We start from the raw sequence: 115,343 nt of genomic DNA, 5'->3' as shown, positions 1-115,343 counted from the left end.
CATGACGAAGATCATGGCATATAGGATGTTGTTCTTTAAGGCACTGTAGGCTGCGGAACACTCATCGGAATTGTAGAGACCGATGGTGCAGAAGAACATGTTGAAGATATAGATCCATACGAGCGGCGGAACGATGTTGAAGATTTTCCACTTCATGTATTTTTCAAGTGCGAGAAGACCGCCTGCGAGCAGCATCAGGAAGGCTATGTAAGTAAAACCGTTTGTAATCGTTAACATAGGATCACGCTCCTTTTTCTATTTGTGTTGTCGTTGTATCAGAGCTGGCGAAGAATGTATTCTTTTACCGGCTCCAACGTGCTCTTTTTCCATGCACCTTCCTCCGCTTTCTCCGAAAACGGGACGATGATGTGGAAATCCATGTGGGCGCCCTCGAAGTAACCGTCAGGTTCGGTGCTGAAGAAATATCCGTTCCAGACATCTTCGGAGGCATCTGTAAAGCGCTCCGGCTCCAGATAGATCATTTTCCTGCGGTCCTCCGCGACAAAGGCCTTTGCGGAGAGCGGTGCCAGAAGTTCATACTCCGCAGCCGGGATGTCTGTGAAGATGGCAGGAAGTGGGGCGATATCGATCCGCTCATCTCCGCGGATGATCCGGATCCCGATCGCCTCAAAATCGATCGCTTCTTCGGTGAAGATCAGTTTTAACAGGACTCCGACATCCGTATACAGGTGGACTCGCTGATAGTCGGTATCAAAAATGAAGTTTCCGAGTGAATAGAAAATTGCTTTTCCGTTGTCAAAGAGCTCGTAGTTTTCCGGGACATGGGGGTGATGGGCGACGACCACATCGGCTCCGAGTTCCAGAAACTTGAGGTAGCGGTCTCTGGTGTAGGGACTTGGAAGACTTGTGAATTCTTCCCCGCCGTGGGAGACGATCACGCACCAGCGGCAGCGGGATTTGATCTCGGCGATCCGTTTTGCGATGAGATCGAGGTCATCCCAGCGGAAAATACCGGGTTCGGTGGCAGTTGCCGGGATGCATTCCGCCTGGTAGGCGACACAGAACATGCCGATCCCGCCTGCCTCGTCGAGATACACAGGTTCGGACGCTTCGGTGTCATTCATTCCGGCCCCCATCGTGAGACAACCCATTTCTTCGGCGATCTTTTTTGTGCTCATAACACCTTCCCGCCCGGCATCCATCGTGTGGTTGTTCCCGATACTCCAGATGTCCGCATGGATATCTTTCAGGACGCGCGTCGCCGCAGGATTCATGCTGTGAAAGAAGACTCCACGGGATCCGTCATCCTTCGCATCGATCAGTGCGCCCTCAACGTTTGCGACAGTGTGATCAGCGCTGTGGAAAAAATCGAGGACGGGGGCAGACAGCAGATGTTCATCCTCCCAGCGGTGATCCATGTAGCGGTCAAATCCGATATCTCCGGTAAAAACGATCGATGTTTTCTTTTTTTCCATGGAACCACCTCCTATCTGGCCAGCCGGTAAAGAGCTTCTGCAAAAATATGTACATTTTCCATCAATCGGTCGATCTCCATGAACTCGTCCGGCTTGTGCTCGCGGACTTCATCGCCTGGGAAGATCGGTCCGAAGGCGACAACGTTCGGGATCGCTTTCGCGTAGGTGCCGCCGCCGATGGATTTCGGGATCGCAGGAAGTCCGGTCTCGTCTGCGTATACATGCAGAAGAGTCTGGACCAGCTCGCAGTCTTCTGGAAGATAGAGACATGCTTTGTGGGTTTCATTTACCTTCAGGAATCCTGCGTTCAGGAATGCCGCGTCGCAGATCGGAGCACAGTCATCGTAGGTGAAGGTTACCGGGTAGCGATAGTTGATGCGGATCAGGAAACTTGTCTCATCGCCCTGGATCGTTCCGAGGTTGAATGTGAGTTTTCCGCTCGGTTCATCAGAAAGAGCGATCCCGAGGGAGGTCCCGTCGCTTTCCAGCCCGACATGATCGGAGAGAAAGTGAACAAAACCGAGTAACGGTTCATCGAGCGGAAGTGTTCCGAGCGCATCCATCAGGAGGCCAATCGCATTGATCCCGAGTTCCGGGGAAGCTCCGTGGGCACTGACGCCGTTTGCGAGGATCTCGAATCCGTCTGCAGTTTCAGTGCAGGTGATCCGGTCACATCCGGCGGCGAGGACCATGAGCTGCGGCTTCATATCGTCCGGGCAGGTGATCTCTGCTCTCGCGGAGGCTGGGACTACATTCGGCGCGGATCCGCCGGAAATCTTTGTGAGACGGACATCGCCGGTCTGGGTGTAGTCCGCTTCATAGTTGACATTGATGATCCCCTTTTCCCCATTGATGACCGGATATTCTCCGTCCGGGGTGAATCCCATGACAGGGAGTTCGCCGCCGTGGCTCTTGTAGTATTTCATGTCATTGCTTCCGGTCTCCTCGTTTGTTCCGAAGAGGATCCGGATCCGGCGTTTTAAGGGGAGACCGCTGTCACGCAGGGCGGCCATCGCGTAAAGGGCGGCCATTGTCGGACCTTTGTCATCCATGGAACCACGGCCGAAGATCTTTCCGTCCCGGATCTCACCGCCGAACGGATCGAAGGTCCATCCTTCCCCTTCCGGGACAACATCGAGATGCCCGAGGACGGCGATCATCTCATCGCCTTCACCGAATTCACACCATCCCATCTGGTGATCAAGATCAGTGGTGCGGAAACCGAGTCCCTTTGACACAGCCAGGGCGTGGTCAAGGCATTTGCGGACATTGGGGCCGTATGGGGCGCCATCTGCAGGCGGTTCCTGCACACTGCGGATCCGGATGCTTTCCGCCAGGGATTGAAGAAGTGGTTCTTTTTGAAGTTCGACAGCTTCTTTCAGAGTCATAGATACTCATCCTCCTCTCAAAAAAAATCCGCCAAAAGCAGACCAGGAAGACAAGAGCGGTTTGATCTCGCTTTTGTCGTTGGTTCTCGCTTTTGCCGGATTTCAGATTGCTTGCCAGACAGCGGTAACTGCCATTTGCAGAATGAAGCAGCAACATTGCGTATTCATTTGTGTTTATTATAATGAGGTGGAAATGGTTTGTCAATAAAAAATAAAAATTTGGTTAAAAATATTAAAATTACTAAAAATACAAAAATGAGAACAAAAAGTACAGATCTTTCGAAACGTAAGACAGGAGACGTGGAAAAATAATTGCGGAAATTCTGGAAAGCACGCCGCCGGTCCGGACGAGAGAGCAGATGTGATTACTTTTTATGGGCAGGAATTTTCTGAACTGAAAACTCCGTACAATATAGTAGTGGCCGCAGATGTACTGGAATTCGTACAGGGATTGACAGAATGGATTTCCTATATTATGATGCTGAAATATGGTGGGACAAGTATTGGAAATGAGAGCGTGACTGAACCCAGCCGCGTGCGAGCTGATGAAAAGAGGAGAGCGGAATGGCTGAAACCGGTGAGGAGACATATTATATTGTAGGAGAATCAAGAACGAATGTGGATAACGCGATCACAAAGGTGTATGGAAGCTTTTTTATCGCATTTGAGGTGATCCCATCAACAGGAGAGATCATACAGACAGACTGTTCGAGAACGCTGGAGCTGACAAATGATTTTATACGAAAGATTTTTCTGCATAAGCACCTGGAAACGGATGCGAAGGTGATCGAGGAGGCGATCCAGCGCCGATATCATGGTTCTTCCTGGAAAGCGCTGATCGTTGCCTATCGGGACGCGTTAAAGCATTATCAGCGCGCGATGGCCGCCGAAGCAGAGGAAAAGGGGAAAAAAGGTGACAACTGAAAAGAATGAAGAGATGACAAGCGAAGAAGTCCTGACCTGCGCGATCAATATCGGGGAGCAGCTCCTCGTGAGCGGGGCGGAGATCAGCCGTGTGGAGGATACGATCCGGAGGATCTGCAATGCCTACGGGATCCGGCAGAGCCATATTTTCTCGATCGCGTCGTGTATCATCGTGACGCTGGAGACGAAGGAGCGGAAGTGGATCACGCAGACGCGAAGAATTTTAAGTTACGGGACGGATATGTGGAAGCTGGACCGGCTGAATGACCTTTCGAGGCGGATCTGCGCGACGCAGCCGTCGTTTGCGGTGATCGATCAGGAATATGAAAAGATCTTAAAGGGACCGACATATTCCCCGGCGGTGCAGTGCGGGATCTATGCAATGACAGCCGGGGCGTTTGCCATTTTCTTTGGAGGAAATCTGTGGGATGGATTTGCGTCCCTGTTTGTCGGGGCGCTGATCCGCGTGACCTTATATGCGCTCTCCGCGATCAAGCTGAAGGCAATCTTCTCCAATATCCTCTGCTCTCTGATCTCAGGTATGGCATGTATTCTTGTCTGCTATCTCGGGATCGGACAGCATGTCGAGATGATCATGATCGGGAATATCATGCTCCTGATCCCGGGAGTCCTGATGACGAACTCATTCCGGGATTTCATCAGCGGGGACATGATCAGCGGACTTCTGCATTTTTCGGAGGCGATGATCACAGCCGTCTGTGTGGCAGCCGGGTTTATTCTTTCTAAAATACTTCTTGGAGGGATGTTATGAGTCAGGATGTTCTTTCAGTCATCGCATCGTTTTTCGGGTCGCTCGGATTTGCGATCATTTACAACATCCGCGGGCGCAGAGTCTGGATCCCGGCGATCGGCGGGGCAGTTTTCTGGGCAGTGTATCTTGTATTTTTACATTTTGTGAATAATGAATATCTGGGATTTTTCGTTGTGGCGATCCTGATCACGATCTACTCGGAGATCTGGGCGAGGATCTTAAAGACACCGGCAACGACGGTCCTGATGCCGACGGTCATCCCGCTGATCCCGGGAGGTTCCCTGTACTATGCGATGGACGCGGCTCTCCGGCGCGACATGCCGCAGTTTATCGTAAAGGGGCAGGCGGCGATCGGACTTGCGATCGCGCTTGCGGCGGGGATCATGGTCGTGACGTCGTTGAGGAGGCCGATCGAGGCGCTGGTGCACATAGTAGCTAAGAAAAAATATTGACGAACAAATGTTTGCAATATATAATGAATTTATGGGAAAGCAGAATACATAAAAGGCGGCCTGCCCTCCATAAAAGGAGGGGCTTCCCCCTCCGGACGAAAGAAAGGAGGGCGATGCCAATGTATGTTACATATTCGGACTTGATCCAGATAGGTATCTTCATTGTAGCTCTCGTAGGATTGTGTTACACGATCTTCGGAAAAAGAAAATAGCCGCCACTACCCCAATAGTGACGGCTGTTATACTATAACAGATTACTTGTAAAGGGTAGGCCGTGTGTATCTGACTTTCCCTTTTTTGTATCTATAGTCTATCATATTCCCAAATCGAATTCAAGCACTATTTCCCTTCGGTCGTCACCGACAACCCCGGTACGATCTTTCCATCTGCAGCTTTCTTAAACATTTCTTCCATCGTATGCCACCCAAGGACCGCGCATTTGACACGCGCCGGCATGTGGGAGACATCCTGGAGGATGGAGGCTTCTTCGAGCGGCTCGAGGTCATCGCCTTTGACATTTCCTTTGATCATCTCGAGGAAGAGGTTTGCGAGGCGGAGTGCCTCGTCTTTTTTCTTTCCGATGATCAGGTCCAGCATCATATCTGCGGAAGCCTGGGAGATGGCGCAGCCATCCCCGACGAACGCCCCGTCAACGATCTCATCGTTTTCAACTTTTAATTTCAGCCAGATATCATCGCCGCAGCTCGGGTTTACGCCCTCAAGGACGAGATTTGCATCCGGCAGATCATGCTTGTGGGTCGGATGAAGGTTGTGCTCGATTAAAATTTCATTATAAAATGTATTACTCATATCCCATTTTTCTCCTTAATCCGCCAAGACTTGTGAGGAACGCCCGGATCTCATCCTCAGTATTGTAGAATGCGAGACTCACACGGGTCGTAGAGGCGGTCCCAAGGTACTGTAAGAGCGGCTGCGCGCAGTGATGACCGGCGCGGACGCAGATATTATCGGCATTTAAGATCTCAGCGACATCATGCGGATGAACCCCGTCAACGGCGAAGGAGAGGATCCCGTGATGATTGTCTGGATCGGAACTTCCGAGAACACGGATCCCCGGGATCTTTGTCATGCCCTCATAAGCGATCCTTGTGAGCTTGTTTTCCTGTTCCTCGATCGAATCAAAACCGATCGTGTTCATGTAGTGGATCGCCTCGGCAAGTGCATAAGCGCCGCCGGCATTGACGGTTCCCGCCTCAAATTTATGCGGAACTTCTGCCCAGACAGCACCTTCTCTTGTGACGGATTCGATCATCTCGCCGCCGGTGAGAAATGGCGGGAGCTGCTCTAACAGCTCTTTCTTTCCGTAGAGAGCGCCGATCCCCATCGGAGCCAGCATCTTATGTCCGGAGAAGGAGAGAAAATCGACTCCGAGGTCCTGGACATCGACTTTGATGTGCGGAACGCTCTGTGCGCCGTCGCCGACCAGGATCACACCGTGGCGGTGGCAGATCTCAGCGAAGGTCTTTAAGTCATTCTTGCATCCGAGCACGTTGGAAATCTGGGTGATCGCCGCGATCTTTGTGTGCGGGGTGATCATGTTCTCGAGGCGCTCTGCCGGGATCGTGCCGTCCATGTCGCATTCCAGGTATTTCACGGTCGCACCGTAACGCTTTGCGGCCTGCTGCCATGGAAGAATGTTGCTGTGATGTTCCATGATGCTGACGATGATCTCGTCACCCGGTTTTAACAGGTACTCGGAGAGTGTGTAAGCGGCGAGATTCAAGCTCTCAGTCGCATTTCTCGTGAAAATGATCTCTTCCGGACAGGATGCGTGGAGAAAATCAGCGACCGTTTTTCTTGCTTCTTCATAACATTCCGTTGCTTCTTCGCTCAGCTCATAGAGACCGCGGAACGGGTTTGCATTGTATTTCTCATAAAACTGCTTTTCAGCATCCAGGACAGCTGCGGGCTTCTGGGAAGTTGCCGCATTGTCCAGGTAAATGATGTCACGGTTTTTGAGAAGCGGGAAATCTTCCCGGATCTTAGATACGTCCATTGGTGGCCTCACTTTCTAAATAAGAGGCAACATCTGCCTTTGTCTTTTCATCAGGTACCAGACGGAGAACGGCGTCGATCCGTGCCTTCGCCATCATCTTGTAGATCTTTGGAAGCTCCATGCCGCGGCTTTCCAGATAGAAGACCATGTCATCGTCAAGCTTTCCGATCGTTGCACCGTGGTTTCCTTCGACATCTTCCTCCGCGCAGAGGATCAGCGGAATCGTCTGGTTTACAACGTCATCGTCGAGAAGAAGAACGTCCTCTTTCTCGTTTCCGACAGCGCCTGCCGCGCCTTTCTTAAAATCGATCGTTCCGCGGAAGAGTTTCTTCGAATTTTCATGAAGCACGCCGTCGGTCTTGATCTCGCTGACGGATTTCTTTCCTTCGTGGAGAGCGACGTAGTTCATATCAAGAACTGCATCGTTTCCGACCGTGTAGGCGATGTCCGCGGTGAACGTACTCTTTTTGCCGACGAGATCTGCCTTACAGCCGTTGTATACATGACCACCGGAGAGGAAGAGGTGGATCACGGAGAATTTTGCTCCGTCAGCAACCTTCGCACCGATGTCGTTTAAGACGGTTTTTGCATTGTCATTGCGGATGATCTGGACGAGAGTCACTTCGGCGTCTTTTTCGAGGATCAGTTTTGTCTGGACGCCGGAGAGCGCAGTGTGGTCTGCACCCGAAGCACCGTCGGCCTCAGCCGCCATATCCATGATGACGGTCATCTTACTTCCTTCTTTTGCGAAGATTCCGAACGTATTTAAGCTATGCTCGGAAGCGCCGTATGTGAAGCCGATGCGCACCGGTGTCTCTGCGAGGTCTCCATCCGTCGAGAGCAGGACGGCACCGGCTGCGGACTCTCTGACGAGAACATCCATATCCGGTCCCATTCCGCCTGCGATCTCCCGGAACTGATCCGGAAGGCCGGCAGGGCAGTTTGTTTTTGAGATCCCCGCCGGGATCTCAGCTTTTATTTCATGCGCTCCGGAGACAGAAATCCCGGAGACCGCAGTTTCATTCATTTTCAGCCAGTTCCATGTCTTTGAAGGGAGCTGGTTGATCTTCATGTTCTCCATCATCCAATACTTCCTTTCATTTCCAGATGGATTAGATTGTTCATCTCCACCGCGTATTCAAGCGGAAGCTCCTTCGAGACATTATCGGCGAAGCCGCTGACGATCAGGGCTCTCGCGTCCTCCTCGGAGATACCGCGGGACATCAGATAGAAGACGGCGTCATCGCTGATACGGCCGATCTTTGCCTCGTGTCCGACGTCGGCATCCTTTGTGCGGATATCCATCGCCGGGATCGTGTCGGAGCGGGAGATATCATCAAGCATCAGGGACTGGCAGGAGACTGCGGATTTGCTTCCCTTTGCCTTTGCGGATACGACAACAGAGCTTCGGAAGGTACTGATTCCGCCGTCCTTGGAGATCGATCTCGTATTTACATAGGAAGAAGTCTTCGGAGCGTTGTGAACGACCTTACACCCGGTATCGAGGTTCTGTCCCTTACCGGCGAATGTGATTCCGGTGAACTCGGATCTTGCGCCCTCGCCGTTCAACACGCTCATCGGGTAGAGGTAAGAAACATGGGAACCGAAGGAACCGGATACCCACTCGATGACTCCGCCTTCCTCGACCTTCGCCCGCTTTGTGTTTAAATTGTACATATTTTTCGACCAGTTCTCGATCGTAGAGTAGCGGAGCTTTGCGTTTTTTCCGATGTAAAGCTCTACACAGCCGGCGTGGAGGTTTGCCACGTTGTACTTCGGTGCGGAACATCCCTCGATGAAGTGTAAGGACGCGCCCTCATCGACGATGATCAGGGTGTGCTCAAACTGTCCGGCACCCGCCGCGTTTAAACGGAAGTAGGACTGCAGCGGGATCTCAACGGAAACTCCCTTCGGAACATAGACGAAGGAGCCGCCGGACCATACCGCACCGTGCAGAGCGGCAAATTTGTGGTCATGAGGCGTCACTAGCTTCATGAAGTGTTCTTTTACCATATCGGCGTATTCGCCGGTCAGGGCGCTCTCCATATCTGTGTAGATGACGCCCTGCTCCGCAACTTCCTTGCGGACGTTGTGGTAGACGAGCTCGGAGTCGTACTGGGCACCTACGCCTGCGAGGGAGGTGCGCTCCGCCTGCGGGATCCCAAGCTTTTCGAAGGTGTCCTTGATCTCTTCCGGAACCTCGGACCAGTTACCCTTCATCTTTGTATTTGCGCGGACATAGGTGGCGATGTTGTCCATGTTTAACCCTTCGATGGACGGGCCCCAGTCCGGAACCTTCATTTCATGATATATTTTTAAGGAGTTCAACCGGAAATCATGCATCCACTCCGGATCATGCTTCTCTTCGGAGATCTTTTCCACAATGTCCTCGGTGAGACCGTTTTTAATACGGTAAGCGTCCTTCTCGTCATTGCGGAAGTCGTACATGTTGCGGTCAACGTCCTCAACATACGTCTTTTCCTTCATTAATCGTTCTCTCCCTTCTCATTTGCGGAAGCGATAAACTGCTCGAAGCCGTTCTCATTGATCTCATCGACGAGAGAACCATCGCCCTCGGCAACCAGGCGGCCGTCTACGAGGACATGGGTCTTGTCCACATGGAGAGATTCGAGAATTCTGGTGCTGTGGGTGATGATGAGAAGGGCGCCGTCCTTGCTCTTCTGGTATTCCTCGATTCCCTTGGAAACAGTGCGGACCGCATCGACATCAAGACCGGAGTCTGTCTCATCGAGGATCGCCAGGGACGGATTTAAGAGGAGAAGCTGTAAGATCTCGGCTTTCTTTTTCTCACCGCCGGAGAAGCCGACGTTCAGATCACGGAAACCGTAGGACGGATCCATATCGAGGACCTCCATGGCTTTCTGGAGTTCTTTATTGAAATCCCAGATGCGGACATTCTTTCCGGTTCTTGCGGAGAGAGCGCTGCGGATGAAGTTGGAGAGGGAGATTCCCGGAACTTCAAGCGGATTCTGGAAGGAGAGGAACATGCCGAGCTTTGCACGCTTGTCAGCGGCTTCTTTCGTGATGTTCTCGCCTCCGAAGAAGATCTCACCGTCTGTCACATGATAGTTCGGGTTCCCCATCAGGGTGCAGCCGAGTGTGGATTTTCCGGCACCGTTCGGTCCCATGAGTACGTGGGTCTCGCCTTTGTTGATCGTTAAGCTGATCCCGTGAAGAATGGATTTCTCTTCCACATCCACGGAGAGATTTTTTACATTTAATAATGGTTCTGACATATCGGATTCCTCCATGTATTTTATATAAGGTAAAAATGTAAGTTTCAGCAATTTCCGGACAGATATGAACCGGCACCGGAGCTGATCTCCGGGATACGTTCCGTCTGCCGGGACTAAACCTAGTCGCTTACTAGGTGATGCAATGATATTATACCTGTATTGAGAAAAATATGCAAGAAGCAATTCCTACAAACATGCTATGAATTGGTATTTATTCCTGTACAATCCGATATTTCCGGGAAAATATGCAGGATTCATGAAACTGCAACAATCGGAAAACAATTCTGAAACATGGGCATGGTAGGCTGAGCAAAACAGCGGAAATCACAGACGGGATCGGACCGGAGACAGGAGTTTCTATACAGAAATTTTGCAAACCTTACGAAAATATAAAATCATTATAAACTGGAAAAACAGATATTGACAGAATGACAGGGTGTCACTATAATGGTGACGGGTTGTCACTTTTTGAACCCGTTTTTATAGAAGAGGGGAGATGGAATTATGCCGACCGAACGGTTTATGCGGCTTCCGAAGGAAAAGATCGAAGCAATTCGGGCTGCGGCGGCAAAGGAATTTATGAGGGTAGCTCCGGAGGAAGTATCGATCAACCGGATCGTTCACGACGCGGATATATCGAGAGGAAGCTTTTACACATATTTTGAAGATAAACAGGATCTGTTAAAATGGCTGATCTGCAACCAGGCGGAACAGCATTTCACATCGTACATCACGATGCTGGACGAAAACGGCGGAGACCTCTGGGAGGTCCTGGAGCAGATCTTTGATCTCGGGATGGACCGGCTTGAGGATTCAGGGTTGTCAGCGATCTTTCACAACCTGGTCAACAGCGCAAGACTGGTAGAACTATTCAAAGGCGGATCGGATTCGAACCCGGAGGCGATGGAGGCAAACCGGAAATTTTTAAAACTGTTGTATGAACATGTCAACAAAGAGAAATGTGATCTGGATCATCAGGAGTTTTTCGAGCTGATCGAGATGCACATGATCGTATTCATCATGTCACTCAAACGTTTTTTCCGGGACGGCGAGTCGAGAACGGAAGCTTCCGAATATTACAAACGTCATATCCATATGCTCCATTATGGCATATGTGGATATAAAACAGAGGGCAGCAGGAAGAAAACAGACGAGGGACGTTCATAAAAACAGAACAACCGGAGTCGTACCACAGCAGCATGTTACAGAAAATGAGGAGGAACCATGAAGAAAGCAGGTAAGATCGTAATCGGACTTGTATGCGTCGGCGCATTTGGAGTCCTGATGTTCACAAGATTTACGAAAAAAGAAGAGCCGATCGAGGCCGTTCCGAACCCGACCGTCGTCGTCCAGACACCGGAGACAGGAAATATTGAACTTTCCACAGGACTGACAGGTACCGTGGAACCGGCAGATCAGGTATACATTATCCCGAAGGGAAGCGGAGAAGTACTGGAGGTTTATGTAAATCAGGGCGATACCGTACAGAAGGGACAGAAGTTGTTCCGCATCGACAACAAGCAGTTAGACGCGGCAAGGATCACGTTAAATACGACTCAGGTATCCTTAAATGATGCCCAGACATCTGTAAACAGGATGAAGGCGCTCTACGAGAGCGGGGATATTTCCGCTCAGGCCTACGAGCAGGCGGTAAGCGGTCTGTCCATGGCGAAGCTCCAGTATGATTCCGCAAAATTAAACTATGATACCCAGAGCGAGAACACGGTCGTTACCGCGCCGATCGCCGGTGTCTTAGAACAGTTTGGCGTGCAGGTACATGATATGTCTGCGGGCGGTTCTGTCGCAGGCGTTGTATCCGGTGCAGGCGGAAAAACACTGACCTTCAACGTGTCGGAGCGTGTCATGAAGGGATTAAATATCGGTGATCCTGTGACGGTGGAGAAGAACGGAACGGACTACAGCGGCGCGATCTCTGAGATCGGCAGCATGGTGGACGCGTCCACAGGACTTTTCAAGGTGAAAGCGACCCTGGGTGACGCGGACGGACTTGCCAGCGGAACGATGGTAAAGGTTTATGTGACAGCAGAGAAGGCGGACAACGTCATGGTCGTTCCGGCAGATTGTGTGAACTACAGCAATGGAGACGCTTACGTGTATACATATGATGCCGCGACAGCAACGGCGAAAAAGACTCCGGTGGAAGACGGACTCATCGATTCTGACAAGATTCAGATCGTTTCCGGACTTTCCTACGACGACGAGGTCATCACAAGCTGGTCCAAGGAGCTTTATGACGGCGCCGCGGTAAATATTCAGGGCAGTGATGACAGTGCGGAAACGACAGCCGACAGCAGTGAGACAACAGCAGAAGAGACTACAGAAGCCGCGGAAACGGCAGCAAAATAAGGAGGCACAAGGAACATGGGACTTACCAAAAAGGTCTTAAAACGGCCGGTCACAACCGTTCTTGTTGTGCTCTGCCTGATCGTATTCGGTCTCAGCTCGATCTTTTCATCCCAGCTTGAGCTGATCCCGGAAATGGAGATGCCGATGCTGATCGTCAGCGCGGTCTACCCGGGAGCAAGCCCGGATGACGTGGATCAGCTTGTGATCAGTAAGATAGAGGATGAGATCGGAACGCTTTCCGGTGTCGATTCCGTCACCAGCATGTCTTCGGAAAACTTCGGAATGGTCCTGGTCCAGTATGACTATGACCAGGATATCGATAAAGCTTACGATGACTTAAAGAAAAAGCTGGATGGGATCAAGTCGGATCTCCCGGATGATGTCGATACCCCGACGATCATCGAGATGGATATCAACAGTACGCCGTCCATCACCCTCGCGGTCAACAATGACAGCGTGGATAACCTCTATAACTACGTAAATGACGATATCGTTCCGGAAATCGAAAAGCTGACTTCCGTAGCCAGTGTCGATGTATCCGGTGGTCAGGAGGCTTATATCAAGGCGGAGCTGATCCCGGAAAAATTAAGCCAGTATCATGTGAACATGAATACCATCGTTGCGGCTTTAAAGTCTGCGGACTTTTCCATGCCGATCGGAAGTACCTCCGTTGGAAACAAGGATCTTTCCGTGACATCCGGAACATCCTTTGACACGATGGAGCTTTTAAAGAAGATCCCGATCACACTGGGCAACGGAAATATCATCTATATGGAAGATGTTGCCAATATCTACAATACCGTTGAGGCAAAGGACAGTATCGGACGTTACGACGGCAAAGACACGATGACGATCGGTGTCAAGAAAAATCAGGACAGCGACCACATTACCGTTTCCAAGGCAGTCCAGGAGACAATGCAAACGTTAAAAGCACAGGATCCGTCTCTGGAGTACGTCGTTGTCAATGATTACAGTGATCAGATCAGCAATTCCTTAAACAGCGTATTCCAGACCATGATCATGGCAGTCATTGTTGCGATGCTCATCATCTGGCTGTTCTTCGGGGATATCAAGGCATCCCTGATCGTCGGAACCTCCATCCCGGTATCAATTTTAGCTGCCCTCATCCTCATGAAAGCCATAGGCTTTACGCTAAACGTCATCACCCTGTCGAGTCTGGTCCTCGGCGTCGGAATGATGGTCGATAACTCGATCGTAGTTCTGGAAAGCTGCTTCCGCTTTACGGATAAGGGCGGTGGCTTTGTTGAAACGAGAAAAGCCGCAATCGATGGTACTGCAGCGGTGCTGGAATCCATCATCGGTGGTACCGTTACGACCTGTGTCGTATTTATCCCGTTAGCCCTGATCTCCGGAATGAGCGGACAGATGTTCAAGCCGCTGGGCTTCACGATCGTATTTTGTATGATCGCGTCCCTGATCTCCGCGATGACGCTTGTACCGCTCTGCTACGTGTACTACCGTCCGAAGGAGAAGGAAAATACCCCGGCCTCCGGCATCATGAGAGCTCTGCAGAACGGATACCGTTCCCTGATGGAGAAGCTTTTAAAGAAAAAAGCGATGGTCATGGGAACCGCCGTTGTGCTTGTGATCTTCTCCCTGTTCCTTGCGACAAAGTTAAAGACCGAGCTTATGCCGGCAGATGATCAGGGAACGATCGCAGTGACGATTGAGACCCAGCCGGGTCTTAAGATCGAGGAGGTCGATAAGATCCTCCAGAGAGCAGAGGACTATGTGACACAGGATCCGGATCTTGATTCCTATATGCTCTCCTACGGAAGCTCCGGACTTTCCATGAATATGGGCGGAAGCGGAGCGACCCTGACGGCATATTTAAAGGATGACAGAAGCAGAAAAACGGATCAGGTGCTCAAGGAATGGAAACGCGATATGCAGAAGTGGTCCGACTGCTCCGTGAGCCTCGAGAGCCAGAACTCCATGAGCACCATGTCCATGGGAGCAGCAGAGGATCTCGAATATCTTCTTGTCAGCACACAGTACGATGACTTAAAGAAGGTATCGGATGAGATTGTTTCCGAGCTCCAGAAGCGCCCGGATGCGACAAATATCCACTCTTCCCTTGAAAACAGCGCTCCCCTTGTAAAGATCAATGTGGATCCGGTCAAGGCGGCAGCGGAGGGACTTTCCCCGACCGCCGTTGCTTCCCAGGTGTACATGATGGTCAGCGGAACGACGGCAACGACCCTGAATGTTGACGGAAATGATATCGATGTAAAGGTTGAGTACGCGGATGATGAGTACGATACGATCGATAAGCTCCAGGGAATCGTTCTTCCGACAGCGACCGGCGGATCTGTAGCCCTTATGGATATCGCGGATATCGGCTTCAAGGACAGTCCACAGAGTATCACAAAGAGCGATAAGCAGTATCAGGTGACGATCACAGGTACGCTGACAGAGGGAGCGGACAGCACCACGAAGGATAAGATCCAGAAAGAGGTCATCGATAAGTACTTATCCGGCACGATCTCTATGCAGGAAAACACATCCACAAAGATGATGAACGAAGAGTTTGCGTCCCTGGGACAGGCGATCGCCACAGCCGTATTCCTTGTATTTATTGTAATGGCTGCACAGTTCGAGTCACCGAAGTTCTCCATCATGGTGATGACAACGATCCCGTTCGCCCTGATCGGTTCCTTCCTGTTCTTATGGTTAGTGGACTGCCCAATCAGCATGACCTCCCTGTTAGGCTTCTTAATGTTAGTCGGAACGGTAGTAAACAATGGTATTTTGTACGTCGATACGGCGAACCAGTACCGGGCAACGATGGACTTTAAGGAGGCGGTCATTGAAGCCGGCGCGACCCGTATGCGCCCGATGTTCATGACAACTCTCACGACGATCGTGGCAATGATCCCGATGGCGGCGGCTTATGGAAATGCCGGTAAGACGATGCAGGGACTCGCCCTTGTGGATGTCGGTGGACTGATCGTCTCTACAGCGATGGCACTTCTTGTTCTTCCGGTCTTCTATGTGATCATGAGCGGAAAGAATCAGGATAAGAAAGAGATCATTGACGTAGATTAAAGCTTTGAACATTGAAAGCGGATCCCTGCAGAGTCTGCAAGAGACGGCCGCTGCCCGGTCGGGAGGCGGTCAGCCGGAATGCGGAATGCTCTGCGGGGCTTCCTGCTTTTGGAGGCGGCAGTCAGGGGATAAAAATTGCCACCGGATTGCCGTATTTGGAAAGAAAATGTAAGAGAAACGTTATTGCGTTTCTGCGATGAAATCGTTATGCTCATAGACGGAGGGAAACCTATGAGACGAAATAAATGGAAAAAAGCAGGTCTGATCATGCTCTCAGCCGTTTTTGTGGGAAGTCTTTCCATAGCGGCAGCGGATACCGGAATACCTGCGTTAGCTGCGACGAAGGACGTCGCGGTCACAGAATATGACGAAGCAGCGCTTGAAAAGTTTAAGGACAACACGCTGGAATACTGGGAACTCCCCGGACTCATTGAGCGCTACAATACCGATTATCAGAACCAGCTGCAGAAGTATTATTACAATCCGGGCGGATCCACGGGTCTTACGAAGGATCAGATGTCAGCGATGGCGGCGGATCTGCGCGCGGAGGCGGATGAAATGGAACGGGATGCGAATGATGTTCAGTATGACGAGACAGTATCCCGCGACGTGTATAAAGGATATAAAGCAAATATGCATGCTCTGCGGGCATATGCGCAGCAGCTGGAGGATGCCGCAAAGGGAAAGGGAGCCGGTGGTTCCTCTGCACTCCGCGGACTCCGCATCACGAGAAATGAGAAGACAAAGACCGCGAGGGAAGCAATGCGGACCTATGAGACCTTAAAGGACCAGTATGAGATCGCCCTTTTAAATCAGGAGATCGCAAAGCAGAATTACGAGGCGGCGTTAAAGAAAAAGGATCTTGGAATGATGTCGAAGGAGGATGTTCTGACCGTGGAGGACGCACTGAATTCCGCGAACGGAAGTGCTCTTCAGGCAGCGTCCGGCCTCAATACCCAGAAACAGACGCTGATCACAATGTTGGGCTGGGATTACAACGCTGATCCGGAGATCGCGAAGGTTCCGGAGCCGGATCTTTCCGTGATCGCGTCCTTTGATCCGAAGAAGGATGAGGCGAAGGCCATCGAGATGAACTACACTCTGTATGATACAAGGATGACGAGTTCCAAATCGGCGGGCGGAGCAGTCACGAAGGCAAGAAATATCAAGGATCAGGAAGATTCCGTCCGTTCTTCTCTGGATCTTATGTATAAGGACCTGAAACAGAAACAGAAAGCCTATGAGGCATCGGAAACGCTCTATGAGGCGGCAAAGGCCGATAAAGCGGCTGCTGACCGGAAGAATGAGCTGGGGATGTTGAGCCGTCAGGAATACCTTCAGGCAGAGTCTGCATGGCTTTCCAGTGAAGCATCCCACACGGCGGCGAAGCTGGACCTCACAGGAGCGATCGAAAATTATCAGTGGGCGCTTGAGGGACTTCTCGATATCGTTTCCTCATCACAGAGCTAAAGGAGAAGCAGAATGAAAAGAAATTTGACAGGACGTGTGATCCCGGCGGCACTTGCGCTTGCGCTTGCGGCAGCGCCTGTGACTTCGTTTGCAAAGACAAAGGCGGTCGAGGCGACCGGAGTCGCGGATGAGAATGGATTTGTATCCCAGCCGGGAAATGAGTACGATGACGCGACGATGAAGAAGCTCGCGGATAATGTGCTGGAATATGACGAGATCGGGAAGCTTGTTGAGGTGTACAGCCCGACGTTTAAGACGTTGAAGGAGACCTATTCCGACAAAAAGGATGCATCCAAGGATGTCGCAAAATTGAAATCCCAGTTATCAGATAAATCGGCATCGATCCTGGATGCCGCGGATCAGATGAACGGGATGACAGACCAGATGAAGGACCTGATCGGCATGCTCCCGACGGCTCCGACGACATATGCCCAGTTAGTCTACAATTCCGAGCTTCTGGACTATCAGGCGGAGCAGGTACTTTTAATGGGTGACAGTCTGACCCAGATCTCCCCGGAGCAGATGCATATCAAGGTGATCGATGCGAACCGTGCAGCGCTGGAGGCCGGCGCCCAGAGTGCCATGATCGGTTATAAGCAGCTGCTGCTTAATGAGGAGAGTTTAGAGAGTGGTCTTACGCTTCTTAACGCAGTGTATCAGTCTACCCAGAATCAGGCGGCCAACGGCCTTGCGACCCAGAGTCAGGTTCTTTCCGCGAGACAGCAGTTGGAGTCTACTCAGGCGACAAAGCTGACATTGACAGCGAATGAGCAGAAGCTGCGCCAGACACTCTGCACGATGCTTGGCTGGAAGTACGACGCAGTGCCGGAGATCAGGGATGTTCCGGCGGCAGATCTTGCAAGGATCGACGGAATGAATCCGGAGAAAGATAAGCAGGCGGCACAGGACAATAACTTCACGATCCGCTACAATGTGCTGGATCTCGATAATAAGGACGCCGGGTCCGTCGAGTACCAGAATTTACAGCGCACGATCAAGCAGGAGAAGGAAGAAGTCTCCTCCTCCCTCGTAAATCTCTATAACGATGTTCTCCAGAAGAGGAACGAGATTCAGACCGCAAAGGCAGCTTACGAGCTGGAAAAGACGAAGATGGAGACTGCCGAGAGAAAATGGCAGTTAGGAACCATCGGACGCCTTGAGTATATGCAGCAGCAGAACTCCTTAAAGACAAAGGAGATCGCAGTGAAAACAGGTGATCTCGCGCTGTTTCAGGCGATGGAGACCTATGACTGGGCGGTAAAAGGAAATTTAAAGCTCAGCCAGTGATCCGGGAGCGGCCAAAGAAGGCCGTCCTTTATGAAAACAGTTCGGCGATCCGGAAACGGATCTTTACAGTGGGCAGGGAAACAGTTTCCTGCTCACTTTTTTTTACAGACGATTCCTCATCAGATGGCGAGCGTTGTGGTCCGGAGCGCAGCAACGCTTCATAATCGTTCTCCGGGATCAGGCTTTTCAACGTCTCCTTCGATCCTTCCGGCATTGATGCATGAATGCTGTCCGTGTAGCATAGGGATGGATACAGGACGCACCAGAAGTTGTGCCCGGCACCGTTTCCGATGGTCACCCGGACGGCTTCATACATTCCGGCGGGAAATGTCATGTCCCCATAGGTGCGCACCGGAAACCTGCAGGTCTCAATCCCCACACGTACACCGTAATCATACCCGAAGCTGTGGATAAAGTCTTCTGCGGCGGTTTTCAGTGTGGAAGATTCAGACAGGATATATGCTTTCAGATCCTCTTTTCCGGCAATCTGATCTGCGGCGGCATCGTCCCGGATCTTTTTCAGCAGAAGATCCTTTACGCAGAGCTTTAACGCCTGATCTTCAGCAGAGTCACTGTTCGCAAGAACATGGAACCGCAGGATCTTCGGGGCAATATCCGCCGCCAGTGCCTCATCCCTTGCCCGGATTCCGGACATGGCGAGGAGAAAACAGATGAAAAAACATAAAATGGAGAGGGAAAATTGGTTGGTTCGATTCATGACACGCCCTTCTTTTTACTTTTATAAACATATATTTTCTGAACAGAAAATTCCTACCCGTGAAAAGTAACGTGAATTTTTCCGCTTCAGAATTGCTTTTATTTCCTATTTGTAATTATTCCCAGTTGTGCTATAATCTAAACGATAACATGAGAAAACTGCCCGTCCAGTGCCTGTACATCTGAAAACACATTCGGGTGCACAGGCGCTGACCGGGACTTTTAGAAATTTATTAGAAAATCAGAGAGGAATCAAATCATCATGGAAAAGAAAAATATCGTTGTCCTGTTTGGCGGACAGTCATCAGAACATGTAGTATCCTGTATGTCTGTACAGAATGTGGCAGCAAACATCGATCAGGAGAAATATAACGTCATCCTTGTCGGAATCACAGAGGATGGTCACTGGTTAAAGGTAGATTCTTTAGCTCAGATCAAGGACGATACCTGGAGAGAGGCAAAGGCGGGCGCAGTCCTGTCCCCGGACGCAAAGGAGAAATGTCTCATTGTCACAGAAAACGGAAAATTCGAGAAAGTTCCGGTTGATGTTGTATTCCCGGTCCTTCACGGACTTTACGGGGAAGACGGAACGGTTCAGGGAATCCTGGAACTTGCGAAGATCCCGTATGTCGGCTGCGGCGTTCTCGCTTCCGCAGTCTCCATGGATAAGCTTTCCACAAAGCGCATGGTAAACGGACTCGGAATCTGCCAGGCGGCATATGTTCCGGTATTGAAGGAAGAGTTAAAGGATATAGATGCTGTTGTCGCAAAGATCGAGAAAGAGATCCCGTATCCGGTATTCGTAAAACCGTCAAATGCAGGTTCTTCCAGAGGCGTGACCCGCGCGGATAACAGGGAAGAGTTGATCGCAGGCTTAAAGGAAGCAGCAGCAAATGACCGCAGAATGCTTGTCGAGGAGATGATCGTCGGCCGTGAGATCGAGTGCGGCGTATTCGGTGACGGCGCTTCCACTAAGGCATCCGGAGTCGGTGAGATTCTGGCTGCGGCTGAGTTCTATGATTTTGATGCAAAGTATTACAATGCAGAGTCCAAGACGGTTGTTGATCCGGAACTTCCGAACGGAGCAACCGAGCGCGTCCGTGAGGCGGCGGTCAAGATCTTCAATGCGGTGGACGGCTACGGCTTATCCCGCGTGGATTTCTTTGTGAAGGCAGACGGAACGGTCGTATTCAATGAGATCAACACGCTTCCGGGCTTCACCGCCATCAGTATGTACCCGATGTTATGGGAGGCAAGAGGCGTAAATAAGAAGCAGCTGATCGATGATCTGATCAACCATGCTTTTAAGAGATACGAGAGATAAAACGACTGGATCATTCAGAAAGTCCAGATGTTATCAGTCACGCAGACGATTCCGGATCATGGTGAGATCTGCGAAAACAATATATCAGGGGAGTTTTATATGACAAAGGATATTCTTGTCCGTGTCCGGGGAACTCAGACGATCGGTGAGGAAGAGGACACGGTCGAGATGATCACTCCGGGGACGTATTATGAGAAGAACGGCAAGCAGTATTTCATCTACGATGAATCGCTTGACGAGACGGGGGAGCCGACCCACAATACGGTGAAGATCATGGAAAACCGGATCGAAGTGACAAAAAGGGGACTTGTGGACAGCCACATGATCTTTGAGCCGGGAAAACGGACGACGGCAAATTACCGGACTCCGATGGGACTGTTTCTGATGGGGATCACAACTTCGTTTCTCGAGATTGCGGAGGACGAGGAATCAATCCTTCTGAAGATCAAATATTCGATGGAGATGAACGGGCAGTACGCATTTGACTGCAGTACGGAGATCTTGGCATCTTCAAAAAAGGATGAGGTTCTGGGAATCGTGGTAAAAGACTAAGAACGTTATTTGTTACTTTTCACGGATAGGAATTTCCTGAAAAGAAGTTCTTTGCATATTGCGGTTTGCACAGCGGTCCGGTATTCTGGCATCGTGCCGGACCGGAAAGGAAATGGGGGTTGCAGCTATAGCGGATGGAACGGCGCGGAAGATGAGATCCGGGCTGTTCACACAAATAAATAAGAAAGGGCGCAGCTGACTAGCGATCTGTATGCTCGCAGATCCAACAGTACAGTCCGGCTGTGAGAGGATTCAAAAGAGGTATGGAGAGTTTTTTAGTCGCGGTCAACGCAGTCATCCCGTTTTTCTGTTATCTGGCTCTTGGATACACGATGAAGATCAAAGGTGTTGTATCGGAAGAATTTCTGCAGAAGCTGAACCAGATGGTTTTCCGGGTATTTTATCCGTTCATGACTTTCTACAATATCTATAAGGCGGATGCGGAATCTCTGCCGCGTCCGCTGCTGCTGATCTTTACAGGTGCCAGCATCCTGATCGTGGAGGCGATCCTGATCGTGATCGTTCCGAAGATCGTAAAGGAGAACCCGAGAAGAGGCGTTATCATTCAGGCAATCTTCCGAAGCAACTTCGTATTGTTCGGACTCCCGCTCACGATCGCAGTATTCGGAGACTCCGCGGCATCTATCGCCGCGATGATGGTAACCGTTGTCGTATCGATCTACAACACGACTTCCGTGTTTATTCTTGAGATGTTCAACGGAGAGGGAAAATCGGATATCAAAAAGACCCTGAAGGCGGTGGTGACAAACCCGTTGCTGCAGGGTGCGGTTGTCGGACTGATCTTCTTTTTCCTTGGGATCAAGCTTCCGGGAAGTCTTGTGACTCCGATCGCAGCATTTTCCAATATGACTTCCCCACTGGCGATCTATGTACTCGGCGGAACGCTGCAGTTCCGTGCGATCCGGAAGAACCTCAAGTACCTGGTTCCGACGCTTACCTGCAAGCTGTTTTTTCTTCCGGCGATCATTATTGCGATCGCATACGCATTTGGCCTTCGTGGTCTTGAGTTATTCCTTCTGATCGCAGTCTACGCGACACCGGTCGCTGCGGCTTCCTATCCGATGGCCCAGAACATGGGCGGAGACGGAGAACTCGCCGGACAGTTTGTCGTGATCAGTACGGCGGTGTCCATGTTTACATTATTCCTGTGGATCTTCTTTATGAAGTCGGTAGGACTGATCTAAGTAAATGATAAGATGTATGAAATACCCGATGAAACATGAGCTTTTTACGCTCGTGTCTCACCGGGTATTTTGCTGTCGGTATGTCTGAAAGGCAGGGGAAGGAAGAAGCCGGCAGATAGAAAAAGATCCGCCCATCGGATGGCTTGTCCAGCCATTCCGTGAGCGGATCTTTTGTTTCGTCTGTTCTTGTCGATTTAGTCTTTTTTGAAAATTCCTTTGATACGCTGACCGAGAGTTTTCTTTTTCGGAAGCGGGATCAGTCCTCCGCGCGGAACGGATTTGATCTCTGTGATATAGAGACCGCTGATCACAACTTTGACCTCAGTCTTTAACGGGAGCTGAAGGAAAACTTTCTCATCGGCGATCATGGTCATGATCTTTGTGCCGATCTTTGCTTTTACTACCGGAACCTTCATCCGCTTTGCATACCATGGAGTCTGCTCATAAACGATCGGCGGGAGTCCGGCTTCCTTTATTTTCAACTTTTTCTTGTCGATCGCCATCAGACTCACGGTCTGCTTAGCGGCATCGATCGCGCTCTGCTGTTCTACCTGGCGCTTTTCCATCTTACGTCCGAGGAAGTAAAGCACAGCGAGGACAACGACAAGGATCAGGAGAATGACAAGAATGACATTTGCTACGATACTCCAGTTCATGTGGATACCTCCAGTGTGTTCACGTTCGCCCTGTATCACAGGGCATTACCTGTAAATTATACCATCGCAGGTATAAAAGCGCAAGCAGTTTTCAAGAAGAGGATGTGCCAACAGTAAGAAGTCCCACCTGCAAAATTAAATTCCACCCCTCTTCGCGCAGTCAGAACAGAAAATATGTGCGGCAGGGAAAGCTGAGAAAACCAAAATAAATAGAGGGAAAATTTGCGAACATCTGAAATGATACATTTACTTTAGGCACAAAACATGAAAAAGGTTGCACATTGACGGATACGATAGTATAATTATTGATAACTGGTTGGGATTCATATAAAAATTCAGAACAACTCGAAAATTAAATTTTGAGAGCTGCCTGATCGGAAAATGAAAGGGCAGCGTGGACAACAGCCGGAAATCATGTACAAGAAAGGTGATATGGAGATGGGAAAACAGACAGCTTGGGAAGAAATTGATAAGAAATCCAGCGAGATCTTTACCGCCAGCGACGAGATCTGGGGCTGCGCGGAGACTGCCTTCACGGAAGAAAAGTCGATGAAGATCCTCTGCGATGTTCTGAAAGCAGAAGGTTTTACAGTTGAGACAGGTCTTGCGGACGTAAAGACAGCATTTAAGGGCACATTCGGTTCCGGAAAACCTGTGATCGGTATCTTAGGCGAGTTCGATGCCCTGTCCGGACTGGATCAGGAAGCGGGAGCTACCGAGAAGATCGTTGTGCATGATGGCGCCAGCGGACACGGCTGCGGACATAACATGCTCGGCACAGCGTCCCTCTCCGCGGCGATCGGAATCAAAAAGTATCTGGAAGAAAGCGGAAAACCGGGAACCGTGATCTATTTTGGCTGCCCGGGTGAGGAAGGCGGATCCGGAAAGGCATTTATGGCGAAAGGCGGAGTGTTCGCAAACCTTGACGCCGCGATCACATGGCATCCGGGAGATTTAACGCAGGCCGACACGGGAAGCTCCCTCGCAAACTATCAGGTAGCGTATAAATTCTATGGAAAGAGCGCCCACGCAGGCGGCGCACCGCATCTTGGACGAAGCGCCCTTGACGCGCTGGAGCTTATGAACATGGGTGTACAGTTCTTAAGAGAGCATGTGGTTCCGGAGGCGAGAATCCACTACGCGATCACAAATACCGGCGGATACTCCCCGAACGTTGTACAGCCGTATGCGGAGGTTCTGTATCTGATCCGTGCACCGAAGAACAGCCAGGTGGAGGAGATCTATCAGCGTGTCAACAAGATCGCTGAGGGTGCTGCCCATATGACAGAGACCCGTGTGGAAATCGATTTCGTAAAGGGCTGCTCGAACCTCATGAGCAACAAGGTGATCGCGAAGGAACTCTGGGACAATCTTGTGGAGCTTGGCGCTCCGGAGTACACGGAAGAGGAGATGAAGTTTGCCAAAGCCATCAGTGAGGGCGTTGGCGACAGCCGTTTTGAGTCCTTAGAGAAGATCGCAAAGAACTGCAAGGACAAAGCAGCTAAGGCGGAAGTCCTTTCTCATAAGGGCGAGAGCATGTACCGCTTTGTCGCTCCATTCAACCCGGACGGAATCATGTCCTTCGGTTCCACGGACGTTGGTGATGTGAGCTGGAACTGTCCGACTGCCCAAGCCTACGTTGCTACATGGGCGGCTGGAACACCGGGCCACTCCTGGCAGGTCGTTTCCCAGGGCAAGAGCGGACTGGCACACAAGGGACTGATCTACGCGGCAAAGGCAATGGCAGGCGCAGCGATCGATATGTATGAGGATCCGGAGATCATCGCGAAGGCGAAAGCGGAGATGGAGGAGGAGCTGGATGGCGACACCTATCACTGCCCGATCCCGGACGGCTGCAAGCCGAGAGCGATTGGAATGAAGATGTAAAAAATTGATTGATACGATTGAGCGTGAACGGAATGACGCGCTGCAATTGTACATAAAAAACGGGGAGAAGTTCCGTAAAATGGAACTTCTCCCCGCTTTTTATTTCAAGGAAGATTCTGATCAGATCCGTTTCAGCTCATACTGTCTTGTGCCGAGACCGATCTTTTCCGCCTGATCGAGAGTCGCCTGCCATTCGATATTCGGGTTGGAATCCTTGAAATGATCATGGTGGCAGTGCCATCCCGGCTGGGAGAGATGTTCTCCAAGCTGGCTATTGGCGATTGGAGCTGCCTTCAGACAGGCATCCGCGCAGGCCTGGTCCAGAGCCACCGGATCGAAGCTTGCGAACATTCCGATATCCGGAAGGATCGGGGCATCATTTTCACCGTGGCAGTCACAGTTCGGACTGATATCCTGCACAAGGGAAATATGGAAGCACGGGCGGTCATAACAGACAGCCTGCGCGTACTCTGCCATCTTGCGGTCTAAAAGCTCGTTGGCATTGTAGTTCGGGTTGTAGATAGCATCAAAGCTGCATGCACCGATACAGCGGCCGCAACCTTTGCACTTGTCATAATCGATGACGGCTTTCTTATTTACATATGTAATAGCATCGCTTCCGCACTCCTTCGCACAGCGTCTGCAGCCGCGGCAGAGCTTTTCACGGACGGACGGCTTTCCGCTTGCATGCTGCTGCATTTTTCCGGCACGGCTTCCGCAGCCCATACCGATGTTTTTGATGGCACCACCGAAACCGGTGGATTCATGACCTTTGAAATGGGTCAGGCTGATAAAGACGTCGGCGTCCATAACCGCGTGGCCGATGAAGGCCGTCTTGCAGTATTCTCCGTTCACGACCGGAACCTCCACCTCGTCGGTTCCTCGAAGACCGTCACCGATGATGATCTGGCAGCCGGTGGAGATCGGGTTGAAGCCATTGAGGTTTGCACAGTCTAAATGATCCAGAGCATTTTTTCTGCTGCCCGGATACAGGGTGTTGCAGTCGGTCAGAAACGGCATGCCGCCCTGTTCCTTACAGAGATCCGCAACGGCTTTCGCGTAGTTCGGACGAAGGAAGGCGAGATTTCCGAGCTCACCGAAATGCATTTTGATCGCGACAAATTTTCCGTCCATGTCAATGTTTTTGATTCCTGCAGCAACGCAGAGCTTTTTCAGCTTGTCCAACTGGCTGGTTCCAACCGAACACCGGAAATCGGTAAAATAAACCGTTGATTTTTCCATGCTTATAAAGTCCTCCTTTAATAAATACTTCGCAACGCTCCATTACCGTAAAGTCTGCGTTTTACTGCGGCGAGTACGGCCGGCGCGACCAGTGCGGTCAGCGCGCAGCCTGCTGAACCGTTACGATCTTTCTAATAAAAGTATCCCCGTAAGTCTTAAATTAGTCAAGGATAAATTTTGCGGAATTTTTTTAAGGATAAATTTTGCAGAAATTTTTACATTGTGGTATAGTAAACGGGAATCGGTGTGTGCCGATGCATACCAGAAACAAAAAAGGAAGCTGTGAAGAACAGTTATAAAAGGTGATCGTATGAACATAAGAAAACTGGCAAGACCAGCGGCAGCGCTTTTGGCCGCCGCAGCCCTGATGGCGGGGATCCCTGAACTTCGGATGGAAGCGCAGGCGGCGTTTCCGGAATACTTAAAATCCGTGACCTACTTCGGTGATGCCTGGCCTATCAACTACTGGGGGACAGAGGATGACAACATGGGGGTAAATTTTGCCCGCATCAAGGCGGACGGCTTCAACAGCATCATTCTCGTGATCCCGTGGAGAGAGTTTCAGCCGGGAGATATGGGAAATATGTACAATGAGGCTGCTTTCGCCAAACTCGATCAGGTCATGAAGTGTGCGGATGACCATGGACTTATGGTGACGCTGCGGATCGGTTACTGCTGGGATTACAGCGGTGACGCGTCCCTTCCGGAGCGATATGCCGGTGTGGTGCAGGACGGAAGCAGTGACAGGAAGCTATGGCTGGATTACTGTAAGACGATCTATGACCGGGTATCCGACTACGGGAACTTTCAGGGTGGATTTATTACCTGGGAGGACTTCTGGGACTATACGTCAAACATGGACCGGGATCTCACAAGAGCCCTCAGTATCCGTCTGGCATCCAGATGCGGATATCAGGATTACCTGAAGGCCCACTACTCCCTTGCGGAGGTCGGCGCGGTCTACGGAAAGACATTCCAGGATTATTCCGAGATCTGGATCCCGGAGAGAAAGCGCCCGGAGGCGAAGCTGTTTTTTGAGTTCTATGACAGCTTTTTAAATAAGCTCCTCTCCGAGAGTCAGGAAGTGTTCCCCGGACTATCCATGGAGGTCCGGTCCGACGGGGACCCGATCTACCAACTGGACGGAAGCTATACCTACTATTCCCATTCCGCCACGTATCCGTGTGCCGATGCCGAGTACTCCGCTCTTATGTACAGCGTGTCCCTCGGACAGCAGAACGTGGGAGACCATATTTCCGCGGAAACAGCGCTGGCATCCATGCAGAACAGCATGAACGGTCTGGTGGAAAAGAGCGGAAAGAAGTATTTTATGGAGCAGTTCCTCTATATGGATTCCACAGAGGCATTCTCCTACAATACCCAGATCGAGGAGTCCCAGGTGGCGGACTTTGTGAAGAATACCGCTCCGATCTTAAAAGATACTACCTGCGGCTACGGTCTCTGGGTATACCGGAATTATGTAAATGATTGTGTATACAATGGCCAGTTCGCTCTGGGACTGACAGGCTGGGATACCACCGGAAAGGTTGAGAAAACGGAACATGACGGATCAAAGGCAGTCACCCTGTCAAAAGACAGTGTACTCAGCCAGAATGTCTATGGACGTCTTGGAAAAAGGGATAAGATCTATGTAAAGTTCTGGGCGGCACCGAAGAACGGTGCAGCGAAGGTCACCTTCCAGATCGGTGACGCTAAAAAGCTGGTTCAGGTGACGAAAGCGGGAAATTATGAGTGTTCCATCCCGTGGCAGGAAAACTACAATCTCTCGATCACGACAGATCGCAGCGTGACACTGGACAATATTAAAATGTATTCCCACGAGCAGTATGGCAGGATCTATGACACGGACGGCAACGAGCAGGATCTCGCGGCGGCGTTCCGGGAGTTAAATGCGGCACTGGATCAGACACAGACTTCGGAGCCTGTTCCGGCAGCCGATTCCAGTAAATAAAATTTCTGTAAAAAAAACATAAAGAAATTTAAAATTCCTACTTGCGGAATTGCTCAGACTACGATATAATCTCCGGGATAGTTTGACAGGGATTGAGAAAAACCTGTCAGTGTCCCGGAGATTTTTATGCGGGTAATGAGTCAAAGCTTGTATCCGCATATCAGGAATGTTTTGGAGAGCCGCCCCAAAACTTATGTTTCCGGGTGTGTTGCGCGGTAAAAAAAGGAGGATTACATGGAGAAAAAGAAAAGTTCACTCGCTGTCAGAATGAGTATTTCCCTCGTCTGCGGTCTGGTAGCAGGTCTTCTGTTAATGTTCTTAAGAGAAAACCTCAACAGCACAGGCAAGGAAGCCGTATGGGCAACGATTAACAGCATCCTGTTCCAGGACATCACAGCGGCAGGCGCTGAAAAGGCACTCGGTATCTTCTATATTATCGGTCAGTTGTTTATCCGTTCTTTACAGCTTGTCATCGTACCGATGGTATTCACATCCATCACACTTGCGATCGGACAGATTTCCGATACAAGAACTCTCGGCAGAATTTCCGTAAAAACGATCGCAGGTTTCCTGATCTGCTCTTTCTTCGCATTACTTATGGCATGCGTAGTCGGAATCATGATCTACAATGCAGGTGTATTCAATATTCAGGTGGAGGGTCTTGAAGGTTCCGCCGGATCTACCGGTTCCAACCCGTTAAATGTGATCCTTAACATTGTTCCGTCCAATATCACAGCGGTATTCAGCACAAACACTTCCGTTCTCGCGATCGTGTTCTTAGCGGTTTCCCTCGGTCTCTGCATGAAGGCAGTCGGCGACGAGAAGAGCGCAACATTAAAGAAGCTCATCACAGAAGTAAACGATATCGTTGTTGTATTCTTAAACTACGTTGTTACAAAGTTCGGTCCGTTCGCAATTTTCGTTCTCCTTGCAAGAACATTCGCGACATACGGAATCAATCACTTAAAACCGGCTCTGGCATACGTTGTCGTAACCGTTATCCTGCTTCTCTTATTCCTCTTCGTAGGATACCCGATCTTTGTAGCAGTTACAACAAAGCAGAATCCGGTGAAGTTCGCAAAGAAGATCTTCCGTGTAGCAGTATTCGGATTCTCCACTTCCTCCAGTGCGGCTGCTCTTCCGCTTAACGTGAAGACGACCACAGAGGAGCTCGGTGTTGATGAGAAGATCGCTTCCTTCGTACTTCCGCTCGGTATGACCATCAACATGAACGGTACCGCGATCATGCAGGTCGTTGCGACTCTGTTCATCGCAGGCTGCGCAGGCTACAATGTAACCCTGTCCCAGCTCATTGTGATCGCTCTCTTAGCCCTGATCGCATCCGCCGGTACACCGGCAGCTCCGGGCGCAGGCGCGATCATCCTGTTCACGATCCTTTCCGGTCTTGGCTACATCAACGACGGTGCACTCTTAGCATACAGCCTGATCCTTGCGATCAACCGCCCGATCGAGATGTTAGTAACGGCGCTTAACGTTGTCGGCGACTCCGCAACTGCAATCTACGTTGCGAAATCCGAGGGAATGTTAAACGAGGATATCTACAATTCATAAGGAAAATATCGGCCTGGTTTACGGTCGGTGTGCAAAGCTCCGGAAGACCTGAGGGAAGAAGCCCAGGTCTTCCGGAGTTTTTTTATGTAACAGGAAATCCCGGGGAATTCCCTGTTACATAAAAAGGCACTGACGTGCCAAAGATGCGCACTCGCGCGAAGATGTAGACTGTCGCAAGCGACCACGCTTCACATTTTCTGAACAAATAAACAGAAAAATGTGATATGATAAAAACATGTGAAAGAGGCAGACAAGAACATTCAGTCTGCGGGGACAGGGGGAGCTTTATGACAGGAACCATGTTTTTCAACATGCTTTTAAATATCGGACTGCTGGTGCTTCTGGCAACGCTGCTCACCAATATGGCATCGGTGCGGAAGCTGTTCCGGGGAGAGAGCAGCACGATCATCCAGAAGATGGCGTTGGCAGTGATCTTCGGTGCCATCAGCATCGTGTCGACCTACACAGGGACAAAGACCGGCGGGGCCATCGTCAATACCCGCGTCATCGGCGTCCTGACAGCAGGGATCATGGGCGGACCGTTTGTTGGAATGATGACGGCACTCATCGCCGGAGCCCACCGGTTCCTGTTTGATATCGGCGGCTTTACAGCAGTCTCCTGCGCGGTCTCAACGCTGGTGGAAGGCGTGCTGGGAAGCCTGGTCTATAAAAAGTACAAGGCGGGGGAGATGGACAGCGTCGATCTGTTTTTCCTGACTGCCGAGGCGGAGATCCTGCAGATGGTGATCATTCTGATGATCTCGAAGCCTCTCGGTGCGGCCATGGAACTTGTGGGAAAGATTGCCGTTCCGATGATCGTCATGAATTCTGTGGGAATGGTGCTCTTTTTCAAGACCTTTGATATGGTGTATATGCGTGAGGACAGCCTGTTTGCGGAGCGGATGCGCCTTTCCATGGGAATCGCGGACAAGAGTCTCGTCTATCTGAGAAAAGGTTTCGGAAAGCGGGAAAATATGGAAGCCGTGACCGATATCATTTTCGGTGAGATTCCATGTCAGGCGGTGATCATCACGGATGAAAAGGAAGTTCTGGCGGTGAGTTCCCTGATCGATGACAGCCGTTTCCGCCGGGAAAAGTTTCTGGAACATCTGACAGGACCGGCAAAAGGAATGAAAGCAGAATGTATCTGGGAGGAAGATCTCGATGAGGAGATACGGCCGCTGTTTCACTCCCTCGTGACGGTGACAGTTCCGGTCATGACCGGAGATGAGAAGATCGGAAGTCTGTCCATTGTCGTGAAAAAGAGACGCCGTGTGGAACGAAGCATCGGGGATTTTCTGGAGGAACTTGCGAAGATGTTTTCCACACAGTTAGGGGTCTACAATGTAGAATATCAGAAGAAATTGCGGAAAAAAGCGGAGTTTAAGGCGCTGCAGTCTCAGGTAAACCCGCATTTTCTCTACAACGCGCTGAATACGATCTCCTGCATCTGTGATGAGGATGCGGGAAAGGCCAGTGACCTGATCTTAACGTTAGCGTCCTACTACCGTCAGACTCTGGAGAACGACCAGTACATGCTGGATATCGATACGGAGATCAACCATGTCCGGACGTATCTGGAGATCGAGAAGGCGAGATTTGAGGAGAAGCTCCGGGTGGAGATCAACGTGGAAGACGGTCTCTCCTGTCAGGTCCCGTCCTTTATCCTGCAGCCCATCGTGGAGAATGCTGTCCGGTATGGAAACAGTGCGGACGGGGTGCGCAGAGTGGAGATTTCAGCAAAACGGGTGCAAAGCGGGCCCGGGGAGGAGCTGGTGAGGATCGGAGTCAGGGATCATGGAAAAGGTTTTGAACCGGAAGAGGCAGAGAGGATCCTGACCGGAAACAAGACCGGCAGCGTTGGATTAAAAAATGTGAATGAACGTTTGAAGAGTACATACGGAAAGCGTTATGGGCTGGAGATCCGGAATACGGATGACGGGGCGGATGTTTCGTTCTGCATTCCGTATCAGGCAGAGAGCTGACAGGAAAATACTGTGACCGGACGTAACTATTCAGTACCTTCATAGTTACGTGCAAAAATCCATTCCAGATCAGCTTCGCTGATGGGATTTTTGCCTTCCAGCCTATGTTTTCTTACGGTCAGCGCAGCAAGTGCGCAGACCTACTGAACAGTTACGACCGGACTATTTTATAAATTGGGGAAACTATGAGAGACAGGGGGAGATGTTTTGAAGATCGCAGTGATCGATGATGAGAGACCGGCAAGAAAAATGCTGATCCGCAGGGTGAAGGAAGTGCGTCCGGACTGTGAGATCACGGAAGCGGAGAGCGGAGCGGACGCCTTAAAGATGTTTAATGAGGCGGATTCGTTTGATCTGATCTTTGTGGATATGGACCTCGGGGACATGGAGGGGACGACGCTGGCGGCCACGGCAAAAAGACTGTTTCCCAAGGCGAAGATCGTCTTTGCTACCGCCTATTCCCAGTATGCCGCGAAAGCATACGAGATGGAGATCGATGATTATATTTTAAAACCGTTCGATCCGGAGCGGGTGCACCATGTTGTGAAAAAATGCATTGGGGAAGGAAAATGTGATCCTGCGGGGAAAATGGAGGAGCAGGAGGAAAAAACGGAACCGGCAGCAGCAGAAAAACAGGGGGCAGAGCAGGAAAACGCAGGTGTGGAAGAGAGACGCGAAGCAATGGTATTCGGCAAGATCCCTGTGACGGCCAGCCACGGAATCCTGTTTCTGGAGATCGCCCAGATCGTGTATGCGGAGACCGACGGACACGGGTGTGTGGTCCATACCACATCGAGATCCTATGAGGTCAATCAGCTTTTGGGAGAACTTGAGAAAAAGCTGGCGGACTTCGGATTCTTCCGGATCCATAAGAGCTATCTTATAAATCTGCCATTTATTTCGGAACTTTTCGCAGGCAGCGGAAACGGACTTTCCGTACATATGAAGGGGTATGAGAGCCGGGAACTCCCGGTGGGAAGAGAAAAACTGAAAACATTAAAACAGTTGTTGAAGATCAGCTGACAGAAAGAGAAGCTGCGGCACTCCGTTCATGATGAAAGGAGTGCCGTTTGTGCAGATAACCATGCTGTTCATGCAGGCCACCTTTAAATATTGTGCAAAATATACTATAATGCATTTGCTTGAAGAAAAAGAAATAAGCATAATGTATATTCAAGGAGGGATTTGTATGATTAGTTTTCTCGTCTGTCTGGCACTTTTGATCGGAGGTTACTTTGTCTACGGCAACCTCGTAAATAACATTTTCAGTCCGGATGACAGAGAGACACCGGCAGTCAGAATCAACGATGGTGTCGACTACGTAGTCATGCCCCAATGGAAACTCTTTCTGATCCAGCTTCTTAATATCGCTGGTCTGGGCCCGATCTTCGGAGCCATGCAGGGTGCATTGTGGGGACCGATCGTATTCCTGTGGATCACCTTCGGTACGATCTTTGCCGGCGGTGTTCATGACTTCTTCTCCGGCATGATGTCCGAGAGAAATGATGGTGCTTCGATCTCAGAGGTATGCGGAATCTACCTCGGCGGCCTGATGCAGAACGTGATGCGTGTATTCAGTGTTGTACTTCTTGTCATGGTCGGTACTGTTTTCGCAGTTGGTCCGGCCGGTCTGATCGTAACTCTGTTCAGCAATGGCGGAGCACAGGGTCTGGCCGTAAACAAAGAGATGTGGCTCTGGATCATTCTGGCTTACTACTTTATCGCGACCTTTATTTCTATCGACAAGATCATTGGTAAGGTCTATCCGATCTTTGGTATCTGCCTGATCATCATGGCACTCGGTGTTGCTTTTGGTATCTTCACAAAACCGGAATATGTGATCCCGGAAATCTGGAGCAATTTCAGAAACATGCATCCGAGCGGAACACCGGTATGGAGCTTCATGTTCATCACCGTTGCCTGCGGCGCGATCTCCGGTTTCCACGCAACACAGTCACCTCTTATGGCGCGTTGTATGAAATCTGAGAAACAGGGTCATTTCGTATTCTACGGCGCAATGGTATGTGAAGGTATTATCGCCCTGATCTGGGCAGCAGCAGGATGCTCTCTCTACGAAGTGACAGGTGGTTTAAACACAGGTCTCGCAGAGATCATGAAGAACGGTCAGTCCGCAGCCATCTATGATGTCTGCCAGAAGACCATGGGCGGTGTCGGCATTGCTCTTGCTATGTTAGGTGTTATCGCCTGCCCGATCACTTCCGGTGATACAGCATTCAGAAGCGCACGTTTAACACTTGCTGACTGGTTCAAGGTTGACCAGAAGAACTGGAAGAACCGTCTGATTCTCTGCGTACCGTTACTTGGAATCGGCGCTATCGTTGGACATATGGATTACAGCATCGTATGGAGATACTTCAGCTGGACAAACCAGACACTGGCTATGATCGTTCTCTGGACAGCAAGCATGTACCTCTACAAGGCAAAGAAGAACTACTGGCTCACAGCAGTTCCGGCAACCTTCATGAGCGCTGTTTCCATGACATATTTCTTCTGCGCAAAAGAGTGCTTAAACCTCGGTACTGCAGTTGCGTACCCGGTAGGTATCGTACTTGCGGTCGTATTCCTTGGAATCTTCATCCGCGCAACGAAGAAACAGACAGCATAATGTAAGATTATAATGACACGAAAGACAGGCTGCAAAGCTGGGAGTGTCTGACTGCAGATGATGCAGAAAGTATAAGCTGCCCCGGTGAAAGGCTGAGGGCAGCTTATACTGGTTATTCAGTATTTGGGAGGCGAGAGTTATGTTCTTAAAACCGGCAAAACTTGGAGAAAAAGAGATTCCGGAGAGTATTCTTTCAGAGGACAAAAAGCACTGTAAGAAGATCGGTCCCTGCGGAATCGGAAAAGAGGCATTATACCTCAACAGCTTTTATCTGGAGCGGCGCTTCTACATCCCGGTATCTTCCGTCTCCCGTGTCTTTAAGCGCGTGGCGATGAGCAAAGGCGGATTTACCGGAAAAGGCCTGTTTGCCACCATGCCGTATCTGGTGGTTGTCTATGAGGACGGTAAGGAAAAGCAGTGCAACTTTAAATATGAGGATCAGGTGGACGCGTTCGTGGCATCCGTGAAGGAACGGTTCCCGCAGATAAAGACCGTGAGTGAAGCGGCAGAAAAGCGCCTTGCGGAAGCTGAGAAAAAGCAGGCGGAGAAACGTCTCATTCCTCTCTCAGAGCAGGCGAAGGAGACGGTAAATGTTCTGGAGCAGGCAAAGGCAGCTCTCACGAAACGGTTGTCCCTGTTCACAGAGCTCACCAACGCGGCAAAGAAAAAGAGAACGTATGAGAAGACAAAGCCGTTTTACAAATGGCTCGCTTTATTCATGGTAGTCATGGGGGCGGCGGCGCTTGCATATGGCGTATTCTCCTTTATGAATCACGATGCGTTTGCTGTATACTTTGTCCTCTTTGGAATGGCGGCGATCTTTCTGTTCTCCGGAGCGAATGTCATGCCGACGAGTACGAATAACCGGAAAGCCATTGAAAAACGTCTTGCAGCGGCGGAAGAAGCCGTTACGGGCTATGTGGACAGCCTTCATCTTGGACTTCCGGTTCCGGCCTGTTACCTTCATCCGGTGACTGTAGAGCGGATGCAGCGTGCTGTCCGTGAGGGGCGCGCCGAGTCTGTGGAGGACGCGTTTGACGTTGTAAAAAATGATCTGAAAAAGACCAACGCGGATGTATCCGTCACTCAGGAGGAATTCGATGAGATCATGGCGATCAAGCCGGTCTTTCTGGTCAGAGATTACGTGTAGATGAAAAAATTGACTGCCGTATCAGTAGGCTTATGCTGGACGGCAGTCTTATTTTATGTAATAGGAAATTCCGAGGAATTCCAAAGATGCGCACTCACGCGAAGATGTAGATTGTCGCAAGCGACCGCGCGAGGCGCGAGAATGTGCCAAGGCACATTTTTTTATAAAAAACAAGGATTCATGGTATTATATAAAAACCGGGATGCTGCGCAGATAGGCGGCATCCCGGTTTTCTTCATGCGATTTTGATAGATTTCTGCTATTTTCCTGCAGCCATCTGATAGATCTTAAGCATATCTTCCGCTTCCAGCTTCTTCGCGGATCCCTTCGGGCCGCCTGCAGCGATTCTCGCGTTTTTTGCCATAGTCTCAAGCTGTTCTTCTGTCGGGGCGATGCCGAGTTCCTTTAAGCTTGTCGGCATGTTGATCGCGCGGTAGAAATCTTCCATGGCCTCGATGCCCCTTAAACCCGTCTCCATATCATCTTTTCCAGGTTCAACACCCATGACATTCACTGCGAATTTCGCAAAACGCGGAGTGCAGCTGTCGATCACATATCTTGCCCAGCTGCCCCAGATCGCCGCAAGGCCCGCACCGTGGGCAACGTCGAACATTCCGCCGATCTCATGCTCTAAGAGGTGGGAGGCAAAGTCTCCGCCGTCGTTTCCGCAGCCGGTGAGGCCGTTGTGGGAGAGACTTCCGGACCACATCACCTCGGCTCTCGCGTCATAGTTGTCTGGATCGTCCACAAGGATCTTCGCGTTCGTGATCACGGTGCGCATAAGACCTTCCGCAATGGCATCGGTGATCTCCATATTTCCGCCGTTTGTGAAATAGCGCTCCATGGTATGCATCAGAATATCGGTGCAGCCGCAGGCTGTCTGGTACGGTGGGAGAGTCATTGTGATCTCCGGGTTCATGACAGCGAATACAGGGCGGGAGATATCATTGTTGTAGCCGCGTTTTTCCAGTGTTTCATCGTTTGTGATAACAGAGCTGTTGCTCATCTCACTTCCGGAAGCCGCGATGGTCAGAACAACGCCGATCGGAAGGCATGCGGATGCCTGACGGGTGTGCTCATAGAAATCCCAGACATCACCGTCGTTCGCGAGACCGTAACCGATGGCTTTCGCGGAGTCGATGACACTGCCGCCGCCTACCGCAAGGAGAAAATCAACGCCCTCCTTTCGGCAGAGCTCGATCCCCTTGCGGACTAAGGAAAGACGTGGGTTTGGGACAACACCGCCAAGCTCCACATAGGTGACTCCGGACGCGTCCAGGGACTCTTTGATCCGTCCGAGAAGACCGGAGCGGATCACGCTGCCGCTTCCGTAGTGGAGCAGGACTTTTTTACAGTTGACATTTTTTACAAGCTTTCCGATCCGGTATTCGGTTTCTTTTCCGAATACGACGCGGGTCGGGGTATAGAAATTAAAATTAAACATAAGACACCCTCCTGATAGATCAAGTATACTAAGGATCGCAGTGATCTGCAAGAAATACCTTTGGAACTTTCCGGATTTTCGGAAGCTTACCTGACACAGATTTTACACAGACTTTAGGTGATGACGGCACCAGATTTTACAGAGGACGCATAGGATAAAGACAGAAACTGACAGACAGGCATAAAAGAAAAAGGCAGAGACGATCTGCAGGAGGAAACACATTATGAAAAAAATAAGACTGACAGCACTTACCATGGCGGGACTGATGGCGGCGGCATCCATGACCGGCTGCGGTGCGAAAACAGCGGAGACCACAGCGGCTTCGGAGACAACGACAGCAGCAGGGACGATGGCGGCAGAGACAACAACTGTGGCGGAGACGGCTGGGAAGGTGTCCCAGACCAAACCGCTTGTAGTATATTTAAACGACTTCGATGATATTATCCCGGAGATGTTTAAAAAGGCGACCGGATATGACGTGGAAGTCGTAGCAGGAAACGGTGCGGAGACACTTGCAAGGATCGAGACGGAGGGCGACAACCCACAGTGGGATATCGTATGGCTGGATTCCATGCCAAGTATCAACTCTCTCGGAAAGAAGGGAATGCTTCTCACGGACTGGGAACCATCTAATGCGGGAAACCTCACCGATTTCTTTAAGGAGGTCGTTCCGGCGGACAAGGCATACTATCCGACCGGGGCACACGCGGCAGGCGTGATCGCGTACAGGAATGATGTTTTCACAGAAGAAACAGCTCCGAAGACCTGGGAAGACTTCGCAAAACCGGAATATAAAGATAAGATCGGAATCGCAGATCCGAGCGTAGCGGCTCCGGCATATCCCTTCGTGTCATACTTCTTCAACTCGAAGGGAATGGACAGCGGAAAAGAGTACTTCGGCTCATTATTCGAAAATGGCTTAAAGGTCTACCCAAAGAACCCGCAGGTGGTTCAGGCGCTTGCCAGCGGTGAGATCGCGGTGGCAGGACTTCAGGAGAGCAACGCATACGGCATGATCGCTTCCGGAGAGCCGATCAGCATCATCTGGCCGGAAGAAGGCGCACCGGCATCTGTACGTGTGGCAGCGATCAGCGCGAAGACGGATCAGCCGGAGGTTGCGAAGAAATTCATCGAATTCCTTTTACAGCCGGAGACACAGCAGCAGCTGGTGGATGCGGGAGATGAAGGATATTTTGAACCGTCCGTTGCAGGCGTAAACGAAAAAGAAGATCGCGAGAAAGATGGAAAGCTTGTCTATGCAGAGGCATCCTGGGCATCTGAACACGAAGCAGAGATCAAGGAGTGGTTTGCAGATGAGTCCGCGAAATAGTGGTAAATTAAGAAGCGCGGCACATAGAGGACAGGCAGAAGGGGCGATCGGCTGGATCGTCCTTTCCGTGCTTGCAGTTTTAATTATCTTGCCGCTGGGGGCCGTTCTTTTACAGATCGTAAGTCCCGGATTTCTTGGAAATACGGAAAAAGCAGATGGAATGAGCCTGCTCTTTGAGGTCTTTGAAAAACCGCTCTGGTATAAGGCGCTCGGAAATTCCATGTCTCTTGGCATTTGGACGACATTTTTCGGTACGGTGTTTGGGGCGTTTCTTGCAAATTTCCGGGTAAAATGGGAGTTTAAGACAGCAAAGCTTTTAGACATCGCGGCGTGGATCCTGATGATCATGCCGTCCTTCATCATTGCCCAGGGCTGGGTCTATTTCGCTTCCGGAAACGGGATCGCGAGGTCCTGGCTTCACTGGAACAACATAAACAGTCTGGTATTCAGCTTTCCGGGGCTGGTGTTTATCATGGTACTCAACAAGTTCCCCTTTGCTTATGTGACGATCAAGGCGGCCCTGGAGTGGAAACCGGAACGGCTGTCTCTGGCAGCAAGAATGAATGGGGCATCTCCGTGGGAAGAGTGGAAGACTGTGCAGGCACCTTTATGCATTCCGGCCTATTGTTCCGCGGCGATCTTGATCTTTATGGATACGATCGGTGATTTCGGACTTCCGGCAGCAATCTCCGGAGTATATCGCTTCCCGACATTGCCATACGCGATCTACACGGCACTTTACAGTTCCCCGATCCGCCTGGATATGGCAGGCGTGTTATCCTTCTATCTGGTACTGATCATCATCGCAGCCATGATCGTCCAGTACAGGATCATTGGTAAAAAACGGTATGATTTCTTTGATACGGGAACCGTGAAGGCGGTGCCGGTCCGCCCTGCATTTGGAGTCGGGATCATCCTCGATTTCTTAGGGGCATTTCTGGCATTTATCACACTGTTCGTGCCGCTTGGTTCCACAGTGGTCATGTCCTTCTCCGACTCGATCTCCGTTGCAAATTTCAGTTTCACGTTAAAGAATTATGAGAAGGTCATCGTAGACAGCAAAGAGCTCTTAAATGGTCTGGAACACTCCTTGATGATTGCCTTTGCGGCAGCCATCATTGGGCTGGTTCTCGGATTTTTTGTTTCCTATGTGCTGAACTATTCAGACTTCGTTTTAAAGCGCGTGATCGATGTGCTGTCCCTGGTTGCGTTAGCAGTGCCGGGAGTCGTTTTAGGTATCGGCTATATCTTTGTATGGAACCAGCGATGGATCGAATCCGTGGGGGTTAAGATGTACGGAACGCCCAGGATCATTGTCCTTGCCAGCGTTGCGGCGGCGATTCCGGTCATCACGAGAGTTCTGACCGGCGGTATGGCAAAGATCCCGAGACCGATCCTGTTTGCGGCCCGGCTTTCCGGCGCCGGTCTTATCACGCGGATTCGGACGATTCTCTGGCCGCTCTTAAAAGCAACCGTTTTGTCCGCATTTTTATCCGCATTTGGCGGAAGCGTGTTTAACCTTGCGATCAATACGATCCTCTATCCGCCGAACTATCAGACACTGCCGGTCTACATCAGCAAAGGAGTGGAAAATCTGAAATTCGGATATTCTGCGGCGGCAACGGTGTTTGGCGGCGGAATCGTGGTTCTTCTCATTTTACTGATGGAGCTTTTACCGCTTTATTCTCAGCTGTTCCAGAGAAGAAGAGCAGCTGGATCTGTGGTGAAGCTCTTCCGGGGGCAGAAAGAAAATAAGCGGGTAACGATGAAGGTACAGAATAGTTAGACGATCAGGAAATAAAGCAGATACAGTGGGTGACTTTATAGGGTACACGCTAACTGCTTTTGGAGGAAGATATGGAGATTCAGAAACAGGAAGTCATCTTAAAAATAGAAGATCTGACAAAAAGCTTTGGAAAGACGGAAGTGCTTAAGGGAATCAGCATGGAAGTCCATAAAAACGAGATCATCAGCGTATTGGGTCCGTCCGGCTGCGGAAAGTCCACCTTGCTGAACATTATCGCAGGCATGCTGGCTCCCGATGGCGGACGCGTGACCATGAACGGGCAGATGATCTCTGAGGCGGGAAAAGTCCTGCCGCCGGAGAAACGCCATATGAACATGGTGTTTCAGGATTTTGCACTGTGGCCACATATGACAGCGTATGATAACATCGCTTACGGCTTAAAGCGGAGCAAAACCGGAAAAGAGGAGATCGAGGAGCGGGTACAGGAGCTCTTAAAGCTTTTGCATCTGGAGGGACTGGAAAAACGGTATCCGGCGGAGCTTTCCGGCGGTCAGCAGCAGAGAGTCGCGATCGCCCGGGCACTGATCACGAAGCCGGATATTCTCCTGATGGATGAGCCGCTCTGCAATCTGGATGTCCAGCTCCGTGTGGAGATGAGAACCGAAATGGCGTTCTTGTTCCGGAAGCTTGGGACGACCGTCTTTCACGTCACCCATGACCCATCGGAGGCGTTCGCGATGGCGGACCGGATCGTGATCATGAACAAGGGAAATATCGACCAGATCGATTCCCCGAAAAACTGTTACAGGAATCCGGGAACGGAGTCGGTGGCAGCTCTTTTAGGTGCCGGAAACCGGGTACATGGATACGCGAGGGAGGATGGCGGCACGCAGATCGATCTCGGTGGCAGTGTCTGCGGAACACTCGGAAGAAACGGAATCCGCAAAGATGACATGGTGACTGTCCGCTTCCGCGCGGAGAACACGGTGTGGACCGGAAGCGAGCGGCAGGAGAACAGTTTTCCGGTGGCGGTCGAGTATTCCTCCTTCGAGGGGGATTATTACCGCGTTATGGCGAAGATGGGAATGGGAGAACCGCTCTGCTTCTTAAGCCGTAACTATCTGGAAAAAGGCACGGAAGGTTACGTGAATGTGGAAGGGGACCGTCTCTATGTGTACGGCCCGGAGACAGCGGCATGAGCGGGAACCTGTATCTGATGAGTGACATTCATGGATATTTTATTCCCTTTCTGCAAATACTGAAAAAGATCCGGTTTACGGATGCGAATCGGATGGTGATCCTGGGGGATCTTGTGGCGAAAGGACCGGATTCCCTGGGACTTTTGTGCTTTGTGATGGAACATAAGAATATTCTGGCGCTGAGAGGGAATCATGAACAGCGGCTCTTACAGTATTTTGGAACAGACCGCGCGGCCGGGATCCCGGATTCCACGATGCGGCCCTGGGTGGCCGGAGACGGGGCGGGGATCATCAGGCAGATGAATATGCTGTCAGAGACAGGACGCAGGAAGGTTCTGGAGTTTATCAAAACGATGCCGCTCTGGGCAGCCATGGAGATCTGCGGCAGAAAGTATGTGTTGATTCACGGAGCGCCGGATGATGAAATGAAAAAAGAACTTCTGACAGTGCAAAAAGATCCCGGTGGGAAAAGAAAGACAGCGGATTATGATGTCCTCATAAACCGATATGAATCACCAGACGTGGATAACCGGCTTCCAGCGGGAATGACTGCCGTAGTGGGACACACGCCGACATTCAAATATGGAACACAGTACGCGGGAGATATGATCATAAGGGACGATAAGATCTTTCTGGACTGCGGAGCCGGTCAGGGGTATGGATTGGGCTGTCTGGAAATATTGTCTGGCAATGACAAAAATTCCTATCGAAAATACTTTACAAATACAGAGAACGGGAGTATATTGTAAACAACCGCTGATGGAAATGACGGTCAGCGAAAGGACAATTCAATAATAAGTCTTCAGGGCAGGGTTCAAGTCCCTACCGGCGGTAAAGCCCGCGAGCCGAGAGGCATGATCCGGTGAGATTCCGGGGCCGACAGTATAGTCTGGATGAAAGAAGAATTTCAGGTTTGTTTGTGATATGCGGAAGCGATCCGGTGCTCGAAAAAGAGGACAGGATCGAGAGATTCCGGATCACGGAAGATCGGATCAGTAGCTCTGGAATAGGAAACTGTTTCAGGGCTTTTTTGTGTAACAGGAGATTGATCCGGGAAAGCTGTGAATTGCAGAAAAGTTATATTTCCGAATGAAACAACGGACCGAATATGGAAAACCCTGTAGGCATCTGCTTTACAGGGCTTTTTTTAACAGAAAATTCCTATGGAACTTCCTGCTTGCGCCCGTAAGGCAGGTTTGCGGAAAGGAGTGAAAAAGATGACGGACCGGGATTATATGCTGCGGGCCATTGAGCTTGCAAAAGGGGGACTTGGCTGGACAAGTCCGAATCCTCTCGTGGGAGCTGTGATCGTGAAAGACGGAAGGATCATAGGGGAAGGTTATCATGAGCGGTGCGGAAAACTTCACGCGGAGAGAAACGCCATTGCATCGCTCACGGAAAGTGCGGAGGGCGCGACACTCTATGTGACGTTAGAGCCGTGCTGCCATTACGGAAAGACACCGCCCTGCACGGAGGCGATCCTTGAGCAGAAGATCGCAAGAGTTGTGATCGGTTCAAGAGATCCGAATCCCCTGGTAGCAGGAAAAGGAGCGGCGATCCTAAGAGCAGCGGGAGTCCGGGTGGAAGAGGACTTTATGCGTGAGGAATGCGATGCGTTAAATCCGGTATTCTTCCATTACATCACAAAGAAAACGCCTTATGTAGTCATGAAATACGCCATGACGGCGGACGGAAAGATCGCTGCGCGGACCGGTGACTCCAAGTGGATCACAGGAGAGAGCGCAAGGAAAAAGGTGCAGGAGCTGCGCCACCAGTATATGGGGATCATGGCTGGGATCGGCACGGTCCTGGCAGACGATCCGATGTTAAACGTCCGGATCCCCGGGCTGAAGAGTCCGGTGCGGATCATCTGCGACAGCGGACTCAGGATCCCGATGGATTCAAAGATCGTGCAGACGGCAAAGGAGTACCGGACCATCGTAGCGTATGCGGGGGAGTATTCCGGGGAAGGCTGTAAAGAAGCGGAAGAGAAAGCGGAACAGCTTCACGCGGCCGGCGTGGAGACCGTGTCGGTCCCGGACGCAGACGGGCGTGTGGATCTTAGAAAGCTCATGGAATATCTCGGAAAACAGGGCATCGACAGCGTGCTTTTAGAGGGCGGCGGTACCTTAAATGACGCGGCGCTGTCAGCCGGGATCGTAAACGAGATCTGTGCATTTATCGCCCCGAAGATCTTCGGCGGTGCCGGTGCGAAGACTCCGGTTTCCGGGAGCGGTGTGGCGCATCCGGCGGAAGCCGTGATGCTGACGTTGAGACAGATGGAGACGATCGGGGATGATCTGATGCTCAGATATTCGGTAGATTGAAAATGGGAAAGGAAGTAAGGGCATGTTTACAGGGATCGTAGAAGAACTCGGACAGGTGAAGGCACTTTCCCTGCGCGGAAATTCCGGTACGCTGACGGTAAAAGCGAAAAAAGTCTTGGAAGGAACAAAGATCGGTGACAGCATCGCGGTCAATGGTGTCTGCCTTACGGTCACGAATATGAAAAATAATGAGTTTTCCGCCGATGTGATGGCGGAGACGGTGAGGAGAAGTAGCCTCGGAGCACTGCAGGATGGAAGTTATGTAAATCTGGAGCGGGCCATGGCGGCAGACGGCCGGTTTGGCGGTCATATCGTTTCCGGTCACATTGACGGAACCGGTCAGATCGAATCGATGAGACGGGAAGAGAATGCAGTCTGGGTCACGATCGCATGTACAGATAAGATCCTGGATCTGATCGTGGAAAAGGGTTCAATCTGCATCGACGGGATCAGCCTCACGGTGGCGGCGGTGACAAAGCGGAACTTTTCAGTGTCGGTGATCCCACATACCGGCGAGGAGACAACGCTTTTGAAGAAAAAAGCAGGAGATGCGGTCAATCTGGAAAACGACATTGTGGGGAAATACATTCAGAAATTTGTGGATATCGGAAGAAATTCCGGTGCGGACCGGGGAAAAATGCCTGACGATGAAAATGCCGCGGGAAACGCAAAGGGAAACTCGGGGCTTAGCATGGAGTTTCTTCAGAAATATGGATTTTAAAACAGATGCTTTGAAGATATTTAGAAACATCCAGAAAATATGAGATCAGAGCGGTTAAAGTTTCAGCAGTAGGAATCCTGCTGAAAGAAAAACTTTTAATAAAAGGCTCTGGAAAGGCAGGAAAATATGAACGAGCAATACAACACAATCGAAGAAGCGATCGAAGATCTGCGGGCGGGAAAGATCATTCTCGTGACAGATGACCCGGACCGGGAGAATGAGGGAGATATGATCTGCGCGGCAGAGTTCGCGACACAGGCAAATATCAATTTCATGGCAAGCCACGCAAAGGGACTGATCTGTACGCCGATGAGCGCGGCAGTGGCAGAGCGACTGGGACTTCCGCAGATGGTATCCGAGAACACGGATAACCACTGCACGGCATTTACGGTCTCCATTGACCATGTGGACACGACAACAGGAATTTCCGCGGCGGAGCGCTCTTACACGATGATGAAATGCGTGGACCCGGCGACAAAGCCCCAGGATCTCAGAAGACCGGGACACGTATTCCCGCTTGTAGCAAGACGGGGCGGAGTGCTCGTGAGAAACGGCCACACCGAGGCAACTGTGGACCTCATGCGTCTGGCGGGACTTTCCGAGTGCGGCGTGTGCTGTGAGATCATGGAGGAAGACGGAACCATGATGCGGACCACGAATCTGTGGAAGCTGGCGAAGGAGTACGGACTGAAATTTATCACGATCAAGGAACTGCAGGATTACTGCCGTGTCCATGAAAAACATGTGGTGCAGGAAGCCTGCGCGGACATGCCGACCCAGTACGGACACTTTAAGATCTATGGCTATGTGAACGATATTACCGGCGAGCACCATGTTGCTCTTGTGAAAGGTGATATCGGGGACGGCGAGGATGTGCTCTGCCGCGTGCATTCCGAGTGCCTGACCGGAGATGTGTTCGGTTCCATGCGCTGTGACTGCGGAAAACAGCTCCAGACCGCGATGCGCCAGGTGGAGGCGGAAGGCCGTGGCGTTATCCTCTACATGCGTCAGGAAGGCCGCGGCATCGGTCTGATCAACAAACTGAAGACGTATGTGCTTCAGGAGCAGGGCTTTGACACGGTGGAGGCCAATATCAAGCTTGGTTTTGCTCCGGATCTCAGGGAATACTGGATCGGGGCACAGATCTTAAGGGATCTCGGTGTGAAGTCCTTAAGACTTCTCACGAACAATCCGGAGAAGATCTACGGACTTTCCGGCTTCGGACTTGAGATCCATGAGCGCGTGCCGATCGAGATTGATCCGCAGCAGTACGACAGCTTCTATCTGAAGACGAAGCAGGACAAGATGGGACATATCTTTACAAAAATTAAAGTGTGATAGGATGGAACGTCTATTGCTGAAAGTCCTGTACACCGGCGGCATGCATTCCGCATGGATGGAAGTGATGGGCAATTGGAAATAGAGCTTTGCATGTAATTATGAAGACTTCTGAATAGCAGAAAGCATAAGAAAAGGAGAAACATCATGAAAGAGATCAAAGTATTAGAAGGAAAAGTTGTAGCACCGGAAGGCATGAAAGTGGGGATCATTGCATCCCGTTTCAACGAGATCATCGTAAATAAGCTCTTAGGCGGAGCGGTTGACGGACTTGTCCGCCACGGTGTGGAGGAAGAAAATATCACGGCGGCCTGGGTTCCGGGGGCGTTCGAGATTCCGGTTGCGGCATCTGCCATGGCAAAGTCCGGCAAGTACGATGCGATCATCTGCGTCGGCGCTGTGATCCGCGGTGATACCACACACTACGATTATGTGTGCAGTGAGGTCTCCAAGGGAATCGCTCAGGTGGGACTGGCAGAGAAGATGCCGGTACTCTTCGGCGTCCTGACAACCGAGAACATCGAGCAGGCCATCGCCCGTGCCGGAAGCAAAGGCGGAAATAAAGGATATGACTGTGCACTTTCCGCGATCGAGATGGTAAATCTTATGAGACAGTTTTAAATTCAGATGATATAGACATAAAAGATCAGCGCTTCTGAGAATATTTTTCAGAGGCGCTGATTTTTGCGTAATAAGGCTTCCTCGGAAGCTCCTATTACACAAAAGGTACATTCTGTTTTATCACAGCCTATATGGTTTTCGTCTCCTCCGTGAATTTGACCGCGAAATCCCGGTTCAGTTTCATGAAGATCTGCTGCTCCTCGGCAGACCAGCTCTCGAAAATCGCATTTTCAATGGCGATCAGGCGATGGACGGTGTTTTTCATGAGTTCCTCTCCTTTTTCCGTGAGAAAAACGCAGGTGTTCCGCCCTGTTCCGGGTTTCAGGTACAGATAACCGGCCTGTTCCATCCTGCGTACTGCAGAGTTGATCGTGGATTTTGTGGTGCCGGTCTCTTTGTAAAAAATACTTTGATTGCAGCCGGAACCGTGTTCATTGAGGGAGTAGAGAATATCAAGCTCGCTGTCCGTGAGACCGAGCTTTAATGCAGCGTCATGGTAGACACTGTTGACCTGACTGAGCAGGTTGTAAAATTCTTTAAATGCAGAGTACATGGCAGATCTCCTGAAAATATAAGTGTATGGGGGCAGTGCAGGGCTTTGCATCCGCCTGCACGGGCTATCAGTCTATGTGTATCCGTACTTCTTTGCCTTCCGGATCAGGAAGAAGAGCGACAGGCATACCGCCATAAATTCCGCCGCGATGATGGAATACCAGATTCCGGAGACACCGAGGAAAAACGGCAGGATGATAACGGCCCCTGTTTCAAAGATCATGGTACGGCAGAAGGAGATCACAGCGGAGACGAACCCGTCGTTAAGTGCCGTAAAGAAGGAAGATGCGTAGATGCTGAAGCCCATGAACAGGAAAGAGATCGAGTATGAGCGGAATGCATGGACCGTCATGTCTAAGAGGTTCGTGTTATAGCGGACGAAAATTCCCGCAAGAAACGGGGCACCCGCTTCTGCCGCGATCGTCAGGATGATCTGGAAGGTCAGGATCAGCAGGAAGCTTTTTCCGAGCAGATTCTTTAACTCGCTCTTATTTCCTGCACCGCAGTGATAGCCCACGATCGGGGCACTTCCCATAGAGTAGCCGATAAAGAGCGCTGCAAAGATAAAGCTCACGTACATGATGACGCCGTATACGGCAACACCATCGGAACCGGAAAGGCGCATGAGCTGCCAGTTGTAGAGCATGTTCACGATGGACATGGAGATGTTCGTCATAAACTCGGAAGCACCGTTTGTACAGGCCTTCAACAGGGCACTAAAGTCCATATGGGTCTTTCCGAGACGGAGTCGGCTCCTGTTTGGAAAGATAAAGTAGAGCAGGGGGATCAGTCCGCCGATGGACTGACTGATCGCCGTTGCGGCGGCAGCTCCCACAACGCCGAGACGCAGAACAGCGATAAAATAAGCGTCGAGGATCATATTTGTAAGTCCTGACGCGATGGTGATCAGGAGTCCGAACTGCGGGCGTTCCGCTACAACGAGAAAGCTCTGGAATACATTCTGCAGCATGAAGGGAATCAGAGCCAGCAGGATGATCCGGCCGTAACGGACGCAGTAGGGGAGAAGGATCTCATCAGCACCTAAGAGTCTTGCCATCGGGGCTAAAAGGATCTCACCGCCTACCGTAAAGAGGAAGCCCACCGCGATCAGAACGTAGACGAGGAGGGAAAAGATCTCCTTTGCCTTTTTTTCATTCCCGGTTCCGAAGGTCAGAGCCACCAGGGCACTGCCGCCGCTGCCGGTCATAAAGCCGATGGCACCGAGGATCATCAGAAACGGCATAATGATATTAATGGAGGCGAAGGCCTCGGAACCCACAAAGTTCGAGACGAAAACACCGTCCACAACTCCGTAGATGGATGTGAGAATCATCATGACGATAGACGGAAACGTGAACCGCAGGAGTTTTTTGTAGGTAAAGTGGTCGGAAAGTGAAATATTCATCGTGCGCCCTTTCAGTTTTTTTACTGTGTCTGCCCGCGGGGGGAAAATCGTGTCTTTTCTATCGGACAGTTTTACAGTTATGAATGTACGAAATCGTACGTAGAATCATAGTACTATTACATACATATGTCAAGAAAAACTTTGCATCCTGTCTCACGGTATGAACTTCGCATCCAGCCTCACAGATATGAACTTTGCAACCTGTCCCACGGAAGAACTTCGCATCCAGTCTCACAGATATGAACTTTGCGTCCTGCCTCACGGAGGTTCGCCTCGAATTAAGATGGAAATCTCACAGAATGAGTTTTTACACAGATTTTACATTCTTTTACCGGAGCGTGATTGTTCGTTCCTTTTTTCTGCTATATGATATAGAAGTGAAAATGAGAGAAAAAAGAAAGAGCAGTCACGAGCTGGGTCGACTGCGGCAGAGGAAAAAGAATATGACATATAAGGAAATCAAGAAAAACGAGGAAGTTTTAGCTTACCTGAAAAAAGGAAACGACAATCTGGGGACTATGGGATTTACAGATCATTCGGACGCGCACTGCGCGATGGTTGCGGAGCGGGCAGCAATGATCTTAAAGAAATTCGGTTACTCAGATCACGATATCGAGCTGGTGAAGATCGCCGGTTTCATGCATGATATGGGAAATGCGATCAACCGGCATGCCCATGCGGAGTATGGTGCCCTTCTGGCATCCCAGATCCTGGAAAAGACGGATCTTCCGATCACAGACCGCGCGATCATCGTCTCCGCGATCGGAAACCATGATGAGTCAACGGGCGGAGCTGTAGATCCGATCTCCGCGGCGCTTATCATCGCCGACAAGACGGATGTACGCAGAAACCGCGTCCGCCAGAAGGAGATGGCATCATTTGATATCCACGACCGCGTAAACTATGCGGTTACAGAGGCAAAATTAAAGGTAAATGAGGAAAAGAAAGTGATCACCCTGAACTTAAAGATCGACGAAAACATCTGCTCCATGCTGGAGTACTTCGAGATCTTCTTACAGCGCATGCTCATGTGCCGCCGTGCGTGTGAAATGCTCGGAGCGAAATTCAAGATGACGGCGAACGGAAGCAAGATCGTATAAAATAAAATATGGAATATGCATCAGAGACACTCTTGGAACAGACCGTAATCGGCCTGTGCTGAGAGTGTTTTTTTGTAACAGGAAATTCGAGGGAGTTCTCTGATGAAAAAAGCACGAATGTGCCAATGATGTGCATTCATGCGAGGCTGTAGGTTATCACAAGCGACTGCACGAGACACCCGAATGTGCCGGGGCATATTTTTTTCGAGCCTTTTAATTCCGATATTCGAAAAAAATTATTTTATCGCAACATTTTCGTTCGGCTGGTTGTATATAGGGTAGAAAGGCAAAAATGCCGGAATCAAAATGAAGAATAGTGAGGGAATTGATATGTATAAGAAGAATTTAGTGATGTTTGCAACAGTAGTTATGATGGCGGCTTTCGTGAGCGCCTGCGGAAATGGAAAACAGGAAATAAAGGAGACTGCAGTAATCGAGACAATGAAAGACTCACAGGAGGCATCTGAAAATGCTCAGATTGCGAATCCATGGATCGAGGTAAAAACGATGGAGGAGGCGAAAAATATGGCTGGTTTTGACTTAAAACTTCCGGAAATTCCGGCAGAATACGGAAAGAAGATGATCCAGGTGCTGGACTCTGCTGATGCTCTGACGATCGAAGTGATCATCTGGAATAATGAGGATAAGGAAATACGAATCCGGAAAGCACCGGGAACCGGGGATATCAGCGGAGATTACACTGCTTATGCGCAGGAGCAGAAAGTTCAGGCGGAAAATCGTGAACTGACCTTAAAGGGAGAGGAAGATAAGGTATTCCTTGCCATCTGGACGGAGGATGGTTATACTTATTCTATGTATGTAGAAGCCGGAATTTCAGCGGATGAGATGACTGGAATGGCGGGACAGGTCTGCTGAGAATGGATATCGGAGCGGACTGCTCGGACTACGGATAGAGCTTCATATGACAGGATACTGATAAAACAGGGAGAAAAACGGGAATGGGAATATGGACAGCATGGGAGCTGCCGGGATTTCGCCTGCTCCGGTGGCTGCAAGCCCTTATCTGGGCCTTTATGCCGGGGGTAAAGGACGAAAACCGGCAGAATATGGTCGAAAAAGAAGAATGGGAAGCGCGGATGCGTCAGGCGGAGACGAACGGCCGGGCGGAAATGATTCTGACCAGGTTTGGAGACAGCATCCTGCGCTATGCTTATACATATCTTCATAATATGAGCGATGCAGAGGAAGTCCTTCAGGACACGTTGGTGCAGTTTTTAAAGACAGCACCGGAATTTGAAAGTGAGAATCATGAAAAAGCCTGGCTTCTGCGAGTCGCTGCGAACTTGAGCAAAAACAGGATCAGGTATAATAAACTTCGGGAGACGGATGAACTGAATGATGAGCTTGTCGCGGAAGAGCGTGAGGATCTGTCCTTTGTGTGGGAGGCGGTAAAGAGTCTGCCGGTAAAATACCGGGAGGTGATTCATCTGTTTTACCATGAAGGTTATCAGACGGCACAGATCGCAAAGGTTCTTGGAAGAAATGAATCGACAGTCCGTTCTGATCTTCGCCGGGGCAGGGAGAAGCTTAAGGAAGTTCTGAAGGGAGAGTACGATTTTGAAGAAATATGATGAGATCATGAACAAAATCGAGGTAGACGAGGCGATGCGCAAACGGATCCTCAGCTATGTGGAGAACTTGAATCTGGAAACGGAAAAGGCGGCAAAAAGCAGAGAAGAGTCAAAGATCCGCCAGTTCCGCAGACGAACGGTGAGAAATATAACAGCCGCGGCGGCCTGCATTGCGATCCTTCTGGTATGCACCTTCGCCTGGCCGAAGCTTACGGGACCGGGAGAACTGGAAACGAAAGAAAGCGTAAGTATCGCGAACGGCATGGTGGAAGTAAAGTCTATCGATGAGCTTTCCGCGGCAGTAGGTTTCCCGGTAAACGAAGTGGAGGGACTCCCGTTTTCTGTTGAAAAAGAGGTATACATCTCCTACTGGGGAGAGATGGCGCAGATCGAGTATACCGGAGAAGGCGAGACAGCCGTATTCCGAAAGGGCACGGGAACGGATGATGTCTCCGGAGATTATAATGTGTATTCCAGCGTAAAAGAAATTATGGTTGGAGCGAATCCTGTGACATTGAAAGGCGAGAATGATGTTTTCACGCTGGCTGTCTGGACAGATGGGAATTACTCGTACTCTTTGGATATTTCCAAAGGATTAAGTGAAGATGAATGGAGTGAAATGATTCAACTTGCATGTGTAAATGCCAGATGGTAAAATGAAGAAAACAGCACAGGGAAAGGAGGAGACACATATGACAGAGCTTTTGAAACTTCCGGTAGGAATCGAAAATTTCGAAGAAATAAGAAGAGATAATTTCTATTATGTAGATAAAACAAAATTGATCGAGCAGCTTTTGAGCCAGTGGGGAAAGGCTAACCTATTTACACGCCCGCGGCGTTTCGGAAAGTCACTGAATATGAGTATGCTCCGCAGCTTCTTTGAAATTGGGGCGGACCCTGAACTTTTCCGGGGATTGTATATTTCGCAGAAGTCAGCACTATGTGAAAAATATATGGGTCAGTTTCCTGTGCTCTCCATTAGCCTGAAAGGTGTAAATGCCAGTGATTTTTCAGGTGCCTGCAGCAGCCTTGTAAAAATCATGAATGCAGAGACGAGGCGGGCATTTATTTCCCTGGATAGCCAGAAACTCAGTGATGTCGACAAAAAGCTGTTTGAAGAATTAATGGACCGCGGTATGACGCAGGATACACTTGTATACAGCTTAAAGGAACTTTCGGAATTGCTCGAACGAAGCTATGGCAGAAAAGTTATTGTCCTTATTGATGAGTATGATGTTCCGCTGGCAAAGGCAAATGAGAATGGATATTATGACGAGATGGCATTGCTGATTCGGAACTTATTTGAGAATGTTCTGAAAACAAATGATAGTTTGAAATTTGCGGTCCTGACCGGGTGTCTGCGTGTAGCCAAGGAAAGTATATTTACAGGACTTAATAATTTTAAAATATTTCCAATCACGAAAGTTGCATTTGATGAATATTTCGGTTTTACAGACGATGAAGTGAGAGATATGCTTCACTATTACGAATTGGATTCGGATTATGAAACAGTAAAGAACTGGTATGATGGATACCGATTCGGAAAAGCGGATGTTTATTGTCCGTGGGATGTGATCAATTATTGCAGTGACCATATTGAAGATCCATATCTTCCGCCTCAGAATTATTGGCTGAACACAAGCGGAAATGAAATGATCTACCACTTTATTGATGGACTGGAAGATCAGACGGGAGTAACGAAAGAAGAACTGGAACTTCTTGTCAATGGTGGTTCGGTTCAAAAAAATATTAATCAGGAACTTACCTATAAGGAATTGTATTCATCTATGGACAATCTCTGGAGCACTTTGTTTATGACAGGGTATTTAACGCAGAGAGGGGAACCGGTTGGAAACCGATATGATCTGGCAATTCCCAATCAGGAGATTCGCAACATCATCACAGAACATATTTTGCAAATGTTCCAGAAAAATGTAAAGAACGATGGAACGATGGCCGATTCATTCTGCAGCGCATTGGAAGCGGGAAATGCTGAACAGGTCGAAACTTTATTCACGGAATATATGAGGCAGACGATCAGTATCAGGGACACGTTTGCACAGTGTTCACGAAAAGAAAACTTTTATCAGGGAATCCTGCTTGGAATTCTGAGTTATAAGAGTGATTGGATCGTCAGATCCAACCGGGAGTCAGGGGACGGATTCAGTGATATTACGATCCGGATCTCAAATTCTGGCTCGGGAATTGTTATTGAAGTAAAATATGCGGAAGCAGGCCATGAGGAGGAAATGGTTCAAAAAGCGTTAAGGCAGATACAGGATAAAGACTATGGATATGAATTTCGTCAGGAAGGTATAAGAAGAATCTTGTACTATGGAATTGCATGCAACAAAAAAGTGTGCAGAGCAGAGGTACTGGAAGTATAGAAATTGTGAAGCCCCATCATATGAAATTTACACCGATTGACCGAACCACCTGGGAGAGGAACTCCCCTTATGATATCCCCTGAAACAGATTTTATGGATCTGTTCCGGGGGATTGTTTTTAATGTCATAGGATTAAAAAAGCAACAAATATATTAGTTACGAGCAAAACGGAAAAAAATTTGGGATAAAACAGGAAAAAAAGCAAGATATATTTATGCAAATCGTATAAAAGCATAGAAATATATTAGTAAAAATGCGAGAATATGCTTGTTATAAGCGCGTATCAGTTGACACATATTGGAAAATATCGTATATTGAATATATTAGTAGACCGATGTGAGGAAAGGGCAGCACCCTAAGGAGGAAAAACTATGAAAATGACATTCCGCTGGTACGGCGAAGACAGTGATCCGATCAAATTAAAACAGATCCGTCAGATCCCGGGGATGACCGGGTTGATGGGCTTACTTGATTATAAGGCAGCAGGCGAGGTATGGACAGAAGAGGAAATTAAAGCATATATGGAGCATGTCCATGCATCCGGTCTTGAGTGTGAAGTCATCGAGAGCGTAAACGTTCACGAGGATATCAAGATGGGACTTCCGACAAGAGACAAATATATCGAGAATTATATCACCACGATCCGTAACCTCGCAAAATACGGCGTAAAGGTAATCATTTACAACTTCATGCCGGTATTTGACTGGTTAAGAACAGATCTTGCAAGAGAGATCCCGGAGGATGGCTCCAACAGCCTGTACTTTGACGAAAAGGATCTTGGAGAGATGACTCCGCTTGATATTGTAAAGAAAACAGCAGGAGACAGCAATGGCTTCTCCCTTCCGGGCTGGGAGCCGGAGCGCCTTGCAGAGCTTGAAAAGACATTAAAACAGTATGAGAATATCACAGCAGATGATCTTCGCAGAAACTATAAGTATTTCCTTGATGCGATCATTCCGGTATGTGAAGAGGTTGGTGTCAAGATGGCATGTCATCCGGATGATCCGGCCTGGCCGATCTTCGGTCTTCCGAGAATCGCTCACAGCCAGGAGGATTTCGATAAGATCTGCGCTCTGCATGATTCACCGGCAAACGGACTCTGCCTTTGCACTGGTTCACTTGGATCCAATCCGGACAACAATATCCCGGAGATCATCCGTCACTTTGGTGAGATGAACAGAATCAATGCAATGCATGTCCGCAATGTAAAATTCCTCGGATACCACAAATTCCGTGAGGCATCCCACCTTTCCTCTGACGGATCTCTGGATCTTTACGAGATTATGAAGGCAATCTACGATACATGTCCGGATACATATATCCGTCCGGATCACGGCAGAATGATCTGGGATGAGATCGGCAGACCGGGATATGGTTTGTATGACCGTGCGCTCGGTGCAACTTATCTGAACGGACTCTGGGAAGCGATCGACAAAAATGCCAAAGCTTCTGAGAAATAATCTGTAATCATAAACTGTTATACGAAAAAAGAAAGCGTGGCAAATATGAAACTGACATTAAATGGAATCAAAGAGACAGCTGCCTGGGAAGCAGCAGGAATCAAGCTTCCGTCCTATTCGATCGAACAGGTGGCAGAGGAAACAAAAAAAGCACCGGTATGGGTTCATTTCGGTGCAGGAAATATTTTTCGTATCTTTATCGGCGGGCTTGCTGACCGTCTGATCGCACAGGGAGAAATGAAAAAAGGAATCACCTGTGTGGAGACTTTTGATTTTGACGTAGTGGATAAGATTTACAAGCCATATGACAATCTGGTTTTGGCTGTCACTTTAAAGGCAGACGGTTCTACAGATAAGCAGGTGATCGGTTCCCTTGCGGAAGCGATCAAGGCACAGTCAAATGTTCCGGAGGAGTGGAACCGCCTGAAAGAGATCTTTACAGATCCTGGTCTCCAGATGATCTCCTTCACGATCACAGAAAAAGGTTACGCTTTGAAAAATGCTGAGGGAAATTACTTCCCATTTGTTCAGGCAGATATCGACAATGGTCCGGAGAAGCCGGGCGCTGCGATGGCAGTTGTGTGTGCGCTGCTGTTTGAGCGTTTCAAGGCAGGAAAGCATCCGTTGGCAGTCGTATCCATGGACAACTGTTCCCATAATGGAGAAAAGCTCCAGAATTCCATTCTCACAATGGCGAAGGAATGGGAAAAGAAGGGCTTTGTAGGCGCAGACTTTGTTGCATACCTTTCTGATGAAAAGCAGATCTCCTTCCCGTGGAGCATGATCGATAAGATCACTCCGCGTCCGGCAGATTCTGTATGCAAGGAGCTGGAGAAAGCCGGTGTTGAAGATATTGCTCCGGTCATCACATCCAAGAAAACCTATATCGCTCCGTTTGTTAACGCCGAGGGGCCGCAGTACCTTGTTATTGAGGATAAATTCCCGAATGGACGTCCGGCGCTGGAAAAAGCCGGTGTCTATATGACAGACCGCGATACAGTAAACAAGGTGGAGCGCATGAAGGTTACAACCTGCCTGAATCCGTTACATACAGCACTTGCCGTTTACGGCTGTGTCCTTGGATATACACTGATCGCAGATGAGATGAAGGATCAGGAATTAAACAAACTGGTTCATGAGATCGGTCCGGTAGAAGGAATGCCGGTCGTTACAGATCCGGGAATTCTGTCTCCGAAGGACTTTGTTGATGAGGTGATCAATGTCCGGATCCCGAATCCGTTCATGCCGGATACCCCTCAGCGTATCGCAACCGATACATCCCAGAAGGTCGGAATCCGTTATGGAGAGACGATCAAGTCTTATGTTGCAAAATACGGAGATGCAAAAAAGCTGACAGCAATTCCACTTGCGATCGCAGGCTGGTGCCGTTATCTTCTCGGTGTACAGGATGACGGGGAAGCTTTCGAACGTTCCTCCGATCCGATGCTTGCGGAGCTTACAGAGGTAATGAAGGGAATCGAGCTTGGAAAGCCGGAAACCTACCATGGACAGTTAAAGAGCATTCTTTCCAATGAGAATATTTTCGGAATCGATCTTTACAAGGCCGGAATCGGTGAGAAGATCGAGGAGATGTTCTTAGAAGAGATTGCAGGACCTGGAGCAGTAAGAACAGTTTTAAAGAAATATATGGCTTAAACAGAGAACAGAAAAGGTATCCGCCGCAGGGTGGATACCTTTTTGCATTAGGAAATTCGTACGAAGACATCGATTGTCGTGAGCGGCCGCACGAGGCGCGAGAATGTGCCAAGGCGCATTCCTTATACAAAAATACCTTTGACAGCCGGGAACTGATGTGACAGACACAACAGCTCTTAAACTGTCAAAGGTATTTTTATCTCAGTCGGGCCTCATAGACATTCGACTTGAATTACGGCTCGTTAACCTGAACAACGACCTTCATATAATTACCCGGATTCTTTTCGATATCAATGATGGTTGCCGGCGCTTCATCAATGGAGATGACCTTTGTCAGGATCTTCTTGATATCAACTCTTCCACTGTGGATGAGTTCGATCGCTTCCTCAAACTCACCGGCACTTGTACGTGCACCGCGGATATCCACTTCCTTTTTCGTGATCAGATCGGTCGGGAGCGGAGTTTCTGTTTTCGGCCATCCGGTCAGGGTGATCCTTCCGGCATTACTTACAAGATCAAGGGTGGAGCGGATCGCTGCATTTGCACCGCTGCATTCCATAACCTGCTGTGCCATAACACCGTTTGTGATCTCACTGATTCGTTTTACCGTGTCTTCTGTTTTGGAATTGATCACATATTCGATGCCAAGCTCCTTTGCAAACTGCAGACGTTCGTCGACAAGATCGAGTAAGATCGCGTGAGCGCCGTATGCCTGTGCGATCATTCCGGCAAGAAGACCGATCGGGCCGGCACCGATGATCGCGCAGTACTCGCCTGCCTTTAAACCGCCGCGGTGAATGCCGTGAAGGGAGATTGTAAGCGGCTCTGCCATTGCAGCCTCTTCCCAGCTCATATCATCCGGCATTTTTACGAGCATGTCTGCCGGGTGACAGAAGTATTCTGCCATGCCGCCGTCAACATGGACACCGAGTACATGAAGATCGGTACAGCAGTTTGTACGTCCGATGCTGCATGGATAGCAGTGGCCACAGTACAAATACGGATCTGCGATGACTTTGTCGCCGATCTTCAGTCCTTTTGGATTGTCCTCCGGAATGGATTCGATGATTCCGGCTAACTCATGTCCAATAATCCTCGGATAGGAAACGAGGTTGTTAGTTCCGCGGAATGCACCGATATCGGATCCGCAGATTCCGGCTGTGATGATCCTGATCAAAGCCTCACCGGCCTTTGGCGTTGGTTTTTCAATGTCTGCGAGTACAACGTTCTTTGGCTCGTTGATTCTTACTGCTTTCATAGTGAACCTCCCGAATAATATGCTTTAAGAGAGAAACAAGGGCGGATGTGACTGAAAAATCTCAGGGGGATACATCCGCCTTTTGCTACCGGCAATATTATGAAAAAGAATGATTAAAGGTTATCAAAGGTAAATACGATCTTTCGGATGGATGGATCGCGGGAATCAACAAAATCGAATGCTTCCTGTGCTTTTGTAAGCGGGAAGGTGTGGGAAATAGAGTTTGACAGGTCGAGAGTTCCGGCATTGATCATCTCGATCGCTTTTCCGAACATCTTATTCTGAAGTCTGGAACCGCGAACATCCAGCTCTTTTGATGTAATCGCGAACTGGTTGACCTCTGTTGGTGCAGTGGAGAAGCCCATGGTCATGACTCTTCCGGCATTGCCGGTCGCCTGAAGAAGATTGATCAGGGAATCCTTTGTGCATGCAGAGTCGATGGAAACAGTTGCACCATGACCAAAGGTGTATTCCTTTACCTTCTCAACAAGATCTTCTTTTAATACGTTGATCGTATATTTTGCTCCGTTTTTCTTTGCAGCCTCAAGCTTCTCATCCATGATATCAGCCACGATGATGTGGTCGCAGAGCTGACGGGCTACCTTTAAAATCGTGCTTCCGAGAGCGCCGGCGCCGAAGATCAGAAGCATATCGTCCTTTTCGAGCTGTGCTCTTGTACAGGACTGGATCGCGATCGTTGTCGGCTCGATCATAACAGCATCCTGATCGGAAAGAGAATCCGGAAGAAGGTAGCAGTCAGATTCCGGAACAGCAATATATTCACGATATCCGCCGTCGATATGAACACCGCGGACCTTCAGATTGTCGCAGACATTTCCGCGGCCAATCTTGCACGGATAGCAGTGACCGCAGCTTGTTACCTGATTGACGATCACGCGGTCGCCGACCTTTAAATTCTTTACGTTACTTCCAACCTCGTCAACACGTCCGACCATTTCGTGGCCGATGATGCGTGGGTAGGTTGCGGCAGCATTTGTTCCATGATAGATTCCGACATCAGATCCGCAGATACCGGCTGCGGTCATTTTGATCATAACATTGTTTTTTTCATCGATCGACGGCTTTTCTACGTCGATGACCTGAAGGTTGTTAGGACTTACGATTTGTACTGCTTTCATATCTTGTTCCTCCATGTTTTTATGATGATATTTTAGTGTCCTTTTTTGATTCCGGAGAGCTTCGCAAGAAAATGGCTTGACACATTTGATTATGAACACATAATATATTAGTTATACAGGGATTATTATACTATACAAACAGGATAATATCAATATATTTGGGTAAAAATGACGAATGAAGAGCTGAAAAGTGAAGAAAAGCCAATAGAGCAGACGAAATGACGATGAAATAAACATATTAGATTGGAAAAATAGGAAAAGAAACCAAGATAAATAAGCGATAAAACGTGTGATTATAGTAAAAAACATAGTATATTAGTTGCAATAAAAAAACAAAAAGCTATATTGGCAAAATGACGGTTTTCTGTTATAAATAAAAGCAGGGAAAGGAAATGGAGGTATTTATATGCCATTTGAAATATTCAGTGAACGGAAAAACGGAGAGACAAACAGTAAATATGCATACCGTCTTCTGAGGGAAAGCATTATGAGCTTTAAGCTTCTTCCGGGAGAGGCTCTGGATGAGACGGTGATCAGTGAACAGTTCGGAACAAGCAGAACTCCGGTTCGTGAGGCTTTGATCCTGTTGAAAAATGAAAAGCTTGTGGACATTCTTCCACAAAAAGGAAGCAAGGTCAGCTTTATCGATCTGAATTTAGTCAGACAGGGATATTTTACGAGACGTGTGATCGAAACAGCGATCTTTAAGGAAACCGCCGGAACACTTTCGCCAGAGCAGCTAAGAAACATGAAGACCAATCTGCAGCTTCAGGAGCAGGAGATCAACCGTGAGACAACCATGAGCGATTATTTCTTTGATCTGGACAATGAGATGCACTGTATGTTGTATGAGTTCAGCCATAAAATGGATGTATGGTACTGTGTCCATAATATCGGGTCGCATTATGACCGTGTTCGATATCTGGATACAAGGGAGAATGATATCAACCGGGAGCAGATCTTAGAGGAGCATAACCGGATGTATTATTACATGATGATGGGGATCCCAAATGATGTCAATGTAGAAGATTTTATGACCGGACATCTGGGACGATTCCGGAGAGATCTCCAGAAAAAGATCGAACTGTATCCGGAATATTTTACGGAGTAGGAGATCGCAGACAGATCATATGAATCACTAAGCCTGGTATACGGCAGTAATGCTGTTATATCAGGCTTTTTTGAACAAATTTAACGAAAACTTTGCACAATAAATATATTAGAAGCTTTAACAAAAGAAAAATATTGTGTTTTATTGAGACGTATAGGCTGTTGGACCGCTTGAATGGGCAACGAAATGAGAAAGTGGACGGGAAAAAAAACAAAATACATTATACAAAATAGACAAAAGACAGATTTAAAACCATCTACATAAGAAAAAATAATATGCAATATATACAAAACAGAAGATGCGTATGAAAATATGCACAAAAAATAGAAAGAATTTATGGAAAAATTGTGAATAGATATTATTGGGATGATATGGCAATATATTAGTATCTTAACAGGGGGATATAAGTAACCAGATCTATTTTACTTATGAAGCAATCCTGCCGGAAACGATATCGGGGTGTAGCTGTTTACTTTGGCCTTTGTAATAAATGGATAAAAAACGAAAAATATATTCGATTCATACAAAAAACAGACGTTCTGTATAAATCACACAAAAAAATCAATATTTTACGATGAATCATTGACACTTGATACATTACCATGTATAATCTGTTGTATACAAGAGGATATACAAGACGAAAAAAAGGTAATTATGTACAAATGGGGATTTGGATGTAATGTGCAGGGGAAAAAGTTTTCCTTGAGGAAAACAACAATAAATTTTTAAATGGAGGAAAAATTATGAAACTGAAAAAAGTAGTAGCACTCGTAGCGGTCGGCGCTGTAGCAACAAATCTCGTTGCATGTAGCAGTTCTTCCGGTGGATCCGCAACCACCGCAGCAGCAGAGACAACCGCAGCCGCAGCAGAAACAAAGGCGGCAGAAACAACCGCAGCTGCAGCAAAAGACGGAGAAGCAAAAGGAATCAAGGTTGGCTTTACAAACAGCTACAACGGAAACAGTTACCGTCAGACAGAAGAAAAACAGATGCAGATCGTTGCGGATAAGCTGAAGGCAGATGGATATATCAGTGAGTATACAGTTGCTGAGGCAAATCAGGATACAGCGACCCAGATCGCCCAGATCGAGGATTTTATCACTCAGGGATATGACATTATCATTGTTGATCCGGCTTCCACAAGCTCTTTAAACAATGCGATCATGGAAGCGTGTGATGCCGGCATTCCGGTTATCACTGTCAATGATGGTCCGGTTGATTGTGAAGCTGATCTGTTATACCAGATGTACTTTGAGAATGAAGAGATGACAAAGGCTCTTACCGAGTATGTATGTGAGCAGATGGGTGGCTCCGGCAACCTGATCGAGCTTCGTGGTACAGCAGGTACAACGACAGATGATCAGTTCCATCAGGGTGTTTTAGCAGCTCTTGAAAAATATCCGGATGTAAAGATCGTTTCCGAGATCTATACAGACTGGACAGCATCGAAAGCACAGACAGAGTTAAACAGTGTTCTTCCGACACTCTCTGATGTGAAGGGTCTTGTAACACAGGGCGGAGATGCTTACGCTGCAGTACAGGCATTCCTTTCCGCTGGATATTCCGCAGATACTCTTCCGGTTATCGCAGGTGATAACAGAGGAAGCTTCCTTAACTGGTGGGCAAATGAAGCTCCGGAAGGTTACAAGACATTATCCGCAGCAAGTAACCCGTGGATCGGTGCAATGTCTCTTTACGTAGCAGTTGATATCTGCAATGGTGAGAAGGTAGTTAACAATATGAGTATTCCGTTTGGCATGGTTGATGCAGATACACTTTCTCAGTATACAGGTTTAGGCGATGATGATGTTGCCTTTACAGAAATGTCATGGGATGATATCAGAGCTCAGATCGAGACTCAGTAGTGATTAGCTGAAAAGCTTTACGAACGAGAATATCAGATCGAACATGATGCAGGAGGGGGATACAGCAAGTTTCTGCTGTTTCCCCCTTTTTCTATCAGGATTCTTTTGTGGAAATGAGGAAGAAATATGAAGACACTTGAAAAATTGCTGGATTTAGTTGGTACTTGTGAAGTGATCGATATGACACACCCGTTGGAAGAAGAGATTCCACATTGGCCAACACAACCGGGAGTAAAATTTCACACCGGTATGAATTATGTTGAAGATGGTTCTTATTGGAGAGGCGTTACGCTTTGTGAGCATTCCGGTACACATATTGATGCGCTTTCTCATTTCTTTAAGGATTCGGAAAATGTGGACGAAATCCCGCTGAAACGCCTGATCGGAAGAGGCGTGAATATCGATGTGACTCATACACTTGCAAGAGGTGTAACGACAGTAGAAGATGTAAAAAGGTTCGAGAACGAACACGGAGAGCTTAAAGAAGGAGATATCGTATGTTTCCGCTTTGGATGGGACAAAAAGTGGAAAGCCGGGGAAGAGGGAAAAGCATTTATGGAGGACTGGCCCGGAATTTCAAAGGAGACAGCGGAATATCTGCTTTCGAAAAAAGTAAGTGCAGCAGCAACAGATGCATCCGCACTGGATGCGATCGGAACTACAAATCCGGCGCATAAGGTTCTTCTGGGAAACGGGATTTATATTATTGAAAATGTGGACAAGCTCGACATACTTCCGCCCTTTTTTGGCGTGATTGGTCTTCCGTGTCGGCTTAAAAAGGGATCAGGTTCGACTTTGCGTTTGATCGCATTGATCGACAAGTAAAAATATAGAAAGGAAGTGATTCGCTTGAAGCATAAAGAGGGACAAAAGCCATACTTAAGCTTGAAAGGCATTGACCGTTTTTTTGGAATCACCAAGGCACTTCAGAAGGTTGATCTGGATATCTATGAAGGCGAGGTTATTGGACTTGTAGGACCTAACGGAGCCGGAAAATCCACAATGATGAAAATTCTGACAGGCGTGCTTCCAAAAACTGCAGGTCAAATTATTTATAATGGAGTTCCGGAAGAAAACTACAATGCAAAAATTGCAAAACAGATTGGTGTTAGCTGTGCATACCAGGATCTGTCACTTTGTACCAACCTTAGTATTTTCGAAAATTTTGCGATGCTGAATGTCAGCCACAGTATTGCACCAAGCAAAAACTGGAGAAATAAGACAAAGACAGAGGTGGAAAAGCTCCTTGAAAAATATTTTCCGGGAAGCAATATTGATGTTACAAAACCGATCGAGACATTGAGCCTTACGGATCGTCAGGTCGTTGAGATTTGCAAAACCCTGATGGCAGATCACTTAAAGATTCTGATCCTGGATGAACCGACAAGTGCATTATCCTCCGATAAAGCGGAACAGCTGCATAAGATCGTGGCAGAACTCAGTGAAAAAGGCGTTGCAGTGATCTATATTTCCCATAAGCTGGATGAGATCCGTAAAGTATCGGACCGTATCGTGATGCTCACAAATGGTCAGAATCGCGGAGAATTCTATTCAGATGAAATCACGCAGGAAGAATTGATCATGCACATGGGCGGAGCATCAGAGAAGAAGGAACGGGTGGCTCGTGATTTCTCTGAAAACGAGGACATGTTAACGATCACGGATCTGAAGGCGAAGGGCTTGAACGGTGTCAGCCTTAATTTGAAACGTGGAGAGATCATTGGCATTTCCGGTCTTGCCGGTTCCGGGCAACAGGAACTTTTACAGCAGATCTACGGAGCGAGAAAGAAACAGAAAGAGGGAATCGAATTAAACGGTTCGATTGCCTATGTTTCCGGAGATCGTGCGACAGAAGGAGTATTTCAGTTCTGGAATATTAAGAATAACATTCTGGTGGCCAACCTTGACCGTGTGAAAGGAAAACTGCTGATCGATTCAGGAAAAGCAAACGCTTCGGCTCAGGAGTGGTATGACAAATTGAAGTTCCGTGCGGAAGGAATCGAGAGCAACATCATGTCACTTTCCGGCGGCAATCAGCAGAAGGCTTTGATCGCGCGTGGTATTGCATCTGAGGCAGACATCATTATCTTAAACGATCCGACGGCAGGTGTTGATATAGGAACGAAGCAGGATATTTATAAATTGCTGGATGATACAAGAGAAATGGGAAAATCCATCATCCTGTATTCGACGGAAGATCTGGAGATGGAGATCTGTGACCGTGTATATGTAATGCGTGACGGATATGTTACAAAAGAATTGATCGGTGATGAGATCGATGTGCCGAATATCGTAAAGGCAGCTTTTATTGAGACAGAAAAGAAAGAGGTAAAGGAAAAAAAGAAAAGTGCGTTTGCACAGTATTTGTCTGCACCGTGGATGCTTCCACTTATCACATTGATTCTTATTTTTGCGGCGAATGTCTGCATCAATCCGAAATTAATGACCTATGCCGGTATGAGAATGAAGATCAGTTCTGCATTGCCGCTGATCTTTGCAGCTCTTGGTCAGATGTTCATTGTCATGTGCGGTGATGTAGATATGGGAAATGGATATTCGATCGGACTTGTAAATGTGATCGTTGGTATCTGGCTGACCGGAAACCCTCTGGTTGGATTCCTTGGGCTTGTAATATTTGTAGGACTTTACATGGCTCTTGCAGCTTTGATCAAGATCCGTCAGATCCCTGCAATCGTTGTTACGATGGGAGCACAATTTGTATGGTATGGACTTGCCCTTATCATCTGCCCGACACCCGGAGGAAAATGTCCGCAATGGCTTTCTGATTTTCTCAGAATTAAGACACCGGTCATTCCACTTCCAATTATCATTGCCGTGGTCACCGGATTGGCATGCTGGTATCTTCTTTACCGATGCAGATATGGTATTGTTCTTAGGGGCGCAGGAAACAATGTCCAGGCATTGGAACGTTCCGGATGGAGCTACCTTCTTGCAAAAGTGGTTGCGTATGGAATTGCAGGTTTCTTTGTAGTTCTTGCCGGTATGGCATATACAAATACATGTAACGGTGCGGATGCAAACAGCTCTGTAAACTATAACATGATGTCGATCGCAACAGTTATTCTTGGCGGCTGCGATATGGCCGGAGGACTTCCGGTTCCGGTGGGAGTCGTTATGGCAGCGATCGTTATGAATCTGATCAATTCGCTTTTAACTGCCATGAAGATGAATTCGAATTATCAGACTGCTATCATCGGACTTATCCTGATAGGAGTTCTTGCCTTAAAGTTCCTGATTCATAGAGGGGAGCGTGATCATCGTGAATAATAAGATGAAAAAAGCATTAGAAAGTCCGGTGATCTGGCCGGTTGCCGGTTGTATTATCCTGTATATCCTAATCTGCATCGTATCCGGCAGCGTGAATGCCCGTGTTATTACTTCTGGTTTAAAATTGTGTGTATTTGCCATGCTTCTCGGTGTTGCGCAGATGATCGTTGTAACGAGTGGAAAAGGCGCGATCGATATTTCCCAGAAATATATTTTGACATTGGCAGCGTATGTTTCCTGTGAACTGATGCAGCACAATATTCTTCTTGGACTGGTGGCAGCAATTGTGGTCGGCATGATCTGCGGCTTGATCAACGCAAGCGTCAATGTTTATTTGAATATTCACGCAATGATTACGACGATGGCTACAGGATATCTGTATTATACGGTGATCCTGCTTGTATCCAACAAGTTTGCAAATTCTCCGAACAGTACGTTTGTGAAGTTTACGAATGCAAACATCTGTGGGATCAATACCATGACGGCTATAGCGATCCTGATTGCGGTCATTCTTTTCTTTGTACTGTACAGGACAAAATATGGTATGAACCTTCATGCAGTTGGTCAGAAACGTGAGGCAGCAAGACTTGCAGGAATCAATGTGAATAAGACGGTAATTATTGCCTTTGTGATCAATGGTGCTCTCTGCGGACTTGCAGGTGCGTTGAATGCTGCATATTGCGGAGGTGCAAATCAGGATCTTGGTACTACATATTTTCTGCCGTCGATCGCAGCCTGCTTTGTGGGAGGTACAAATGCAGCAGGTGGTAAATCCAATATTATTGCCGTATGCATTGGTGCGTTTATGATGACATTGATGTCTACCTTCCTGAATGCCGCAAGCATCAGCGTCGGCGGACAGAGATTGATTCAGGGTATTTTCATTGTATTGCTGCTGGTTGCGGCGACGAAAAAAACTGCAAAATAAGATAATGAAGGATCTGCAGCCGGATAAAATCTGTCTGCGGATCCTTTTTTATCTCAGTCTAGAAGACTGCCGCTTCTTTTAGGTGGTGAGCAATAGGAAATCCCGAAAAATTCCCTGTAAAGCAAAATAAATGTTTCTGTTCATTGCCTTATTGTGGTGGATATGTTATCGTAGATGCAGAAATTAAGATTCATATTTTGTAAATATGAAGGCACTGAATAGTTGCCATATTTTTAAGTAGAGACCGGATATCATTGTGAAAGAACGTGCATATGAGGCTGCATGAATGTGAAATTATGATATCCGTAATAAGGAGTCAGGACCATGACATTTACGCCAGTCGATATGGATAGCTGGGAGAGAAGATCCCATTACGAGTATTATACAAACCTGTTAAAATGCGGCTACAGTGTGACGGTGTCTCTTGATATCACCAAGCTGCACCGTCAGGTAAAGGAAAAAGGATTGAGATTTTATCCGGTGTTTGTGTACTGCGTGTCGAGGCAGATCGCGGCAACGAAGGAATTTCGAATGGGACGGGACAAAGACGGGAATCCGGGATATTATGATGTCCTTCATCCGAACTATACGATCTTTCATGAGGATGACCACACCTTTTCCGATGTGTGGACCGCCTATACGGAAGATTTTTCGGCGTTTTATAAAAATATGTGCAGTGACATGGAGACATACCGGCATGTAAAGGCGGTAAAAGCAAAGCCTGGACAGCCGCAGAACTTTTATTGTATTTCCATGGTACCGTGGCTTGATTTTACCGGATATTCTGCGTATACGGAGAGCGGAACGCCGATGCTGTTCCCGATCATCACCTGCGGAAAATTTACGGAGCGTGATGGACGGTTGACGATGCCGTTCTGTGTGAATATAGCTCACGCAGCGGCAGACGGATATCATACGTCCATGTTTATTAACGAATTACAGAAACGGCTTGATACGATCACATTGAAAGAGCTGTGATCAGATCATTGTCCGGATATGACAGGGAAGGAACAGGAGGCGGGAATTGATGGGTACACAGACGAAAACACTTGCGGAGCAGGTTGCGGACGGAATCATGAATCTGATCCAGGAGACACCATACAAAGCAGGAGACAAGCTTCCGACGGAAAAGGAACTCTGTGAGAGTACGGGAGCAGGAAGAAATACGGTCCGTGAGGCCTTAAAGATCCTTGCATCCAGAAATGTCTTAGAGATCCGTCAGGGAGCAGGAACCTTTGTGTCTGAAAAACAGGGGATCCCGGATGATCCTCTTGGATTTTCAATGGTGAATGATCCCGTTAAGCTTACAAAGGATCTGCTCCAGGTGAGGATCATGCTGGAGCCGCAGATCGCGGCACTTGCGGCCCAGTGTGCAAAGGAGCATGAGATCAAAGAGCTGGAAGAAATTCTGGAAGAGATGGAAGCGGCAATGAAAAAGAGGGAGGATTATTCGGAGCTGGATACGAAATTCCACACGAAGATTGCCCAGTGTACGCATAATATCGTGATGGAAAATCTTCTTCCGGTGATCGGAAAAGGTGTGGCTGTTTTTGCAAGGGAGGTTGCACAGACAGAATATGACCGGACATGGATCTCACACCGAAAGATCTTTTGCTATATCCGGGATCACAAGCCCTTTGAGGCAGAGATGGAGATGCAGTATCATCTCCTGTATAACACGAGCCGGTATGAGGAAGAGCAGAGCGGACTATAAGCGATGACAGTTCTGCGTCTGCCCGGCTGATTGGAGCATGAAAAGTCTTCGAGAATTTGTAGGACAAATTTTCGGAGACTTTTTTATAAAAGGAAAGAGGGATCAAAAAATCCTGCGTGCCGATCCCCTTTGGGATACTGCGAAAAAGCAATGAAAAAATATCAGGGAGATCAAGAAAAGTCCTTGTAAAACGCTGGGATCTGTGGTAAGATTCAAATATGAAATAGGTAGGATGAATTTCAACCTGACCATTAGAGAAAATAATAGCAACGAGATAAAATATCCAAAAAGGAGAAAAGTTATGGGACGATTTGATGTGCTTATCATTGGCGGCGGTGTTGTCGGCAGTGCAATCGCAAGAGAGCTTACAAGATATCAGCTCCGGATCGGTGTGCTGGAAAAGAATCTGGATGTCTGTTATGAGACGAGCGGACGAAATTCCGGAGTGGTCCACGGCGGATTCGCATATGATGTAGGAACACTGAAAGCAAAGCTTTGTGTGGAAGGCAATCAGGGGATGGATGAACTGTCCAGGGAGCTTGGCTTTGTATTCAAACGCTGTGGAAAGGTTCTTGTAGGAAAAACTCCGGAGGACCTGGAGACATTAAAACGGACGATCGTTCAGGGAGAAAAGAATGGAGCAACAAAGCTTCGTCTGTTGAATAAAGAAGAACTTCATGAGCTGGTTCCGACAGCAGTTGGAGAGTTTGCCATGTTCTCAGAAAATTCCGGAATCGTAGATCCCTTTAACTATACGATCGCACTGGCGGAGAATGCAGCTCAGAACGGAGCGGAATATTTCTTCGATCATGAAGTGACAGGAATCAGCCGTGGAACAGGCGAGACAGGAGAAGATCTTTATACGGTAACGACAACGCACGGAACCTTTGAGTCCCGTTGGGTGGTCAACAGTGCCGGACTTGGCTGCGGAAAGATTTCTGATATGCTTGGTATCAAAGGATATCGCGTGATCGGCTCCAAGGGAGATTACATCATTCTGGACCGCAGGACCGGAGAGCTTCTTCCGATGCCGATCTATCCGGTTCCAAGTAATACATATATGGGAATCCATGTTACCAATACGACGGATGGAAATGTAATTATCGGACCGAATGCAGAGATGACAGAGAATTTCACGTACTATGGAGTGCCGCAGGAGAACATGGATTACCTTGCAAAGAGTGCATCTGAGATCTGGCCGTATATTAAAAAGTCAGATTATATCCGCAACTACTCCGGAATCCTGCCGAAGTGGGTGGATGAGAACGGAACGATCCAGGATTTCAAGATCGAGATCCGTCCGGAGCTTGCGCCGCATGCGGTGAACCTTGTAGGAATCGAGTCTCCGGGACTTACGGCAGCAGTTCCGATCGGACGTATGGTGGCACGGATGATGCAGGAATACGAAGCATTTAAGGAAAATCCGGAATTTAACCCGAAACGGGAGGGAATTATCCGGTTTGATGAGCAGGATGACGAGACAAAAGCAAAGCTGATCGCAGAAGATCCGGATTATGGTGAGGTGATCTGCCGCTGTGAGAAGGTAACAAAGGCGGAGATCCTCAAGGCGATCCACAATCCGCTCGGAGTTCATACGATGACAGGAATCAAGTACCGTACAAGATCCATGATGGGTCGTTGTCAGGGCGGTTACTGCCAGATGAGAATTGAAAAAATGATCGAGGATGAGCTCGGTGTGAAGGATACGGATATCCGGTATGCAAGACAGAATTCCTGGATGTTTACCGGAGAAGTGAGAAAGGAGGAACAGTAGGATGGAAACACGTGATGTGGTAATTGTCGGCGGAGGTCCGGCCGGACTTGCGGCAGCCGTAGAGCTTTATAAAAAAGGGATCAGGAATGTTCTGATCGTAGAACGTGAAAAGACCATGGGCGGTATTTTACGTCAGTGTATTCATGACGGTTTCGGTCTGACGAGATTTGGAGAGACCTTAAGCGGACCGGAATATGCACAGAAATTTATTGACGAGGTCATGGAATTAAAGATCCCGTATGTGACCGATACGACTGTTCTTTCTGTATCTCCGGACAAGGTTGTAACCCTTGCTTCTTCGAATGGTTTAAAGAAGATTCAGGCAAAAGCTGTGATCCTCACCATGGGCTGCAGAGAGAGGACAAGAGGTGCATTGGGAATTCCGGGCGAACGTCCAACGGGAGTATTCACAGCAGGTGTTGCACAGGCTTACATCAATCTTTATAATCGCATGGTCGGAAAAGAGGTCGTGATCCTTGGTTCCGGAGATATCGGAATGATCATGGCGAGACGTTTAACCTTAGAGGGCGCTCATGTACAGGCTGTGTTTGAGATCCAGCCGATCCCGAGCGGACTTCCGAGAAACATCGAACAGTGCCTGAATGATTACGGAATCCCGCTGTATCTGAGCCACACGATCACAGACATCCACGGAAATGAGCGTGTGACAGGCGTTACCGTTGCACAGGTGGATGAGCACATGAAGCCGATTCCGGGAACGGAGAAGGAATACAACTGTGATACGGTGATCCTCTCGGTCGGTCTGATCCCGGAAAACGAGCTTTCCATCGATGCCGGTGTTACGCTTGATGCAAGAACAAAGGGTGCGGTGGTCGATGAATATTTCCAGACAGAAAAATCCGGCTTCTTTGCAGCAGGCAATGTCCTCCATGTTCATGATCTGGTAGACTTTGTGTCCATGGAAGCAGAAAAGCTGGCAGACGGTGTTGCGGAATATGTGGAAAACGGCAGTCTGCCGGAGTGCATGATTCCGGTGAAAGCAGCTTCCGGCATCAATCATACGGTGCCGATGAAGGTCAGCGGAAAGAAAGATGTGACGATCTCCATGCGTGTCGGACGGAAGTTTGAAAATTGCACGATCGAGGTCAGACAGGGAGAAAAGGTTCTTGCGAAAAAGCATTTAAAGAAGGCGCTTCCGGCAGAGATGATCCAGATCCCGGTTAAGAAAGAGGCGTTTGAAGGAGAGCAGGAAGTGGAGGTGTGCATCTTATGATTAGAAAAATGACATGTATCGTATGTCCGAATGGCTGTGAGCTTGAGGCGGAGATCGTGGATGGAAAATGCATCTCCGTGAGTGGAAATTTATGCCCGAAGGGAGCTCAGTATGCGGCGCAGGAGGTCGAAGCGCCGAAGCGTACGATCGCAAGCTCCGTGGCTGTGAAAAACGGAGTTCTCCCACTTGTCAGCGTGCGGTTAAACCGTGCGGTGCCGAAGGAGAAGCTGTTTGAGGTGATGGCGGAGATCCGCAAGCTGTCTTTAAATGCACCGGTCCATACCGGTGATCTGATCGTAGAAAATATTTTAGGTCTTGGAAGCGATCTGATCGCGACGAAAAATGTAGAGAAACAGTAGTATAGAAGATTATTTGGAAGAGTCCGGTGGTTCTCTTAGGAAATGCGAAGGAAGCAACTGCTTTTTGGCAGAAATTCCTACGAATTTCTTAAAAGAGTGCAGCCGGACTCTTTGTCTGATTGAAAAGAATCTGAATCTGTGTTATGATACCTCCATATGAGTGTGAAAGAATCTGCAGAAAAAAGGAGGACTGTTACATGAAAAAGACATCTCTTGTCATCATGGCAGCAGGAATTGGAAGCCGTTTTGGCGGCGGAATCAAGCAGCTTGCCCCGGTTGGTCCGAGCGGTGAGATCATTATGGACTATTCGATCCATGACGCTCTGGAAGCGGGTTTTGATAAAATTATTTTTATCATCAGAAAAGATCTGGAGAAAGATTTTAAGGAGATCATCGGAAACAGGATCGAGAAGATCGCTCCGGTCGAGTATGCGTACCAGGAGATGGATGATCTCCCGGAAGGTTTTTCTGTTCCGGAAGGTAGAAAAAAACCGTGGGGAACCGGTCAGGCGATTCTTGCGGCGAGAGATCTGATCAAGGAACCGTTCCTTGTCATCAATGCCGATGACTACTACGGAAAAGAAGGCTTTAAGATCGTCCATGACTATATGGTAAATGAGATGGATGATACGAAGGCTACATTCGATATGTGTATGGCTGGTTTTATCCTCTCCAACACGTTAAGCGAAAATGGTCCGGTGACCCGCGGCGTGTGCACGGTGGATGCCAATGGATATCTCTCCAAGGTCACAGAGACATACGACGTCTACAAAGCGGAAGACGGCATGCATGCGGCTGACCACGATGGCAACCCGGTTATCGTAAAAGAAGACCAGCACGTTTCCATGAATATGTTCGGACTGCCGGCATCTTTCGTAAAAGAACTGGAAAAAGGATTCCCGGAATTCCTCTCCGGCGTGAAAGAGGGGGATCTGAAAGCGGAATACCTTCTCCCAGCGGTGATCGACAGCTGTATTCATAACGGAAAAGGTACAGTCCGCGTCCTTGAGACAAAGGATAAATGGTTTGGTGTGACCTACAAAGAGGACAAACCGGCAGTTGTCGCGTCGATCCAGAAGCTGGTCGATGCGGGTGTTTATCCGAAAAAACTGTTTTAGCCGGTCCGGCGCCGACATGTCAGACTTCATGAAATTGCCGGCTGTGGATCGAAATTATCATAAAATGAGATGGTAGCTTTCCCGCTCCTTTTTGCATATGATAATCCTGTATAGGGATCAGCAAAGGAGCGGGAACGTTTTTATGGAGAAGAGATACCGGGGATACCCCCCGGAAGTGAAAAAAGTGCCCTGGATGCTTTATCGGAGAGAGGAACAGAGCGCAGGACCGGTCCTGACCGGAAATGAGCTCCGGTCGGAGATGGACTATCTGAGAGGACTCTATCCTTCAGCAGCGAAGAGAAAACAGGTTTTGGCCGAGGAGGCGTGTGACCTTTTGGAATACCCCGGGAGTCCGATGTATGACGAATATCCGGACCGGGAATTCTTATACCGGGAACTGTTAAAAGTCAGAGAACGCCACCCGGAGGAGACTATGGGCGGAACAGAAGAACAGGATCTGCTGCAGGTCCTGTTTGTGAATGAGATTTACCGGAGAAGAATTTTAAACAGAGTTGAAAATTGATAACTGTTCAGCAGGTCTGCGCACTTGCTGCGTTGACTGTAATAAAGCACGGGTTTGAAGGTACTGAACAGTTACGGAAATTGAAAAATTCTGCCGACAGGCAGTGACAGATAGACAGAGTGAGGAAACAGTGAGATGAAGACCGGAAAGAAAGTCATGATCCTGCTGCTTGTTTTTGTAGCGGCGGCAGTGGTATATTTTGTACACCCAGTAGGGAAGAAAGAAGAGCACGGAGTCACGGAGTACACGGCGATGGAAAAAGCAAAATTCCCGGTGCTCTATGCGACGATGGGAGAACGGGAGATGGCACCCGTGTTCGGACAGACGGATGAGCGCGGCGTGACCGCAGGGCGTGACAGCCTGATCCTGCTTCCGGAGGACCGGAAACTAAAGATCCGGTTTGCAGGGACTACGAAGATCCAGGGAGTGCGTTATGAAATCCGCAGTCTCGATACGGAGGATCTGATCGAGAGAACGAGAATTGGATCGTTTGAAACGTCATTAAACGGGGACAGTGAGAACGCCTTGAGTACAGAGCTTCCGATCCAGAACCTTCTGGATGCAGGAAAGGAATATCTGCTCGGGGTATGTGCAGAACTCTCTGATGGATCCGAGGCCTGGTACTATATGCGGATCACGGAACAGGACCAGGGACATGCGAATGAGATGCTGTCGCTGGCGGAGGACTTTTCTTCAAAAACTTATAAGTATAGTGATGCCCAGAGTCTGACCATGTATATGGAGACATCCCCGACCGCAGGCAGCACATCCCTGGGGACGGTGACACTGAAGGACACATTTACCCAGCTCACCTGGGGATCGCTCGGTGTGGAGCGGTCCGGAGAGGCATACACGAAGCTGAAGGAACTTTCCGGCAATCTCGCGAATGTGGAGATCACGTCGAGAGTGACGGCGAAAAATGGTGAAAAGACAGAAAACTATGAAGTGACAGAAAACTTCACAATGAAATGGTCATCCCAGAGGATCTACATGATGGATTACGAGCGCACGATGACGGAACTTTTCACCGGAGACACGGAACTGTTCTCCGGAAAGAGGATCCTTCTGGGGATTGGAAACGGTGACGGAGTTCACGCCGTAAAGAGCACAGGTGGCCAGTATACGGCATTTGTGACAGACCGGGAACTGTGGGCTTACGACAGCGGTGAGAACGTGGGGGCGCGGGTGTTCGCGTTCGGCGGAGCAGCGTCCGATGATATCAGGGACAATGTGCCGGAGCATGGCGTCGAGATCCTCGCTGTCGATGAGGACGGCGGGATCGATTTTATCGTTTACGGGAGAATGAACCGCGGAACACATGAAGGAAGCACGGGGATCGCGTACTATCATTATGATATGGGACAGAATGCGCTGGAAGAAAAATTCTTTATTCCATCGTCGGAATCTTATCAGGAGTTAAAAGATGATCTCTCGGTACTTGCCCATCGCGGAACGAATGGAATCTTCTACTTCTATATGGATCACGGGATCTATGGGATCGACTTAAAGAGTCTGGAGTATGTGGCACTTGCCTCCGGACTTACAAAAGAGCAGTTCGCGGTCAGCGCGGACCATTCCCGGGCGGCATGGCAGGAGAATACCGGGATCTGGGATTCACAGACGATCCAGATCATGGACCTCGACACCGGGGACAAGACTCAGGTGGGCGGACAGAGTGGTTCTGTAACGAGGATCCTTGGTTTTGTCGGAAACGACTGCATTTATGGAACCGGGGACAGCGGAGACTATCTGATGTCCAACGGCCGTGTGATGGGGACTTATCTGAACAGCATCGATATCGTTGACCGGGAGATGAAGTCGGTCATGCATTATGAGAAGCCGGGTTCCTGGATTCGTGAGGTGTCTGTGGATGACAGCAGGATCCATATGAAGACTGTGAACAGCCGGGACGGATTTTTCGGAGCATATTCTGAGGACACGCTTGTCTGCAATGCGGAGATCCTTCCAGGAAAGACGGATGATATCGGCTGGTACGCATCAGACCAGAAAGGTCAGATCATGTTTGTACAGCTTGACCGTGATGTCGATGCGTCAAAGAAAAAGATCCGCCAGACATCTCCGAAGCTTGCGGAGAGCAGTTCGACAGTCAAACCGATCGCAGCGGCAGCTTGTAAGACTACGGAATTTTATGCGTATGGACGAGGACGATTCCTCGGACGTTTTGTGGACTTTGCCGATGCGGCGCAGGCAGCATACGATCATATGGGATTCGTGACCGCGGGACGTGACCGGACCATCTGGGTCCGCGGAAACCGCGCGAGCGCCTTCTATATCAGGGATCTCACCGCGGGTTCCGCTCTGCTGGAGCGCTATCGGGATTCCTTTGAGAAGAACCAGACAATGGAAGACGGAACCTTCCTTCTGGATGCGTCGGGCAGCAGTATCGTTCAGGTCCTGTACTTTGTGGGACAGAATATCCCGGTACTGGCGTATACCGGAGAGGGAACCTGCATGTACCTGACCGGCTATGACCAGACGCATGTCCGCGTGTACCATCCGGAAAGCGGGACAACGGAAGTCCTGTCCATGGAGACGGCGAACCAGATGTTCGGCGCAGCGGGGTATGATTTTATCTGCTGTGTACCGGTATAGGGGAGTATCTTAAGAAAAACTTTACATTTTTCCCAGATATGTTATAATCATAACGAAAACGAGCTGGGACGGATGCAGGATAGCTATGTCCTTTTTTAGATATATAGATAGAGGTGCGTAATGGAACAGTACATTATGAAGGGCGGAAACCCGCTTGTAGGTGAAGTGACTATAAGCGGCGCGAAGAATGCGGCTCTGGGAATCTTAGCGGCGGCGATCATGACGGATGACGATGTTGTGATCGATAATCTCCCGGATGTCAGCGATATCAATGCTCTCCTGGATGCGATCAGTCATCTTGGAGCGAAAGTTGACCGGATCGACCGCCATACCGTAAGGATCAATGCCGCAAATATCCACGCCGTGACCGTGGAAGATGAGCATATGAGAAAGATCCGCGCGTCATATTATTTTATCGGCGCGCTTCTCGGAAAATATAAGAGTGCAGAAGTTCCGCTTCCGGGCGGATGTACGATCGGAAGCCGTCCGATCGACCAGCATTTAAAGGGTTTCCGTGCCCTGGGATCCGATGTGAAAATCGTCCGCGGAGCAGTTGTAGCCCACGCGATCGATCTTGTCGCAAGCCATATCTACCTTGATGTGGTTTCTGTCGGAGCAACCATCAATATCATGATGGCGGCAACGATGGCCGAGGGCGAGACGATTCTTGAGAACGTTGCAAAAGAGCCGCATGTCGTTGATGTTGCGAACTTCTTAAACAGCATGGGTGCGAACATCAAAGGCGCAGGTACGGATGTGATCAGGATCAAAGGAGTGAGACGTCTTCACGGAACAAATTATTCGATCATCCCGGATCAGATCGAGGCCGGAACCTTCATGTGTGCGGCGGCGATTACCCGCGGTGATATCACCGTAAAGAATGTGATCCCGAAACATCTGGAGGCAATCTCCGCAAAACTGATGGAAATGGGCTGTGAAGTGGTCGAGTTCGATGAGGAGATCCGCGTAGTCGGAAAACCGAAACAGCGCCACATGAACTTTAAGACTCTGCCGTACCCGGGATTCCCGACCGATATGCAGCCGCAGATGACGGTGGCACTTGCTCTGGCGGACGGAACAAGCGTGGTGACAGAGAGTATTTTTGAGAACCGCTTCAAATATGTGGATGAGCTTTCCCGCATGGGAGCAAACATCAAGGTAGAAGGCAGTGTTGCCATTGTTGACGGTGTCACAAACTTCACAGGTGCCCAGGTCGTCGCACCGGATCTCCGCGCGGGCGCAGCTCTTGTGCTTGCAGGACTGGCTGCAGACGGATATACGACTGTTGATGAGATCGGCTATGTCGAGCGCGGATACGAAAATTTTGAAGAGAAACTTCGTTCTCTCGGTGCTGTGATCGAGCGTGTAGATTCCGAGAAGGAAGCACAGAAATTCAGACTGAGAGTCGGCTGAGAATAAAGAAACGGTCCGAAACCCCGGAATTTATGGGAATTTTTTCCGATTTTCCAGGTTTTCGGGCTTTTTTTATGATTCCCGCTTGACATTCTGTTCTGAATCGTATAAGATACAGTCCGTGAGTCATTCATGGGATGGCTTACGGCCATAATGTGAAAAAGTTCGCAATATCCCTTATTCAGAGTGATGGAGGTACATAGGACCGGTGAAGTCACGGCAACCCCTGTTAATCGCGTTCGCGAGAGGGCAGGAAGGTGCCAACCTGAGCGAGTAATCGAGCAATAAGAGGATTTGACCGATGATAAGTTTGTCAAGTCCGCTTAGCATGAGCGGACTTTTGTTTTGTTTAAAATCGAAAGGAGTTACAATGGAAAAGAGATTATTTACTTCCGAGTCCGTAACTGAAGGACATCCGGATAAGATGTGCGACGCGATCTCCGATGCGATCCTCGACGCTTTAATGGAGCAGGATCCGATGAGCCGTGTTGCGTGTGAGACATGCACAACAACAGGTCTTGTTATGGTAATGGGTGAGATCACAACAAAGGCATACGTGGATATCCAGAAGATCGTCCGTGAGACAGTCCGCGAGATCGGCTATGACCGTGCAAAATATGGTTTTGACTGCGATACCTGCGGTGTTCTCACTGCGATCGATGAGCAGTCTACCGATATCGCGATGGGAGTTGACAAGGCACTCGAGGCCAAAGAGAACAACATGACCGATGACGAGTTAGACGCGATCGGCGCCGGTGACCAGGGTATGATGTTCGGCTTCGCTACAAACGAGACACCGGAGTACATGCCGTACCCGATCGCTCTTGCACATAAGCTTGCAAGACGTCTCACAGAGGTAAGAAAGAACGGAACTCTTCCGTACTTAAGACCGGATGGAAAGACCCAGGTTACTGTTGAGTACGATGAGAACGGAAAGCCGTTCCGCCTCGATGCAGTCGTTCTCTCCACACAGCATGATGAGAATGTGACTCAGGAGCAGATCCATGAGGATATCAAAAAATATGTATTCGATGAGATCCTTCCGCAGGAGATGGTAGATGCAGATACCAAATTCTTCATCAACCCGACCGGACGTTTCGTGATCGGCGGACCGCACGGAGACAGTGGACTTACAGGAAGAAAGATCATCGTTGACACCTACGGCGGATATGCACGTCACGGCGGCGGAGCTTTCTCCGGAAAGGACTGCACAAAGGTAGACCGTTCCGCAGCATACGCAGCCCGTTATGTTGCAAAGAACATTGTAGCAGCAGGACTTGCAGATCAGTGTGAGATCCAGCTTTCCTATGCGATCGGTGTTGCTCATCCGACTTCCATCATGGTCGAGACAGAGGGAACCGGAAAGGTATCCGACGAGAAGTTAGTTGAGATCATCCGTGACAACTTTGACCTTCGCCCGGCAGGAATCATCAAGATGCTTGATCTCCGCCGTCCGATCTACAAGCAGACCGCAGCATACGGTCACTTCGGAAGAACCGATGTAGATCTTCCGTGGGAGAAGCTCGACAAGGTTGAGGATTTAAAGAAATATCTGTAGGATAAAAGAACAGAAAGATCATGGACATATATCATGAAAATGATCGGAAGCAGCGGCACAGTCCCCGGGGTGTTCGGGAAACTGTGCCGTTGTTTCTATATTACGCGAACAATGAGCCAAAGTCCACACTTGCGTAAGACTCTGGCGACTGTCGCAATAACAACGTGCAGATTCCACATTTTAGAATACTTTTATAAACACCACCCCTGAGTTGTGTTATACTTATCATATGTCGGTTTTCTGTATACAGACAGGAGTCCTGACAGCTGATGAATGACCGGAAGACCGGATGAAAAATAAGAAGGGAGCGCGCGGACGCTCATGAAAATACGAACAAAATTACTGGTAACCTTTTGTACGATCACGGTGGTGCCGATCATCCTGATCTATATCGCGATCATGGGACTCAGCACATATCAGAACCGGGTATTCAGTGAGACATATGGAGTCGGCCAGGTGGATCTCTCGGCAGGCGCGTCGATCCGCGTGTTCAGCCATCTGACAGAGAGTATCCAGAAAGAGATCGAGGAGGAGATCAAAAATGATCCGTCTGACTTCGAGGACCTGACTTATCTGGCAACGCTGAATGACCAGATGAAATTAAAGCATTCCTTTTTGATGGTGACAAAGAATGGAAAACTCTTCTATTCGGGAAATGAGGAAGCGGCATCGGCGCTCGAGAGCCAGATCTCGGATTATGCGGAGATCAATGATGTGGATTCGTGGGGAAATTATCTGGATAAGAATACGGAACACCTGATCAAACAGCGTGAATTTGAACTTTCGGATGGATGCCGGATCGGGATCTATCTCGTGACAAACGTGGTGGATGTGATCCCGGAGGTAAAATCCCTGATCACGGAGATGTTCCTCAGCAGTGCGATGATCCTTTTTATCACCGGAGGTATGCTGACGGCGTGGGTATACCGGTCGATCTTATGGCCGATCGGAAAGCTCCAGGAGGCGACAAAACAGATCCGTGACGGCAATCTGGACTTTACTCTTGACGTTGAGGATGATGATGAGATCGGGCAGCTCTGCCAGAACTTTGAGGAGATGAGGATCCGGCTGAAGGAATCCACGGAGGAGAAGATCCAGTACGACAAAGAGAGCAAGGAACTGATCAGCAACATCTCCCACGACTTAAAGACCCCGATCACAGCGATCAAGGGATACGCGGAAGGACTGATGGAAGGTGTCGCGTCCTCGCCGGAGAAACGGGACAAATATATCCGGACGATCTACAATAAGGCGAATGATATGGACCGTCTGATCAATGAGCTGACATTCTACTCAAAGATCGACACAAATAAGATCCCGTACACATTTTCAAAGATCAATGTGGCAAACTATTTCCGTGACTGTGTGGAGGAAGTCGGCCTGGAGCTTGAAGCGAGAGGAATCGAGCTCGGCTACTTTAACTTTGTGGATGAGGACGTGATGGTGATCGCCGACGCGGAGCAGATGAAGCGTGTGATCAACAACATCATCGGAAATTCATTGAAATATATGGACAAAAAGCATGGGATCATCAATATCCGGATCCTTGATGTCGGTGATTTTGTCCAGATCGAGATCGAGGATAATGGAAAGGGGATCGGCCAGAAGGAGCTTCCGTACATCTTTGACAGGTTCTACCGGACTGATTCTTCGAGAAATTCCAGCAAGGGCGGAAGCGGCATCGGACTTTCCATCGTAAAGAAGATCATCGAGGATCACGGCGGAAAGATCTGGGCGACGAGCAAGGAAGGGATCGGAACAGAGATCCATTTTGTGCTGAGAAAGACGACAGCAGATTAATAGGAGGAAACAACAATATGAGCAAAATTCTGATCGTGGAAGATGAGGAAAGTATTGCAGAGCTCGAGAAAGACTATCTGGAATTATCGGGCTTTGAAGTTGAAATAGAAAATGATGGGGAAGCAGGCTTAAAGAGAGCCATGTCGGAAGAATTTGATCTTTTTATCCTGGATCTGATGCTTCCGGGCGTTGATGGATTTGAAATCTGCAAAAAGATCAGGGAGACAAAAAACACCCCGATCATCATGATCTCCGCGAAAAAAGACGATATCGACAAGATCCGCGGTCTCGGCCTCGGCGCGGATGATTATATCACCAAGCCGTTCAGCCCGAGTGAGATGGTAGCGAGAGTCAAAGCCCATCTTTCCCGTTACGAGAGACTGATCGGAAGCGGAACCCCGGCAAACGACATTATTGAGATCCGTGGCTTAAAGATCGATAAGACCGCCCGCCGCGTCTATGTAAACGGCGAGGAGAAGAACTTTACGACAAAGGAATTCGACCTTCTGGCGTTCCTCGCCCAGAACCCGAATCATGTATTTACAAAGGAAGAACTCTTCTCAAAGATCTGGGATATGGAATCCATCGGCGATATTGCGACCGTCACAGTCCATATTAAGAAGATCCGTGAAAAGATCGAGATGAATACGGCAAAACCGCAGTATATCGAGACGATCTGGGGAGTCGGCTACCGGTTTAAAGTCTGATCTGCAGGAGACGAAGATGGGCAGAAGAAAACTTTTAGAAAAGATGCCGTGAAATCCCGCTCAGACGCATGGGAAACATGATATGTGAGAAGATACCTCTGAAGCAGACTGGTTGAAAAAACAGATCTGCTTCAGAGGTATTTTTTATTTAACAGCAGTGGTCACCGCGATGTTTTGCGCTTGACATTTCGACTGTATCCGTTTAAACTTGAATTATGCGAATTTTCTGTAAAAAGTGAAGTAAATGCAGAAAAGATAGAACAGTTCTTGATGGATAAACGCATCCGGATTGCAATATGGCTCTGTGTGCCATGATGCAGGCAATGTTGCCGACTGGAAATGCCTGCCCGGCAGAAATTGAATAAAGACAAAGGAAGACACCGCCTATGAAGTACAAAATGAGATTTTTCGCCTTTTTCGCCGCCATGGTCGTATTCAACCTGGCAGCGAACTTTGCCCATCCGGTAACGCCGACGGTGATCCAGGAACTCCACCTCCACGACTATATGTTTGGCGTGGCGCTGGCAGTCATGCTGATCACGAATTTCCTGCTGTCGCCGTTCTGGGGAAAGATCAATAACTATATTTCCTCGAGACTTTCCTTATTGATCTGCTGTCTTGGATACGGCGTGGCACAGATCTGGTTCGCCTACGCGACTACGGAACTCATGATCATCCTCGCGAGAATGTTCGCGGGACTCTTTACCGGTGGGATCTTTGTAAGCTTCCTGACTTACATCGTAAACAAGTCAAACCCGGAAGACCAGGGAAAATATCTGACTTACAGCGCGACGATCAAGAGTGTGGCCAGCGCGTTCGGCTATATGATCGGCGGCTTCTTAGGCGAGTCTTCCGTTCGGCTGGCATTCCTGGTGCAGGCGGGAACCCTGATCGCGGTCGCAGTTGCGTTCTTTATGATCTGCGAGCCGGACAGTACCGCAAATTTAAAGGATATTCCGGCAAAACAGCTCATGAAAGAGGCAAATCCGTTCCAGGCGTTCATCGACAGCAAAAACTTTATGTGCATGGCGTTTATGTTCCTGTTCGCGATCAATATCTTTATCAACTTCGGAAATACCGGTTTTGACCAGGCTTTCAACTATTACTTAAAGGCACAGCTTGGTCTGACTTCCTCCTACAACGGAATTATCAAGGCAGGCGTTGGTTTCGTATCCTTTATCGCAAATATGAGTCTCTGCATCTGGATCATCAAGAAGACGAATGTCAAAAAGTCCATGGTCGTCCTCACCGCCTTCTGTGCGCTGGCGGCGATCGGAACGTTGATCTCCGTGAATATCGGAATCTTCATCTTCTTCAGCATCCTTGTCTATGCGGGTTACTCCGTCAGCGTCCCGGTCCTCCAGAACATGGTGGCGAATCAGGCGGATCCGAAACAGAAAAACCTTGTCATGGGATTCTTCAACGCGACCCAGTCCCTGGGAAGTATCGCGGGTTCCCTGACAGCCGGATTTATCTATTCTGTAAATGCAAAGCTTCCGTTTGCATGCACCTTCGTGATCTACTCGGTTGGCGTTGCGGCGGCGTTCGGATATCTGTGCTACCATAAAAAAGAGGTGTAGAGGATGTTCATTTACCGTGTATAGCGGAAAGAATCATACACGGTTATAAAAAGAATCATTTTATGACATGATACAGGCAGTTGTTCAGATTATTTCACGTATGACCGAAACACTGCAAATCAGGCAGTTTCCCCGGAAAACATGGCGTCAAAAACATGTTTTCCGGGGTTTTCTGTTTCCTTGCAGGCTTTTGCTTGACTTTTTTCTTTCTATGTTATAAGATATTTTACATTTGCACCCCGCACGGCTGGAAATCAAAAGGCAGCCGTCAGCATTGTATATAGAATTCTGTGACCGGTATGGAAATCCGGGAATCCGGGTGAATCGTTATAGAAAAGTAAGGAAGAAATATCGGGACTTTTCACGGGCAGGAATTTTCTGAATGGAAAATTCCATATGATACTAGGAATATATCCGAGGCATGGAATCGTTATGCAGACAAAACAGAAAGGATATTGAATGGAAACAATCAGATTTGATGAACTTAATTTAGACCCGCGGATCCTCCGCGCAGTTACCGATATGGGATTTGAGGCAGCGTCCCCGATCCAGGCCCAGGCGATCCCGGTTGAGATGGAAGGCCACGATATGATCGGTCAGGCCCAGACAGGAACCGGTAAGACAGCAGCGTTTGGAATCCCGCTTCTTATGAAGATGGATCCGGAAAACAGAAAGACACAGGCAATGATCCTCTGCCCGACAAGAGAACTTGCGATTCAGGTAGCGGAAGAACTTCGCCGTCTTGCGAAATATATGTCCGGGATCAAGATCCTCCCGGTATACGGCGGACAGGAAATCGTAAAGCAGATCCGTTCCTTAAAGGGCGGAGTCCAGATCATCGTCGGAACCCCGGGACGTGTGATGGACCACATGAGAAGAAAGACGATCCGCACCGATGCGATCCACACGGTCGTTCTCGATGAGGCGGATGAGATGTTAAACATGGGATTCCTTGAGGACATGGAGACGATCCTCGGTGAACTTCCGGAGGAGCGCCAGACCGTGATGTTCTCCGCGACGATGCCGCACGCGATCGCCCAGATTGCCCAGAAGTTCCAGAAAGACCCGAAGATGGTCCAGGTCGTAAAGAAGGAACTGACGGTTCCGAAGGTAACCCAGTATTATTATGAAGTAAAACCGAGAAACAAAGTGGAAGTAATGTGCCGTCTGTTGGACCTCTATTCCCCGAAGCTCTCTGTTGCATTCTGCAACACGAAAAAGCAGGTAGATGAGCTGGTACAGGCGCTTCAGGGACGCGGATATTTCGCGGAAGGTCTTCACGGAGACTTAAAGCAGGAGCAGCGAGACCGCGTTATGAGCAGCTTCCGGAACGGAGCGACCGAGATTCTTGTTGCAACGGATGTCGCTGCACGAGGAATCGACGTGGACGACGTGGAAGCGGTATTCAACTACGATATCCCGCAGGATGACGAGTATTATGTACACAGAATCGGGCGTACCGGACGTGCCGGAAGAGAGGGACGTGCGTTCAGCCTTGCAGTCGGAAGCGAAGTCTACAAACTCCGTGACATCCAGAGATTCTGTAAGACAAAGATCGTTCCGCAGCCGATTCCGTCCTTAGATGACGTCACAGCGATCAAGGCGGAGAAAATCTTGGACGATGTACAGCAGCATATCGGTGAGGACAGCGACCTCGAGCGCATGACAGATATTATCGAAAAGCGCCTGCTCGCGGAGGATTATACTTCCTTAGAGCTCGCAGCAGCGTTCTTAAAGATGGCGATGGGAGATGACTACGAGGATATCGTGGATGAGGGAAGACCGCTCCGCGACCTTGATGATCTCGACCGCCGCGGCGGCAGAAATGACCGCGGAAGAAACGGACGCAGACGCGGCAGAGGCGATGACGAGGAATATGTGGACAGAAAGAATGCTAGAGGCGGCATGACGAGACTGTTCATCAACCTCGGAAAGAACCAGAATGTGAAGCCGGGAGACATTTTAGGCGCGATCGCCGGAGAATCCGGAATCCCGGGCCGTCTTGTCGGCAGCATCGATATGTACGACAAATACACCTTCGTCGAAGTACCGAAGGACCAGGCCGATATCGTCATGGATGCGATGAACCATGTGAAGATCAAAGGTAAGAGCGTTCATGTGGAGAAGGCGAACAGAAGATAAAACAAAACCCCCGAAGTCTGGTACACTTCGGGGGTTTTTATCGTCAATTACTTATTCTCAATATCCATGATCATATCCACACGTCTCTGGTGGCGGCCGCCCTCAAAGCTTGCGTTCAGCCACTCGTCAACGATCATCTTTGCGAGCTCACTTCCGACAACGCGTGCACCAAACGCGAGAATGTTGGAGTTGTTATGCATTCTGGAAAGCTTTGCGGTGTACGGCTCGCTGCAGACACATGCGCGGATGCCTTTTACCTTGTTGGCAGCTAAAGAGATGCCGACGCCGGTTCCGCAGATGGCAATTCCGAGATCTGCTTCGCCGTCAGCGACTGCGCGGCCAACCTTCTCACCGTATACCGGGTAATCACAGCTCTCTGTGGAGTCTGTTCCGAGGTTTAATACTTCGTAGCCATTGCTCTCGAGGTGCTCCTTGATGATGTTTTTCAGCTCTACAGCTGAGTGGTCGTTAGCGATTGCGATTTTCATTTCTTTCTTCTCCTGTTATTTACTATTATTCCATGAACAGAGAGCAGACTCTCTGCCATGTGGGAATCGGATCAATATTACTGTTCCGGTGAATCATCGACATTCTCCACCTGGAAGAACATCTGGATCAGGTCAAGTCTGGAAGTCATGGACATTAAGAGCATATCCATCGCGGTGATCGCAGCCATAGATTCGACTACAACAACAGCTCTCGGAACAACCACCGGGTCGTGACGACCGTGGATCACGAGATCGATATTCTCGCCGTCCTTTGTCACTGTCTCCTGGGATTTTGCGATCGATGGAGTCGGCTTGAATGCGGCGCGGAAGATCACATCACTTCCGTCGCTGATGCCGCCGAGAACGCCGCCGGCATGGTTCGTCTCCTTCACGATCTTATCTCCATCCATACGGAATTCATCGTTATTTTCCGATCCGCACGCTTTCGTCGCGGCAAATCCGTCTCCGATCTCAAAACCTTTGACAGCACCGATCGAGAGGATCGCTTTTGCGAGGTTGGCATCCAGCTTTTCGAAGACCGGCTCACCGAGACCGGTCGGAAGACCGGAGATCACACACTCAACGACTCCGCCGACGGAGTCACATTCTGCGATCTTCTGGTCAAGATAGTGCTCCGCCTCCTTTGCGGAGTCCGCATCCGGGAGACAGAACCGGTTATTCGGGATCTCTGAAAGGTCCATGCGCTCCGGGGATACCTCAACCGGACCGATCGATTTCGCATAGGCAGTCACAGAGATATTTAACTGTTTTAAGAACTTTTCAGCGATCGCACCCGCCGCAACACGGCCGATCGTCTCACGGGCGGAGGAACGTCCGCCGCCGCGGTAATCGCGGAATCCGTATTTTTCCTCAAACGTGTAGTCGGCATGTCCCGGGCGGAAACAGGAAGCGATATTGGAGTAGTCTTTGGAACGCTGGTCTGTGTTCCGCACGATCATGGAGATCGGGGTTCCGGTTGTCTTTCCCTCGAAAACGCCAGAGAGGATCTCGACCTCATCTCCCTCTTTTCGCTGGGTCGTAAAGCGGCTCTGTCCCGGTTTCCTTCGGTCTAAAAGTTTCTGGATATCGGATTCCTCTAAAGGAAGTCCCGCCGGGCAGCCGTCAACGACAACGCCGATGGCTTTTCCGTGGGATTCTCCCCAGGTTGTTACTTTAAATATTGTGCCGATGGTAGAACCTGCTGCCATGTTATTTTAATCTCCAATCTTTACAATTTCACAGCAGTTCGGCTCATTGACCTTGATGCTGCGGTCGCTCATGACGAGAAGACCTTTTTCATAGTCAATCTTAAAGAAGGAAATACTTCCCTCGTGGTTGATAGAAGCGAGATGTTCTCCGCCCGGGAAGATCGCGATATCCTTCGGATAATCCCCGCTGATCGGAAGACAGAAGCGCAGGGTTAGCATTCCGGTCTCATCATCGCGGTCGTACATGGACACCGTATTGTCGCCGGCATTGCTGCAGAATACATGTTTCTCATCCGGGGAGAAATGCATCGCACAGGCAGCGGTCAGCTGGTTCGGTTTGCTTCCTGTGGATGAGATCGTCTGGATCTTCTCGACGATCGGAACACGTTCGCCTTCTTTATAGGAATAAACCTCGATCACATTTTTCATCTCATACAGGACATAGAAGAAACGGCCGTCGGAGCTGAACATGAAATATTTCGGGGCGGATTCGAGCTCACAGCGGATCGTGTCCACGAGAGCGATCTTTCCGTCCTTATGGTCAAAACGGTAAACTTTGATCTGGTCGATCCCGAGGTCTGCGACCATTAAGAAGCGCTCGTCCGGAGTCAGGCGGCTGCAGCTCACATGCGGACGGAAGCTTCGCTCAGCGACGGAGCCAAGTCCCTTGTGGAAGACACCGTCGGCGATATCTCCGACCGATCCGTCCTCGTTCAGATGAAGGACCGTGATCTTTCCATCGTGGAAACCGGAGATAAAGATATAGTCATCTGCTTTGCTCGTAGAAAGGTGGCATCCGCGCATGCCCTTGATCTTAGCACTGTTTAAACGTGCGAGACTTCCATTTGGAAGAACGCGGAACGCGACAACGCCCTCATCGGCGATAGAGTACAGGATTTTTCCGTTCTGGGATGATTTCAGATAGGAAGAGTTGTCCACTTCCACTTCGCAGCGGTAGATGAATTTTCCTGCCTCCACATCAACATCATATACGGTGATCCCTTTTGCCTTTCCCGTATAGGAATAAGAGCCAACATAGGCCATGTATTTTCCAGTCATAGGTAAATTCCCCTTTGCTTTCGATGTCCGGAGACGCAAAACTGCCGATTTTGCCAACCTCCTCCGGAGATTCATAGATGTACTCATTTTATCATAATCTGACCGGTTTGTTAACTGAAATCTGAAAATTGTATGGATGCGATCATGTACAAAAAACAAGAAAAAGAAACAAGAGAAATCTATTGACAGAACGGGAAAACAATGCGTAAATATACTATGATAGGCATTTTGCCGTTTTTCGTATATCTGAAGAAAACCATGTATAAAAATACATTCAAGCCGAACACAAAAACAGCGGAATCTATCGCATGAAATCTGTTTACATCAGGAGGAAAAAGGAATGGAGCATCCGCTCATTGATTTGTCCCACATTTTTAAGAGTTATGACGGGGATCTGATCCTCGACGATCTGAGCCTTTCCGTAAAGGAAAACTCCTTCGTGACGCTGCTCGGCCCGAGCGGCTGCGGAAAGACAACGACCTTAAGAATCATCGGTGGGTTTGAGAAACCGGATAAAGGTCAGGTGATCTTTGACGGGGAAGACATCACAAATATGCCGCCGAACAAGCGCCAGTTAAATACAGTGTTTCAGAAGTACGCTCTGTTCACGCACATGAGTATTGCGGAGAACATCGCGTTCGGTCTGAAGATCAAAGGCAAATCGAAGAGCTATATTGATGATAAGATCAAATATGCATTGAAACTTGTAAACCTTGACGGATTTGAGAACCGGAGCGTGGATTCTTTAAGCGGCGGCCAGCAGCAGCGGATTGCCATCGCCCGCGCGATCGTAAACGAGCCGAAGCTTCTGCTTCTCGACGAGCCGCTCGGCGCTCTCGACCTGAAGCTCCGCCAGGACATGCAATATGAGCTGATCCGCCTGAAAAATGAGCTGGGAATCACCTTTATCTATGTCACCCACGACCAGGAAGAGGCGCTCACGATGTCCGACACGATCGTTGTCATGAACCAGGGCTATATCCAGCAGATGGGAACGCCGGAGCAGATCTACAATGAGCCGGAAAATGCCTTTGTCGCGGACTTTATCGGCGAGAGCAATATCGTGGGTGGAACGATGATCCACGACGAGCTTGTGGAGATCTTCGGCGCGAAATTCGCCTGTGTGGATAAAGGATTCGGAAACAACAAGCCGGTCGACGTGGTGATCCGGCCGGAGGATATCGATCTTGTGAAGCCGGAGAACGGCACTCTCCAGGGCGTTGTTACACACCTGATCTTCAAAGGCGTACACTACGAGATGGAAGTTACGACCCCGGACGGCTACGAGTGGCTGGTCCACAGCACGGACATGTTCCCGGTCGGACAGAAAGTCGGCATTCATGTAGATCCGTTCGATATCCAGATCATGAACAAGCCGGAGTCCGAGGACGAGGAGGCCGTTGGAGTCAATGAATAGAAAAGCATCCAGATTTCTGGCTTATCCTTATATCATATGGATGGCGGGATTTACCGTGATCCCGCTGCTCATGGTATTTTACTATGGTCTGACGGACCGCAGCGGCGCGTTCACGCTGGCAAATATCCTGGCGATCGGTTCCTCCGAGCATTTAAAGGCGCTGTGGCTGTCCTTACTTCTCGCGGGTGTCAGCACGGTGATCTGTCTGATCCTCGCATATCCGCTGGCGCTGATCTTAAGAAAGCGCCATATCGGAAAAGGAAGCTTTGTGGTGTTTATCTTTATCCTTCCGATGTGGATGAACTTCCTTTTAAGAACCATGGCGTGGCAGACCCTGCTTGAGAAGAACGGTGTGATCAATACCTTCCTCACGCTGCTGCATCTGCCGAATGTTGCGATCATCAACACTCCGGCGGCGATCATTCTCGGCATGGTCTACAATTTCCTGCCGTTCATGGTCCTGCCGATCTACAACACACTCGTGAAGATCGATGACAATGTGATCAATGCTGCGCGGGACCTCGGAGCGGATAATTACCAGACACTCACAAAGATCCTGATCCCGTTGAGCGTTCCGGGCATTGTCAGCGGGATCACGATGGTGTTTGTCCCGGCGCTCACGACGTTCGTTATTTCAAACCTCCTGGGCGGCAGCAAGATCCTGCTCATCGGAAACGTCATCGAGCAGGAATTTACAAAGGGAAGCAACTGGAACCTCGGTGCCGGACTTTCCATGGTGCTCATGATCTTCATCCTTCTCAGCATGACCATGATCGCAAAATACGATAAGAATGGGGAGGGCACTGCATTCTGATGAAAACCGTAAGAGAAAGACTGAAGAAATTTTTTGAGGATTTTTATCTGGTGCTGGTACTGATCTTCTTATATGCACCGATCCTCGTCATGATGGTCCTGTCCTTCAACAGCTCGAAATCGAGATCCCAGTGGGGCGGGTTCACGTTACAGTGGTATAAACAGATGTTTGAGAGCGCGTCGATCATGGACGCCCTCTATAATACGCTGCTGATTGCCTTCCTGTCGGCGCTGATCGCGACGATCCTCGGAACGGCCGCGGCGATCGGGATCTCCTCGATGAAGAAGCTCCCGAGAACGATCTGCATGGGACTCAACAACATCCCGATGTTAAACTCCGATATCGTGACCGGCATCTCCCTGATGCTGATGTTCATCGCGTTCGGTATCTCCCTGGGATTCAAGACGATCCTTTTTGCGCACATCACGTTCAACGTGCCGTATGTGATGTTAAGCGTTATGCCGAAGCTAAAACAGACGAGCCGGAACACTTACGAGGCGGCCATGGACCTCGGAGCAGGCCCTGTAAAGGCGTTTTTCAAGGTTGTCTTCCCTGATATCCTTCCGGGCGTGTTATCGGGCTTCCTGATGGCGTTTACGATGTCTCTGGATGATTTTATCATCACCCACTTCACAAAAGGCGCCGGGATCAACACCCTGTCCACGCTGATCTACAGTGAGGTGCGCCGCGGCATCAAGCCGTCCATGTACGCGCTCTCCACAGTGATCTTTGTGACTGTGCTCGCGCTGCTGCTCATTACAAACTTTGCTCCGGCAAAACCGCAGGCGAAGGCGGGAGCGGGCAGCTTCGGACCGAACGCAGCACCGGACCGCGGAAAGAAACCGGCATGGACCGGAAAGGCAGCGATCGTGCTTGCCTCCTTCCTGATCGTTGGAAGCGTGGCATATACCAGCTACCTGCACTTTTCTTCCTCCCACTCGGATGAGCTCTATGTATACAACTGGGGCGAATACATCGATGAGAGCGTGATAGACGAATTTGAGGCGGAGACCGGGATCCATGTGACCTATGACCTTTTCGAGACGAACGAGGAGATGTACCCGGTCATCGAGGCCGGCGGCGTGAATTACGACGTCGTATGTCCATCCGACTATATGATCCAGAAGATGGCGGAGAACGGACTTCTTGCGGAGATCAATTTTGACAATGTTCCGAACATCAAAAACATCGACCAGGTTTACCTTGAAAAGTCGAAGGCATTTGACCCGGATAACCGCTATTCTGTTCCGTATACATGGGGAACCGTCGGGATCATCTACAATGTCCAGAAACTGGAAGAACTCGGAGTTCCGGCACCGACGAAATGGTCGGATCTCTGGGATGAGCGCTTAAAGGGCGAGATCCTGATGCAGGACAGCGTCCGCGACGCCTTTATGGTGGCGCTCAAGGAACTCGGCTATTCGATGAATACGACCGATGAGGCGGAGCTCCAGGAGGCGAAGAAGCTGCTTCTCGCACAGAAACCGCTCGTACAGGCCTATGTCGTGGATCAGGTCCGCGACAAGATGTTGAACGGTGAGGCGGCGGTAGGAGTCATCTATTCCGGTGAGCTGCTCTATCTGCAGGAGGAGGCGGAGACGCTGAATCTTGATTATGATCTGGAGTATGTACTTCCGGAAGAGGGAACAAACATCTGGATCGATTCCTGGGTGATCCCGTACAATGCGAAGAACAAAGAGAATGCGGAAAAGTGGATCAACTTCCTCTGCCGTCCGGATATCGCGGTGAAGAACTTCGAGTACATCACCTACGCGACGCCGAACAAGGCTGCGTTCGACCTTCTGGATCCGGAATATCAGGAGAACAAAGCTGTATTCCCGGATACCGATAAGCTGGAAAACTCTGAGGTATACGGTTATCTCGGAACCGAGGCGGATGACCTCTACAGTGCGCTGTGGAAGGAAGTCAAGTCGGAATAAAGAATTGAAAAGTGACAGGAAAAGCTCCCTGTACCGGAGGACATGACCGGTGTGGGGAGTTTTATTTTACGCGAACAACGAGTCAAAGTCCGCGCTTGCGCGAGAACTTGGCGGCTGTAGCGATAACAAGTGGAAACTCGCGAAGCTTGTTTTCGCTTGTTTAGAAAATTTTTTATTCAATAAAGAGGCACTGCGTGTCTGAGATGTACACTCGTGCGAAGATGATTCATAAAAAAAATCCCCACACACCGCTATGAAACATTCACCGGTGCATGGGGATTTTTAAGAATTTATGGAATTGCGATCCCTTATAACTCTGTCTTTACAAAAATATCATAGATCGCGCGGATCGCCGGCTCGAAATCGTCATCTGCGACACCGATGATGATGTTCAGTTCACTGGACCCCTGGTCGATCATCTTAACGTTGATCTTTGCGTGTGCAAGTGCTGCGAAGATTCTTGCAGCAGTCCCGCGCATTGCTTTCATGCCGCGTCCTACGACTGCGATCACTGCGAGATCGGACTCGAGAGTCACGATATCCGGGTGAACTGCACGCTGGATTCCTGCAAGAACGGACTGCTCTTTCTCCTGGAACTCATCCTGATGGACGAGAACGGACATCGTATCGATCCCGGACGGCATATGTTCGAAGGAGATGCCGTTCTTCTCAAAGACCTCAAGGACTTTTCTCCCAAAACCGACTTCGGAGTTCATCATCGCCTTGTCGATGTTCATTGCGCAGAAGCCTTTCTTTCCTGCAACGCCTGTGATCGTGTAGCGCGGGCGTTTGCTGGTGTTCTCAACGATCATGGTACCCGGATCTTCCGGACGGTTTGTGTTGCGGATGTTGATCGGGATTCCCTCTTTTCTTACCGGGAAGATCGCATCCTCGTGGAGAACGCTTGCGCCCATGTAGGAGAGCTCACGGAGCTCTGTGTAAGTGATCGTTTCGATCGGAGCCGGATTGTCGATGATCCTCGGGTCAGCGACAAGGAAACCGGAGACATCGGTCCAGTTCTCATAGAGATCAGCCTGGATCGCACGGGCAACGATGGAACCTGTGATATCGGAGCCGCCGCGGGAGAAGGTGTGGATTGTTCCATCCGGCTTAGCACCGTAGAATCCCGGGATGACAGCCTGCTTTAAGGAAGCGAGGTGTTCTCTCATCTCCTCGTTTGTCTCCTCGGAGAGGAAGTTTCCGTCTGCATCGAAACGGATCACGTCAGCCGCGTCCACGAAGGTGAATCCGAGGTAGTTTGCCATGATGAGACCGTTTAAATATTCTCCTCTGGAAGCCGCATAGTCGCGTCCGACTTTATTTAAGAAATTTTCTTCGATCTTTGAAAATTCAAAGTCAAGGTTTAAGTTGAGCTCAAGACCGTCGATGATGTCTGTGTAGCGCTTTTTGATCTGGTCGAGAATGCGCTTGTAGCTCTGTCCTGTGCTGGCTGCATCGTAGCACTGGTATAACATGTCAGTTACTTTTGTGTCTTTGCTGTCTCTCTTTCCCGGAGCGGACGGAACGACATAGCAGCGTGTCTTATCGGCGTCGATGATCGCCTTTACTTTTTTAAACTGACGGGCACTCGCGAGAGAGCTGCCGCCGAACTTTACAACCTTTTTCATAATTTGTCTCCTGTGTAAGTGAAATATTTGTTACTTTTCATGGGTAGGAATTTTCTGAACTGAAAATTCCGTATGATACCGTTGTGGTCGCGGATTTTGCCGATTAGTGGATTACCTTCGGTGTCGGGAAGTATTCGAAGAATACCTTTGCAACCATCTTGTCTCTGGAAATGTAGTGATTCTGCCAGTAGCGGGCATCCAGAGAATAATTTCGGTTGTCGCCCATCATAAAGTAGCAGTTTTCCGGAACTTCAAAATGGTAAGTTTCATGCTGGTTCATCGGTTCTGCCAGATATGGCTCGTCGAGCGGAGTGTCGGAACCGTTCAGATAGACCTTATCGTCGATGATATCGATGACATCACCCGGCATACCGATCACACGCTTTACATAGTAGATCGTATGACCACGTTTTCCAACTTCGGAACCGCAGGCCGGGCAGGTATCCTGCTTGTCGCCTTCGATGATGGCGTTGCATTCCGGGCATTGCCAGCCAAAGACGAAGATCGCGACATCTCCGCGTTCCGGATCTGCGAATTTGTAGTGCAGCCTGGAGCCGATGACGCGGCTTCCTGCCATGATGGTGTTTTCCATGGAACCGGTCGGGATCTCACTGTTTGCGATGACAAAAGTCGTGAGAACGAAGGCAATGACGGCGGCGGATACAAGAACCTGGACCCAGCTGATCAGCTCCGCTACCCAGCCTGTTTTTTCTTTCTTTTCTTTTCCGTTATTTTCCATATAAAGATGATAACCTCGTTTGACTAATATACTCAAAAACATTCCTGTTTTTGGCAGATCCCAGATTCAAAAATCTTCCTGCAGGCAAGCCGGCATCGGATTTCCGGACTTTTGACCCTGGCATCACAACATACAATAAAGAGTTTATGATAAATTGTCAAGTTTCGCAAGAGAATTTCGAAAAAGGTAAGGAATTTTTTAATGGGAAAATATGCGGGAGCGCCATGCGGATGGAAAAACGGATATTTGCCGATACTGCCACTTGTATCAGAGAGATGATGATGCTAAAATATTGTTAAGAAAAAAATGGCTTCGGACATCAGGAAACAGATATCCGCAGCCGCAGAAAATTCCAGAAATGGACAGGTCTTTGTGGACCATGCCGGAAAACGGCATTGGAACACGACAGGGGGAGTGCTTATGGAAAAAATCTTATATGATCTGATGGACTGGGCCGGGATCGAGGAACTCGTATATTCTGAGGCGAGCGATCCGGGACGGCTTTTAGGGGAACATGTAATAAAGGAAGGACTTCTGATCCAGGCGTTCCTTCCGAATGCGGCGAAAGTCTCCGTAAAGATCGGGGAAGAAAGCTTTCCGATGGAGATGGCGGATGAGAACGGATTCTTCGCAGTCCTTCTTGAGGACCGTCTGGAGTTAGTGCCGTACCATTTTCTCGTGACTTACGAGGACGGGGACAGTGAGGAGATCGTGGATCCCTACAGTTACCAGTTCTACACCGCGTTTACCGAGGCGGAAGTAAAGAAATTCGGCGCCGGGATCTATTATGATTCCTATCAAAAGTTTGGCGCGCACCCGACCGTGGAAGCCGGGATCTCCGGAGTGCACTTTGCAGTCTGGGCTCCGGATGCGATGCGTGTCAGTGTTGTGGGAGACTTCAACTTCTGGGACGGAAGACGCCACCAGATGAAAAAACGCGGACCGTCTGGGATCTATGAGATCTTTATTCCGGGACTGAAGCCGGGTGCGATCTATAAATATGAGATCAAGACAAAAGCGGGAGATCCGATGTTAAAGGCGGATCCGTATGCGAATTTCTCAGAGCTCCGACCGAATACGGCGTCCGTGATCTGGGATATGACTGATTATCAGTGGAACGATGGCGAGTGGATCGAAAAGAGAAAAGCAGCAAAAGACCGGCTGAAGGACTCGCCGATGTCGATCTATGAGGTCCATCTCGGCTCCTGGATGCAGAAACCGGTAGCTCAGGATGAAAATGGGGATGACATCAACGGCAGCCAGTTTTATAATTACAGGGAGATCGCGGAAAAACTTGCTGCTTACGTCAAGGAGATGGGCTACACCCATGTGGAGCTTCTCCCGGTGATGGAGCACCCGCTCGATGAGTCCTGGGGTTACCAGGTGACCGGTTACTATGCGCCGACGAGTCGTTTCGGGACTCCGGACGATTTTAAGGCGTTTATGGACTATATGCATAAAGAGGGGATCGGCGTCATCCTCGACTGGGTTCCGGCTCATTTCCCGCGTGATGCGCATGGTCTCGCGGCCTTTGACGGGACCTGTCTCTACGAGCACAAGGACCCGCGCCAGGGATCACATCCGCACTGGGGAACGCTGATCTACAATTACGGCCGTCCGCAGGTATCGAACTTCCTGATCTCCAACGCTTTATACTGGGCGAGGGAGTTTCACGCCGACGGGATCCGGATGGACGCTGTGGCATCCATGCTGTATCTTGATTATGGAAAGAACGCGGGCGAGTGGATCGCGAACATGTACGGCGGAAATGAGAACCTGGAGGCGGTGGAATTCCTGAAACACCTGAATTCCATCTTTGCACGGGACACAGAGGGCGCAGTCCTGATCGCGGAGGAATCCACAGCATGGCCGAAGGTTTCCGGCGATGAGAATGATGGAGGACTCGGCTTTGACTTCAAGTGGAATATGGGCTGGATGAATGATTTCCTCGATTACATGCAGTGCGACCCGTATTTCCGCCATGACCATTATGGAGAGCTGACTTTCAGCATGCTGTACGCATACAGTGAGAAGTTTGTTCTCGTATTCTCACACGATGAGGTGGTCCACGGAAAAGGTTCCATGGCCGGAAAAATGCCGGGGGACACCCAGGAGAAAAAGTTCGCAAACCTCCGTACCGCCTATGGGTTCATGATGGGGCATCCTGGTAAGAAACTGCTCTTTATGGGCCAGGATTTCGGTCAGATGGACGAGTGGAACGAGAAGGAGAGTCTGGAATGGGGACTCTTGAAGTACGATATCCACAGCCAAATGAGGGATTATGTGAAGGCGTTAAACCACCTGTACCGCACACAGCCGGCTCTCTATAAAATGGACTATGAGCCGGAAGGCTTCGAGTGGATCAACTGCACTTACAATGACGAGAATATCGTGATCTTCGAGAGGAAGACGGACAAACCGGAGGAGACACTGCTCTTTGTCTGTAACTTTGTCCCGGTGGAACATGAGAAATTCCGCCTCGGAGTTCCGTTTGCCGGAAAGTACAAGGAGATCCTGAACAGCGACGCGAAGCAGTTCGGCGGCAGTGGCATGGTAAATCCGAGAGTCAAGATGTCGAAGAAAGAGGAGTGGGACGCGAGAGAAAACTCGATCGTGATCAACCTGGCTCCGATGTCCGTGGCGGTATTCTCCTGTACCCCGTATGAGGAAGAACCTGTGACGGGAAAGAAGAAACCGGCGGAAAAGAAAAAACGTCCGGCGAGGCAGCCGTCCGTAAAGATACCGACGAGTCCGCTGGATGTGATCTCTGAGAAAGTCGGGCAGATCATAAAGACAGCGCGGGAGAGCCAGACGGGAAAAAGAAACAAAGGCTAGACAGAAAAATACAGGGCATGAAAATGTCCGAAAAACAGCAGGGAAACAGACATGAAAGAATACACACTGGATTTTCTTACTACGACGGCCATCAAATACGGGACCAGGATCTTCTGGACCGCGGTGATCGTATTTGTCGGTCTCCGCGTGATTCGGATGGTCCGGACCGCAGCAGGGCAGATCATGGACCGCGCCGGCGTGGAGATCACGTTAAAGAAGTTTCTGGATATGCTGCTGCACGCCGTCCTCTTCGGAGTCATGGTGTTCATGGCAGCGGACCAGCTGGGGATCAAGACAACGTCCTTCGTTGCGGTTATCGGTACCGTAACGCTGGCATTCAGCCTTGCGATGCAGAATACACTCTCAAATTTCGCAGGCGGAACGCTGATCCTGCTCTTAAAACCGTTTAAGGTCGGGGATTATATCAGCACATCGGCAGGTGAGGGAACGGTCGAGACGATCGGTCTTGTATACACGACACTTTTGACGATCGACAACCGCGTGATCACGATCCCGAACAGCTCGGTATCGAGCGCACCGCTCACAAACCTCACGAGAATGGGAAAACGCCGCCTGATCATCAACGTCGGGATCGGATATTCCTCGGATCTCTTAAAGGCGAAAAACGTTCTGAAACAGATCTTTGAGGAGAATCCATATATCATGAAAGACCAGGATATCCAGGTGATCGTGGACAGCCTCGGAGACAGCAGCGTGAACTTGAGCGCGAGAGGCTGGGTGCTCTGTGAGGACTATTGGAAAACAAAATGGGCGATCACGGAGGAGATCAAACTCACATTTGACCGGGAAGGGATCGAGATCCCGTATCAGTATATGAACGTGACACTGACGAAGGAGTCACAGTAGAGAAGATACCCATCAGTATGATGTAGGAATAATGTTCCTGGCTCGTGCACAGATCGTATAAAAAAGTTCTGTCAGCTGAATACAAGGCTGATGGAACTTTTTTGTTTAGCAGGAAATTCCATGATACAAAAGAGATTCCACAATATGAAACATAGAAAAAACAAATCGCATACTGTGATACAGTACCTGATCACCACGGTATTTTTCGCGAAACAAGCCAAAAAATGCTTGCATTTTCCCGGGAATCTGATAGAATCAATGTTAAATTGTTTCTGCGTTGCGGACAAATGTTTGCGGAAAAGAGACGTGTTTTTTGTCTGAACGGACATGGTACAGGTACATGATTTCAGCAAAAGTGAAACATGCAGAGGCGAAAAAGGGTAGTTGTTGAATTTCGATGCGGCTGCCGAAAAAGAAAAGGAGGGATTGAATATGAAAGAGCATATGGCTGACTGGCGTATCCATGCACTTGCTTTCGTACTCACCGTAATTGCCGAATTTATCGGCACCAAAAAATTCAGTTTCGGGCCTTTGTCCTTCTCACTGTTTCCGATGCTGTATGTACTGATCCTTGGAGCAATCCTTGGAATCGCGAAAATGATTCCACAGAAGATGATGACAGAAGCATCACCGTATATTGGAATCAGCGTTATGATGCTGACAGCAAAGATCGCATCCACGATCGGACCGAACCTCGGCGCGGTTGTCAAAGCCGGACCGGCGCTGATCCTTCAGGAATTCGGAAATCTGGGAACTGCGGTTTTAGCGCTCCCGATCGCCGTATTTGTATTCCATATGGGACGCGCGGCAATCGGAACCTCCTTCTCTATTTCAAGAGAGAGCTCCCTTGCGGTCGTTGCCGATAAATACGGTCTTGATTCAGATGAAGGAATCGGTGTTATGGGTGGATATATCACAGGTACTGTATTCGGAACCATGTTCAACGGTATCTTTGTTTCCCTCCTCTGCTCCTTAAATATCTTCCATCCGTACGCGCTTGGAATGGCGTGTGGAACAGGTTCCGCATCCATGCTTTCTGCCAGCCTTGCGGCAGTCGTTGAGGCATATCCGGATATGGAAGCGGAGATCACTGCTTACGCGGCGACCTCAAATATGCTGAGCAGTGTGGATGGCCTTTATATGAGTCTTTTCATCGCACTTCCAATGTGTGAATTCATGTACAAGCTGTTCACAAAGAACAACAGGCATTATAAAGACGGACTCCCGATCGGCGCTAAGGTAAAAGTTAAAGCAGCCGGGGAAGAATAGGAGGGATCCATATGGACGCAGCAGTATGGTTTAAAAGAATCAAATGTCTTGTCCTTGTATGCATCTTCGCATCCATCGGCAATTTTATCAGTACATCAAAGGCCGGAAACCCGGTAACCCCGCTTGAGGCAGTGCCCGGGCTCGTGCTTCTTCTTTTATGCACGCTGGTGGGCTGTATCATTTATGAGCTGATCAATAAGGTTTCACCGAAGAATCTTCCGGCGATCGCCTATATCTCATTTATTGCGATCCTGATCACGATCCCGGGTGTCAGCCCGATCGCAGATTATGCGATCGAACAGATTGGAAAGATCGGACTTCTTCCGCTCTGCACTCCGATCCTTGCATATGCGGGAATTTCCATCGGCAAGGATGTGGATACCTTCAAGGAACAGGGACTTGCGATCGTGATCGTAGCGATCTTTACTTTCGCAGGAACATTCCTGGGCTCCACGATCATCGCACAGATCATTCTGAAGATGACTGGTGTGATCTAAGCAACATAAAAATAGCAGAAGGCAGAATCGAGCTGATGTGGATTCTGCCTTCTTTTTGTTTACGCGAACAACGAGCCAAAGTCTGCGCCTGCGTAAAGGGCGGTGCTGATAAGGTACATGGCTGTGAGTGACCGGTCTATATGAAAACGCGGCGGAAGCTGACAGGACTTTGACCGTGGGGATCACCTTGTAAAAGAACAGGAATCATGCTATGATGGAAGAACTGTACGGTGCAGTGAAATATCTGTGCAGTACGTTTATAAATCTGTGATAACGGAGTGAGTTTCCATGTACCATGATCTTACAAAGGGGAGCATCTCACGCTCCCTTCTTTTATTTGCCCTGCCCATGATGGCAGGAAATCTTTTACAGCAGTTCTACAATATTGCGGATACCCTGATCATCGGGAGAGTGCTCGGAAAAAATGCGCTGGCGGCGGTCGGCTCGTCGTATACGCTGATGACATTCCTGACCTCGATCTTTCTGGGACTCAGTATGGGCTCCGGCGCGCTGTTTTCCATCTACCGGGGAAAGGGAGATGAGAGGGCACTGAAGTCCTCCATCGCCCACGCCTGCGGCCTGATCCTCGCTGTAACGCTTGTTTTGAATGTGGTTGTCTATATTTTCATTGATCCGATCTTAAACTTCTTACGGGTTCCTGAGGAGGTCTGGGGCGGTATGAGGGAGTATCTGCTGATCATTTTCGCAGGTCTGCTCGCCACGTCCCTCTATAATTTCTTCTCCTGCCTGTTAAGGGCGCTGGGAAACTCTACGGTTCCGCTGGTGTTTCTTGCGGTATCCGCGATCTTGAACATCGCGTGGGATCTTTTATTTGTGGCGGTCTTCCATTGGGGAATCGCCGGTGCGGCCTATGCGACGATCTTTGCCCAGTATGTATCCGGAATCGGGATCCTGCTCTATGTTCTTTTCCGATGCAGAAGCCTTCTTCCGGAGAGAAAGGATCTTTGCTTTGACGGCGGAATCTTAAAGGAGATCGCAGGACTTTCCTCCCTGACCTGCCTGCAGCAGTCGGTTATGAACTTCGGAATCCTCATGGTGCAGGGGCTTGTAAACAGCTTTGGCGCCACCACCATGGCGGCTTTCGCGGCGGCAGTAAAGATCGACACCTTCGCGTATCTGCCGGTTCAGGACTTTGGAAATGCCTATTCGACCTTCGTTGCCCAGAACTACGGCGCGGGAAATAAAGAACGGATCCGCCGCGGCACAAAGGAATCCTTTGCCATCAGCACGGCATTCAGCCTTGTGATCTCAGCGCTGGTCTTTGCCTTCGCGGCACCGCTCATGCAGATCTTCGTGAGCTCCGCAGAGACGGCGGTCATCGCCTCCGGCGTCCGTTATCTCAGGATCGAGGGCGCGTTCTATTTTGGAATCGGCTGCCTGTTCCTGCTTTACGGATATTACAGGGCGATCAAGAGGGCGGAGATGTCTGTGGTGCTTACAGTGATCTCCCTCGGAATCCGTGTGTTACTGGCCTACGTGCTCTCTGCCACATTTCTCGGTGAGACAGGAATCTGGATGGCGATCCCGATCGGCTGGATACTGGCAGATCTCACAGGACTTTTATATATGAGGAAGACCTGGTAAAAAGAAAAGGTAACTATTCAGTACCTTCATAGTTACGTGCAAAAATCCATTCCAGATCAGCTTCGCTGATGGGATTTTGCCTTCCAGCCTATGTTTTCTTACGGTCAGCGCAGCAAGTGCGCAGACCTACTGAACAGTTACAAGAAAAGTTACAAAGAAAGAACTTTTGCAAAATAAGAATTAAAAAATGTTGAATCTAAAAAATACGCTGTACAGGAGAATGAACCCCATGTACAGCGTATTTTGTTGCCGCGTGCCCAGATCTGGCGTTTGATCTGCGCTATCCTGCGGTCAGCGCAGCAGACATATTTAGACTAACTTACTCAACAGCTTCTCTTTCCTATCGATCATCTCGTCGATCCTCTCGATATAGGAAGCTACATCCTTTACATTCTCCGCACGCTCCAGCCGGTTTTCCGCCGGGAACGTGACTTTCGTGGTGGTTCCGGCACCGCAGGCCACGATGGTCTGCTTTTCCTCCATAATGAGGATATTGTAGATACATGCTTTTCCGGGTGCCGCATAGCCGACATTCTCGAAATTTCCGGCCATATTTTTCTGACGGTACAGGTAATACGGCTCAAGACCCATCTCGCGGGCGTACTTCGCGGTGAGATCGATCATCTCCTGAGTGTTCTGGATCTTTAAGTTCGCGTAGCGCTCCTTGAAGATATTGAGTCTCGCCGCACGCTTGATGGCGAGAGAGTGGACTGTCACGCTGTCCGGGGCAAGCTCTCTGACCTGCTCCATGGTGCTGCGGACGTCATCGATATCTTCCTCCGGAAGTCCGATGATGAGGTCCATATTGATATTGTCAAAGCCAAGATCTCTTGCCATGCGGAATTTTTCCTTCACCATATCCACGGTGTGGTGGCGTCCGATCAGATCCAGAGTTGCCTGCTTCATCGTCTGCGGATTGATGGAGATCCTGGAGATATTGTGGGCACGGAGAACTTTGAACTTGTCTTCGGTGATGCTGTCCGGACGTCCGGCTTCCACAGTGAATTCTTGTACCTTTGAGAGGTCAAAGGTATTCTCGATCTTTGTGAGCAGGGCGTCCAGTTCCTCGGCCTTTAAGGATGTCGGAGTTCCGCCGCCAAAGTAAACCGTGTCGAGAGTACGTCCCTTCATCTTTTCGGCCACATAGTCTAATTCTTTAAACAGCGCTTCAAGATAGAGATGAACCTTCTTTTCCCACGCGCCGATCGGGTAGGAGGTGAAGGAACAGTAGAGGCAGGTGGTCGGACAGAACGGAATTCCCACATAGAGGCTGTATCCCGTCTCATAGTCGATATGGCTTAAGAGCTCCCGCTCCCGTTTCGCGACCTCCACACTTAAGTCGATCTTCTCTTTGCTTGTCAGGTACATGTCCCGCATGAAGGAACGGATGCTCTCCTCATCCTCACCCTGATCAAGTCTCGTCATGGCGATCTTTGTCGGGCGGATACCGGTCAGGGTCCCCCAGGGGAGTTCTTTTCCCGTCCGCTTTTTTAACATGCCGTAAAGCTCTTTCTTGATTGTTGTCTTTGCGTTTAACCGCACATCGTAGTCGATCGGAAATACGGTCTCATCTGCGACAGTGCCCGCCGGATCCGTGATCTTCAAGCCAAATTTCGTCTCATCAGCGTTCTGTGTGCAGGTTCCCTCCACATAAAAATCCACGTCGTCCTGTTTCTCATGGACAAAAGTCTCACCCGGATAAAACGCCATCAAAAGCTCCCGGATATCCTGCTCATAAGCAGTATCGTTCAATAAAATTCCAATCATTCCATTGCCCCCGAAAGAGGATTATACTTCTTTTCAAAACCGATGGTAGTCGTGTCCATATGCCCCGGATAGACCATGGTGTCGTCCGGCAGTGTGGAGAGCAGGCGTCTTACAGACTCCGCGATCTGGCGTCCGCTTCCCGTCGGGAAATCCGTGCGGCCGTAGGAGCCTGCAAACAGGGTATCCCCGGAGAAGAGAACAGATTCTTTTTCGATATAGTAACAGCAGGAACCGATGGTGTGTCCCGGTGTTTCAAATACTTTCCATGTAAATCCGGCGATGGAAAGCTCGTCACCCTCCTTCACGGTGACATCCGGTGTGATCGTGTACGGTTCTCTGAAATAGCCTGCCACGAGACTCTTTCGGCCATCCGTCAGGACATCGATCTCCTTTTCGCATGCGTAGATCGGTACATTCCAGGTCTCCTTCAGTTCCTTTGCCGCCATGATATGGTCGAAGTGACCGTGGGTCAGAAGGATCGCTTCCGGCTTTAACCCCAGGGATATCGCCATATTGGCGATCTGACCGGCGCCATCGCCCGGATCGATAACGGCAGCTCGTTTTGTCTCATGATCATAGACCAGATAGCAGTTGGTTCCAACCATGCCGACTACCAGAGTCTTGATGCGGATCTCGCTCATAGTTTACTTTCCTCCATTTTCAACAGCATAAAGAGAAGTATTTCGCCTTTATGCCGGTACAGTTTTCTGCTGTGGTTTTCAAACATTCGTGTATAAAAAGGCCTGCCGTCCGTAGTACCTCCGGCAGACCTCTATCACCGCACTCACGGCGCACTTTCACACACCTGAATGCAGAGTTATCTAAATTTTTATCAGCCCGTGGTTCTCTCAATATCCAGCACGCCGTCGATCTGGCGCAGCTTTGCCATCAGGTTGTTTAATTCTTCGATTCCATGGATATCGAAGCTCATGGTGATCGTCGCTTTGCCCTGCTTGTTCACGCGGGAGCTCATGGCCTTGATATCGATCTCGCGTTCTGTGAAGATCTTGGAGATATCCACGAACATGCCGATCCGGTTGTTCGCGAAGATCGAGATCTCTGTGGAGTAGGTCGCGGCACTGTTGTCCTCCTCAACGCCCTGCCACTCCGCGTCGATCAGGCGGCTTCTCTCAATCTCCGGGAGATTTAAGACGTTGATGCAGTCGGTTCTGTGGATCGTAATTCCGCGGCCTCTCGTCACGAAACCAACGATCTCGTCACCCGGAACCGGGCTGCAGCACTTGGAGAAACGAACCGCAAGGTCATGGATGCCTTTTACGATGATGCCGCTCTTTGACTTGCTGCCTCTGATCGGAACTACCGCCGGTTTGTTATTCTCGCCGATGGCATCAAGGATCGTCGCGTCGGTTACTTCGCGTTTCAGCTTCTTTGTGCGCTCCTCGATCATCTTGTTGATGACCTGACCTTCTTTTAATCCGCCGTGTCCGACGGATGCCAGAACAGAATCCCAGTCCTGGAACGCGTAGCGTTTTAAAACCTTATCTACGAATTCCGGCTTATTGATATCGGAGAAGTTGATCCCCTTTGCCTTACAGTAGCGGTCGATCATTTCGCGGCCTTTTAAGATATTGTCAGCCTTCCGCTCCTGCTTGAACCAGGCGTTGATCTTGTTTCTCGCCTGGCTGCTCTTGATGATATTTAACCAGTCACGGCTTGGTCCCTTGGAATTCTGGGATGTCATGATCTCGATCCGGTCACCGTTCTGGATCACATAGTCAATATTTACGAGCTTTCCGTTGACTCTCGCGCCCACCATCTTGTTTCCGACAGCCGTGTGGATCGAATAAGCGAAGTCGATCGGCGTGGAGCCGCTTGGCAGTGCCTTTACGTCTCCGGTCGGTGTAAAACAGTACACGCTGTCGGAGAACATATCGAGGTCACTCTTGATGGCGTTTAAGAATTCCTTGTTGTCGGACATATCCTGCTGCCACTCAAGGATCTGGCGCAGCCAGCTTAACTTCTTCGCCTCATCACCGGCAGCAACCTGTCCGCTGCCGCTCTCTTTATATTTCCAGTGGGCGGCGATACCATATTCCGCTGTACGGTGCATCTCAAAGGTACGGATCTGGATCTCAAAGGGCTGGCCGTTTGTGCCGATCAGTGTCGTATGTAAGGACTGATACATATTCGGCTTCGGCATCGCGATATAATCTTTAAAACGACCGGGGATCGGTTTGTACATCTCGTGGATCACACCCAGAGCCGCGTAACAGTCTTTCACGGAGTCCACGATGATGCGGACCGCAAAGATATCGTAGATCTGATCCAGCGTCTTGTGCTGGTTTAACATCTTTTTATAAATACTGAAGAAGTGCTTGACGCGTCCGTTGACCTCGCACCTGATCTCAGCATTTTCCATGTGGGTCTTGATCTCGGCGATAATGTCATCGATGAATTTCTGGCGCGCTTCGCTTGTCAGGGCGATCTTTTCTTCAAGTTCTTTGTATACATTTGGCTCGAGATACCGTAACGCAAGGTCATCCAGTTCGATCTTGATCTTGGAAATACCGAGTCTGTCAGCAAGAGGGGAGTAGATCTCGATGGTCTCTCTCGCCTTCTCCTTCTGCTTTTCCGGGCGCATGTACTGAAGCGTCCGCATATTGTGGAGACGGTCCGCAAGCTTGATGATAATGACACGGATATCTTTTGCCATGGCGAGGAACATTTTTCTTAAGTTCTCCGCCTGCATTTCCACCTTATCCGCCGACCAGGATAACTGGGTCAGCTTTGTAACACCGTCGACTAAGAGGGCAACCTCTTTTCCGAATATCTCGGCGAGCTGTTCCTCTGTATATACGGTATCTTCCACCACGTCGTGGAGAAGTCCGGCTGCGATTGTCTCTTTATCCATCTCGAGATCCGCGAGGATGATCGCCACACAGAGCGGATGGATAATGTACGGTTCCCCGGATTTTCGCTTCTGGTCTTTATGGGCATTATCCGCAAGCTGATATGCCTTCTCGATCATGCTCAGATCATCGGACGGATGGTACTTTCTGATGCTGGCAACAAGATCCCGGTAAAGAATATCAGGACTTGTGAAATCAGCAGGCGCTTCCAGCTCGCCTTCGATCGTTTTCAGTTTGTTTTCTTCCATAAAATCTCCCACCTTCATTTTTAGCGTACCATCCGGTCATGTCCGCCGCAGAAATCCGTCGTTTTCCCAGTATTTTCGACAAAAGCAGACACTCCTGAAATATATCAACCATTATAAAATTTTTTGGCATAAATTGCAATCGTTTTGTTGTGGTTTTAGACCGCTGCTTTCCGGAAGGATTCCCTGATCCGGGGACTTTTATACGGGGCGTTCCTGATTCAGAATATAAGATGTTTATGACAGACATATCTAATTCTTATAGTGCTACCGAATTAAAGTGGTTGAACTTTAAAGAACAATGTATTATAATGCAAATATTAAAAATTTATAAATAAATTGGAAAGGGGTACTCCATTATGGATACAATGAGTCTCACAGCAAAGTATGAAGATGAAATGATTGCCATTCGCAGGCATATTCATAGACATCCGGAGCTTAGCAACAAGGAATATAAGACAACGGAGTTCATCCGCGAAAAACTGACGGAATACGGTGTGGAGATCGCTGAGATCGGGATGAAGACCGGCGTTGTTGCCGTTATCCGCGGCGGAAAACCGGGAAAAACCGTTGCGATCCGCGAGGATATCGATGCACTTCCGATGAAGGAACTCACAGGACTTCCGTTCGCCTCCGAGAATGATGGTGCCTGCCATTCCTGCGGACATGATATCCATACAACCGTGCTTCTCTACTGCGCGAAGGTATTATCAGAGATCCGTGAGGAGCTTGCCGGAACGGTCATGCTGATCTTCCAGCCGGCAGAAGAGCATATGGGAGCCGGAGAGCTTGTCGACTGCAATTTCACGCAGGTTGCGAAACCGGACGCATTTATCGGTCTCCACGTATCACCGGAGATCGATGCCGGAAGCATCGGATTAAAAAAGGGACCGGCAAACGCGTCCAATGATTTCTTTAATATCAAGATCAAAGGAAAGGGCGGACATGGCGCTCATCCGGAAAACTGCATCGATCCGGTCGTAATCTCCGGTTATGTGATCACACAGCTTCAGACCGTGATCTCCCGTGAAAACTATCCGGTATATCCGGGCGTTCTTACCATCGGTAGCATCCACGGCGGAACAGTAAACAATATCATCCCGGATTATGTGGAGATGCATGGAACACTGAGAAGCCTTGATCCGGACTGCCGCAAAAAAATGATGGCTGCCATCGACCGCGTCGTAAAAGGCTGCGCCGAGTCCATGAGAGGAACTGCGGAGGTTGAATGGGAAATCGGAGTTCCGCCGCTCGTAAATGACGATTCCATCATCGAGGCAGTTGCTGAGGCCGCTGCAAAGACCATCGGTGCTGACCATGTTTCCTACGTGAAGAATCCGTCAATGGGTTCCGAGGACTTTTCTGTTCTCTTCCCGAAGTTCGGACCGGGCGCACAGTTCCGCTTAGGATCCGGAAATAACGAGGATCCGAATTCCAGACATGGTCTTCATAACTCTAAAAACGTATTCGATGAGAAGTGCATCCGCACAGGCGCATCCGTAATCATCCAGTACGCGAGAGATTTCTTAAGATAAAGGAGAATACTTATGGAAAACAACAAGAAAAAGCTGCAGATCCCAAGTACATGTGCACTGTTATTCATGCTCATGATCGTCTGCGCCATCCTGACCTGGATCGTTCCGGCAGGTGAATTCGATACAGAGAAAGTGGGCGACTTAAACAAGGTTATCGCAGGTACCTATCACACCGTAGAAGCTTCCCCGGTCGGTCCGTGGGCAACTATCATGGCAGTCGTACAGGGATTCTACAAAGCCGCAAAGTTAATGGTCATGGTCATGTTTGTCGGCGGTGCCGTTGAGGTCCTTGAAAAGACAGGAGCGATCCACGCTGCGTTCGGAAAACTTGCTTCCAAGCAGAACTTAAATGTAAACGTACTTGTATTCTTAGTAATGGCATTCATGTCCATCGGCGGCGCAGCAGGCGTTTTCGCAAACGCGGTCGTTGCCCTGATCCCGATCGGAATCATCCTTGCAACAAACTTAGGGTATGATGCCTTCACAGGCTTCCTGCTTGTATATATAGGCGCTTATTCCGGATTCAACGTAGGTTGGGCGAACGCCTCCACTATCGGTACTGCACAGCCGATCGCGGAGCTCCCGATCTTCTCCGGTTTCAGTGTCCGTGTCGTATTAAACATCATCAACTTCGCGATCTGCTATTTCTTTACGATCCGTTACATGAAAACCATCAAGGCGGATCCGAAGAAGAGCTTAAACTATGAAGCTGGTATGAGTGCATCTGACAGCATGGGCGCAGGAAAAGATGGAGCGAAGGCGATCGAAGCACATTTAACAACGAAGCACCTGATCAGCCTGATCGGTCTTGTCGTAGCGGTTGCGGCAATCCTGGTTGGCTCTGTAAAATATAAATGGAGCTATGATCAGATCGCAGCTACATTCTTTACACTTGCGGTTGTTGTTGGCCTTCTCAATGGTATGGGTATCAACGGAACAACGAAGGTATTTATCGGTGGCTGTTCCAAGATGGTAAACGCCGCGTTCATTGTTGGCTTCGCAAATGGTATTTCTGTGATCCTTGCAAGCGGAAACATCTTAAATACGATCGTTTACTGGCTGTCCATCCCGATGTCCGGAATGGGTTCCATCCTCGGAGCGAACTTCATGTTCGTCGCAAACCTGATTATCAACCTTTTCATTCCGTCCGGTTCCGGACAGGCTGTAGCAGTTATGCCGCTTATGGTTCCGGTTGCTGATCTTGCAGGCATCACAAGACAGGTTGCTGTACAGGCATTCCAGTTCGGTGACGGCTTCTCCAACTGCCTCTTCCCGACAGCAGGTACTCTGATGGGTTCCCTCGCGATCGCAAAGACAGACTGGACAAAATACGCAAAGTGGCTCATGCCGCTCCTCGGATGCCAGGTGATCCTCTCATTCGTATCCTTAACGGTCTTACAGAGCATCGGCTGGACCGGACTGTAGGAAAACATATAATATAAGGAAAAAGGACTTCCGTTCCCTGGCGGAGGTCCTTTTTCTATGCAGGCGGCTGATCCCGCCGCTCTTTTGTTACTGTTCACGCCTTGCGCAAACAGTAACTGATTTTGCCGATGCTTCGCATTCCAAATCGGCAAAATCCACTACCACCACTGTACTGTACGGAATTTTCAGTTCAGAAAATTCCTACCCGTGTACAGTAACGATCTTTTCGCTGAGGGATGGGAAAAACTCACAAAATGAGTTGACTTATCATAGCCTGAAAAATATAATACTTTTATTAAGGAAAGAAAAAACCCTTGAAAACCTAAGGCAATCAGCGTATTATGGTGAACGTAGGCGTGAAATTGCGCGATAAAGAGAGAAACAGAGGTAGCTTTATGGCATTAAAGAAAAAGCCGGTCACCGGCATGAAAGATATTCTCCCGGCAGAGATGCAGATCCGGGATTATGTGCTGAACCAGATCAAAGAGACTTACCGCGGGTTCGGATTTTCCGCGATCGAGACTCCATGCGTGGAGCACATTGAGAACCTCCTTAGCAAACAGGGCGGCGACAATGAGAAGCTGATCTTCAAGATCTTAAAGCGCGGTGAGAAATTAAATATCGAGACAGCAGAGACGGAGAACGATCTGGCAGACGGCGGACTCCGCTATGATCTGACACTTCCGTTATCCAGATATTACTCCAACAACTCTGCAAACCTTCCGTCTCCGTTTAAGGCACTTCAGGTAGGCAGCGTATGGCGTGCAGACCGTCCGCAGAAGGGACGTTTCAGACAGTTTGTCCAGTGTGATATCGATATTCTCGGTGACGCAACGAATCAGGCCGAGATCGAGCTGATCCTCGCGACAACGACCGCGTTAAAGAAGATCTGCCCGGACAACAGCTTCGAGGTCCGCGTCAACGACAGAAAGCTCCTCCGTGCGATGGCCGTATACAGCGGATTCCCGGAGGAAGATATCGATAAAGTATTCATCACGGTCGACAAGATGGACAAGATCGGTACCGACGGCGTAAAGGCAGAACTCATCGAAAACGGCTACTCCGAGGAGACAGCCGATAAATACCTGGATCTGATGAGTCAGGCAACAAACGATGCAGCGGGCGTCCGCCGCATGGGCGAGATCCTTGCAGGCGTTTTAGAGGACGGCGCTGCGGAGAACCTTGCGCAGATCATGGAGACAGTCGGCGAGGTTTCCGATGGAAGCTTCAAACTTGCATTTGACCCGACTTTAGTCCGCGGAATGGGCTACTACACAGGAACCATCTTCGAGGTTTCCATGGAAGGCTTCGGAGGTTCCGTAGCCGGTGGCGGAAGATATGACAAGATGATCGGAAAATTCACAGGCATGGACACACCGGCCTGCGGTTTCTCCATCGGATTTGAGCGTATTGTTACCATTCTTCTCGACAACGGATTTACCGTTCCGGGCGGCAACGAGAAAGAGGCATGGCTCTTTGAAAAGGGCATGAGCTCCGAGAAACTTGCTTCCATCATGAAAGAGGCGATGGCGGCCCGCAAGGAAGGAAAGATCATCCTTGTCGCACAGATGAACAAGAACAAGAAGTTCCAGAAGGAACAGCTTGGAAAAGAAGGCTACAGTGAGTTTAAGGAATTCTATAAGGAAGACTTAAAACACTAAATATACCATAATACATTCAGTTGGGATCGTTGACATCCTGGCTGTTTCAGGAGGAAAATCATGGCAGAATCAATGGCAGGCTTAAAACGTTCCTGCCGCTGTGCTGAAGTCACAGAGGCAAACGTAGGCCAGGAAATGACACTTATGGGATGGGTCCAGAAGAGCAGAAACAAAGGCGGGATCATTTTCACCGACCTTCGTGACCGTTCCGGAATCATCCAGATCATCTTTGAGGAGAGCGACTGCGGCGCTGAGAGCTTCGCAAAAGCTGAAAAATTAAGAAGTGAGTTCACAGTAGCGGTTGTCGGCACGATCGAAAAGCGTTCCGGCGCAGCAAACCCGAACTTAAAGACAGGTACGATCGAGATGAGAGCGAAATCTTTAAGAATCCTCTCTGAGTCCGAGGTACCGCCGTTCCCGATCGAGGAGAACAGCAAGACAAAAGAAGATCTCCGCTTAAAATATCGTTATCTTGACCTACGCCGTCCGGATCTCCAGAGAAACATCATGACAAGAAGCCGCGTGGCAACTATGGTCCGCCAGTTCCTTGCAGATGAAGGTTTCCTTGAGATCGAGACACCGACTCTTATTAAGAGTACACCGGAAGGCGCGAGAGACTACCTCGTACCGAGCCGTGTACATCCGGGCGAGTTCTATGCTCTTCCGCAGTCTCCGCAGTTATTAAAACAGTTATTAATGTGCTCCGGTATGGACCGTTACTTCCAGCTCGCAAGATGCTACCGTGACGAGGACCTCCGTGCAGACCGTCAGCCGGAGTTCACACAGATCGATATGGAGTTATCCTTCGTTGACGTGGAAGACGTTCTCGAAGTCAATGAGAGACTCTTAAAGAAACTCTTCAAGGAGATCTGCAACGTGGATGTCCAGACTCCGATCCTTCGTATGACATGGCGCGAGGCGATGGACCGTTTCGGTTCCGATAAGCCGGATATGCGTTTTGGCATGGAATTAAAGAATGTATCTGACGTCGTAAAAGACTGTGAGTTCGTTGTATTCAAGAGCGCTCTTGAGAACGGCGGTTCTGTCCGCGGTATCAACGCAAACGGACAGGCTGGAATGCCGAGAAAGAAGATCGATGCTCTCGTTGAGTACGCAAAGGGCTTCGGTGCAAAGGGACTTGCATACCTCGCAATTCACGAGGATGGTTCCTACAAGTGCTCCTTCGGCAAGTTCATGAAGCCGGAAGAGTTAGATGCTCTTGTAAAGGCTATGGATGGACAGCCGGGCGACCTTCTGTTCTTCGCAGCAGACAAGAATAAAGTTGTATTCGATGTTCTTGGAAATCTCCGTCTCGAGATCGCAAGACAGTTAGACCTCTTAAAGAAAGACGACTTCAAGTTCCTGTGGGTAACCGAGTTCCCGCTCTTAGAGTACTCTGAGGAAGAGGGACGTTATGTTGCAATGCACCACCCATTCACAATGCCGATGGAGGAAGACCTTCCACTTATCGACACCGATCCGGGTGCAGTCCGCGCGAAAGCATACGATATCGTATTAAACGGTACCGAGCTCGGCGGCGGATCCGTCCGTATCCACCAGGATGACATCCAGGAGAAGATGTTCGAAGTTCTCGGCTTCACAAAAGAGAGAGCAAGAGAGCAGTTCGGTTTCCTTCTTGACGCGTTCAAGTACGGAGTACCGCCGCACGCTGGTCTCGCATACGGTCTCGACCGTGTCGTTATGCTCATGGTAGGCGCAGACAGCATCCGTGACGTCATCGCCTTCCCGAAGGTAAAAGACGCATCCTGCCTCATGATGGAAGCTCCGGCTCCGGTAGATCCGAAGCAGCTTGAGGATCTCGATATCGCGATCGTGGAGAAGAAGGAAGAAGAATAAAGCGAGAAATTTCATCCAGAGAAATGCCCGTGAACAACGGAAATATCCCTTTGTGAAATGTTCGTGAACTTATAGAAATCCCACTTATTATCTGCTAAAATATAGCTGATGATAAGTGGGATTTTTCTATTCTATAGGAAATTTGTGAGACAATAGATACGGAGGTAATACTCATGGATGCAATAAAAGTACTTATGGTCGACGATGAAGAGAGAATGCGCAAGCTCGTAAAGGACTTCCTGACGATCAAAGGATACCGTGTTCTGGAAGCAGGGGACGGCGAGGAGGCGATCGATATCTTCTTTAAAGAAAAGGATATCAGCCTTGTGATCCTGGATGTCATGATGCCGAAGATGGACGGCTGGGAGGTCTGCAAAACGATCCGCCGCTACTCGCAGGTTCCGATCATCATGCTGACAGCGAGAAGTGAAGAGAGAGATGAACTTCTCGGCTTCGAGCTCGGCGTGGACGAATATATCTCAAAACCGTTCAGCCCGAAGATTCTTGTTGCAAGGATCGAGGCGATCCTGCGCCGTAGAAACGGAGTGGCGACCGGCGAGATCCTGGAGGCGGACGGAATCCGCGTGGACAAGGATGCCCACGAGGTGACAGTCGACGGAAAACCTGTGGATCTGAGCAACAAGGAATTCGAGCTGCTCACCTACTTTATGGAAAACAAAGGAATTGCACTTTCCAGAGAAAAGATTCTGAACAATGTCTGGAACTATGACTATTTCGGTGATGCGAGAACGATCGATACACATGTCAAGAAGCTGAGAAGCAAACTTGGTCCGAAAGGCGACAACATCAAGACCATCTGGGGCATGGGATATAAACTCGAGGTGGATGCATGATGAAATCGGTACGTTCCCGTCTGACGGTTACGTTCATTGGACTGATCGCGGTGATCCTGGCTGTGATCTGGGGCGTCAACAAGTGGTACCTGGAAGACTTCTATGTGACGAAGAAAGTCCAGGCATTAAATGCCATGTACACGGCGATCGATGCCCAGATCGCGGAGAATAAAGACAACGGGATCACGATCGAGGAAGCGATGGAGCGCGATCGCGACGCGAACGGAAACATCACGGAAGGAAACTTACAGCGCCTGATCCGGAACTTCAGCGACAGTGCGAATGTTTCGGTCCTGATCATTGATAACAGCACGGAGGACGCGACGGTCTACTCGACGTCCCGGGATACGAAGTTCTTAAAAGACCGCGTGGACCGGTATATCTTCGGCTGGGCAAAGGCAAAGTATACGATCCTGGAAGAAAACGAACAGTACAAGATCCAGAAGACGTACGACCCGCAGCGCGAGAGTATGTACCTGGAAAGCTGGGGCTTTTTCACGGACAACAGCACGGCCTTCATCATGAGTGCGCCGCTCTCGAGCGTCGGGGAGAGCGTCCGGCTTGCAAACCAGTTCCTGCTCTATGTGGGAATCATCGCAGCGGCGATCGGAGGTCTGGTCATCTACCTGACAGCGCGACAGATCTCAAAACCGATCTACCGCCTGTCAAACCTCTCTGAGCGGATGTCGAATCTCGATTTCGAAGCGAAATATGAGCCGGAAAAGCATGAGATGGAGGAGATCCAGGTCCTTGGCAACAGCATGAACACGCTGTCAGAACGCCTGGAAGAGACGATCTCAGAACTGAAATCCGCAAATAACCAGCTCACGAAGGATATTGAGGAAAAGACAAAGATCGATGAGATGCGAAAAGAATTCATCGCCAATGTCTCCCATGAACTGAAAACTCCGATCGCCCTGATCCAGGGATACGCGGAGGGACTTCAGGAAGGAATGGGAGAGGAGAAAGAGAGCCGTGATTACTATTGCGATGTCATCGTGGATGAAGCCAACAAGATGAATCAGATGGTAAAACAGCTTCTGACACTCTCTTCTCTCGAGAGCGGAAACGACAAGCCGGTGATGGACCGCTTTAACCTGACGGAACTGATCAAAGGCGTTGTGAATGCGTCAAAGATCCTCATTGAGCAGAACCAGATCCAGGTGGAGTTCGACGATCAGACACCGGTCTATGTCTGGGCGGACGAGTTTAAGATCGAGCAGGTAGTTACCAACTATCTGAGCAATGCGATCCACCACATTGACGGCGAGAAAAAGATCATCATCAGGATGATCCCGGAGAACGGACTCGTCCGTGTATCTGTCTTCAATACCGGAACTCCGATCCCGGAGGAGGCGATCCCGAATCTCTGGACAAAGTTCTATAAAGTCGATAAGGCGAGAACCCGCGCATACGGAGGAACCGGAATCGGTCTCTCGATCGTCAAGGCGATCATGGATGCGCACAACCAGCAGTATGGCGTAAAGAACTGGGAGAATGGTGTTGAATTCTGGTTCACGCTGGACGGAAGAAATTCATAAATATATATGGAAGAAAGAGAACCCGGAACATGTTGGATGTGAACCCGGGTTCTTTTTTTGTAGTCCGGGAATCTGTGAAAATATGAATAGATGAGCATATATGGTACATGATAACGGATAAAATATACTATATGTTGTAAAAATGAAACACATGCGTAACAACACCGTAAAAGATGTAAAGAAAAGCGAAAAAACATGTAAAAAATGGTTGACTTTTGGACAGGGATTTGATATTATAATACTCGCCTTGAGAAACAGGGCAAAACTTATTAAGAGCCATTAAGAAAACTTCTTAATCGCTCAAAAAAGTTTTAAAAAGTTCTTGACAAACCGGAAACGGTATGATAGAATAAACGAGTTGCCACTGAGAACGAAAGCGACAACGAAACAAAGTTCCTTGAAAACTGAACAGTATGTAAAACCCTGAAAATTCTTATAAAAATGGTCTTTGGTTTAGACCATGAATGAGAACATTCAGAACAAAACCTAACAAAACAGTAGAACGGTTTAAAAATTAGCCAAGCTAAGTTTTGAACCTGGATACAAACACTTTAACATGAGAGTTTGATCCTGGCTCAGGATGAACGCTGGCGGCGTGCCTAACACATGCAAGTCGAACGAGGTAAATGAGTTGAAGTTTTCGGATGGATTCTTATTTACCGAGTGGCGGACGGGTGAGTAACGCGTGGGTAACCTGCCTCATACAGGGGGATAACGATTGGAAACGATTGCTAATACCGCATAAGCGCACAGTACCACATGGTGCAGTGTGAAAAACTCCGGTGGTATGAGATGGACCCGCGTCTGATTAGCTAGTTGGTGAGGTAACGGCCCACCAAGGCAACGATCAGTAGCCGACCTGAGAGGGTGACCGGCCACATTGGGACTGAGA

90 protein-coding genes, 1 rRNA gene and 2 riboswitches (1 of these 93 running past the window's edge) are annotated in these 115,343 nt (G+C 49.3%); of the genes, 67 read left to right on the top strand and 24 right to left on the bottom strand.

What is annotated here, in order from left to right:
- The 3 genes in view from V2546_RS00455 to pepV are tightly spaced (at most 38 nt apart) and all read right to left on the bottom strand, a layout consistent with a single transcriptional unit that may run on beyond the window.
- Positions 1-237: the start of a DUF819 family protein gene (locus V2546_RS00455; RefSeq protein ID WP_117503660.1), read on the bottom strand. Its footprint begins 957 nt before the window's first position; 237 of the gene's 1,194 nt are visible here — the first part of the coding sequence; its start codon is at positions 235-237; its stop codon lies beyond the left edge, outside the window.
- Between the two features lie 38 nt (positions 238-275).
- On the bottom strand, positions 276-1,436 hold the full coding sequence (locus V2546_RS00450) for a CapA family protein (protein ID WP_117503659.1): 1,161 nt from the start codon (positions 1,434-1,436) through the stop codon (positions 276-278).
- A gap of 11 nt (positions 1,437-1,447) precedes the next feature.
- A complete protein-coding gene (gene pepV, locus V2546_RS00445; RefSeq protein WP_117503658.1) occupies positions 1,448-2,824 on the bottom strand; it encodes a dipeptidase PepV in 1,377 nt (458 codons plus the stop codon).
- A gap of 564 nt (positions 2,825-3,388) precedes the next feature.
- On the opposite strand from pepV, the gene V2546_RS00440 reads away from it, so the two are divergent.
- From V2546_RS00440 to V2546_RS00430, 3 genes are read left to right on the top strand one after another with little or no spacing between them, the layout of a single operon-like run.
- A complete protein-coding gene (locus tag V2546_RS00440) occupies positions 3,389-3,748 on the top strand; it encodes a DUF3870 domain-containing protein (protein WP_329751263.1) in 360 nt (119 codons plus the stop codon).
- A complete protein-coding gene (locus V2546_RS00435; RefSeq protein WP_243021247.1) occupies positions 3,738-4,520 on the top strand; it encodes a threonine/serine exporter family protein in 783 nt (260 codons plus the stop codon). The genes V2546_RS00440 and V2546_RS00435 overlap by 11 nt, the downstream gene beginning before the upstream one ends.
- Positions 4,517-4,972, top strand: a complete 456-nt coding sequence (locus V2546_RS00430; RefSeq protein ID WP_215705070.1) for a threonine/serine exporter family protein — start codon at positions 4,517-4,519, stop codon at positions 4,970-4,972. Before V2546_RS00435 ends, V2546_RS00430 begins: the two co-directional genes overlap by 4 nt.
- Before the next feature lie 339 nt (positions 4,973-5,311).
- On the opposite strand, the gene sufU is transcribed toward V2546_RS00430, so the two are convergent.
- From sufU to sufC, 5 genes are read right to left on the bottom strand one after another with little or no spacing between them, the layout of a single operon-like run.
- Entirely contained in the window at positions 5,312-5,782 is a 471-nt protein-coding gene (gene sufU / locus V2546_RS00425; RefSeq protein WP_144364038.1) for a Fe-S cluster assembly sulfur transfer protein SufU, read from the bottom strand.
- Positions 5,775-6,989, bottom strand: a complete 1,215-nt coding sequence (locus V2546_RS00420) for a cysteine desulfurase (protein ID WP_329751262.1) — start codon at positions 6,987-6,989, stop codon at positions 5,775-5,777. Before V2546_RS00420 ends, sufU begins: the two co-directional genes overlap by 8 nt.
- Entirely contained in the window at positions 6,976-8,073 is a 1,098-nt protein-coding gene (locus tag V2546_RS00415) for a SufD family Fe-S cluster assembly protein (protein WP_329751261.1), read from the bottom strand. Before V2546_RS00415 ends, V2546_RS00420 begins: the two co-directional genes overlap by 14 nt.
- Entirely contained in the window at positions 8,070-9,476 is a 1,407-nt protein-coding gene (sufB, locus tag V2546_RS00410; protein WP_329751260.1) for a Fe-S cluster assembly protein SufB, read from the bottom strand. The genes V2546_RS00415 and sufB overlap by 4 nt, the downstream gene beginning before the upstream one ends.
- Positions 9,476-10,246: a Fe-S cluster assembly ATPase SufC gene (gene sufC / locus V2546_RS00405; protein WP_329751259.1), complete on the bottom strand. Its 771-nt coding sequence runs from the start codon at positions 10,244-10,246 to the stop codon at positions 9,476-9,478. The genes sufB and sufC overlap by 1 nt, the downstream gene beginning before the upstream one ends.
- Positions 10,247-10,750: 504 nt before the next feature.
- Here sufC and V2546_RS00400 point away from each other — a divergent pair.
- The 5 genes from V2546_RS00400 (at position 10,751) to V2546_RS00380 (ending at position 18,439) form a co-directional block, all read left to right on the top strand.
- Positions 10,751-11,413 carry a TetR/AcrR family transcriptional regulator gene (locus tag V2546_RS00400; protein ID WP_118530969.1) on the top strand — a complete coding sequence of 221 codons (663 nt, stop codon included), beginning with the start codon at positions 10,751-10,753 and terminating at the stop codon, positions 11,411-11,413.
- 57 nt (positions 11,414-11,470) lie between these two features.
- Positions 11,471-12,613, top strand: coding sequence for an efflux RND transporter periplasmic adaptor subunit (locus V2546_RS00395; RefSeq protein ID WP_015553203.1), 1,143 nt, complete (start codon positions 11,471-11,473; stop codon positions 12,611-12,613).
- 15 nt (positions 12,614-12,628) lie between these two features.
- Positions 12,629-15,682 carry an efflux RND transporter permease subunit gene (locus V2546_RS00390; protein WP_329751257.1) on the top strand — a complete coding sequence of 1,018 codons (3,054 nt, stop codon included), beginning with the start codon at positions 12,629-12,631 and terminating at the stop codon, positions 15,680-15,682.
- A 231-nt stretch (positions 15,683-15,913) separates the two neighbouring features.
- Entirely contained in the window at positions 15,914-17,152 is a 1,239-nt protein-coding gene (locus V2546_RS00385; protein ID WP_329751256.1) for a TolC family protein, read from the top strand.
- Positions 17,153-17,164: 12 nt separating this feature from the next.
- On the top strand, positions 17,165-18,439 hold the full coding sequence (locus V2546_RS00380; RefSeq protein ID WP_118530962.1) for a TolC family protein: 1,275 nt from the start codon (positions 17,165-17,167) through the stop codon (positions 18,437-18,439).
- A 28-nt stretch (positions 18,440-18,467) separates the two neighbouring features.
- On the opposite strand, the gene spoIIR is transcribed toward V2546_RS00380, so the two are convergent.
- On the bottom strand, positions 18,468-19,157 hold the full coding sequence (spoIIR, locus tag V2546_RS00375) for a stage II sporulation protein R (protein WP_118530960.1): 690 nt from the start codon (positions 19,155-19,157) through the stop codon (positions 18,468-18,470).
- A gap of 261 nt (positions 19,158-19,418) precedes the next feature.
- Between spoIIR and V2546_RS00370 the strand changes: the two genes are divergently transcribed.
- The 3 genes from V2546_RS00370 to V2546_RS00360 all read left to right on the top strand — a co-directional run bounded on the left by V2546_RS00370 (position 19,419) and on the right by V2546_RS00360 (position 22,237).
- A complete protein-coding gene (locus V2546_RS00370; RefSeq protein ID WP_118530958.1) occupies positions 19,419-20,480 on the top strand; it encodes a D-alanine--D-alanine ligase family protein in 1,062 nt (353 codons plus the stop codon).
- Positions 20,481-20,579: 99 nt separating this feature from the next.
- On the top strand, positions 20,580-21,032 hold the full coding sequence (locus V2546_RS00365; protein WP_182426782.1) for a YwiB family protein: 453 nt from the start codon (positions 20,580-20,582) through the stop codon (positions 21,030-21,032).
- A gap of 263 nt (positions 21,033-21,295) precedes the next feature.
- The gene (locus tag V2546_RS00360) at positions 21,296-22,237 is read left to right on the top strand and encodes an AEC family transporter (RefSeq protein WP_118530954.1); all 942 of its coding nucleotides are present in this window, start codon (positions 21,296-21,298) and stop codon (positions 22,235-22,237) included.
- Positions 22,238-22,431: 194 nt separating this feature from the next.
- Here the strand turns inward: V2546_RS00360 and V2546_RS00355 are convergent, their stop codons facing one another.
- A complete protein-coding gene (locus tag V2546_RS00355; RefSeq protein ID WP_118297187.1) occupies positions 22,432-22,893 on the bottom strand; it encodes a hypothetical protein in 462 nt (153 codons plus the stop codon).
- A 438-nt stretch (positions 22,894-23,331) separates the two neighbouring features.
- Here V2546_RS00355 and V2546_RS00350 point away from each other — a divergent pair, with 438 nt between their 5' ends.
- The gene (locus tag V2546_RS00350) at positions 23,332-24,780 is read left to right on the top strand and encodes a M20 family metallopeptidase (protein WP_142412479.1); all 1,449 of its coding nucleotides are present in this window, start codon (positions 23,332-23,334) and stop codon (positions 24,778-24,780) included.
- A gap of 120 nt (positions 24,781-24,900) precedes the next feature.
- Here V2546_RS00350 and V2546_RS00345 read toward each other — a convergent pair whose 3' ends face one another.
- Positions 24,901-26,022: a DUF362 domain-containing protein gene (locus V2546_RS00345; protein WP_021904522.1), complete on the bottom strand. Its 1,122-nt coding sequence runs from the start codon at positions 26,020-26,022 to the stop codon at positions 24,901-24,903.
- 310 nt (positions 26,023-26,332) lie between these two features.
- On the opposite strand from V2546_RS00345, the gene V2546_RS00340 reads away from it, so the two are divergent.
- From V2546_RS00340 to V2546_RS00315, 6 genes are all read left to right on the top strand, one after another.
- Positions 26,333-27,994 (top strand): hypothetical protein, encoded by a 1,662-nt coding sequence (locus tag V2546_RS00340; protein ID WP_329751255.1) that lies wholly within the window; start codon positions 26,333-26,335, stop codon positions 27,992-27,994.
- Between the two features lie 234 nt (positions 27,995-28,228).
- Positions 28,229-29,566, top strand: coding sequence for a dicarboxylate/amino acid:cation symporter (locus V2546_RS00335; protein WP_118530948.1), 1,338 nt, complete (start codon positions 28,229-28,231; stop codon positions 29,564-29,566).
- Between the two features lie 287 nt (positions 29,567-29,853).
- The gene (locus tag V2546_RS00330) at positions 29,854-31,551 is read left to right on the top strand and encodes a LytS/YhcK type 5TM receptor domain-containing protein (RefSeq protein ID WP_329751254.1); all 1,698 of its coding nucleotides are present in this window, start codon (positions 29,854-29,856) and stop codon (positions 31,549-31,551) included.
- Positions 31,552-31,758: 207 nt separating this feature from the next.
- Positions 31,759-32,574: a LytTR family DNA-binding domain-containing protein gene (locus V2546_RS00325; protein ID WP_329751253.1), complete on the top strand. Its 816-nt coding sequence runs from the start codon at positions 31,759-31,761 to the stop codon at positions 32,572-32,574.
- A 166-nt stretch (positions 32,575-32,740) separates the two neighbouring features.
- Positions 32,741-34,177, top strand: coding sequence for a carbon starvation CstA family protein (locus V2546_RS00320; protein ID WP_329751252.1), 1,437 nt, complete (start codon positions 32,741-32,743; stop codon positions 34,175-34,177).
- Between the two features lie 139 nt (positions 34,178-34,316).
- Entirely contained in the window at positions 34,317-35,327 is a 1,011-nt protein-coding gene (locus V2546_RS00315; RefSeq protein WP_329751251.1) for an ATPase P, read from the top strand.
- 259 nt (positions 35,328-35,586) lie between these two features.
- On the opposite strand, the gene V2546_RS00310 is transcribed toward V2546_RS00315, so the two are convergent.
- Positions 35,587-36,771 (bottom strand): iron-containing alcohol dehydrogenase, encoded by a 1,185-nt coding sequence (locus V2546_RS00310; RefSeq protein WP_329751250.1) that lies wholly within the window; start codon positions 36,769-36,771, stop codon positions 35,587-35,589.
- Between the two features lie 223 nt (positions 36,772-36,994).
- On the opposite strand from V2546_RS00310, the gene V2546_RS00305 reads away from it, so the two are divergent.
- From V2546_RS00305 to ribH, 8 genes are all read left to right on the top strand, one after another.
- Positions 36,995-38,101: an extracellular solute-binding protein gene (locus V2546_RS00305; RefSeq protein ID WP_215705053.1), complete on the top strand. Its 1,107-nt coding sequence runs from the start codon at positions 36,995-36,997 to the stop codon at positions 38,099-38,101.
- Positions 38,085-39,887 (top strand): iron ABC transporter permease, encoded by a 1,803-nt coding sequence (locus V2546_RS00300; RefSeq protein ID WP_329751249.1) that lies wholly within the window; start codon positions 38,085-38,087, stop codon positions 39,885-39,887. The genes V2546_RS00305 and V2546_RS00300 overlap by 17 nt, the downstream gene beginning before the upstream one ends.
- 71 nt (positions 39,888-39,958) lie before the next feature.
- Positions 39,959-41,047: an ABC transporter ATP-binding protein gene (locus V2546_RS00295; RefSeq protein WP_118736339.1), complete on the top strand. Its 1,089-nt coding sequence runs from the start codon at positions 39,959-39,961 to the stop codon at positions 41,045-41,047.
- On the top strand, positions 41,044-41,796 hold the full coding sequence (locus V2546_RS00290; RefSeq protein WP_329751248.1) for a metallophosphoesterase: 753 nt from the start codon (positions 41,044-41,046) through the stop codon (positions 41,794-41,796). Before V2546_RS00295 ends, V2546_RS00290 begins: the two co-directional genes overlap by 4 nt.
- Before the next feature lie 45 nt (positions 41,797-41,841).
- Positions 41,842-41,956: riboswitch (FMN riboswitch) on the top strand.
- Positions 41,957-42,264: 308 nt separating this feature from the next.
- Entirely contained in the window at positions 42,265-43,374 is a 1,110-nt protein-coding gene (ribD, locus tag V2546_RS00285) for a bifunctional diaminohydroxyphosphoribosylaminopyrimidine deaminase/5-amino-6-(5-phosphoribosylamino)uracil reductase RibD (protein WP_329751247.1), read from the top strand.
- Between the two features lie 22 nt (positions 43,375-43,396).
- Complete coding sequence (gene ribE / locus V2546_RS00280) at positions 43,397-44,095, top strand: riboflavin synthase (RefSeq protein ID WP_117566801.1); 699 nt, start codon at positions 43,397-43,399, stop codon at positions 44,093-44,095.
- A gap of 126 nt (positions 44,096-44,221) precedes the next feature.
- Positions 44,222-45,433 (top strand): bifunctional 3,4-dihydroxy-2-butanone-4-phosphate synthase/GTP cyclohydrolase II, encoded by a 1,212-nt coding sequence (locus V2546_RS00275; RefSeq protein ID WP_118297177.1) that lies wholly within the window; start codon positions 44,222-44,224, stop codon positions 45,431-45,433.
- 156 nt (positions 45,434-45,589) lie between these two features.
- Entirely contained in the window at positions 45,590-46,054 is a 465-nt protein-coding gene (gene ribH / locus V2546_RS00270) for a 6,7-dimethyl-8-ribityllumazine synthase (protein ID WP_486463543.1), read from the top strand.
- Positions 46,055-46,181: 127 nt separating this feature from the next.
- Here ribH and V2546_RS00265 read toward each other — a convergent pair whose 3' ends face one another.
- Entirely contained in the window at positions 46,182-46,607 is a 426-nt protein-coding gene (locus tag V2546_RS00265; protein WP_329751244.1) for a MarR family transcriptional regulator, read from the bottom strand.
- A gap of 72 nt (positions 46,608-46,679) precedes the next feature.
- Positions 46,680-48,011 carry an MATE family efflux transporter gene (locus V2546_RS00260; protein WP_329751243.1) on the bottom strand — a complete coding sequence of 444 codons (1,332 nt, stop codon included), beginning with the start codon at positions 48,009-48,011 and terminating at the stop codon, positions 46,680-46,682.
- A 443-nt stretch (positions 48,012-48,454) separates the two neighbouring features.
- Here V2546_RS00260 and V2546_RS00255 point away from each other — a divergent pair, with 443 nt between their 5' ends.
- The 7 genes from V2546_RS00255 to V2546_RS00225 all read left to right on the top strand — a co-directional run bounded on the left by V2546_RS00255 (position 48,455) and on the right by V2546_RS00225 (position 56,206).
- On the top strand, positions 48,455-49,111 hold the full coding sequence (locus V2546_RS00255; RefSeq protein ID WP_117469133.1) for an HD domain-containing protein: 657 nt from the start codon (positions 48,455-48,457) through the stop codon (positions 49,109-49,111).
- 330 nt (positions 49,112-49,441) lie between these two features.
- Positions 49,442-49,987 (top strand): hypothetical protein, encoded by a 546-nt coding sequence (locus tag V2546_RS00250; protein ID WP_329751242.1) that lies wholly within the window; start codon positions 49,442-49,444, stop codon positions 49,985-49,987.
- An 83-nt stretch (positions 49,988-50,070) separates the two neighbouring features.
- Complete coding sequence (locus V2546_RS00245) at positions 50,071-50,703, top strand: RNA polymerase sigma factor (RefSeq protein ID WP_243122063.1); 633 nt, start codon at positions 50,071-50,073, stop codon at positions 50,701-50,703.
- Entirely contained in the window at positions 50,690-51,358 is a 669-nt protein-coding gene (locus V2546_RS00240) for a hypothetical protein (RefSeq protein WP_329751241.1), read from the top strand. Before V2546_RS00245 ends, V2546_RS00240 begins: the two co-directional genes overlap by 14 nt.
- 37 nt (positions 51,359-51,395) lie before the next feature.
- The gene (locus V2546_RS00235) at positions 51,396-53,090 is read left to right on the top strand and encodes an AAA family ATPase (protein WP_329751240.1); all 1,695 of its coding nucleotides are present in this window, start codon (positions 51,396-51,398) and stop codon (positions 53,088-53,090) included.
- A 371-nt stretch (positions 53,091-53,461) separates the two neighbouring features.
- Positions 53,462-54,550, top strand: coding sequence for a mannonate dehydratase (gene uxuA / locus V2546_RS00230; RefSeq protein ID WP_118530912.1), 1,089 nt, complete (start codon positions 53,462-53,464; stop codon positions 54,548-54,550).
- A 45-nt stretch (positions 54,551-54,595) separates the two neighbouring features.
- Positions 54,596-56,206: a mannitol dehydrogenase family protein gene (locus tag V2546_RS00225; RefSeq protein ID WP_329751239.1), complete on the top strand. Its 1,611-nt coding sequence runs from the start codon at positions 54,596-54,598 to the stop codon at positions 56,204-56,206.
- A 232-nt stretch (positions 56,207-56,438) separates the two neighbouring features.
- Here V2546_RS00225 and V2546_RS00220 read toward each other — a convergent pair whose 3' ends face one another.
- On the bottom strand, positions 56,439-57,464 hold the full coding sequence (locus tag V2546_RS00220; RefSeq protein WP_118322039.1) for a zinc-binding alcohol dehydrogenase family protein: 1,026 nt from the start codon (positions 57,462-57,464) through the stop codon (positions 56,439-56,441).
- A gap of 113 nt (positions 57,465-57,577) precedes the next feature.
- On the bottom strand, positions 57,578-58,603 hold the full coding sequence (locus V2546_RS00215; RefSeq protein ID WP_118322040.1) for a zinc-binding alcohol dehydrogenase family protein: 1,026 nt from the start codon (positions 58,601-58,603) through the stop codon (positions 57,578-57,580).
- A gap of 406 nt (positions 58,604-59,009) precedes the next feature.
- Here V2546_RS00215 and V2546_RS00210 point away from each other — a divergent pair, with 406 nt between their 5' ends.
- From V2546_RS00210 to V2546_RS00120, 19 genes are all read left to right on the top strand, one after another.
- Entirely contained in the window at positions 59,010-59,714 is a 705-nt protein-coding gene (locus tag V2546_RS00210; RefSeq protein ID WP_118322041.1) for a GntR family transcriptional regulator, read from the top strand.
- A 743-nt stretch (positions 59,715-60,457) separates the two neighbouring features.
- Entirely contained in the window at positions 60,458-61,579 is a 1,122-nt protein-coding gene (locus tag V2546_RS00205) for a substrate-binding domain-containing protein (protein WP_329751238.1), read from the top strand.
- Between the two features lie 126 nt (positions 61,580-61,705).
- Positions 61,706-62,404 carry a cyclase family protein gene (locus V2546_RS00200; protein WP_118530907.1) on the top strand — a complete coding sequence of 233 codons (699 nt, stop codon included), beginning with the start codon at positions 61,706-61,708 and terminating at the stop codon, positions 62,402-62,404.
- Between the two features lie 24 nt (positions 62,405-62,428).
- Positions 62,429-64,867, top strand: coding sequence for an ATP-binding cassette domain-containing protein (locus tag V2546_RS00195; RefSeq protein ID WP_118322044.1), 2,439 nt, complete (start codon positions 62,429-62,431; stop codon positions 64,865-64,867).
- Positions 64,860-65,795 (top strand): ABC transporter permease, encoded by a 936-nt coding sequence (locus V2546_RS00190; RefSeq protein WP_243022271.1) that lies wholly within the window; start codon positions 64,860-64,862, stop codon positions 65,793-65,795. Before V2546_RS00195 ends, V2546_RS00190 begins: the two co-directional genes overlap by 8 nt.
- A gap of 324 nt (positions 65,796-66,119) precedes the next feature.
- Positions 66,120-66,773 (top strand): chloramphenicol acetyltransferase, encoded by a 654-nt coding sequence (locus V2546_RS00185; protein WP_329751237.1) that lies wholly within the window; start codon positions 66,120-66,122, stop codon positions 66,771-66,773.
- Positions 66,774-66,822: 49 nt separating this feature from the next.
- Positions 66,823-67,509, top strand: a complete 687-nt coding sequence (locus tag V2546_RS00180) for an FCD domain-containing protein (protein WP_329751236.1) — start codon at positions 66,823-66,825, stop codon at positions 67,507-67,509.
- Between the two features lie 301 nt (positions 67,510-67,810).
- Positions 67,811-69,283, top strand: a complete 1,473-nt coding sequence (locus V2546_RS00175; protein ID WP_329751235.1) for an NAD(P)/FAD-dependent oxidoreductase — start codon at positions 67,811-67,813, stop codon at positions 69,281-69,283.
- 1 nt (position 69,284) lies between these two features.
- The gene (locus V2546_RS00170; protein ID WP_329751234.1) at positions 69,285-70,517 is read left to right on the top strand and encodes an FAD-dependent oxidoreductase; all 1,233 of its coding nucleotides are present in this window, start codon (positions 69,285-69,287) and stop codon (positions 70,515-70,517) included.
- Entirely contained in the window at positions 70,514-70,876 is a 363-nt protein-coding gene (locus V2546_RS00165) for a DUF1667 domain-containing protein (protein WP_118514855.1), read from the top strand. Before V2546_RS00170 ends, V2546_RS00165 begins: the two co-directional genes overlap by 4 nt.
- A 197-nt stretch (positions 70,877-71,073) precedes the next feature.
- Positions 71,074-71,994 carry a nucleotidyltransferase family protein gene (locus V2546_RS00160; protein ID WP_118530894.1) on the top strand — a complete coding sequence of 307 codons (921 nt, stop codon included), beginning with the start codon at positions 71,074-71,076 and terminating at the stop codon, positions 71,992-71,994.
- A 142-nt stretch (positions 71,995-72,136) separates the two neighbouring features.
- The gene (locus V2546_RS00155) at positions 72,137-72,517 is read left to right on the top strand and encodes a hypothetical protein (protein WP_118530892.1); all 381 of its coding nucleotides are present in this window, start codon (positions 72,137-72,139) and stop codon (positions 72,515-72,517) included.
- A gap of 135 nt (positions 72,518-72,652) precedes the next feature.
- Positions 72,653-75,130 carry a hypothetical protein gene (locus V2546_RS00150; protein ID WP_329751233.1) on the top strand — a complete coding sequence of 826 codons (2,478 nt, stop codon included), beginning with the start codon at positions 72,653-72,655 and terminating at the stop codon, positions 75,128-75,130.
- Positions 75,131-75,250: 120 nt separating this feature from the next.
- A complete protein-coding gene (gene murA, locus V2546_RS00145) occupies positions 75,251-76,543 on the top strand; it encodes a UDP-N-acetylglucosamine 1-carboxyvinyltransferase (protein ID WP_118530888.1) in 1,293 nt (430 codons plus the stop codon).
- 174 nt (positions 76,544-76,717) lie between these two features.
- Positions 76,718-76,834: riboswitch (SAM riboswitch) on the top strand.
- Positions 76,835-76,913: 79 nt separating this feature from the next.
- Positions 76,914-78,101 (top strand): methionine adenosyltransferase, encoded by a 1,188-nt coding sequence (gene metK / locus V2546_RS00140; RefSeq protein ID WP_118297169.1) that lies wholly within the window; start codon positions 76,914-76,916, stop codon positions 78,099-78,101.
- A 321-nt stretch (positions 78,102-78,422) separates the two neighbouring features.
- On the top strand, positions 78,423-79,901 hold the full coding sequence (locus V2546_RS00135; protein ID WP_118297168.1) for a sensor histidine kinase: 1,479 nt from the start codon (positions 78,423-78,425) through the stop codon (positions 79,899-79,901).
- 17 nt (positions 79,902-79,918) lie between these two features.
- Positions 79,919-80,608 carry a response regulator transcription factor gene (locus V2546_RS00130; RefSeq protein ID WP_118297167.1) on the top strand — a complete coding sequence of 230 codons (690 nt, stop codon included), beginning with the start codon at positions 79,919-79,921 and terminating at the stop codon, positions 80,606-80,608.
- Positions 80,609-80,994: 386 nt separating this feature from the next.
- Positions 80,995-82,188: an MFS transporter gene (locus tag V2546_RS00125; protein WP_329751232.1), complete on the top strand. Its 1,194-nt coding sequence runs from the start codon at positions 80,995-80,997 to the stop codon at positions 82,186-82,188.
- Positions 82,189-82,647: 459 nt separating this feature from the next.
- Positions 82,648-84,330 (top strand): DEAD/DEAH box helicase, encoded by a 1,683-nt coding sequence (locus V2546_RS00120; RefSeq protein ID WP_118297165.1) that lies wholly within the window; start codon positions 82,648-82,650, stop codon positions 84,328-84,330.
- A gap of 47 nt (positions 84,331-84,377) precedes the next feature.
- Here the strand turns inward: V2546_RS00120 and rpiB are convergent, their stop codons facing one another.
- From rpiB to V2546_RS00105, 3 genes are all read right to left on the bottom strand, one after another.
- Positions 84,378-84,818 carry a ribose 5-phosphate isomerase B gene (rpiB, locus tag V2546_RS00115; protein ID WP_118530885.1) on the bottom strand — a complete coding sequence of 147 codons (441 nt, stop codon included), beginning with the start codon at positions 84,816-84,818 and terminating at the stop codon, positions 84,378-84,380.
- 77 nt (positions 84,819-84,895) lie between these two features.
- Positions 84,896-86,026, bottom strand: coding sequence for a chorismate synthase (gene aroC, locus V2546_RS00110; RefSeq protein ID WP_215702673.1), 1,131 nt, complete (start codon positions 86,024-86,026; stop codon positions 84,896-84,898).
- Between the two features lie 6 nt (positions 86,027-86,032).
- The gene (locus tag V2546_RS00105; RefSeq protein ID WP_118530881.1) at positions 86,033-87,085 is read right to left on the bottom strand and encodes a lactonase family protein; all 1,053 of its coding nucleotides are present in this window, start codon (positions 87,083-87,085) and stop codon (positions 86,033-86,035) included.
- A 340-nt stretch (positions 87,086-87,425) separates the two neighbouring features.
- On the opposite strand from V2546_RS00105, the gene V2546_RS00100 reads away from it, so the two are divergent.
- Genes V2546_RS00100 through V2546_RS00090 form a run of 3 tightly spaced genes read left to right on the top strand, consistent with a single transcriptional unit; the run spans position 87,426 to position 91,256 of the window.
- The gene (locus tag V2546_RS00100; RefSeq protein WP_118322549.1) at positions 87,426-88,502 is read left to right on the top strand and encodes an ABC transporter ATP-binding protein; all 1,077 of its coding nucleotides are present in this window, start codon (positions 87,426-87,428) and stop codon (positions 88,500-88,502) included.
- Positions 88,495-89,316, top strand: a complete 822-nt coding sequence (locus V2546_RS00095) for an ABC transporter permease (protein ID WP_118530879.1) — start codon at positions 88,495-88,497, stop codon at positions 89,314-89,316. Before V2546_RS00100 ends, V2546_RS00095 begins: the two co-directional genes overlap by 8 nt.
- Positions 89,316-91,256: an extracellular solute-binding protein gene (locus V2546_RS00090; RefSeq protein WP_329751231.1), complete on the top strand. Its 1,941-nt coding sequence runs from the start codon at positions 89,316-89,318 to the stop codon at positions 91,254-91,256. Before V2546_RS00095 ends, V2546_RS00090 begins: the two co-directional genes overlap by 1 nt.
- A 308-nt stretch (positions 91,257-91,564) precedes the next feature.
- Here the strand turns inward: V2546_RS00090 and V2546_RS00085 are convergent, their stop codons facing one another.
- The gene (locus V2546_RS00085; protein WP_329751230.1) at positions 91,565-92,884 is read right to left on the bottom strand and encodes an aspartate kinase; all 1,320 of its coding nucleotides are present in this window, start codon (positions 92,882-92,884) and stop codon (positions 91,565-91,567) included.
- 103 nt (positions 92,885-92,987) lie between these two features.
- The gene (lepB, locus tag V2546_RS00080) at positions 92,988-93,623 is read right to left on the bottom strand and encodes a signal peptidase I (RefSeq protein ID WP_118530873.1); all 636 of its coding nucleotides are present in this window, start codon (positions 93,621-93,623) and stop codon (positions 92,988-92,990) included.
- Between the two features lie 420 nt (positions 93,624-94,043).
- Between lepB and glgB the strand changes: the two genes are divergently transcribed.
- From glgB to V2546_RS00055, 5 genes are all read left to right on the top strand, one after another.
- Positions 94,044-96,458, top strand: a complete 2,415-nt coding sequence (gene glgB / locus V2546_RS00075) for a 1,4-alpha-glucan branching protein GlgB (protein ID WP_329751229.1) — start codon at positions 94,044-94,046, stop codon at positions 96,456-96,458.
- Between the two features lie 51 nt (positions 96,459-96,509).
- Positions 96,510-97,325: a mechanosensitive ion channel family protein gene (locus V2546_RS00070; protein ID WP_118530871.1), complete on the top strand. Its 816-nt coding sequence runs from the start codon at positions 96,510-96,512 to the stop codon at positions 97,323-97,325.
- Between the two features lie 432 nt (positions 97,326-97,757).
- Positions 97,758-98,594 (top strand): DUF3100 domain-containing protein, encoded by an 837-nt coding sequence (locus V2546_RS00065; protein WP_117485796.1) that lies wholly within the window; start codon positions 97,758-97,760, stop codon positions 98,592-98,594.
- Positions 98,595-98,605: 11 nt separating this feature from the next.
- A complete protein-coding gene (locus V2546_RS00060; protein ID WP_118530867.1) occupies positions 98,606-99,091 on the top strand; it encodes a DUF340 domain-containing protein in 486 nt (161 codons plus the stop codon).
- Between the two features lie 288 nt (positions 99,092-99,379).
- The gene (locus V2546_RS00055) at positions 99,380-100,696 is read left to right on the top strand and encodes an MATE family efflux transporter (protein WP_329751228.1); all 1,317 of its coding nucleotides are present in this window, start codon (positions 99,380-99,382) and stop codon (positions 100,694-100,696) included.
- A gap of 309 nt (positions 100,697-101,005) precedes the next feature.
- Here V2546_RS00055 and hemZ read toward each other — a convergent pair whose 3' ends face one another.
- The 3 genes from hemZ to V2546_RS00040 form a co-directional block, all read right to left on the bottom strand.
- On the bottom strand, positions 101,006-102,463 hold the full coding sequence (gene hemZ, locus V2546_RS00050) for a coproporphyrinogen dehydrogenase HemZ (protein ID WP_329751227.1): 1,458 nt from the start codon (positions 102,461-102,463) through the stop codon (positions 101,006-101,008).
- Positions 102,460-103,104 (bottom strand): MBL fold metallo-hydrolase, encoded by a 645-nt coding sequence (locus tag V2546_RS00045; protein ID WP_118530861.1) that lies wholly within the window; start codon positions 103,102-103,104, stop codon positions 102,460-102,462. Before V2546_RS00045 ends, hemZ begins: the two co-directional genes overlap by 4 nt.
- A gap of 191 nt (positions 103,105-103,295) precedes the next feature.
- Positions 103,296-105,581 (bottom strand): RelA/SpoT family protein, encoded by a 2,286-nt coding sequence (locus tag V2546_RS00040; protein ID WP_118530859.1) that lies wholly within the window; start codon positions 105,579-105,581, stop codon positions 103,296-103,298.
- Between the two features lie 356 nt (positions 105,582-105,937).
- Between V2546_RS00040 and V2546_RS00035 the strand changes: the two genes are divergently transcribed.
- The 7 genes from V2546_RS00035 to V2546_RS00005 form a co-directional block, all read left to right on the top strand.
- Positions 105,938-107,113, top strand: a complete 1,176-nt coding sequence (locus V2546_RS00035; protein WP_117471266.1) for a M20 metallopeptidase family protein — start codon at positions 105,938-105,940, stop codon at positions 107,111-107,113.
- A 12-nt stretch (positions 107,114-107,125) separates the two neighbouring features.
- Positions 107,126-108,538 (top strand): YfcC family protein, encoded by a 1,413-nt coding sequence (locus V2546_RS00030; RefSeq protein ID WP_329751226.1) that lies wholly within the window; start codon positions 107,126-107,128, stop codon positions 108,536-108,538.
- Positions 108,539-108,933: 395 nt separating this feature from the next.
- On the top strand, positions 108,934-110,199 hold the full coding sequence (hisS, locus tag V2546_RS00025; protein ID WP_118297149.1) for a histidine--tRNA ligase: 1,266 nt from the start codon (positions 108,934-108,936) through the stop codon (positions 110,197-110,199).
- A gap of 60 nt (positions 110,200-110,259) precedes the next feature.
- Entirely contained in the window at positions 110,260-112,056 is a 1,797-nt protein-coding gene (aspS, locus tag V2546_RS00020) for an aspartate--tRNA ligase (RefSeq protein WP_118322537.1), read from the top strand.
- 173 nt (positions 112,057-112,229) lie between these two features.
- The gene (locus V2546_RS00015) at positions 112,230-112,910 is read left to right on the top strand and encodes a response regulator transcription factor (RefSeq protein ID WP_118297147.1); all 681 of its coding nucleotides are present in this window, start codon (positions 112,230-112,232) and stop codon (positions 112,908-112,910) included.
- Positions 112,907-114,451, top strand: a complete 1,545-nt coding sequence (locus V2546_RS00010; RefSeq protein WP_118530851.1) for a sensor histidine kinase — start codon at positions 112,907-112,909, stop codon at positions 114,449-114,451. Before V2546_RS00015 ends, V2546_RS00010 begins: the two co-directional genes overlap by 4 nt.
- Positions 114,452-115,003: 552 nt before the next feature.
- Positions 115,004-115,343: ribosomal RNA gene (locus V2546_RS00005) — 16S ribosomal RNA — on the top strand; the annotation flags it as partial.

Source organism: Clostridium sp. CM74B_53 (assembly GCF_036318045.1).
GTDB lineage: Bacteria > Bacillota > Clostridia > Lachnospirales > Lachnospiraceae > Pilosibacter.
This window is presented reverse-complemented; position numbering and strand designations above follow the sequence as displayed.

What these genes read in the sequence shown, in the direction of transcription:
- ribD (WP_329751247.1), top strand. Translation starts at nt 42,265, where the DNA reads ATGACGGACCGGGATTATATGCTGCGGGCCATTGAGCTTGCAAAAGGG.
- V2546_RS00400 (WP_118530969.1), top strand. Translation starts at nt 10,751, where the DNA reads ATGCCGACCGAACGGTTTATGCGGCTTCCGAAGGAAAAGATCGAAGCA.
- V2546_RS00350 (WP_142412479.1), top strand. Translation starts at nt 23,332, where the DNA reads ATGGGAAAACAGACAGCTTGGGAAGAAATTGATAAGAAATCCAGCGAG.
- V2546_RS00100 (WP_118322549.1), top strand. Translation starts at nt 87,426, where the DNA reads ATGGAGCATCCGCTCATTGATTTGTCCCACATTTTTAAGAGTTATGAC.
- V2546_RS00380 (WP_118530962.1), top strand. Translation starts at nt 17,165, where the DNA reads ATGAAAAGAAATTTGACAGGACGTGTGATCCCGGCGGCACTTGCGCTT.
- V2546_RS00155 (WP_118530892.1), top strand. Translation starts at nt 72,137, where the DNA reads ATGGAGAAGAGATACCGGGGATACCCCCCGGAAGTGAAAAAAGTGCCC.
- V2546_RS00360 (WP_118530954.1), top strand. Translation starts at nt 21,296, where the DNA reads ATGGAGAGTTTTTTAGTCGCGGTCAACGCAGTCATCCCGTTTTTCTGT.
- V2546_RS00015 (WP_118297147.1), top strand. Translation starts at nt 112,230, where the DNA reads ATGGATGCAATAAAAGTACTTATGGTCGACGATGAAGAGAGAATGCGC.
- V2546_RS00300 (WP_329751249.1), top strand. Translation starts at nt 38,085, where the DNA reads ATGAGTCCGCGAAATAGTGGTAAATTAAGAAGCGCGGCACATAGAGGA.
- V2546_RS00180 (WP_329751236.1), top strand. Translation starts at nt 66,823, where the DNA reads ATGGGTACACAGACGAAAACACTTGCGGAGCAGGTTGCGGACGGAATC.
- glgB (WP_329751229.1), top strand. Translation starts at nt 94,044, where the DNA reads ATGGAAAAAATCTTATATGATCTGATGGACTGGGCCGGGATCGAGGAA.
- V2546_RS00335 (WP_118530948.1), top strand. Translation starts at nt 28,229, where the DNA reads ATGGAGAAAAAGAAAAGTTCACTCGCTGTCAGAATGAGTATTTCCCTC.
- V2546_RS00160 (WP_118530894.1), top strand. Translation starts at nt 71,074, where the DNA reads ATGAAAAAGACATCTCTTGTCATCATGGCAGCAGGAATTGGAAGCCGT.
- hemZ (WP_329751227.1), bottom strand. Translation starts at nt 102,463, where the DNA reads ATGATTGGAATTTTATTGAACGATACTGCTTATGAGCAGGATATCCGG.
- V2546_RS00370 (WP_118530958.1), top strand. Translation starts at nt 19,419, where the DNA reads ATGGAAAAGAAAAATATCGTTGTCCTGTTTGGCGGACAGTCATCAGAA.
- V2546_RS00065 (WP_117485796.1), top strand. Translation starts at nt 97,758, where the DNA reads ATGAAAGAGCATATGGCTGACTGGCGTATCCATGCACTTGCTTTCGTA.
- hisS (WP_118297149.1), top strand. Translation starts at nt 108,934, where the DNA reads ATGGCATTAAAGAAAAAGCCGGTCACCGGCATGAAAGATATTCTCCCG.
- V2546_RS00265 (WP_329751244.1), bottom strand. Translation starts at nt 46,607, where the DNA reads ATGTACTCTGCATTTAAAGAATTTTACAACCTGCTCAGTCAGGTCAAC.
- V2546_RS00125 (WP_329751232.1), top strand. Translation starts at nt 80,995, where the DNA reads ATGAAGTACAAAATGAGATTTTTCGCCTTTTTCGCCGCCATGGTCGTA.
- V2546_RS00395 (WP_015553203.1), top strand. Translation starts at nt 11,471, where the DNA reads ATGAAGAAAGCAGGTAAGATCGTAATCGGACTTGTATGCGTCGGCGCA.
- V2546_RS00120 (WP_118297165.1), top strand. Translation starts at nt 82,648, where the DNA reads ATGGAAACAATCAGATTTGATGAACTTAATTTAGACCCGCGGATCCTC.
- V2546_RS00275 (WP_118297177.1), top strand. Translation starts at nt 44,222, where the DNA reads ATGAACGAGCAATACAACACAATCGAAGAAGCGATCGAAGATCTGCGG.
- V2546_RS00450 (WP_117503659.1), bottom strand. Translation starts at nt 1,436, where the DNA reads ATGGAAAAAAAGAAAACATCGATCGTTTTTACCGGAGATATCGGATTT.
- V2546_RS00385 (WP_329751256.1), top strand. Translation starts at nt 15,914, where the DNA reads ATGAGACGAAATAAATGGAAAAAAGCAGGTCTGATCATGCTCTCAGCC.
- V2546_RS00095 (WP_118530879.1), top strand. Translation starts at nt 88,495, where the DNA reads ATGAATAGAAAAGCATCCAGATTTCTGGCTTATCCTTATATCATATGG.
- metK (WP_118297169.1), top strand. Translation starts at nt 76,914, where the DNA reads ATGGAAAAGAGATTATTTACTTCCGAGTCCGTAACTGAAGGACATCCG.
- pepV (WP_117503658.1), bottom strand. Translation starts at nt 2,824, where the DNA reads ATGACTCTGAAAGAAGCTGTCGAACTTCAAAAAGAACCACTTCTTCAA.
- V2546_RS00060 (WP_118530867.1), top strand. Translation starts at nt 98,606, where the DNA reads ATGGACGCAGCAGTATGGTTTAAAAGAATCAAATGTCTTGTCCTTGTA.
- uxuA (WP_118530912.1), top strand. Translation starts at nt 53,462, where the DNA reads ATGAAAATGACATTCCGCTGGTACGGCGAAGACAGTGATCCGATCAAA.
- V2546_RS00070 (WP_118530871.1), top strand. Translation starts at nt 96,510, where the DNA reads ATGAAAGAATACACACTGGATTTTCTTACTACGACGGCCATCAAATAC.
- V2546_RS00040 (WP_118530859.1), bottom strand. Translation starts at nt 105,581, where the DNA reads ATGGAAGAAAACAAACTGAAAACGATCGAAGGCGAGCTGGAAGCGCCT.
- V2546_RS00045 (WP_118530861.1), bottom strand. Translation starts at nt 103,104, where the DNA reads ATGAGCGAGATCCGCATCAAGACTCTGGTAGTCGGCATGGTTGGAACC.
- aroC (WP_215702673.1), bottom strand. Translation starts at nt 86,026, where the DNA reads ATGGCAGCAGGTTCTACCATCGGCACAATATTTAAAGTAACAACCTGG.
- V2546_RS00055 (WP_329751228.1), top strand. Translation starts at nt 99,380, where the DNA reads ATGTACCATGATCTTACAAAGGGGAGCATCTCACGCTCCCTTCTTTTA.
- V2546_RS00355 (WP_118297187.1), bottom strand. Translation starts at nt 22,893, where the DNA reads ATGAACTGGAGTATCGTAGCAAATGTCATTCTTGTCATTCTCCTGATC.
- aspS (WP_118322537.1), top strand. Translation starts at nt 110,260, where the DNA reads ATGGCAGAATCAATGGCAGGCTTAAAACGTTCCTGCCGCTGTGCTGAA.
- V2546_RS00290 (WP_329751248.1), top strand. Translation starts at nt 41,044, where the DNA reads ATGAGCGGGAACCTGTATCTGATGAGTGACATTCATGGATATTTTATT.
- V2546_RS00185 (WP_329751237.1), top strand. Translation starts at nt 66,120, where the DNA reads ATGACATTTACGCCAGTCGATATGGATAGCTGGGAGAGAAGATCCCAT.
- V2546_RS00305 (WP_215705053.1), top strand. Translation starts at nt 36,995, where the DNA reads ATGAAAAAAATAAGACTGACAGCACTTACCATGGCGGGACTGATGGCG.
- V2546_RS00030 (WP_329751226.1), top strand. Translation starts at nt 107,126, where the DNA reads ATGGAAAACAACAAGAAAAAGCTGCAGATCCCAAGTACATGTGCACTG.
- V2546_RS00105 (WP_118530881.1), bottom strand. Translation starts at nt 87,085, where the DNA reads ATGACTGGAAAATACATGGCCTATGTTGGCTCTTATTCCTATACGGGA.
- V2546_RS00210 (WP_118322041.1), top strand. Translation starts at nt 59,010, where the DNA reads ATGCCATTTGAAATATTCAGTGAACGGAAAAACGGAGAGACAAACAGT.
- V2546_RS00345 (WP_021904522.1), bottom strand. Translation starts at nt 26,022, where the DNA reads ATGGAAAAATCAACGGTTTATTTTACCGATTTCCGGTGTTCGGTTGGA.
- sufC (WP_329751259.1), bottom strand. Translation starts at nt 10,246, where the DNA reads ATGTCAGAACCATTATTAAATGTAAAAAATCTCTCCGTGGATGTGGAA.
- V2546_RS00035 (WP_117471266.1), top strand. Translation starts at nt 105,938, where the DNA reads ATGGATACAATGAGTCTCACAGCAAAGTATGAAGATGAAATGATTGCC.
- V2546_RS00415 (WP_329751261.1), bottom strand. Translation starts at nt 8,073, where the DNA reads ATGATGGAGAACATGAAGATCAACCAGCTCCCTTCAAAGACATGGAAC.
- sufU (WP_144364038.1), bottom strand. Translation starts at nt 5,782, where the DNA reads ATGAGTAATACATTTTATAATGAAATTTTAATCGAGCACAACCTTCAT.
- V2546_RS00220 (WP_118322039.1), bottom strand. Translation starts at nt 57,464, where the DNA reads ATGAAAGCAGTAAGAATCAACGAGCCAAAGAACGTTGTACTCGCAGAC.
- V2546_RS00225 (WP_329751239.1), top strand. Translation starts at nt 54,596, where the DNA reads ATGAAACTGACATTAAATGGAATCAAAGAGACAGCTGCCTGGGAAGCA.
- V2546_RS00010 (WP_118530851.1), top strand. Translation starts at nt 112,907, where the DNA reads ATGATGAAATCGGTACGTTCCCGTCTGACGGTTACGTTCATTGGACTG.
- V2546_RS00315 (WP_329751251.1), top strand. Translation starts at nt 34,317, where the DNA reads ATGTTCTTAAAACCGGCAAAACTTGGAGAAAAAGAGATTCCGGAGAGT.
- V2546_RS00440 (WP_329751263.1), top strand. Translation starts at nt 3,389, where the DNA reads ATGGCTGAAACCGGTGAGGAGACATATTATATTGTAGGAGAATCAAGA.
- V2546_RS00170 (WP_329751234.1), top strand. Translation starts at nt 69,285, where the DNA reads ATGGAAACACGTGATGTGGTAATTGTCGGCGGAGGTCCGGCCGGACTT.
- rpiB (WP_118530885.1), bottom strand. Translation starts at nt 84,818, where the DNA reads ATGAAAATCGCAATCGCTAACGACCACTCAGCTGTAGAGCTGAAAAAC.
- V2546_RS00200 (WP_118530907.1), top strand. Translation starts at nt 61,706, where the DNA reads ATGAAGACACTTGAAAAATTGCTGGATTTAGTTGGTACTTGTGAAGTG.
- sufB (WP_329751260.1), bottom strand. Translation starts at nt 9,476, where the DNA reads ATGAAGGAAAAGACGTATGTTGAGGACGTTGACCGCAACATGTACGAC.
- V2546_RS00090 (WP_329751231.1), top strand. Translation starts at nt 89,316, where the DNA reads ATGAAAACCGTAAGAGAAAGACTGAAGAAATTTTTTGAGGATTTTTAT.
- spoIIR (WP_118530960.1), bottom strand. Translation starts at nt 19,157, where the DNA reads ATGAATCGAACCAACCAATTTTCCCTCTCCATTTTATGTTTTTTCATC.
- V2546_RS00390 (WP_329751257.1), top strand. Translation starts at nt 12,629, where the DNA reads ATGGGACTTACCAAAAAGGTCTTAAAACGGCCGGTCACAACCGTTCTT.
- V2546_RS00310 (WP_329751250.1), bottom strand. Translation starts at nt 36,771, where the DNA reads ATGTTTAATTTTAATTTCTATACCCCGACCCGCGTCGTATTCGGAAAA.
- V2546_RS00250 (WP_329751242.1), top strand. Translation starts at nt 49,442, where the DNA reads ATGTATAAGAAGAATTTAGTGATGTTTGCAACAGTAGTTATGATGGCG.
- V2546_RS00205 (WP_329751238.1), top strand. Translation starts at nt 60,458, where the DNA reads ATGAAACTGAAAAAAGTAGTAGCACTCGTAGCGGTCGGCGCTGTAGCA.
- V2546_RS00320 (WP_329751252.1), top strand. Translation starts at nt 32,741, where the DNA reads ATGATTAGTTTTCTCGTCTGTCTGGCACTTTTGATCGGAGGTTACTTT.
- V2546_RS00215 (WP_118322040.1), bottom strand. Translation starts at nt 58,603, where the DNA reads ATGAAAGCAGTACAAATCGTAAGTCCTAACAACCTTCAGGTCATCGAC.
- ribE (WP_117566801.1), top strand. Translation starts at nt 43,397, where the DNA reads ATGTTTACAGGGATCGTAGAAGAACTCGGACAGGTGAAGGCACTTTCC.
- V2546_RS00130 (WP_118297167.1), top strand. Translation starts at nt 79,919, where the DNA reads ATGAGCAAAATTCTGATCGTGGAAGATGAGGAAAGTATTGCAGAGCTC.
- V2546_RS00430 (WP_215705070.1), top strand. Translation starts at nt 4,517, where the DNA reads ATGAGTCAGGATGTTCTTTCAGTCATCGCATCGTTTTTCGGGTCGCTC.
- lepB (WP_118530873.1), bottom strand. Translation starts at nt 93,623, where the DNA reads ATGGAAAATAACGGAAAAGAAAAGAAAGAAAAAACAGGCTGGGTAGCG.
- V2546_RS00245 (WP_243122063.1), top strand. Translation starts at nt 50,071, where the DNA reads ATGGGAATATGGACAGCATGGGAGCTGCCGGGATTTCGCCTGCTCCGG.
- V2546_RS00235 (WP_329751240.1), top strand. Translation starts at nt 51,396, where the DNA reads ATGACAGAGCTTTTGAAACTTCCGGTAGGAATCGAAAATTTCGAAGAA.
- V2546_RS00150 (WP_329751233.1), top strand. Translation starts at nt 72,653, where the DNA reads ATGAAGACCGGAAAGAAAGTCATGATCCTGCTGCTTGTTTTTGTAGCG.
- V2546_RS00260 (WP_329751243.1), bottom strand. Translation starts at nt 48,011, where the DNA reads ATGAATATTTCACTTTCCGACCACTTTACCTACAAAAAACTCCTGCGG.
- V2546_RS00135 (WP_118297168.1), top strand. Translation starts at nt 78,423, where the DNA reads ATGAAAATACGAACAAAATTACTGGTAACCTTTTGTACGATCACGGTG.
- V2546_RS00365 (WP_182426782.1), top strand. Translation starts at nt 20,580, where the DNA reads ATGACAAAGGATATTCTTGTCCGTGTCCGGGGAACTCAGACGATCGGT.
- V2546_RS00340 (WP_329751255.1), top strand. Translation starts at nt 26,333, where the DNA reads ATGAACATAAGAAAACTGGCAAGACCAGCGGCAGCGCTTTTGGCCGCC.
- V2546_RS00175 (WP_329751235.1), top strand. Translation starts at nt 67,811, where the DNA reads ATGGGACGATTTGATGTGCTTATCATTGGCGGCGGTGTTGTCGGCAGT.
- V2546_RS00085 (WP_329751230.1), bottom strand. Translation starts at nt 92,884, where the DNA reads ATGAAAAAGGTTGTAAAGTTCGGCGGCAGCTCTCTCGCGAGTGCCCGT.
- V2546_RS00295 (WP_118736339.1), top strand. Translation starts at nt 39,959, where the DNA reads ATGGAGATTCAGAAACAGGAAGTCATCTTAAAAATAGAAGATCTGACA.
- V2546_RS00330 (WP_329751254.1), top strand. Translation starts at nt 29,854, where the DNA reads ATGACAGGAACCATGTTTTTCAACATGCTTTTAAATATCGGACTGCTG.
- V2546_RS00420 (WP_329751262.1), bottom strand. Translation starts at nt 6,989, where the DNA reads ATGGACGTATCTAAGATCCGGGAAGATTTCCCGCTTCTCAAAAACCGT.
- V2546_RS00255 (WP_117469133.1), top strand. Translation starts at nt 48,455, where the DNA reads ATGACATATAAGGAAATCAAGAAAAACGAGGAAGTTTTAGCTTACCTG.
- murA (WP_118530888.1), top strand. Translation starts at nt 75,251, where the DNA reads ATGGAACAGTACATTATGAAGGGCGGAAACCCGCTTGTAGGTGAAGTG.
- V2546_RS00165 (WP_118514855.1), top strand. Translation starts at nt 70,514, where the DNA reads ATGATTAGAAAAATGACATGTATCGTATGTCCGAATGGCTGTGAGCTT.